This is a genomic window from Hydrogenophaga sp. ZJX-1, assembly GCF_048590325.1.
Classification (GTDB): Bacteria; Pseudomonadota; Gammaproteobacteria; order Burkholderiales; family Burkholderiaceae_C; genus Hydrogenophaga.
Map to the genome: position 1 here is coordinate 114,374 of NZ_JBMBRA010000004.1, position 111,321 is coordinate 225,694.

A 111,321-nucleotide genomic window follows, 5' to 3' on the forward strand; every position below is an offset into this window, starting at 1 on the left:
GATGCTACAGACCTTGCGGCGGCAGTGGAGCACCCTGCGGCGCCTGGACCACTTTCGCCGCGAGGGCGTGAGCAACCTCTCGCACGATCTGCGCTCGCCGCTGACCGCCACCACCGCCTGCCTCGAAACCCTCGATGCCCGCTGGACCGGCGACGCCACCCGCGAAGAAGACCGCCGGCTGGTGGCGGTGGCCCTGCGCAACACACACAACGCTGCCCGCCTCGTTCAAAGCCTGGGTGACCTGGCCCGTCTGGACGAACCGGCGTTCAAACTCAACGCCGAGGTGCTGGACCTGGGCGAGCTGCTGGACGACGTGGTCATGCGCTTTGCCGAGCGGGCACGCCTCCAGGGTATTCACCTGCAGATGGCCGAACGCCCCGACGCCGCGCAAAGCCCCGCGCTGGCCGCGGTGGACATCGAACTGTTCGAGCGCGCGCTGGCCAACCTCGTGGACAACGCGCTCAAGTTCTCGGGCAGCGGCAGCGTGATCCAGCTGAGCGCCGACCGCCACACCGGCGAGCACGGCGAGGTGGTCACAGTCCAGGTGAGCGACAACGGGTCGGGCATTCCGCCCCAGGACATGCCCCGCCTGTTCGACCGCTTCTACCAAAGCCGCTCCAGCGTGGCGCCCGCCACCGGCGAAGGCGGCAAAGGCCTGGGCCTGGCGATCGTGAAACGCATCGTCGATCTGCACGGCGGCTGGCTGCAGGTGTCCAGCGAGCCGGGCCACGGCACCGTCGTCACGCTGGAACTCCCGGCCGCCTGAAGCCGGTCGCGCAAGTGGGTGATAATTGACGTTTACGTCAACGTCAACTCACCACCCGAGGAGCACACCCATGGACATTCAAGGCAAGGTATTCATCGTCACCGGCGGCGCATCCGGTCTGGGCGAAGGCACGGCGCGCATGCTGGCGGCCAACGGCGGCACGGTCGTCATCGCCGACATGCAGGTTGAAAAAGGCGAAGCGGTCGCCAAGGACATCGGCGGCGCGTTTGTCAAATGCGACGTGAGCAGCGAAGCCGACGGCCAGGCCGTGGTCGCCAAGGCCCTGTCCCTGGGCAAGCTCATGGGCCTGGTCAACTGCGCCGGCATCGCGCCGGCCGAAAAGACCGTGGGCAAAAACGGCGCGCACTCGCTGGCCGTGTACACCAAGACCATCATGGTCAATCTGGTGGGCAGCTTCAACATGATCCGCCTGGCCTCGGAAGCCATGTGCAGGAACGAACCCGAGGCCACGGGCGAACGCGGCGTGATGATCAGCACCGCCAGCGTGGCGGCGTACGACGGACAGATTGGCCAGGCCGCCTACGCGGCCAGCAAGGGCGGCGTGGTCGGCATGACGCTGCCCATCGCGCGCGACCTGGCGCGCAACGGCATCCGCAACATGACGATCGCCCCCGGCATCTTCGGCACGCCCATGCTGTTCGGCATGCCGCAGGAAGTGCAGGACGCACTGGCCGCCAGCGTGCCCTTCCCCAGCCGCCTGGGCACGCCGCAGGACTACGCCAAGCTGGCGAAACACATCATCGAAAACGACATGCTCAACGGCGAGGTGATCCGCCTCGACGGCGCGATCCGCCTGGCGCCGCGCTGAGACTGAACACCCCCGCCGCGCTTCGCGCGCCCCCCTCAAGGGGGCGATGCGAGTGGCCCAGCAAAACCGGTTCCGCCGCATCCTGGGTTGGGCATGCCGCGCCGGGGGCCCTTCCCTGACCGTGCCGGGCTTCCGGCCGGCTCAGCGGTAGGCGACGCGTGCCTGTTTGAGATCGATCAGCCCTTGCACCACCTTTTCAAGGGCGTCGTGGCGCAGGCTGCGCATGCCCTCGTCCACCGCCGCGTCAAACAGCTCGGACGGCCGGGCGCGGTTCTGGATCAGCAACTTGATGGCGCGGCTGTTCTGCAGGATTTCGTAGATGCCCAGGCGGCCCTTGTAACCCTTGCCGCTGCAGTGCTCGCAGCCCACCGCCTGGCGCGTGCGGATGTCGGCCGCCGACGCCACGCCCGCCGCCGTGAGCAAGCGCTTCTCGGCCTGCTGGCGGCTCAGGCTGCTGCCCTCCATGTATTCCTGCAGCAGCGCCTCCCACTCCTCGGCGGTGAGCGCCCGTTCCTGCGCACAATGGGTGCACAGCGCACGCACCAGGCGCTGGGCCACGATGCCGAGCAGCGAGTCGGCGAAGTTCATCGGGTCCATGCCCAGGTCGAGCAGGCGCACCACGCTCTCGCTGGCGTTGTTGGTGTGCAGGGTCGAGAGCACCAGGTGACCGGTGAGCGAGGCCTCGATGGCGATCTTGGCGGTCTCGGCGTCGCGGATCTCACCGATCATGATGATGTCGGGATCGGCGCGCAGGAAACCGCGCATGGCGCTGGCGAACGTCAGGCCGATCTTGCTGTTCATCTGCACCTGGCGCAGGCCGGGCTGGGTGATCTCGATCGGATCTTCTGCCGTCCAGATCTTGCGCTCGGTGGTGTTCACCTCGGCCAGCATGGAGTGCAGCGTGGTGGTCTTGCCCGAACCGGTGGGACCGGCGGCCAGCACCATGCCGAAGGTGCGTTCTGAAAAATTGGCGATCAGCTCCAGGTCGCGTGGCTGCAGCCCGAGCTTCGACAAGGGCAGCGGCTTGGCCGATTCCAGCAGCCGCAGCACCACGTCTTCCAGCCCGTCGTGCGTGGGCATCACCGCCACGCGCAGCTCCAGCGCCTTGCCACCGAACTCGGAAAAATCGATCTTGCCGTCCTGCGGCCGGCGGCGCTCGCCGATGTCGAGCCGGGCCATGATCTTGATCCGGGAGACCAGGGGTGCGCGCAGTTTGGCGGGCAGCCACAGGTAGGGCTCCAGGTCGCCATCCCGCCGGAAACGGATCGCGGTGAGCGCGTCGCCTGGATTGGCCTCGATGTGAATGTCCGACACGCCGGTGCTCTGGGCCTCGGCGATCATCTGGTTGACCAGCCGCACCATGCCGGCCGACTCCGCCGCCGAAGCCAGTTGCTCGGCCTCGCCGGCCGTGCCCACTTCGACCATGGCCTGCATCACGAGATCTTCAAGCCCCGCCTCTTCGTTGTGCTGCACCAGCGCCTGGGGTGGCAGCATGCGGCGCCGCACCTCGTCGACGATGGCGCTGGGGCTGTGGGCATGGCCGGCGTGTTCGATGCGGTCCTGCAACTCCAGCCGCCGCTCGATCGCGTCGCGGCTGGCCCAAACGAGGCGCACGGTGTGGCCGGTCTGCGTGCACAGCTGGTGCTGCAGTTCTTCGTTGGTCGGGGCGCAGGAAGCGACAAAAAACTGCTCGTTGGCCATGCCCAGCGGCACCACATGGTGGGCATGCGCTGTGCGCAAGGGCAGGATGTCAAACGCATTGCGCTCGACATCAAAACCCAGCACCTCGATCTCCACCACACCCGCCACGCGGGCCAGCGCACGCTGCAACTCGTCGTCTGTCATCAGCAGACGCACCACCAGTTCGGACGACCGGGAACGCAACAGATCGGGGCTCTCTTCGGCCAGGGCCGCCAGCGTGGGCTCGTCCAGCATGCGCAGTTGCAGCAAGGCGTCGCGCAAGGTGACGATGGGCTGGTGATGCTGCGCTTCCAGCGCAGCCATCAGCAGAGGCAGGCTGTGCACCACCTGACGCGTGGGCCCACCAAAGGGACCGAGTGCGTTGGCGGAGAGGGGCGGCGTGGTCATCGTCATCAGGGCTTCCTGGGCTGGCTATTGGGCTGGCTATTGGGCTGGATTGCACTTCAGGATTCAAAATAGCGCAATCACCCTCCATGCTGCTTGATTTTTGGCAAGCGGCGAATTGGCTGTCCTCCCTAACCAACCGCAAGCATGACAGAACGCACAAAAATCCTTGGTCGAACTGCCACGCACCCCTGGCCGGTGGTGCTCACCCTGGCGCTGTTGCTGACGGCCTGCACCACACCCACCGCCGTCGACACCGCGGCGGTGCCTGCGCCCATCAGCCCGGTGGCGCAACCCGAAGCGGCAACGGGTGCAACCCCGAAGCCGGGCTGGACACTGCACCAGCACGCCGTGGCGGCCGCCAACCCCCTGGCCACCGAAGCCGGCGTGCACGTCCTGCGCGCGGGCGGCAGTGCCGTGGACGCAGCCATCGCCGTGCAGATGGTGCTCACCTTGGTGGAGCCGCAGTCCAGTGGTATCGGCGGTGGCGCCTTCCTGTTGCACCACGATGGTCGACGTGTCCAGGCCTTTGACGGGCGCGAGACGGCTCCGGACGCGGCGACGGAAAAGCTGTTCCTCGCGGACGACGGCCAACCCCTGCCCTTTCTGCAGGCCGTGGTGGGTGGCCGTTCGGTGGGCGCGCCCGGCACGGTGGCCATGCTGGCGCTGGCCCACCGGCAACACGGCCGGCTGCCCTGGGCGCGCCTGTTCGACCCTGCGATCCGCCTGGCCGATCAGGGCTTCCCGGTCAGCCCTCGGCTGCACACGCTGCTTCAGGCTGAAAGCGCGCTGAAGCAGGACCCGGTGGCTGCGGCCTACTTCTACCAGCGAGACGGCCAGCCCCACCCGGTGGGCCATGTGCTGCGCAACCCCGAACTCGCGCAGGTTCTGCGCCGGATCGCCACCAACGGCCCGCTGGCCCTGCACGAAGGACCGGTGGCTCGCGCGCTGGTCGCGAAAGTGCAGCAACATCCGGGCAACCCCGGTCTGCTCAGCCTGGACGACCTCAAAACCTACCAACCCAAGGAGCGCGAGGCCCTGTGTTTCGACCACACAGCGGCACAACGCGCGTTGCGCATCTGCGGCTTCCCGCCGCCGAGTTCGGGGGCCATCGCCATCGGGCAGATCCTTGGCCTGCTTGCGCGCACGCCGCAGGCCGACGTGGCGTTGTCGGGCGGCCTGCCGGGCCCCGACTGGCTGCACACCTACGCCGAGGCGTCCCGCCTGGCGTTCGCCGACCGCGCGCTCTACCTGGCCGACCCCGATTTCGTGGCGCCACCGGCCGGGCGCCGGGGCAGCCTGCTCGACACCCGCTACCTGGACGAGCGCGCCCGCCTGATTGGCCCGGTGCGCCTGCCGCAGGCACCCGCCGGCCAGCCCGGCGGCAGCGCCGTGGCCTGGGCGCCCATGCCCGAACAACCCGAGTACGGCACCAGCCACATCAGCATCGTCGACCGGTTTGGCAACTCACTGGCCATGACGTCCACCATCGAGGCCGGCTTCGGCGCCCGGCTGATGGTGAGCACCGACCCCTCGCGCCCTGGGGGCTTTCTGCTCAACAACGAGCTGACCGATTTCAGCTTCACACCCACCGACGCTCAGGGCCGGCCGGTGGCCAACCGCGTCGAACCCGGCAAGCGCCCGCGTTCGTCCATGTCGCCCACGCTGGTGTTCGACCGCGACACGGGTCAGCTGCTGATGAGTGCCGGCAGCCCGGGCGGCGCGCTCATCATCCACTTCACCGCCAAGACTTTGCTGGGCGCGCTGCACTGGGGCCTGAGCCCGCAGGCCGCCATCGACCTGCCCAACTTCGGCACGCTGGGTGGGCCCGTGATGCTCGAAGCCGGTCGCTTCCCTGTCGCCACCGTGCGAGCCCTGCAGCAACGCGGCCACACCGTCAGCGAGACCCCCATGCCCAGTGGGCTGCAGGCGATCCAGCGTGGTGTGAAAGACGACCGGCCGGTGTGGCTGGGCGGTGCCGATCCGCGGCGCGAGGGGATCGTGGCGGGGGATTGAGGTTTTGGTGCTTTTGGCAGGGCGGCTGTTGGTTGGCTGCTGCTCAGATGCTTGGTTTGTCGCTGCACCCTGCCTTCGGCGCTCGGCCGTGCGGGCAGGTGCAGGTGGTCCGGGTGTTCGTTCTCCGTCCCACCTCGCGGGCATCTTCCCCAGGCAAACCACCGTAGCTTCATCAACACCGTGGTAGCACGTACGCTCAGCGGCAACCGCGAATGGGGACTGCGCCCGCCCACCCAACCCACCTGCCCCCGAAGTGATGTGAGAGCGAACCGCAGGCAAACCCACACGACATTTGGGACGGTGGTGGCATCCTCGGGCGCAGGCACCATTCGCCGTTGCCACAGAGGCGCCTCGCACAAACGGTGTTGACGCGGCAACGGTTGCGCGCCCATCCGGTTGACGGCGAGCGTGGGCCGGAGAACGGGGGTGACGCCGTCGACCTGCGCGAGGTCCAGGCGCGAGGTGCCGGAAGGAAACAGGTCAGACGTCAATCGCCGCCGCCGACCCAGCCCGCTTGCGCAACTCGAACTTCTGGATCTTCCCGGTGCTCGTCTTGGGCAGTTCACCGAACACCACAAAACGCGGCACCTTGAACCCGGCCAGGTGCTTCTTGCAGTGCGCCACGATGTCTTCGGGCGTCGTGTGCACGCCAAACTTCAGCTCCACAAACGCACAGGGCGTCTCGCCCCACTTCGGATCGGGCCGCGCCACCACGGCCGCTGCCAGCACGTCAGGGTGGCGGTACAAGACGTCTTCCACCTCGATCGACGAGATGTTTTCACCGCCCGAAATGATGATGTCCTTGCTGCGGTCCTTGATCTTGAAATAGCCGTCGGGATACTGCACCGCCAGATCACCGCTGTGGAACCAGCCCCCAGCAAAGGCCTCCTGTGTCGTCGTCGGGTTCTTCAGATATCCCTTCATGGTGATGTTGCCCTTGAACATGATCTCGCCCATGGTCTCGCCGTCCTGCGGCACGGGCATCATCGTCTCCGGGTTCAACACGCGCACGTCGCGCTGCAGGTGATAGCGCACACCCTGGCGCGCGTTGAGGCGGGCACGTTCGCCGATGTCCAGATCGTCCCAGGCTTCGTGTTTGGCACAGACCGTGGCCGGGCCGTAGACCTCGGTCAGCCCGTACACATGGGTGAGGTCAAAACCCATCTGCTCCATGCCTTCGATCATCGAAGCCGGCGGCGCGGCACCCGCCACCATGGCCTTGATGCCGGCGGGCACGCCAGCTTTCATGGCCGCTGGCGCGTTGACCAGCAGTCCGTGCACGATGGGTGCGCCGCAATAGTGCGTCACGCCGTGGTCGCGCATGGCGTCGAAGATCGCCTGCGGGTCCACCCGGCGCAGGCAGACATTGACACCCGCGCGCGCCGCCACCGTCCAGGGGAAACACCAGCCGTTGCAGTGGAACATGGGCAGCGTCCAGAGGTAGACCGCGTGCTTGGGCATGTCCCACTCCAGCACGTTGCTGATCGCGTTCATGGCCGCACCCCGGTGGTGGTAGACCACCCCCTTGGGGTTGCCGGTGGTGCCGCTGGTGTAGTTGAGCGCGATGGCGTCCCATTCGTCGGCGGGCAGGCTCCAGGCAAAAGCCGGGTCGCCTCCATCCAGGAACGATTCATAGGTGGTGCTGCCCACGGACTGCGTCTCACCGGTGAAAAGGGCGTCCTCCACGTCGATCACCAGCAGGGGCGATTTGTGCTGTCGCAGCGCCAGCGCCTTGCTCAGGGTGCCGACGAACTCCGTATCCACGATGACCACCTTGGCTTCGCCGTGGTCCAGCATGAAAGCAATCGCCTCCGGGTCGAGACGTGTGTTGAGCGCATTGAGTACCGCGCCCGCCATCGGCACGCCAAAGTGCGCTTCGACCATCGGCGGCGTGTTGGGCAGCATCACGGCCACCGTGTCGTTCTTGGCTATACCGGCGCGCTGCAAGGCGCTGGCCAGCTGACGGGCACGGTCGTAGGTCTGGCTCCAGGTCTGGCGCAGCGCGCCGTGCACGATGGCCAGCCGGTCCGGGTAGACCTCGGCCGTGCGTTCGATGAACGACAACGGCGAAATGGGCGCGAAATTGGCCTCGGTGCGGGGCAGATCCTGGTCGTAGATGCTGGTCATGGGGTGTCTCCTGTCGTTCTTTTCGGGTGGGGGAGAATACTCAGGTGGCCATCCCCCAGACCTTCATCCAGGAACTGCTCAACCGCGTCGACGTGGTCGACGTGGTGGGCCGCTATGTCCAACTGAAGAAGGGCGGCGCCAACCTGATGGGACTGTGCCCGTTCCACGGTGAAAAGTCACCCTCATTCAGCGTCAGCCCAACCAAACAGTTCTACCACTGCTTCGGCTGCGGCGCCAACGGCAACGCCATCGGCTTCCTGATGGAACACGCCGGCATGAGCTTCATTGAAGCCGTGAAAGACCTGGCCCAGCAGGCCGGCCTGCAGGTGCCCGAAGACGACGCTTCGCCACAGGACCGCGAACGCGCGGCGCAGCAACGCCAGAAGCAGTTGACGCTCAACGACGTGCTGGAGAAGGCCGCGCACGCCTACATGAAGCAGCTCAAGGCCTCGCCGCGCGCCGTGGACTACCTCAAGGGCCGCGGCCTCTCGGGCGAGATCGCCAAGACCTTTGGGCTGGGCTACGCGCCCGAAGGCTGGCGCAGCCTGGCCAGCGTGTTCCCGGACTATGCGGATGCGCTGCTGGTCGAGTCCGGCATGGTGATCGAACACGCCGACGAAAAAGGCCAGGACGGCGAAGCGAAACGCTACGACCGTTTCCGCGACCGCATCATGTTCCCGATCCGCAACGTCAAGGGCGAGTACATCGGCTTCGGCGGGCGCGTACTCGACAAAGGCGAACCCAAATACCTGAACTCACCCGAGACGCCGGTGTTCAGCAAGGGCCGCGAACTCTACGGCCTGTTCGAAGCGCGCACCGCCATCCGCGTGGCGGGCTATGCGCTCGTCACCGAGGGCTACATGGACGTGGTGGCCCTGGCCCAGCTGGGTTTTGCCAACGCCGTCGCCACGCTGGGCACCGCCTGCACGCCCGACCACGTGCAGAAACTCTTCCGCTTCACCGACAACGTGGTGTTCAGCTTTGACGGCGACGGCGCCGGCCGGCGCGCCGCGCGCAAGGCGCTCGACGCCGCCCTGCCCCTGGCCACCGACACGCGAAGCGTGAAGTTCCTCTTCTTGCCGGCCGAGCACGACCCAGACAGCTACATCCGCGCCAACGGCGAAGAGGCCTTTGCGCAATGCGTGAAGGATGCGGTGCCGCTCTCGCGTTTCCTGATCGACGCCGCCAGTGCCGACTGCGACCTGACCAGCGCCGAAGGCCGCGCCCGCATGGCCAGCCAGGCCCGCCCGCTGTGGAGCGCCCTGCCCGACGGCGCACTCAAGCGCCAGTTGATCACCGAGCTGGCCAACGGCATCGGCATCGGCAGTGCCGACCTGCTGCAGCTCTGGCAACAGGCCGGTGGCGGCGCGCGCCCCCAGCGCCCAACGAACCACGAGTCCCCGGCGTCCCCGGCGCACGCCTATGACGGTGGCAGCCACACCCAGGACCTCGGGGATCAACCGGGAGGCGGCTACACCCAGTCATTCAGCCCTTCAGGCGGTGGATCGTATGGCGGCGGCGCAAGCAGTGGCTACGGCAAAGGCACCTACGGCAACAAGGGTTTTGGCAAGTGGCGCAAAGGCCCACCCCCACCGCCGCGCATGCTCGGCCAGCGCCGCGCAGGCGGCAGCCGGGCCGACCGGGCCGTGGGCCTGCTGCTGGCCAATGCCCAGGCCTGGGACACGCTGTCCGCGGACGACCACGCCATGCTCGCGCACCTGCCGGCGCCCCATGGGCCGGTGTTCGCCTGGCTCGAGGCGCAGCTGCACGAACACGGCCCGCAGCCCTGGGCGGCGTTGCGCGAGGCCCTGCGGGGCGGTGAACACGAAGCTTTTGCCTGCGGCCAGGTGGAACAGGCCACCATGGGCGCCGACTCGGCGCTGGAGCTGGCCGAGCTGGCCGACGTGATGGACCGACTGCGCGGCGACGCCCTGGAGGCCCTGGCCGGCCTGCTGGCAGCCCGGGTGCAGCAGGGCGACGCCACGGCGTACGAAGACTACAAGCGGGTCAATGAACGCATCAAGGCCTTGAAAAGCGCTCCGCCGGTATAATGTAAGGTTACGCACCGCAAGCGCGACAGCAGCACCTCCGGCACAGGCCTGCCCCCAGACAGGGGCAACTCGGGAATCCCCCTGGCCACCTCAGCGCCCCTTGGGCCTGATGGAACCCCGCAAGGACTGCACACCAAATGATCGCCCACACAGCTTGCAGGCCCGCCCTTTCCGGCGAAAGGTGGGCGTAGTGCCAGACAAAAACCACCGGAGTGGCCGCCTGCGGCGACCTTTTTGGCGATTTTTGTGAGTTCTGCCGGTCCTGTTCCTGCCATTTTTTGAGGTCCTCATGCCTGCGAAGAAGTCCAGTACGCCTGTCCAGTCCCGCACAAAAACAGCCACCAAGGCCCCAGCTGGCACAGCCGCTCCCGAAGTGCCCAAGAAAACCTCTGTGACCGCCAAGATGCCTGCAAAACCCGCTGCCAAATCCACCGCCCGCAAGACCGCTGCCGACGAGCTCGACGTTGTCGACGCGAGCGCCGAGTCGAAGAAAAAGGCGGGCCGCCCGGCCAAAGCCGCTTCGGCCGGCAAACCCGCTGCCAAACGCGGCCGCAAACCCAAGGCCGCTGCCAAAGAAGGCGCCGACCTGGATGACGCCGACCTGAGCGACATCGAAGACGACCTGACCGGTGAAGTCGAAGCCGAGGCCGAAGTGGTCGACGCTACCGCCCAGCCGGTCGAGAAGGTCAAGCCGCTGCGCATGAAGATCAGCAAGGCCAAGGAGCGCGCGCTGATGAAGGAATTCGGCCTGGACGAAACCGTCCTGTCCGAAGAAGAGGCCAAGAACCGCCGCGAACGCCTGAAGACCCTGATCAAGCTGGGCAAGACCCGCGGCTACCTGACGCACGGCGAAATCAACGACCACCTGCCCGACAAGCTGGTCGAGGCCGAGACGCTGGAAGTGGTGGTTTCGCTGCTGAACGACATGGGTGTGGCCGTCTACGAACAGACGCCCGACGCCGAAACCCTGCTGCTGAACAACACCGGCCCCACCGCCGCGACCGAAGAAGAAGCCGAAGAAGAAGCCGAAGCGGCGCTCTCCACGGTGGACTCGGAATTCGGCCGCACGACCGACCCGGTTCGCATGTACATGCGCGAAATGGGAACGGTCGAGCTGCTGACGCGTGAGGGCGAGATCGAAATCGCCAAACGCATCGAAGGCGGCCTGAACGACATGATGGCCGCCATCAGCGAGAGCCCGGCCACCATCGCCGACATCCTGGCCATGGCCGAGGACATCCGCGAAGGCAAGGTCGTGATCTCTACCGTGGTGGACGGTTTTGCCGACGCCGACGCGGCCGACGATTACGTGGCCGAAGAAGACTTTGACGACTACGACGAAGCCGACGACGACGACGGCAAGGGCGGCTCCAAGGCCCTCACCCGCAAGCTCGAGGAACTCAAGCGCGAAGCGCTGACCCGCTTCGACACCCTGCGCACGCTGTTCGAGAAGCTGCACAAGACCTACGACAAGGAAGGCTACGGCACGCCGACCTACCTGAAGACGCAGCTCGCCATCACCGAGACGCTGATGTCGATCCGCTTCACCGCCAAGGCGATTGAAAAGCTGTGCAGCACGATGCGCAGCCAGGTCGATGAAGTGCGCAAGAAAGAGCGCGAACTGCGCCGCATCATCGTGGACAAGTGCGGCATGCCGCAGGACAAGTTCATCGCCGACTTCCCGGCCAACCTGCTGAACCTGAAGTGGGTTGAAAAGCAGGCCGCTGCCGGCAAGCCCTGGAGCGTGATCATGCAGCGCAACATCCCGCCGGTGCAGGAACTGCAGACCGGCCTGATGAACATCCAGAGCAGCGTGGTCGTGCCGCTGGCGCACCTGAAGGACATCCACAAGCGGATGAATTCGGGCGAGTCCACGTCGCGCGACGCGAAGAAGGAAATGATCGAGGCCAACCTGCGCCTCGTGATCTCCATCGCGAAGAAGTACACCAACCGCGGCCTGCAGTTCCTGGACCTGATCCAGGAAGGCAACATCGGCCTGATGAAGGCGGTGGACAAGTTCGAATACCGCCGCGGCTACAAGTTCTCGACCTACGCCACCTGGTGGATCCGCCAGGCGATCACGCGCTCGATCGCCGACCAGGCCCGCACGATCCGCATCCCGGTGCACATGATCGAAACGATCAACAAGATGAACCGCATCAGCCGCCAGCATTTGCAGGAGCACGGTTTTGAACCCGATGCGTCCATCCTGGCCGAGAAGATGGAGATGCCGGAAGACAAGATCCGCAAGATCATGAAGATCGCGAAAGAGCCGATCTCGATGGAAACGCCCATCGGCGACGACGACGATTCGCACCTGGGCGATTTCATCGAAGACCAGGCGAACACCGCGCCGATCGAGGCTGCGATGCAGGCCGGTCTGCGCGACGTGGTCAAGGAAATTCTGGACAGCCTGACGCCGCGCGAGGCCAAGGTGTTGCGCATGCGTTTCGGCATCGAGATGTCGACCGACCACACGCTGGAAGAAGTGGGCAAGCAGTTCGACGTGACGCGCGAGCGCATCCGTCAGATCGAGTCGAAGGCGGTGCGCAAGCTCAAGCACCCGAGCCGTTCGGACAAGCTGCGCAGCTTCATCGATTCGATGTAATCGGCGGTCTTTCTGACGTGCCTGTAGAGGGAGCCTTTGGCTCCCTTTTTTGTGCCTGCTTGGTTGGCGGGTTCGACGCAGCCGGGCGCTCTGCGCCGCTCATGTCCCCCGGCGGCGTTCCGCCGCCTCCTCCTTTACTTCGCTATGCAGAACACCCGACTGCGTCGAACCGGGCGTATTGCTGGCTCGCCACCGCAGGCGCGCCCACACGGTCTCAGTGCATGGAGCGTCGGGTGCTTGACGCAGCGAAGTAAAGGAGGAGGAACGGGCGCAGCCCGTTCCGGGGGACATGAGCGGAGTCAAGTACCCGGCGCTCCATGCACCCGCCTACCAAGCAGGCACGAAAAAAGGGAGCCCAAGGCTCCCTCTCTCAAATCACGACAAGAACAACGTCAAACCGTCTCCAGCGCCAACACGCCCGTTGCGGTGTTCGAAATCGGGATGTGGTAATTGCTGTGCACCTTGCGAACCCCCGAACCACCGGCGGTCAGCGCCGCGCGCATGGCCAGCCACATCAGCAGCTCCACGCCCTGCGTGCCCGCCTTCTCCACCAGCTCCAGATCGCTGAACTGCGTTGCCCACTCGGGGTTCGTTTCCATGCTGTCCAGGAACTGCAGGTCGAACTTCTTGTTGATGAAGCCGGCGCGCTCGCCTTCCAGCTGGTGCGAGAGGCCACCCGTGGCCATCACCGCCACGCGCTTGTCGCTGTCCCAGCTCTGGATCGCCTCACCCACCGCCTTGCCCAGCTTGTAGACCCGCTTGGCCGTCGGCAGCGGGAACTGCACCGTGTTGATGTCGATCGGCACGATCTGCACCGGCGCCACCTCGTGCTCGGGCCAGAACAGCTTGAGCGGCAGCGTGCAGGCGTGGTCCACCAGCATCTCCTGGCAGGTCACGATGTCGAACTCTTTCGCGATCAGCTGGTTGATGATGTGCCACGACAGCTCCGGACAGCCGGGAATCGGCGGCAGCGTGGGGATGCCCCAGCCTTCGTCGGCGTTGCTGTAGGTCGCGGCGGCGCCCACCGCGAAGGTCGGCATCTTGTCGAGGAAGAAGTTCAGGCCGTGGTCGTTGTAGAACACCACCACCACGTCGGGCTTGACCTTGCCCAGCCAGTCGTGGATCGGCGGGAAGCCGTCGAAGAAGGGCTTCCAGTAAGGCTCGTTCTGCTTGCCCTTGTGGATGGCGCCGCCGATGGCGGGAATGTGCGATGTGGCTAGGCCACCGATGAGTTGTGCCATGTCTGTTCTCCTATGAATTCCGGTTATCGATCCAGCACGCGCCGTGGAACTGGCTTTGCCAGGCCACAGGCGTGGTCCCCCTGGGGGGAAGCCGCGCAGCGGCGCAGGGGGGTCAGCATTGCAGGTTCGCGGCCACCAATTTGGCCTTGAACTCGTCTTTCGTCATGCCGGTCTGCTGCGCGCCGATGTCCTGCATGTCCAGGCCGAAGATGCCGGCGAACTTGGCGAGGTAGTAGGCGTTGCCGCCGGCGTCCAGCAAGGCCAGCACCTGCTTGGAACGGATCGCGTCGGCCTGTTGCGGGTTCAGGCCGTATTGCGCCATGTAGGCCTCGGGATCGGCGACAAAGGCATCGCGGTTGGCCTTGTCGTTGAACGAGAAGCACATCTTGTTCAGGGCGTAGCCCTTCTTGGCCATGTCGCCGTCAAAGGGCGTGGTGCCGGGGATGGGTTTGCTCACGGGTATCTCCTGCGTGGGGTGGATTGACTTGGGTCAAGCCGCCAGTATTCCCAGACCATTGCCAAAGATAAACAGATGAATGATCATCAAATACATGAATGATTTCGATTGGTCAGATCTGGATGTCCGCTTGTTGCAGCTGCTGGTGGCCGTGGTGGAAGCGGGCAGCATCACCGGCGCGGCGCAGTCGCTGGGCGTCACGCAGTCGGCCGTGAGCCACCAGCTCGACAAGCTGCGTGGCATCACCGGCGACGCGCTGTTCGTGAAGAGCGGGCGCGGCATCGTGGCCACGGCGCGCGCGGGTGAGCTGGCCGTGCAAGCGCGCGAACTGCTGCGCCAGCTGCAGGGCTTTGCCCACACCGGCGCCTTCGACCCTGCGCGCTGGCAACGCACCATCACCATCGCCGCCAACGACTTCCAGCGCGACGTGCTGCTGCCCGCGCTGGCGCGGGTGCTGCGCGAACAGGCGCCCGGCGTGGCGCTGCGCGTCATCCCCTCGGACATCCCGAGCCTGGAGATGCTGCGCGACGGCGTCTGCGATATCGCCATCAGCCCGCGCCCACCCGAGGGCAGCGACATCGTGCAGAAACGCATCTTCGAAGACCGCTACTGCGTCTACTACGACGCGGCGGTGCGCGAGGCGCCGGCCACGCTGGCCGACTACCTGGCCGCCGACCACATCACCGTGGTCTACGAGCCGAAACGCACGCTCTACCTGGACCGCACGCTCGCCGCGCAGGGCATGCTCCGGCGCTTTGCCGTCATGGTGCCGGGCTTCGGCGGCCTGCCCGCCTTCCTGCGCGGCAGCCCGCTGCTGGCCACGGCGCCGGCCCTGCTGCACGACAGCTTCATGCGCGAGTTCGCCCGCACCGAAGTGCCGACGCCCTGCCCTTCGCTGCCGATGTACATGATCTGGCACCGGCGCCACCAGGACGACCCCGCCCACCGCTGGCTGCGTGAACGGCTCGACGCGCTGGCGCCGGACGCGACGGCCGGGGTACCCCGCGCCACGCGCTGATCAGCGCTGCGCCTCGCGCCAGCGCTGCGGACTCAGGCCGGTGCGGCGCTTGAAAAAGCGGGAGAAGTAGGCCGGGTCTTCAAAGCCCAGCTCCAGCGCCAGGCTGGCCGCCGGCGCGGCGATGTACACCAGCCGCCGGCAGGCCTCGCGCGTGAGGCGCTCGTGCACCAGCTCCAGCGCGCTGCGCCCGCTGCCCGCGCGCGCCAGGCGGTTGAGCCGCTGCGTGGACAACCCCAGGCGCGAGGCGTAGCGCTCCAGTGGCCAGTGCTCCAGAAAATGCTGCTCCACCAGCAGCAGGAAGCGCGTGAACAGCGCCTGGTGCTGGTGGGCGCGCTCGCCACCCTCGCGCTGACCCTGCTCGCTTGCGCGGGCCAGGCGCCAGACCACGGCCCGAGCCAGCCACTGCACCACCGGCGCATCGGCCGAGCCGGGCAAGGCGAACTCGGCGGCCAGCTCGCCGAGCTGCACGCTCAGGCGCTGGGCCTCGCCATCCTCGGGCGAAAAATGCAAGACACCCGGCGCCGAGAAAAGCGCCTGGAACGCCTCCCCCACGGCCTGGAACTCCCCCTCCACCAGAAAACGCGCGCTGAGCGTGAGCACGCGGCCATCGGTTTCGGGCGCAAAAACGAAACCATGCACCACCCCCGGCGGCACCACGATGGCGGCCGGCCCGGCCACCGAGGCGCGCCATTCGTCCAGCACCACCTCGGCCGAGCCCCTTTGCAGCCAGAGGATCTGGTACAGGCCCTGGTGCACGTGGGGCTCGATCTCCCAGTGGTAGAGCCGGCTGCGCGACTCCACCGACTCGATGTGCAGCATGTCCTGGCCGGGTGCCGCGGCCTCGCCGTAGAGTGCAAAACGCGGGATGGCCACGGGCTGGCCGCGCGAGGGCCGGGTGCGTGGCGGGGTGTCGTTCGTTTGAGGCATGGCGGAACACCTTGATCCAAAAGTACAAGAATTATCCCTGCTAAGTGCAGTGCCAATCGGCGCCGGGAGGCCTACAGTCCGTACCGGATTCCACCCACAGGAGACACTGCCATGAGCTTCCATTTCGATCCGTATTCACCGGCCGTCGATGCCGACCCCTTCCCTTATTACAAACACCTGCGTGACGAGGCGCCCTGCTTCTGGAGCGAAGAGGCCCAGATGTGGATCCTCTCGCGTTACGCCGACATCGTCTCGGCCGGCCAGGACTGGCAGACCTACTCCAGCGCCAGCGGCAACCTCATGACCGAGCTGCCCGGCCGCGCCGGCGCCACGCTCGGCAGCTCCGACCCACCGAAACACGACCGCCTGCGCGGCCTGATCCAGCACGCGTTCATGAAGCGCAACCTGCTGGCGCTGGAAGAGCCCATCCGCGACGTGGCCAAGCAGGTGTTCGGCCAGCTCAAGGGCACGAAGCAGTTCGACTTCAAGGAAGTCTCGTCGCAATTCACCGTCAAGGTGCTGATGGCCGCGCTCGGCCTGCCCATGGGCGAAGAGGCCATCGTGGACGAACAGATCGTGCGCGACAACGCCGTGCTGATGGTGCAGAGCGATGCCCGCACCCGCGCCAAGGGCCCGGAGCACATCGCTGCCTACAACTGGATGCAGGAGTACGCCAGCAAGGTGATCGCGATGCGCCGCGCCGAGCCGCGCAACGACCTGATCAGCAACTTCGCGCTGGCCGAGATCGACGGTGACCGGCTGGACGACCGCGAGGTGCTGCTGACCACCACCACGCTGATCATGGCCGGCGTCGAATCGCTCGGTGGCTTCATGATGATGTTCGCCTACAACCTCGCCAGCTTCGACGACGCTCGCAAGGCCGTGGTGGCCAACCCCGAGCTGCTGCCCGACGCGATCGAAGAAAGCCTGCGCTTCAACACCTCGGCCCAACGCTTCCGCCGCCGCCTGATGAAGGACGTGAACATCCACGGCCAGACCATGAAGGAAGGCGACTTCGTCTGCCTGGCCTACGGCAGCGGCAACCGCGACGAACGCCAGTACCCCAACCCCGACGTGTACGACATCACCCGCAAGCCGCGCGGTCACCTCGGTTTTGGCGGCGGTGTGCACGCCTGCCTGGGCACGGCGATCGCGCGCCTGGCGGTGAAGATCGCCTTCGACGAGTTCCACAAGGTGGTGCCCGACTACAGCCGCGTGGCCGACCAGCTGCCGTGGATGCCCTCCAGCACCTTCCGCAGCCCGCTGGTGCTCGAACTCAGAGCCGCTTAAGGCGCATCCCCTACCATCGCGCTGCCTGTCACCGGGCAGCGCCTTTCTGTTTTCAGGAGACACCATGGCAAACATCACCTTCATCGAGGCCAACGGCCAGTCCACCACCCTCAACCTCGCTGACGGCTGGAGCCTGATGCAGGGCGCCACGGCCAACGGCGTGGACGGCATCGTGGGCGAATGCGGCGGTTCCTGCGCCTGCGCCACCTGCCACTGCTATGTGGACGAACTGCTGGCCGGCGTGCTGCCCGCGCCTACGCAGGGTGAGCTCGACATGCTGGAGAACGTGGTGGCCGAGCGCCGTCCGAACAGCCGCCTGGCCTGCCAGATCAAGGCTGGCCCCGCGCTGGAAGGCGGCGTGGTGCACCTGCCGGAATGCCAGGAATGAACGCCGAAACCAGCGCGGCCGGCATCGTCATCATCGGCGCGGGCCAGGCGGGCGTGATGACCGCCGAAGCCCTGCGCACCGGTGGCTACGAAGGTGCGATCACCTTGCTGGGTGACGAGCCCCACGGCCCCTACCACCGCCCGCCGCTCTCCAAAGCCTGGATGGCCGGCGAGATCGAAGCGGCCCAACTGGTGATGCGCGCGCCCGAGATGCTGGCGCGCAAGAACATCGCGCTGCGCACCGGCGTGACCGTCAAAGCCATCGACCGCAGCGCCCGGACCGTGATGCTCGGCGACGGCTGCGTCCTGCCCTACACCGGCCTCGTGCTCGCCACCGGCAGCACGCCGCGCGCCCTGCCCCTGCCCGGCGGCAATGCGCCCGGCGTGCTGGCCCTGCGCACGCGCGACGACGCCAGCGCCATCGCCGACCGCCTGGCCGCGTGCATCGAACAGCAGCGCCCGGTGGTGGTCATCGGCGGCGGGTTCATCGGCCTCGAAGTCGCGGCTACCGCGCGCAAGAAAGGCCTGGCCGTCACCGTGCTCGAAGCTGCGCCGCGCCTGCTCGGCCGCGTGCTCGCGCCGGTGCTTTCCGACTGGTACGCCGAGCTGCACCGCGGCCACGGCGTGCAACTGATGCTGGGTGCGCAGGTCGCGGCCATCGAAGCCGACGCGAACGGGGTGACCGGCGTGAAGCTCGCCGACGGCAGCGTCGTTCCCGCAGGCCTCGTGGTGGTCGGCATCGGCGTCAGCGCCAACGACCAGCTCGCCCAGGCCGCCGGGCTCGCCTGCGACCGTGGCATCGTGGTCGACGCCTGCTGCCGCACCAGCGAACCTTCCATAGTGGCCGCCGGCGACTGCACCGCGCGCCGCCTGGCCGACGGCAACCTGCTGCGGCTCGAATCGGTGCAGAACGCCACCGAACAGGGCAAGAGCGCCGCCGCCGCGCTGCTGGGGCAAGAGCGCCCCTTCACCGCCACGCCCTGGTTCTGGAGCGACCAGTACGACAAGAAGCTGCAGATGGCCGGCCTCTCCATGGGCGCCGACGGCTGGGCCGTGCGCGGTGACATGGCCGCTGGCACGTTCACCGTCTACCACTTCAAGGGCGAGCAACTCATCGCCGCCGACAGCGTCAACGCCAGCAAAGACCACCTGCTGGTGCGCAAACTGCTCGACGCCGGCGTCTCGCCCACGCGTGAGCAGGCGGGCGATACGGGGTTTGATCTGGCGAGCCTGCTGGTGAAGTGAGCGGCTGCGCGGGGTTCAGGCCTCGCGCGCCTTCACCACCAGCTCGGCGAACCCGGTGGAGGCGTCCGCCTCACGCGTGAACGCCCATTCCGGCAACAAGGCCAGCAACACCTCGGCCGTGGTGCGCACCTGGCAACCCGGCGCCACGTGACCGCCAAACACCTCGCCCGTGGCGGCCGCCACGGCCATGTGCAGGTGCGAATGCCCCCGCCCGGCATCGCCCGCAGCACCCACCCCCACCGTGCCCGAGAGGCTCAGGATTTCCGAGTTCCCGCAGATGCGCAGCGACTCGTCCGCCCCGGCGAAGCGGATGCGCGCATCCACCAGACTGCCGATGCCCGAGAGCACGAACGCGGCCTGGCAACCTTGTGCGCGCACGGCGGCTTCGAGCGCTTCGCGCAGGTCCTGACCGGGGGTGAGGCGGAGGGGGAGGGTTTTCATATGCTCTGTTTCGAATCTGGGTGGTCCCGTGCATCACGGGTTCATGATCGCCCTGCCCACTAAGCGGCAGGCGATTGCTCTGGCGCTTCAACCAGCGCACCCAATGCCCCCACCCCCACCGGCGCCTCCGGCAACCAGGGCAGCACAAACGTCCGCTTCGCCAGCCCGCCCGCGATCCGCTCGGTCTGCCGGATTTCCCCCGCCAGCCGCGCCTGCAGCAGCGGGTCGGTCGTGCCGGTGGCGGCGATGCTTTTGTTGATGACCCAGGCCCAGGGCTCGATCTGGGCGCGACGCAGGTCGTCCTGCAGCGCGGCGGCCTGGCTGACCGGGGTGATTTCCGGCAGGGTGACGATGATCACGCGCGTCATGCTGCCGTCTTGCAGGCGCATCAGCGGCGTGATGATGTGCAGGCCCTTGCCTTCCGCCTTGCCTTCGTACTGCCGCGTCATCTGCCGGTGGTAGGCACCGGTGGCGTCCATGAGCAGCAGGCTGTGGCCGGTGGGCGCGGTGTCGAGCACCACGAAGGCGCTGCGCGCTTCGTTGACCACGCGGCTGAAGGCGTGGAACACGGCGACTTCTTCGGTGCAGGGTGACTGCAGGTCTTCGAGCAGCAGGGCCTTGCCGGGTTCGTCCAGGTCCTTGCCGCGCGTGGCCATGATCTTGGCGATGTAGGCGGAGGTCTCGGCCTTGGGGTCGATGCGACCGACCTTGAGGCCTTCGAGGCTGCCGTTCAGCGCGTCGGCCACGTGGGCGGCCGGGTCGGTGGTGGTGAGGTGCACGCTGTGGCCGCGTTGCACCAGGCCCACGGCGAGCGCGGCGGCGATCATCGTCTTGCCCACACCGCCTTTGCCCATGACCATGATGAGGCCGTGGCCCACGGCGGCGAGCTCGTCGGCCATTCTGGACAGCGGCTCGGCGGGCAGCGCGGGCGTTGCCGATGCGGGTACCGGTGCGGTTACCTCACCGCCCTGCAGCAGCGCCCGCAGCGCCGGCAGGCCCACGGTGTCGAAGGCACGCAGCGGCACCTCGTCGCGCGGCAGACGGGCGAGTTCGTCGGGCATCTCATTCAATGCCTGACGGCCGAGGGCTTCGATGGCGTTGGCGATGGGGTCGCTGGCGCTGATGGCGTGGAACACGCCGTTGACGGCGAGGCGCTGGTTGGCCAGGCCAAGCCGGCGCAGCTCTTCAGCGGTGCGCGCGGCCTCCTGCATGGGACGCGGGTCGGGCCGGGTGACGAGCACCACGGTGGTGAGCGTGGGGTCGCTGAGAGCCCGCAGCGCGGCGTTGAAGCGGGCTTCCTGCATCTTCAGCCCCGAGTGCGGGCCGAGGCAGGAGGCGCCACGGTCGTTGCCGGCGAGGAAGCCGGTCCAGGCCTTGGGCAGGCTCAAGAGCCGCAGGGTGTGGCCGGTGGGTGCGGTGTCGAAGACCACGTGGTCGTAGCTGCCGTCGATGCCCTCGCCCGCCAGCAGCGCGGCGAACTCGTCGAAGGCGGCGATCTCGGTGGTGCAGGCGCCCGAAAGCTGTTCGCGCACGGTCTGGCGTTCGTCGTCGCTGGCGCCGGCTTCGAGCTGCGCGAGCACGCGCTGGCGGTAGGCCTCGGCGGCGATATCGGGGTCGATGTTGAGCATCTCCAGCCCCGGCACACCGGGCACGGATACGGGCCGGTTGGACAGCGGCACGCCAAGCATTTCATCGAGGTTCGACGCGGCGTCGGTGCTGACCAGCAGCACGCGCTGGCCCGCGTCGGCCAGCGCGATGGCCGTGGCGGTGGAGAGCGATGTTTTGCCGACACCACCCTTGCCGGTGAAAAACAGGAAGCGGGTGGGCGCGGTGGCGAAGCCGGGAAGCGTGGGCATGTTCATGCCAACAGCATCGCACAACCCCGGCCCGCCAACCATGACGCACAACAAGCCACGTGACGCTGCGGCGCCAGTCCCGGCGGGGCAACCGTGACCGGCTTGCGGGCGCCCAGCGCCGCTCACTCCACTTCAGTTTTCTATGGTGCCGGAGCGCCACCCGCGCCGCATGAAACGGCCCAACCCAGGGCACCGCCGGGCCGGCTTTGCCGGACGGCCAGTGCCGCCCCCCTTGAGGGGGGTGACGCGAAGCGGCGCGGGGGGAGTTTCATCCTAGCGGGCGGGTTGCGCGGGCGAGCGCATGAAAGGCGATTCGGTCCACATCTGCCAGTAGAACTGGATGGGCGAGGTGATGCCGCTGATCTTGCTGCTGTAGGCCACGGGCTCGAAGAACTGCCCGAGGATGCCCACGGCCGCGTCGTCGACGATGCGCTGCTGCACCTTCTCGGCCGCGGCCTTGCGGTCGGCCGGCGTCATGGCCCGGCTGAAGGCGGCGCGCTGGGCTTCGAGCTCGGCGTCTTTGAGCCAGCCGAACCAGCCGGTCTCGGGATCGCCCGAATAGGCGATGGCCGAAGGGTCGAGCAGGTCACCGGCAAGCCACCAGGTGTGGAACATGCTCCAGCCACCGTCTTTCACCGGTCCGCGGTTCACGCGGCGCTGCGTGAGCTCGGCCCACGGCATGTCCTGGACCTGCACCGTCATGCCGATGGCGCGCAGCTTCTCGGCCGTGACCTGCGTGAGGGCCGAGATCACCGGGCTGTCCACCGGGTTGAGGATCACCACCGGCGCGCCGTCGTACCTGGCGTCCTGCAAGGCCTTGCGGGCCGCATCCAGGCCAGGGGCCTTCAGCGCGGCACTGCCGGCGTCGTTGGACAAGGGGGTGCCGCAGGGGAAGATGGAGTAGCAGGTGCGCCAGTATTTGGGGTCCCCCAGCGCAGCGCGCATGTAGTCCTCCTGCTGCATCACCATGAGAACGGCCCGGCGCACGCCCAGGTTGTCAAACGGGGGCTGCAGCATGTTGAAGCGCGCCATGGCGATGTTGCCCAGCGGATCGGTGGTGTTCACCACGATCTTCTTCTTGCCTTCGAACAGCGGCAGCACCCGGACCGAGGGCGACTCGATGTAGTCCACCTTGCCCCGGATCAGCGAACGGGCCATGTCTTCCTGCGTGTCGTGGTAGATCCACTCGATGCGGTCGGCCTGGCCCGCCTTGCTGCCCGCCGTCATCGACAGCGGCTCCGCGCGCGGCACGTAGTTTTTGTTCTTGAGGTAGACCGTCTTGACGAAGGGCCTCGACTGCGCCCAGCTGTACCGGTAGGGGCCAGACCCGACCTTGCTCGTGATCGGCGTGAAGGGATCGGTTGCAGCGACCGCCTTGGGCATCATGAAGGGCACATTGGCCGACACCTTGGCCAGGGTCTGCAGCACCTGGCCGTTGGGCTCGCGCAGTTTCAGGGTGAAGCTGCGGGCGTCCTGGGCGGTGAGGCTCTCGACGTCGCGAAACAGCTGCTGACCCGCGCCGTCGCGCTTGCTCCAGCGCTGCAGCGAGGCCACGCAGTCCTCGGCCGTCACGTCGGTGCCATCGTGCCACTTCAGGCCTTCGCGCAGGGTGAAGGTCCAGGTCTTGCTGTCGGGCGAAACGGTCCACTTGTCCACCATCTGCGGCTGGGGCTCGAAGTTCTCGTCCATCGCGAACAGGGTGTCGTAGATCAGGTAGCCGTGGTTGCGCGTGATGTACGCGGTGGTCCATACCGGATCAAAGACCTTGAGCTCGGCGTGGGGTGCCACGCGCAGCACGTTGGCGCAACCCGTGAGCACCAGGGGCATGGCCAGTGCGGTGAGCGTCAATGCGGATTTTTTTCCCAGTTTCATCATCATGATCTCCTTCAGGTTGGACACAAAACAGAACCTCGCCGCCGCGAACACCGTCAAACGGTGGGCGCGGGCTCAAAGGACAGGAGGCGGTAAGTGAGGACCCCGGTCGCAAATTCGGCCTGGAGCTTCACAGGTCCCCGCAAGGGGGCAAACTGGCACGTGAGCTTGTGCGGCCCGGACGCACCGGGTGTCTGCAGGATGCTCACCCACTCCAGCAGCGAACCGCTCGGGCCAGGCTCCGCGACGGCGGTGCAGATACCGTTGACGACGGGAAACGGATGGGGCCGGTAAGGCGCCAGCAGCAGCGCCCAGGGCCGCCACCAGCCGCCACCGGGCACCACCGGCGCGACATCGCTCCAGCGGGTTCCCACGCGCGCCGCATATGGCATGGAAACGGCCCCCATCGCGAGCAGGCGCAACAAGGGCGCGCTCGCATCGTCCAGCGCCATGACACGCAGTGCATCGGGATCGAGCGCCAGCACGAGTCGCCCTTGCGGGCCAGCGTCCAGCACCTGCTCACCCAGGCTGTCGATGCGTACCCGGAGCTGTTGCACATGGGCCTGCCCGGGATTGAACGCGCGCGGAATGTCGCCCTGCACCTCGCTGGTCCACACCGCGGTGCCCGGGGCCATGCCAACCAGGGTGTTGTAGACCACCGGATTGGCCTGCGCCTGGGCCAGCACTTCGCCCTCGGGGGGAACGGCCGAGGCGTGCCAGTGTGTCAATGCGGCTGCGGTCGCCTCGGCGGTGAAATAGTTGGCGAGCCGGAACGGGCGCGTGGCCGCACCGGGTTCGGGCGAGCCCTGCAACTGCAGGTGCAGGTGCGGCGTCGGTGAGCGACCGGAATTGCCCACGCGGCCGAGGTAGCTGCCGGTCTCGACCCGGGCTCCCGGCACCACCGCCACCGTGCCCTGCTGCAGGTGCGCGAGCATGGCCCAGCCGCCTGCATCGAGGCGGATCACCACATGGTTGCCCCACTTCTCGGCGTAGTTGCTCACGCCCAGCGGGTTGTCCGCCACGCCGTCGTGCGCCCGCTCGATGATGCCGGGCGCCGGCGCCGTGACGGCAGCGCCCCAGATCGAACCGCCCACCGCCTCGGCCGCGGGGGAACGCTGGAAGTCCAGCGCATGGCAGTAAATGCCGGTGTGGCTGATGCGCCCGTCAAAGCCCTGGGCAATCTGCAGCTCACCGGCCACGGGCACGGCAAACAGCGGCACCGGGCGGCCGTAGCGCACGCGCCAGTAGGCCTCGACCCACCAGCGCTGTTCGGGCGGCTCGCCCGGCATGGCGTTGCGCTCCACGATGGCCCGCTCGCCAGCGAGCGTGAGCGCGCCCATGCCGACCCAGATGACCAGCGCCGAGGACACGGGCAGGTAGCTGGTGGCCGACCAGCCCAGCATGTACTGCAGCACCAGCCCGAAGAAGGCGGTGAGCACACCGGCCACGGCGGCCACCGGCAGGCTCAGCCGTCCCGGCAGGAAGATCACCGCACCCAGCGCCATGCCGGCAATGAAATAGTTGTACGACAGCGGCAGCCAGACAAAGCTCAGCCCCAGCCGCTGGAAAGCCAGCGACAGCAACGCCCCGCCGAGCCAGCCCGCCAACCCGGCCAGGAACATGGCACGCGACCACAGCAGCACCGCGATGCACACCAGCACGCCGGCCACGGCATGCGGCGAATACATGAGCGACGCCATGGAACGCAGGAAGCTGCCGAGCCAGCCCTGGGCGTCGGCCGGCATCGGCCACACGGGCATGGTGTAGGCGGCGCGCACGGTGCAATCCGGGCAGATGCCGAACAACATCGCCGCGACCAGGCAGTAGCCCCAGAGCAGCACCGGCAGGAAGCTGCGGGCCAGCACCCGCATGAGGGATGCGGTCACCAAGGCTGCGGCCATCGCGGCGGCGACGGCCAGCACCAGCTGCTGCGCCCAGGACATGCCCATGGGACCGCTCATCCAGCCCGAGACCACCGCCGTCAGCAGCGCATTGGCCTTGATGCCGCCACCCAGGCCCGGCACTTCCGGGACACGCAGGATCCACTGGACCAGCACGCCCGCCAGCAAGCCGCACAACGCAAACAAGGCCAGCGCCGGGCTGCTCAGCAACGCGGCCCAGAGCAGCAGCCCCAGCCAGGGCTGCCCGATGAAAAAGACGCTGCCCAGCGACTGCCCGAAGGCCCCGACCACCCCCCGCACCGACACACGCCGGACCTGGACCGTGGCGCCCGTGGGCGCTTCGACTTCGGGGCCGTCGGTGCGTCCGGTCATGGGGCTTGATAGCGCTTTTGTCACGGATGCACCAGGTGAGCGGGCATGCGCTCGGGGCCGTCCACATCGTGCAGCACCTCGTGCGCACGGATGAGTTCGGGCCTGCCATCCATGCCGATGAGCACCACCGCCGGGCGGTAGTCGATGAACTGCATGGCTTGCGACACGTTGTAGGCCCCCACCGGGTGCAGGGTGAGGATGTCCCCCACCTTCAGCGGCGGCAGATCGATGCTGTAGCGAAGCACATCGATCGCCATGCACAGAGGCCCGTACAGGCGCGACGGCGCTGGCGGCGCTTCGACGGAGCGCGAGGGCAGTATGTCCATCTGGTACCAGGCCGCGGTGTAGAGCAGGTTGACACCGGCGTCCATGACGTAGCTGGTGCGGGCCGTCTCGCCCACGAGCAGTTGTTCCTTGTAGTCGCGCAGACCGGCCTGCTCGCTCATGGGGTGCCGGATGCCCTTGATGGCCACCACGGAGGTGAGCAGGTAACCGGCCTCATCCACCAGGTGGCGCCCCGTCTCGAAGCGCAGTTGTGGCTGCTGCCCGGGGGGCAGGCGGTTGAGCACTTCGGTGATGGCCTCGGCGTAGGCATCGATGGGTGGCACGACCAGCTCGGCGGGCCCGGTCATCCCGTGCAACAGGCTGTTCGATGGAAAGCCTCCGCCCAGGTTGACGCAGGGCACCCAGTGCTGTTGCGCGGCATGGAGCTGTTCGCGCAGGGCCAGCAGTTTGGTGACGGCCACGCGGTAGGCATTCGGATCGAGGATGTAGGTGCCGATGTGCGTGTGCAGCGTGTGCAGCGAGAGCTTCGGGTTCGCCTGGATGCGGTGGGCGGCGCGCGCCGCTTCGCCGTTTTCCACGGCAAATCCGAATTTCGACCAGATCGGGCGGACACCGGCATCGAGCCAGACGCGGACGCCCACCTCCAGGGGTACATCAATGTCCCGGGTCAGCTCTTCGATGAGGCCGAGTTCGTCCCAGTTGTCGATCTGGATCAGTGCCCGCTCACGAATCGCCTGCTCCAGGATCGGGCGTGGCTTGTACGGCCCGTTGAAAACGATGTCCTTGCCCGTCATGCCCAGCTTGCGGGCCTTCTGGTATTCGAAGTCCGAGACCACCTCGGCCATGCACCCTTCATCGTGGAACACCTGGCAGATGGCCGAGAGGTAGTTCGTCTTGTAGGACCAGGCAAAGCGGGTGTTCGCATAGCGGCTGGTGAAGGCCGCCCGCAAGCGGCGTGCCTGTTCACGCAGTCTGTGCTCGGAGAACACGAACAGCGGTGAGCCGAACTGCTGCACCAGCGCCGACACAGGAATGCCATCGATCTCGAACAAAGTGGGCGCGCGCGTGCCACGGGCATAGAGGTTGCGATCAGCGGCGGCGTCCAGCGCGTGACGGCCCAGCTCGGCGCTGATGGAAGGCGGAAGGTAGTTGTGGCTCATGGTGTGGCCTGCTCTGGTTTCTGTAAGGGCCGGAAGATGCGTTCGCCGCTGCTGGCCATGGCCGCAAAGTCGGCGAAGTCCCCCGCGAGATCGACGCTGTGGCGCACGAACATCTGGCCGGGCCTGCAGGCCGGTGGTGGTTTGACGGGGTGCCCGAGCAGGCGCTCGAACAGCAGCGCGGGCAGGTTGCACCCGATCTGCGAGGGGAAGTCGATCCAGGCCGGAAAGCGCGGGTTGATCTCCATCAGCGCGTGCGGCCGACCCGGCACCTTGATGAACTCGAGTTCGAAAGGGCCGTTCCAGCGCAGCGCGCGGATGATCCGTTCGGACAACGCATCCATGGCCGGGTCCTGCACGACGATGCCGGCGAAACCCTTGCCGTGAGAGGTGCGCAGGAGCTTGCGGATGGAACAGCTCTGCACGATGCCGCCCTCGCCATCGCCCACGCCCGTCACGTCGTACTCCTCGCCACTGAGGGTTTCCTGCACCATCACGGGCCAGCCCCAGGTCTGCACGATCTCCTCGTACCCGGCCACCAGCCCCTCGCGCGAGTGAACCAGTTCGGCGTGGTAGAGCCGCCCCTTCACATAGACCGGATAGCCGACCTCGGCCGCACAGCGCTCCACCGACAGCGCGTCGTGGGCGATGAGGGTGACCGGACTCGGGATGTCGTGGCGCAGGCAGAAGTCGTAGAGCGAAGCCTTGTGCCGGTCCTCGAACGACTGGCGGGTGGGCAGGATGCAGCGGATGCCACGCTCCCTCAGCGGCGCTTCGAGCTGCAGGAAGTTTTCGATCTCGGAGTCGAGGCAGGGAATGATGAAGCCGATGTCTTCGCTCTGGCGGATCATGTCCAGCCGGTCGAGCAAAGCCCGCGCACCCGCGCCGGGAAAGGGGATCAGGTAGGCCGCATCGGGGTGATCGCCCCCCCGACCGTACAGGCTGCTTTCCAGCGGATCGTAGGAAAGCCCGACCGTGCGCAGCCCGGGAAACTGGCGACGCAGACTGGCGACAACGGAAGCTCCCGGCTGGGGGTTTTCACCGCGGTGCATGCCGGTAACCGCCACGCTGCGCTGGATCGTGCTCATGGGCGTACCTTCGCCCTGCGGGCTGCGGTGCGAGCTTGCTTGGGAACGGCCCGGCGCTGTGCTCATGCCCTGCCCTCCTGAAGCCGCTTCGGCTGCTGGTGCAGCAACCCCAGGGAAGTCATCTGGTTGAGCAGCAGCTCGACATCGCGCACAGCACTCGCCGGGTCAATGCCGTAGTGCTGCGTCAGAAGCTCCGGGAATTGCGGGCTCTGCAGACCCTGTTCATGGGCCTGCAGCACGAGATGGGCCGCCGGCGAGAGCCGGTAGAACAGGCCCGACACCGTGTCGAGCACGAATTCTTCGCCAAAGAACTGCAACCGCCGCGAGTCCCTTGACACGGTTTGACCGGGATCCGCGGTAACCGTTGTCTGCCCGTTTTTCTTATTCATGAAAGCACCTTCTTGCCAAACATCAAGACGCGTACCCACTCACCCCTGAGTACGAAACACCTCGCCTTTTCCAGCTTCCAGAGTGCCTTTGTATTTGTAAGTTTATGTTAGCGAATACACCTATGACAGTCATTGAGCAGACGCAATGTTCTGTTGACTGCAACCTCTAATTTCGCTGCGGCCGGTGGCCTGCGAGCCAGGCACACCGTTCGCGCTGGAATGAGCGCCTTCTGGCCGGTTGCACCTTGCAGGTGCTGAGGGGGGTATCCGAGAATCCAGCCCTTGGTTCGACCCGATGGCGGGTTGCCCCGTCACACAACGCCAGAGGGTTGAACGATTTGAAGCACACGAGCGGTCTCGCCAAGCACGCCTGGTCACGCCGGTTGCCACTGTGGCTGGGCAAGCTGATCCTCGGCGTGCTGCTGGCCCACTCGGCGCAGGCCAGCGAACGGGTCACCTTTGAGGCCACACAGGGTCACAGCGCGAACAAGATCAGCCTGCGGGCTGAACTCTCGCGACCCGAAGGCGATGGCCCCTTTCCGGCCGTGGTGCTGATGCATGGCTGCGGTGGCTGGCAAGCGCCGGTTCGCTACACCATGAACCGCTACGCCGAACACCTGGTGAGCAAGGGCTTCGTGGTGCTCAACCTCGACAGCTTCGGGCCCCGCAACCAGGGCGGCGGCAAGGTGTGCGAGAGCTTCGACCGGCTGGCGGATGCCCGCGACTACCGCACCTACGACGCCCACGATGCGCTGCGCTACCTGCAGGCACAGCCCTTTGTCGACCGTGGCAACGTGTTCCTCATGGGCCAGAGCAATGGCGGCAGCGTGGCCATCAAAGTGGCCAAGGGCGATGGTCCGCACGGCCAGGCCAGTTCCACCGACGGCTTTCGCGGGGTCGTGGCCTTCTACCCCTGGTGCGGCGCCTTCGAACGCCGCTCCGTGCAACTGAAGACACCGCTGCTGGTGTTTGGCGGTGGCCAGGACGACTGGGTGCCCGCCAGCGAATGCGAAGGGGTGCGTTCCACCGGCGCCAGCCTGCAGCTGGTCGTCTACCCCGAAGCGGCCCACTCCTTCGACCTGGACATCGTGCCCCAGCGCTACCTCGGCAAGCTGGTGGGCCGGAATCCCCAGGCCGCTGACGACAGCCGGGATCGCATGCTCGCGTTCTTCATGGCGCTCAGCCGCCATCCGGGCAGCGAAGACACCCGGGTGGCGCAGAAGTAGGCTTCCGGCCGTCAGCGCGGCGGCAGCACCACCCGCACCGCCAGCCCGGGCAACGCGTTGCGCACCGCAAATGTGCCGCCGTGCGCCTGCGCCACCAGCTTGCAGAGGTACAGACCCAGGCCCACACCACCTTGCGCGCGGGTGCGTGCGGTGTCGGGGCGGAAGAAGGGTTCGGTCAGGTGGGGGATCTGCTCGTCGGGCACACCCGGACCGTGGTCGCGCACCTCGATCCGGATGCCCTGCCCTTCGGTGCTCAGGTGCAGTTCGGGCGGCAGCGGCGCCCCCGCGCTGTGGCGCAGTGCGTTGTCGAGCAGGTTGCGCAGCAGCAGGCGCATGCGCGCCGGGTCGAGTTGCAGGGTGGGCAGGCCGGGCGCAACGTGCAGCGCGGTGCGTGCGGCCCCGGGGTGGCGGGCCTGCAGCTCGCCGATGACTTCGCGCGCCAGCGCTTCGAGCGCCACCGGTTCGCGCTGCAGCGCGGCGTGCTTCGTGGCCAGGCGTTCGCTCTCCAGCAGGTCCGTGATGAGACGGGCCATTTCCTGCAGGTCGCGCAACAGGGCTTCGCGCTGCGGGTTCACCTCCGCGCTTTCGGGCAGCAGCTCGGTGTTGAGCCGCGCACGTGTGAGCGGGCTGCGCAGCTCGTGGCTGATGGCGAGCAACAGCGTGCGCTTGGCTTCGAGCATCTGGTGGATGTCCTGGCCCATGGTGTTGATGGTGGCGGCAAGTTCGCCCAGTTCGTCGGGGCCGTGCAGGCAGCGCTCGGGAATGGGCTGGCTGAAGTCGCCCGCACCGAAGCGGCGAGCGCCTTCGCCGATGGCGTCCAGCGGCTTGAGCAGACGGCGCACGTAGAGCCAGGCCAGCAGCGTGAGCACGAGCAACGAGGTGAGCGCGTAGCCGATCAGGCGCGGGCGGCGCACGAACACCTCGTCATTGATACCGAACTGGATGGTGTGCCCGTCGGCGGTGTCGCGCTGCAGGATGCCGTTCCAGTCTTTGCCGTTGCCCCATTTTTCGCCGTTCTTGTCACCGTTGCGCGGCCCGCTGTCATCGGGTTTGTCGCGCATCCAGTCCGACTCGGCCTGACCGGGGTGCGAGGCCCAGTTCACCTGCGGTCCGGCGATGCGCACGGTGAGCGGCAGGCGCTCGGTGATGGACAAGGCGCGCTCCACGCTGGGTTGACCGCCGTTCGTGATCTCGGCGGCGATGCGGTCCACGTAGTCCATCAGCAGCGGGCGCGCGGCTTCGCGCCAGCCCATGGAAAACGCCTTCTGCGCACCCGTGAAAAACACGAAGGTCATGCCCGCCGCGAGCAGCAGGAACACCAGCACCATGCGCAGCTTGATGGAGTGTGCGATGCGGTGCTTGGCGCGCTTCCACGAAGACAGTTTCTTGGCTCGAGCGTCGATCATGGAGAGCGGCTCACTAGGTCAGGCGCCGCAACGCCAGCGAGTAGCCGGCGTTGCGCAGGGTCTTGATGCAGTCCAGCGGCTCCAGCTTCTTGCGCAGGCGGCTGACCACGATGTCCACCGCGCGGGTGTACAGCTCGGCCTCGTGACCGCGCAGCTGGTTGAGGATGTCGTCGCGGCTGAACACCTTGCCCGGTTCCCGCGCGAGCAACAGCAGCAGTTCGAATTCGGTGCCGGTGAGTTCGACGTCTTGCCCTTCGCGCACGACACTGCGGCGCGCGGGGTCGAGCGTGAGGCCTTCGAAGCGGAGCTCACCGTTGGTGGGGTCTGGCGCGGTGTGCAGCGGCGCCAGGCTGGTCCGGCGGCGGCGCAGCACGGTCTGCAGGCGCGCCACGAGTTCGCGCGGCTCGAAAGGCTTCGGCAGGTAATCGTCGGCGCCGATCTCCAGGCCGACCACGCGGTCCATCACCTCGCCGCGCGCGGTGAGCATGACGATGGGGATGTCGCTCTCCTTGCGGATGGTGCGGCAGAGTTCGAAGCCGTCCATCTCGGGCAGCATCACGTCGAGGATGGCGGCATCGAAGCTGCCTGCGCGCAAACGGGCCAGTCCGTCGCTGGGTCGAAAAGCGTGGGTGAGTTGCAACTCGAAACGCTGGAAGTACGTGGCCAGCGGAGGGCCGAGCTGTTCGTCGTCGTCGATGAGCAGGATGCGGTGCATGAACTCATTCTGACAGCTGAACACGGCCCCCACGCTCAGTCGCTGCGTGGGTTGCTGCCCCTCGAGGGGGCTGATCCGCCTCGGGTCGGCCCGGCGGCGAATCATGGCCTCCACGAGCTGTCGCTGCGTGGTGTCGCACGATCAGGCGGCGCAGCCGGTGCTGCACCGGAACGCCCAGGGCGTCGAAGCGGTCGGCCGCCGAGATCAGCGCGGGCAGCAGCGGCAAGGCCTCGGCGGGTTGTTGCTGCGAGAGCCGGGCCCAGAGATCGAGCGCGTGCTGGCGGTCGAAACGCGGGCCCCAGACCATGGCCAGCAGCTCGGCGTGTGGGTCGTCGGTCCCGGCCAGCAAGGCCGGGGCATGGGCCCGGCTCTGCTGAGCCAGGTGGTGGATGGGTTCGAAGACGGGCGACATGGTCGGTGCATTCAGAACGTGTGCTGCGCTCGCCCGATCAGCCCCTGCCCCACCGGCCGTGGCCGCGCTTGTCCAGCTTTTCGCGCACCTGGCGTTGCTGCTCGGGGTTGAGGCTGTCGTAGAAGTCGGCCAATGCAGCCAGCACCTTGGGCGCGCTGCCTTGCACGGCGGCGGTTTTCTGATCGAGCAGGCTCTGCGCCTTGGCGCGGTCGAACTTCTCGCCCGCGACCAGGGTCTTGAAGTCGGCGCGCGGATCGGCCCCTTCACCCCGGAAGGCCTTGCGCGAGGCGATCATTTCATCGGCCAGCACACCGAGCTTCTGCTTCTGTTCGGCGTTGAGTTCAAGCTTGCTGCTGATGCGTTCGATCGCCTTGCCGCGCATTTCGGTGACGCGTTCTTCGCTCCAGCCACGGGCGTGGTCGCCACGGCTGCCGCAGGCGGTAAGGCCGCCGAGCACGACGGTGGCGGCGGTGAGGCCGATGAGACTGCGTTTGATCCAGGTTTTCATGACGGGGGTCCTTTCAGAACCTTGTTGAACATGACCGTCATGGTGCCGGGGCCAGGCCGTCCCAGGGTGTCAGCGAGGTACCGGTTCTTTTCGTTTTGTTTCAGCGCCCACCTGGCGCACCCGCTGCAGGTGCAGGTCCACATGGACCGCCAGCGACTCGGCCACGATGCGCGCAATGCGTGGCAGCGGTCGGCTGGCGCTGGTGGCCACCGAAACGCTCTGCGCCTGCGCGCTGCGGTCGCGCAGCGGCACAAACACCACGCTGCCGTCCAACACCTCGGGACCCACGTCCAGCTCCGAGGTCAGGGCCACGTGGCTGCCGCTGCGCACCAGGCTCTTGACCAGCTGCAGCGAGTTCGTCACCAGCGGTGGCCGCGCTTCCTGCAGCAGCCAGCCGTGGCGCTTTTCCAGGTAGCGGCGGATCGCCAGCGCGCGGCTCTGCGCGGCCAGCGGCCAGGCCGCCACGTCCTTGAAACCGACCTCGGCCTGCGCTGCCAGCGGGTGCGAGGCCGCCACCGCGCAGCCCAGCGGCAGCTCGGCGCTCCAGATCAGGTTCAGGTCGCGCTGGGGCTTCAGGTTGAAGGCCACGGCAATGTCCACGTCGCCGCTCAGCAGGTGGGTCACGGCCTCGTCGGGACTGACGATCTCGATGTCGATCACGATGCCCGGGTGCTCGCGCGCCGCCGCCTGCAGGAAGTCGGGCAGGAAGCCGTTGGCATGGCTGTCCATGGCGGCCAGGCGCAGCTGGCCGTGGTTGACGCCCTGCAGCTGCTTGATGTCGGACAGCGTGCGGTTGAGGTCGGCCTTCCAGCGCTGCGACAGCGCCAGCAGCAGCTCGCCCGCCGCCGTGAGCCGCATGCCGCGCGGCAGGCGCTCGAACAGCGGCACGCCCAGGTCTTCCTCCAGGATCAGGATCTGGCGGTCGATGGCCGAGGCGGATATCGACACCTCGCGCGCGGCGGCCTGGACCGATCCCAGCTGGGCCACGGCCGCCACATAGCGCAGCGCTTTCGGATGCAGGGGACTGTTGAGGTTGCTCATCGTGCTGTTTATTCGAACAAATGACAGCAAATTATGCGATGGACGGCAACGCAAAGCGAGCTCAAACTGCGGCCCAAGATGTCCTCCAAGCCCACCACACCCTTGACGATCACCGAGCTCCATTCGCTGGACGAAGCCGCGTTCAATGCGCTTCTGGGCTCGGTGGTCGAGCACTCGCCCTGGGTCGCGGAGCGCGCGTGGTCGCTGCGCCCGTTCGCCAGCCAGTCCGCCCTGTTCGACGCCATGGCCCGCGTGATCCACGGCGCCGACGAGGCGCTGCAACGGGCGCTGCTGTGCGCCCACCCCGAACTCGCGGGCCAGGAGGCCCAGGCGGGCACCATGACCACGGACTCGCAAAACGAACAGGCCCGCCTGGGCCTGCTGAGCCTGGACGCCGCCACCGTGCAACGCATGGCCGCGCTCAACCAGCGCTACCGCGCGCGCTTCGGCTACCCCTTCATCGCCGCGCTGCGGCTGCACGACACGCTGGCCTCGGTGTTCGAGTCCTTCGAACAGCGCCTGGCCCACGACGAAGCCACCGAACGCCAGGCCGCCTTGCAGCAGATCTGCGAAGTCATGCGCGGACGGCTGGCCCGTGTGGTCCAGCCCGGCGCCCCCCTTTCGTCTCGCCCCGCCGTCTCCACCCTTGCAGGAACCCAGCCATGAAACCCACCCGCCGCATCCTCCTCGCCGCCAGCGCCCTGCTGCCCTTCGCGGCAGCCACCGCCCACGCCCAGTCCTGGCCGACCAAGCCGATCAAGATCGTCGTCACCTTCGCACCCGGCGGTTCGTCGGACATCGTGGCACGTCTGTTGCAGCCCGGCCTGCAGGAGAAGCTGGGACAGACCGTGATCGTCGAGAACAAGCCGGGAGCCGGCAGCACCATCGGCGCCAACGAGGTGGCCAAGGCCGCGCCCGACGGCTACACCCTGCTGCTGTCGAACACCGCGCCCATGAGCATCTCGCCCTTCATGATGGACAAGGCGCCCTACGACCCGGTCAAGAGCTTCACCCACATCGCGCACATCGGCTCGGTACCCAACGTGTTCGTCGTGCACCCTTCGGTGCCAGTCAAGACCATGCCCGAGCTCGTGAAGTGGATCAGCGCGCAGACGACGCCGGTCAACTACGGCAGCGGCGGCGTGGGCTCCATCGGCCACATCGTGGGCGAGATGTTCAAGAACCAGTACAAGCTGAAGATGGAACACGTGCCCTACAAAGGCTCGTCGCCCATGCACACCGACCTGCTCGGCGGCCAGCTGCAGTTTGCGGTGGACACGCTGACGCAGAACGTGCCCTACATGAAAGACGGCAAGCTGGTCGGCATCGCCGTCACCTCGCGCGCCCGTGCGCCGATGTCGCCCGGCGTGCCGTCCGTGGTCGAGGCCGGTTACCCCAAGCTGCTGGCCGAAAACTTCCTCGGCATCTCGGCGCCGGCCGGCACGCCGAAAGACGTGGTGGACAAGGTGAACGCCGCCGTGGCCGATGTGGTGTCGCGCCCCGACGTGGCCCAGCGCCTGGCCGATCTCGGTGTCGCGGTGGAGAAGATGAGCCCGGCCGAGTTCACCAAGTTCGTCAGCGACCAGGTCACCGAGTGGGCGCCGGAGGTGAAGGCCTCGGGCGCGCGTCTGAACTGAGCCCGGCATGAACGGTGGACTCTCCATTCACTGTGTGGACGTGGCCAGTGGCCGTGTCGCAACCGGCCTGCGCGTGGCGGTGCAGCGCCTGGGGCCTGACGGCCTGCCGCACGGCCCGCTGATCGCCGAGGGCGCCGTGGGCGGCAACGGCCTGCTGGCCGACCCGGCGCTGATGAGCGAAGCCATCACGGCCGGCGGTTACGAGGTGCGGTTCGAGGTGGGCGCCTTCTACCGGGGCCAGGGCGGGGCCGTGTCCGACCCGGCGTTTCTGGAGGTGGTGCCCTACCGCTTCCACATCACCGACACGGCCCAGCACTACCACCTGCCGTTCAAGTTCACGGCCTGGGGTTTCTCGCTGTTCCGCGGCGGCGCTTGAAAGGAAACTCCCCCCTCGCCGCTTCGCGTCACCCCCCTCAAGGGGGGCGGCACTGGCCGTCCGGCAAAGCCGGCCCGGCGGTGCCCTTGGGCTGCGCTGCCTCATGCGGCACGGGCAGCGCTCCGGTGTGATGGAAATAAGAAGAGATCGGCACAGCTCTGGGGCGCCTGTCACGGCGTTGCCATCGGACCGTCGCCGTCGCGTCAAACACGCGCGGCACAGTGGCGCGGCCGCCTGCAACGTTGCAGGCGTTCCCCACCACCGACGACCGAGAGCCCCGACCATGCGCCGTTTCCCCGCCTTGTCCTTCAGCCTGAGCGCCACCCTGCTCGCCCTCGCCAGCCTGCCGCTGAGCGCCCAGGCCCAGACCGCCTTTCCCGCCGTCCTCGCGGGCCACGCCGTGCTGCCTGCGAAGACCTTCATCGCCGCCCCAAAGGACGCTCCGGCCGACCTGCAGGTCAGCGGCAAGTTCACCACCGGCCAGCGGGTCGACAAGATCGGCGGCGTTGAAGGCAAGTCCGCCGGCCGCCCCACCGGCGTGTCGCTGCCGTTCAAGGGCCAGCCCGTGCAGGGCCACTCGGGCATCAAGCGCCTGGCCGACGGCAGCTTCTGGCTGCTGACCGACAACGGCGCCGGCTCCAAGGCCAACTCGCCCGACTTCGCGCTGTTCCTCAACCGCTACACGGTGGATTTCAAGAGCGGCCAGTTCAAGCGCCTGGAGACCGTGTTCCTGCACGACCCCGACAAGAAGGTGCCGTTCCGCATCGTCCACGAGGGCACGAAGCAGCGTTACCTCACCGGCTCCGATTTCGACACCGAAGGCTTCCAGATCGCTGGCGGGCACTTCTGGATCGGCGACGAGTTTGGCCCGTACCTGATCAAGGCCGACATGAAGGGCCGGGTACGGGCCGTCCATGAAACGAAGGTGGACGGCAAGACCATCGTCTCGCCGGACCATCCTTCGGTCATCACCCCGGGCGCGCCGAACGGCGAACTGAAGTTCCAGTCGCGCCGCTCCAAGGGCTACGAGGGCCTGGCCTCATCGCCCGACGGCAGCAAGCTCTACGCCCTGCTCGAAGGCGCGCTGTGGGACGAAGCCACCAAGGCCCCCGAGATGCTGGACGGCAAGCAGTACCTGCGCGTGCTGGAGTTCGACGTGAAGACCGAGCAATGGACCGGCCGCCACTGGAAGTACGTGCTCGACGCCAACCACCACGCCATCGGCGACTTCAACATGATCGACGCGACGACGGGCCTGATCATCGAACGCGACAACGGCGAAGGCACGGTCGACAAGGCCTGCCCGGAAGGCCAGAAGCGCACGGACTGCTTCCACGATCTGGCGAAATTCAAACGCATCGTCAAGGTCGAGTTGAGCGACGCCAACGTGGGTGGCCCGCTGCGCAAGATCGGCCACATCGACCTGATGGCCATCGCCGATCCGGCCAAGCTCTCGCGCAAGCCCTTGACCAACGGCGTGCTCACCTTCCCCTTCTTCACGATCGAGAACGTTGACGTGGTGGACGCGACGCACATCGTGGTCGGCAACGACAACAACCTGCCGTTCTCCAGCAGCCGCGAGCCGAACAAGGCCGACGACAACGAGCTGATCCTGCTGGAGGTGGGCGACTTCCTGAGCGCCCGCTGAAGCTCCCGCAATGCAAGCCCCCTGCGGCCGAGGGCAGCAGGGGGCGCTGGATGGGGAGAATGGTTCCGGGAAGGTCGCCGCCGGAGCGCGGCCGTCACCGCATCTCGAACAGTTCCTGATGGAAGCGTGTCTCGTCCAGACCCAGCGCCACGAAATCCTTCTTCAGCGTGCGGCCGAACGCGGCCGGTCCGCAGAACCAGAAGTCCGCATCGCGCCATCCGGGAACCTGTTCGGCGATGCGTGCCGCGGTCAGCCAGCCGTCGCGTTCGTCCCACGACACGTGCAGATAAACACCCGCGGCTTTCGCGTCGGCCTCGATCAGACCGATGGCGTGCTCATCGTAGACGGCCGTGGTGTGGAACAGGTCGATGGTCTTGCCATCGGACGCCTGGGCCAGGGCCTTCATGCGCGAGATGAAGGGCGTGATGCCGATGCCCGCGCCCACCCAGATCTGGCGCGGCTGCTGGCCCGCGAAATTGAAGCGTCCGTAGGGACCCTCCACCTTGACCACGTCCCCCACCTTGACCGTGTCGGCCAGGGTGCGGGTGTAGTCGCCCAGGGCCTTGATGATGAAGGTCAGGCGGCCATCGTCGGCCCACGCGGACGTGATGGTGTAGGGATGCGCGCCCTCCTTTTCGTGCAAGGTCACGAAGGCGAACTGGCCCGCCTCGTGGCCCGCCCAGCGCCCCTGGAACCCGATGTCGACCTCGACGACATCCAGCGCAGGATGGAGACGGACCGCCGCCACCTCGCCCACCAGTTGCCGGTGAACGGCCACGCGGCCGGCCAGCACCATCACGGCGGCGATGCTGCCCGTGGCCATCAGCAGCGCCATCACCGGCCCCAGCGCACCGCTCCAGTAATCGAACTGCAGCAGCACCACCGAGTGCCACACCAGCACCAGATAGGCCACGGCGAGCAGGTGGTGGGTGCGGAAGAAGTACCGGTACGGGAAGCGCTTGATCAGTGCCAGCGCCATCAGCGCCACGGCCGCATAAAACGCCCACTCGCCCAGGCCCTCGGCCATCCCGCGCTGGTCCATGAAGAACTGCCGGACCGGTTCATCCACCAGGGTCGGTCGGGGCCCGCGCTCGGGGCGCGCCAGCCAGCCCAGGCCGACCATCCATTTGGCCGACTCCGACAACAGCCAGTGGCCGATGGACAGCACCAGGCCCGAAATGCCCAGCCACTTGTGCAGCCGGTACATCTTGTCCAGCCCACCCAGCCAGGGCTCGAACACCACAGGCCGCACGGCCAGCACCATCGCCGCACTCATCACGCCGATGGCCAGCACGCCACTGCCCTGCATCAGGACGCTGCGCCAGGCAAAAAAGTGGGGAAGCCCGGCCCAGACGGTCGGATCGGTGAACCACCAGAGACCCGTCAGGACCAGCAGATAGGCCCAGAAAAACCGCTGGATGTGCTTCATGACGCTCCCTTTCCTGTTGCTTCTATTTCAGACCTGTTGATAGCTTACCCCTGCACAGGCCAGCACCAGCACGGCACACCATCACGACTCAAAACACCTCGGTGTCCACCTCGCTGTTGCCCTGCGCGTTGTAGCGCTCGCCCTTCACGGTGTGCTGGTTGATGTGGTCGTCGAGCCGCGCCATCACGGAAGCGTCGAGCTTGACGTTCACCGCGCCCAGGTCGTCCTGCAGGTGCTCCACGCTGGTGGTGCCCGGGATGGGCAGGATGTTCTCGCCCCGGTGCAGCAGCCAGGCGATGGCGAGTTGCGCCGGGGTACAGCCGACCTCGTTGGCCATGGCCAGGTAGCCGGGCAGCAGCGTGAGGTTGGCGGCGTAGTTCTCGGGCGCAAAACGCGGCATGCTGCGGCGAATGTCCTTGGCGTCGAAGCTGCTCACGTTGAGCTCGCCGCACAGGAAGCCGCGACCCACCGGGCTGAAGGCGACGAAGGCGATGCCGAATTCGCGGCAGGTGTCGAGCACGGCGATCTCGGGGTTGCGCGTCCAGAGCGAGTACTCGGTCTGCAAGGCGGTGATGGGGTGCACCGCCTGCGCACGGCGCAAGGTGGGGGCCGACACCTCGGAAAGGCCGATGGTCTGGATCTTGCCCGCGCGCACCAGGTCGCTCAGGGCGCCCACGCTGTCTTCGATGGGCACCTGCTTGTCCCAGCGGTGCAGGTAGTAGAGGTCGATCACATCGGTCTGCAGTCGCTTCAAGGCGGCTTCGCAGGTCGCCTTGATGGTCTCGGGTCGGCCGTCGATGACGCGCACCTTCACACCGTCGGCGTTGGGCACGCCCTGCATGCCGCACTTGCTGGCGAGCGTGAATTTCGAGCGGTGCTTCGACAGCACCTTGCCCACCAGCGTTTCGCTGGCGCCAAAGCCGTAGAGCGCTGCGGTGTCGAAGTGGGTCACGCCCGCGTCGAGCGCGCCGAGCAGCACGCGCTCGGCCTGCTCCTCGGACACGGGGGCACCGTAGGCGTGGCAGATGTTCATGCAGCCCAGGCCGATGGCCGAGACTTTGAAAGGACCGAGTTGGCGTTGTTGCATGGTGTGAGCTCCTGAAATGGAAAACGGCCCCAGCCGTGAGGATGGAGCCGTGAATGGTATGCCCCGGCGCGAGGTGGATCCACCCAGTGACGCCGCGGAACCGGCTTTGCCGGGCCGCTGGCGTCGTCCCTTGAGGGGAAGGCGCGCAGCGCCGCAGGGGTGGGCTTATCCTTTCAGCTGCTGTTCCAGGTTGTGCAGCACCTGGTAGCAATTGAACACCTTGCCCACGCTGGAGTTCGGCTCGCGGCCTTCCTTGATGGCGGCGAAGAACTCGCGGTCCTGCAGCTCGATGCCGTTCATGGACACCGCCACCTGGCTCACGTCGATCTTCTCTTCCTTGCCGGTGAACAGGTCGTCGTAGCGCGCGATGTAGGTCGCGGTGTCGCCGATGTAGCGGAAGAAGGTGCCGAGCGGGCCGTCGTTGTTGAAGCTCAGGCTCAGCGTGCAGATGGCGCCGTTGGCGGCCTTGAGCTGGATGCTCATGTCCATGGCGATGCCCAGCACGGGGTGGATCGGGCCCTGGATGGCGTTGGCCATCACGATGGGGCTGTTGCACTGGTAGGCGAACAGGTCCACGGTGTGGGCGGCGTGGTGCCACAGCAGGTGGTCGGTCCAGCTGCGGGCCTGGCCCAGCGCGTTGGTGTTGGTGCGGCGGAAGAAGTAGGTCTGCACATCCATCTGCTGGATGTTGAATTCGCCGGCCTGGATCTTGTTGTGCACGTACTGGTGGCTGGGGTTGAAGCGGCGGGTATGGCCGCACATCGCGACCAGGCCGGTCTGCTTCTGCAGCGCCACCACGTCTTCAGCGCCCTTGAGGTTGTCGGCCAGCGGGATCTCCACCTGCACGTGTTTGCCGGCCTTCAGGCAGGCCAGCGTCTGCTCGGCGTGCATCTGCGTCGGGGTGCAGAGGATCACGGCGTCCACTTCCTTCATCGCCAGGCTGTCGGCGAGGTCGGTGGTGACGTGGCCGATGCCGTACTTGTCGGCGACTTCCTTGGTCTTTTCGAGGTCGCGGCTGATCAGCGAAACCACTTCAACGCCGTCGATGTTCTTGATGCCGTCCAGGTGCTTGATGCCGAAGGCGCCGGCGCCGGCGAGGGCTACTTTGATGGTCATGTCAGTTGTTCTCCAGGATGAGGTGGCCCACGGCCGTGTTGGACGCGGGCACATGGTAGAAGCGGTGTCTCACGGTCGGGGCCGGGCCCTGCACCTTGCCGTCGACGATGTCGGACATGGCGCCGCGGGCGATCAGCCACATGACGAGTTCGATGCCTTCGCTGCCGGCTTCACGCACGTAGTCGATGTGCGGCGTGTTGGCACAACCCACCGGGTCGTTGATCATTTTGTCGAGCCAGGCGTTGTCCCACTCGCGGTTGATCAGGCCGGCGCGCGCGCCCTGCAGCTGGTGGCTCATGCCGCCCGTGCCCCAGATGTGCACGTTCAGGTCTTCGTCGTAGCTTTCCACGGCTTTGCGGATGGCCTGGCCGAGCATGAAGCAGCGCTTGCCGGAGGGCACCGGGTACTGCACCACGTTGACCGCGAACGGGATCACCGGGCAAGGCCAGGCGTCCTTCTTCGGGTCCAGCTCGCCGCACATCAGCGACAGCGGCACGGTCAGGCCGTGGTCCACGTCCATCTTGTTGACGATGGTGAGGTCGAAGTCCTGCTGGATCACGCTCTGCGCGATGTGCGAGGCTAGGTCCGGGTGACCGATGACCGTGGGCACCGGGCGCGGGCCCCAGCCTTCGTCGGCCGGCTGGAACTCGGCCGCGGTGCCGATGGCAAAGGTGGGGATCATCTCCAGGCTGAACGCCGTGGCGTGGTCGTTGAAGACGAGGAAGATGACGTCCGGCTTGTTGTCCTTCATCCATTGTTTGGAGAAGTCGTAACCCGCGAACACGGGCTTCCAGTAATCCTCCTGGGTCTTGCCCAGGTCCATGGCCGCGCCGATGGCGGGCACGTGCGATGTGAAAACGGATGCGGTGATCTTGGCCATGTTCAAACTTTCTTTCCTGCGGCGCCCTGTGGCTGGCGATGGGCCTGCGCGTCGCCGTCTTCACCCACGTAGCGGTTGCCTTCGACGGACCGGCCGCCCTGGACCATCATGTCGCGGTATTCGGTTTCGGTCATGCCGGTCATGGAGCCCGCCATCTGCTGAAAGCTCTTGCCGTCGGTGGCGCCGATCTTGGCCAGGAAGTAGATGTTGCCGCCGGTGCGCATGCACCAGTTGAGGTCGCGCGCCAGCACGGCCTGCTTCTGCTCTTCGGTCATCGGCCATTCGTCGAGGTAGGCGCGCTGGTCGCTCTTGAAACGCTCGCGGTTTTGTGCCTTCATGAGCGACATGCAGAACTGGTTGAGCCAGTAGCCTTTGCGGCTCTGCTCGGCATCAAAGATGATCGTGCCGGGCACGTCGAGGTACGGTTTTTCGAGGGACATGTCAGACCTCCTCGGGCCAATAGAGACGCATCGGGTTCGTCACGAGCAGCTTCTGCTGCAACTCGGGCGTGGTCGCGATGTGCGGGATGAAGTCGACCAGCAGGCCGTCGTCGGGCATGTGGTCCTTGAGGTTGGGGTGCGGCCAGTCGGTGCCCCAGAGCACGCGGTCGGGGAACTGCTCGACGATGCGTTTCGCAAACGGGATCACGTCGGTGTAGGCGTTCTGCTCGCCGTTCAGCGCCTTCGGGCCGGTGACCGACAGGCGCTCGGGGCAGCTGACCTTGCTCCACACGTTGCTGTGTTCGCGCATGAATTTCTCGAACAGCGCGAACTGCGGGCCATCGACCGGCAACGACACATCGGGCCGGCCCATGTGGTCCACCACCACGGTGGTCGGCAGCGCGGTGAAGAAGTCCCACAGCTCGGGCAGGTCCACCGCCTCGAAGTAAATCACCACATGCCAGCCCCACTTCGCGATGCGGCCAGCGATCTCCAGCAGTTCGTCCTTGGGCGTGAAGTCCACCAGGCGCTTGACGAAGTTGAAGCGAACGCCACGCACACCGGCGTCGTGCATGGCCTGGATCTCGGCGTCGCTCACGCTGCGCTTGACCGTGGCCACGCCACGCGCCTTGCCGCCGCTGTTGACCAACGCATCGACCATGGCGCGGTTGTCGGCGCCGTGGCAGGTGGCCTGCACGACCACGTTGCGCGCAAAACCGAGGTGGTCACGCAGCGCGTACAGTTCGTGCTTGCTCGCATCACAGGGCGTGTACTTGCGCTCGGGCGCATAGGGGAACTCGGCACCGGGCCCGAACACGTGGCAGTGCGCGTCCACGGCGCCTGCCGGCAGCTTGAAGGTCGGCTTGGACGGGCCGGTGTACCAGTCCATCCAGCCAGCGGTTTTGGTGAAGTCGCCTGAAGTGGGTTTGCTCATGGGGACTTCCTCAATCGATGTATTTCAGACCGGCAGCGGCCAGCGGTTCGCGCATCTTGTACATGTCCAGGCCCAGCACGCCCGAGGCCAGCTTGTCGCGCTTCTCGCCTTCGAAACTCTCGCGCTTGATGGCGGCCGCCAGCGTTTCCGCCGCACGCGCCGCCGGCACGCAGACCACGCCATCGTCGTCGGCCACGATCACGTCGCCGGGCGTCACCAGCATGCCGGCGCACACGATGGGGATGTTCACCGAGCCCAGCGTGGCCTTGATGGTGCCCTTGCTGCTGATGGCCTTGGACCAGACCGGGAAGTTCATTTCCTTGAGCGTCTTCACGTCGCGCACGCCGGCGTCGATGATCAGGCCGCGGGCACCACGCGCCTGGAAGCTGGTGGCCAGCAGGTCGCCGAAGTAGCCGTCCGTGCACTCGGCCGTGACGGCCGCGACCACGATGTCGCCGGGCTGGATCTGCTCGGCGGCCACGTGCATCATCCAGTTGTCACCGGGCTGCAGCAGCACGGTGATGGCCGTGCCCGAGACCTGAACGCCGGTCTGGATCGGGCGCATGTAGGGCTTCAGCAGGCCGACGCGGCCCATGGCTTCGTGCACGGTGGCCGAGCCCAGCGCGGCCAGGCCGTCGGCCGCAGCGCGGTCGGCACGGGTGATGTTGCGGTAAACGACGCCGAGTTCGTACATGGTCAGATTCCTTTCTGTTTCAAAGCGGCGTCCAGGCGCGGGAACACGCGCCGGGCATTGCCTTCGTACACCTTGTAGCGGTCGTCGCCCACGACGATGGTCGAGGCTTCGATGTAGCGCTTGGTGTCGTCGTAGTAGTGACCGGTCTCGGGGTCGATGCCGCGCACGGCGCCGATCATTTCCGAGGCGAACAGGATGTTGTCCACCGGGATCACCTTGGTCAGCAGGTCGATGCCCGGCTGGTGGTACACGCAGGTGTCGAAGAAGATGTTGTTCAGCAGGTGGTCTTTCAGCAGCGGCTTCTTCAGCTCCTGCGCCAGGCCACGGAAACGACCCCAGTGGTAAGGCACCGCGCCGCCGCCGTGGGGGATGATGAACTTCAGCGTCGGGAAATCCTTGAAGAGGTCGCTGGTCAGGCACTGCATGAAAGCCGTGGTGTCGGCGTTCAGGTAGTGGGCACCGGTGGTGTGGAAGCAGGCGTTGCAGCTGGTGCTCACGTGCACCATGGCCGGGATGTCGTACTCGACCATCTTTTCGTAGATGGGGTACCAGGCCTTGTCGGAGAGCGGCGGGCTGGTCCAGTGGCCTCCCGAAGGATCGGGGTTGAGGTTGATGCCGACGTTGCCGTATTCCTTGACGCAGCGCTCCAGCTCGGGGATGCAGGTGGCCGGGTCCACGCCGGGGCTCTGCGGCAGCATGGCCGCGGGAATGAAGTTGTCGGGGAACAGCTGGCTCACGCGGTAGCAGAGCTCGTTGCAGATCGCGGCCCAGGTGGAGCTGATGTTGAAGTCGCCGATGTGGTGCGCCATGAAGCTGGCGCGCGGCGAGAAGATGGTGAGGTCCGAGCCACGTTCCTTCATCAGGCGCAGCTGGTTGGTCTCGATGGACTCGCGCAGTTCGTCGTCGCTGATCTTCAGGTCCGACACCTTGGGCATGGCCGCCGGGTCCTTGATGCCGGCGATCTGCGCGTTGCGCCAGTTCTCCAGCGCCTTGGGGGCCGTGGTGTAGTGGCCGTGGCAGTCGATGATGAGGGGCTTTTGCTGGCTCATGCGGAAGGTTCCTGGTGCGGTTGCGGCCCATGCCGGACGGGGCTTTGAATGGCGGATTGTGAACTTCACCACGCCGCGAAACCAGCCTCCCGGTGCGCTATCAGCTAGAACAAAAAACTATATCTATGATGGAGCTATTCCTCAGAAATACAGGTCATGGATCTCAAACAACTCGAATACTTCGTTCGCGTCGCGGAGCTGGGCAGCTTCACCAAAGCCTCGCTCGCACTGGACGTGGCGCAACCCGCCCTCTCGCGCCAGGTGCGCCTGCTGGAGGTGGAGTTGCGGCAGAACCTGCTGGTGCGCAACGGCCGCGGCGCCACACCCACCGAAGCCGGCAAGCTGCTGCTGGAACACGGCCGCGGCATCCTGCACCAGGTGGAGCGGGCGCGTGAGGAGCTGGGCCGGGTGCGCGGTGCGCTGGCCGGGCGCGTGGCCATCGGCCTGCCGCCGAGCCTGGCGCGCGTGCTCACCGTGCCGCTCACACGCGCCTTTCGCGCCCAGTTGCCCGAAGCCAGCCTGTCCATCAGCGAAGGCCTGTCGGCCACCATGCAGGAATGGCTGGTGACCGGACGCCTGGACATCGCCGTGCTCTACAACGCCCAGCCCGCGCCGGAGATCGAGATCTCGCCGCTGCAGGACGAAGAGTTGCTGCTGGTCGAAACCCGCCCGGCCGGGCTGGCCGAAGAGCCCCCCCCGCCCCCGGTTTCACTGGCCGAGGTGGCGCAGTTGCTGCTGGTGATCCCGAGCCGGCCCAACGCGCTGCGCATGCACGTGGAGTCCGAAATGGCCAACATCGGGTGCCGTCCGCGGGTGGCGCTGGAGATCGACGGGGTTTCGGCGATTCTCGACCTGGTGGCCGACGGCGCGGGCGCCGCCCTGCTCTCGCGCAATGCGGTGGCCAGCTCGATCCGGCCGTCGGCCTACCGCACGCGCTCCATCCAGCCGCCGCTGCGCACCCGCCTGTGTCTGGCCACCAGCTCGCTGCGGCCCGCCACGCTCACGCAGCAGACCACACTGAATCTGATCCGCCAGACGCTGGATGCGATCAATTCATCAAGCTAGCCAGCCTGCGCTGTGGCGCATCAGCCAGAGGATGGCACTGAGCGTGAAGAAGGAGGCCGCCGTGGTCGCCAGCAGCGCCGCGGCGGTGAAGCCTTCAAAGCCGTGCCGCTGCGCCAGGATGGAATAGATACCCAGCATGGGCATGGCGGCCGAGAGCACGGCCGCGGTGCGCAGATCGCCGTCAACGGAAGGCAATCCCAGCATCGGCAACAGCATGATGGCGGTGAACACCGCCAGCGGGTGCAGCAGCAGCTTGCCCACCGCGATCAGCGACACCTGGCGGCGCATGCCCTTGACCTGCAGGCCCACCAGCGTGCCGCCGATGATGAACAGCGCCATGCCGCTGCTCGCGGCGGAAAACAGGGTCACCGTGCGCGTGAGCACCGCGGGCAGCTGCCAGCCCAGCAAGGCCACCACGAAGCCGGCAAAGATGGCCACGATCATGGGGTTGCGCACCAGGCGCTCGCCCGTCTGCTTCAGCGCCTGCAGCAGCGAAGGCCGTTCGCCCTCATGGGCACCCGTGTCGGCCAGCGTGAACAGCAGCGGCAGCTTGATGAGGTTTTCCACGATCAGGTTGAGCGCCAGGATCACGCCGCCCAGCGGCCCGAACAGCAGCAGCATCACGGGGTAGCCCACATAGCCGCTGTTGGAACAGGTCATGCCCATGGCCACATAGGCGCTCTCGGTCAGGCCCTTGCGCAGCACGGTGCGAGAGAACCACAGCGCCCCCCCGATCAACGCCAGCGAACCCGCGGTGAACGCCAGCAGGTAACCCGGGTGCACCACCTCACCGAGCGGGCGCGAGGCCAGCGCGTTGAACAGCAGCGCGGGCAGCGCGATCTGGATCACGAACTTGCCGAAGACGCGCATGTCGGCCTTGGTGAACAGGTTCCAGCGCACGCTGGCGTAACCGGCCGCGATGCAAAGGTAGATCGGGCCGGTGATGGCCAGGATGTCGAGCATGAAGAAGCGTTCGATTTATGCGTCGTTGGCGGCGGGGCGCGCTGCCAGCAGGCGGTCGGCAAAGGCCTGCCACGGCGGGTTCTGGCCCAGGTCGGCGAAGTGCCCGGCGCGCGACTGCGCCGCCATCCAGTCGTGTTTCTCGGCGATGGCCGCGGCCATGAAGGGCTCGAAGCCGGCCTCGCGCACAGTGTTGGCCACCTCGCGCATCTCTTCGGCACGGCGCTTGCCGTGCTGCGCCACGCGGCTGAAGAAATAGCTGCCCTGCTTCTGCCAGTCGATCGATGGAAATGTCTCCTGCAGCGTGGCGATCATGGCGTCCTGCACGCCGTAGTGGCGCGCCGTGGTGTAGCTCTCGATCACCAGCGCCTCCAGTCCCTTGATCATCACGCTGCGGCACATCTTGGTGGCCGAAGCGATGCCCAGCTGCTCGCTAGCCACCTTCGCGTCCATGCCCAGCCCGGCCAGCACCGGCGACAGGCGCGCCGCGTGCGGACCGCCCAGCAACATGGGCACGCGGATGCCATAGGGCGGCACCGAGGTCATGACGCCGGCCTCCACGTAGTGCGCGCCCGCCGCTTCGATCAGGGCAGCGGCCCGCTGCTTGGTGCCGGGTGACGCCGAGTTGAGATCGAGGAAAAAACTGCCGGGCCGGATGTGGGCGGCTGCGGCCTGCGCCACGGCCAGCGTGTTCGATGCGGTCACGGCCGAGATCACCAGCGTGGACCGGGCACACAGGCTGGCCACGCCATCGCAGGCCTCGATGCCCTGCGCAGCGGCATGGGCCAGCGCTTCGTCGCGCTGCGCCGGATCGGCAAACTTGAGGTCCCAGGCTGCGGTCGCGTTGAGGCCAGCGCCAAAGATGCGGCCCACCTCTCCGTAGCCGATCAGACCAATACGCAATGCGTCCACTGGCAAGGTGTCCATGAGCCGTCCTCTCTCATTGTTTCGGGATGTTCGCGCGCTCGATCACCGCGCCCCAGCGTTTGATGTCAGCGGCCAGCAGTTCTGCCGCCTGCTCGGGCGTGCTGCCATCGGGGTCGATGTTCAGGTCGGCCAGCTTCTTGCGAACGTCGGGCTTCGCCAGCGCGGCGTTGATGTCCTTGTTCAGGCGCGCCACCACGTCACGCGGTGTCTTCGAGGGCACGGCCAATGCATTCCACGACGAGGCCACAAAACCCTTCACGCCCAGCTCGACGGCGGTCGGCACCTCGGGCAGCGCGGTGGAACGCTTCTGGCCGGTGACCGCGAGCGCGCGGAAGGCGCCGGCCTTGATCTGCGTCAGCGCCGGGCCGAGAATCTCGACGGCGGCATCCACCTGTTTGCCACGCAACGCGCCAATCAGGTTCGGCGTGCCATTGAACGGCACGATCTGCGCTTCCATGTCGGCGCTGGACTTGAACAGCTCGGCCGCCAGATTCTGCGTGCTGCCGATGTTGATGCTGCCGATATTGAGCTTGCTGGGATGGGCCTTGGCGAACGCGACCAGATCGCCCAGGGTCTTGTGAGGCGAGTCGGCCGGCACCAGCACCACCAGATCAAAAGTGCCGAGTGTGGAGACGGGCGTGAAGTCCTTGAGCGTGTCGTAGGGCAGATTCTTGTACAGGCTGGCGGTCACGGCGGTGCCGTTGGACATGAGGAACAGGGTGTGGCCGTCGGACTCGGCACGCGCCACCGTGCTGGCGGCCACCACACCACCGGCGCCGGGGCGGTTTTCAATGGTGACCGGCTGGCCCAGCGACTGGGTCAACTCCGCACCCACGATGCGGGCGGTGAGGTCACCGGCACCACCGGCGGCGAACGGCACCACGATGCGCAGCGCTTTGCCGGGGAAGGCCTGCGCCATCGCGGGGGTGGCCAGGCCGAAACAGGCCATGGCGATGGCTGAGCCCATCAAGGTGCGCCGGGAAAGCCAGCTCTTGAGGTTCATGCGGGTCTCCTGTTATGGGGTGTCGATCGCAAAATCCGCACCAATGTAGCGCCAAGAAAAAGGGCCCGCAATTGCTTGCAGGCCCTTTCAGCTATGCAGGCTTTCGATAACCGGTCTTCACAGGCGCAGCACAAACAGCGTGATGCCGGGGAAGGCCACCAGGATCGCGGTGCGGATGAAGTCGCTGGTCACGAACGGCAGGATGGCGCGGTAGGTCTGCGTGATCGGGGTGTCGCGGGCCATCGAGTTGATGACGAACAGGTTCATGCCCACCGGCGGCGTGATCAGCCCCACCTCCACCACGATCAGCACCAGGATGCCGAACCAGATGGCGAACTCCTCGGGCGGCAGGCCGAAGTCGAGCGCGGTCACGATGGGAAAGAACACCGGGATCGTCAGCAGGATCATGGACAGCGAGTCCATGAAACAACCGAGGATCACGTACAGCAGCAGGATGGCGATCAGCACCAGGATCGGGCTCACGCCCCAGCCCGACACCATGCTCGCGGCTTCCTGCGGCAGTTGCGACAGGGCCAGGAAGGTGTTGTACAGGCCGGCACCGAGCACGATCATGAAGATCATGCCGGTGGCGATCGCCGTACCCAGCACGGCTTCGAGCAGGGTCTTGCGGTTGAGACCGCCACTGAACCAGGCCGAGAGGCCGGTACCGAATGCGCCAATGGCCGCACCCTCGGTGGGCGTGAACAGGCCGGTGTAGATACCGCCGACCACGGCGATGAAGATCACCATCACGGGCCACACCTTGACGGTGGCGATCCAGCGGTCCTTCATGGGCATGGGCGCCATGGAGCCGACTTCATGCGGCTTGAGGCGCGCGTAGATCGCGATCACGATCATGTAGCCCACGGCCGCCAGGATGCCGGGCACGAACGCGGCCAGGAACAGCTTCGCGATGTTCTGCTCGGTCAGGATGGCGTAGATCACCAGCACCACCGACGGCGGGATCAGGATGCCCAGCGTGCCGCCAGCGGCCAGGCAGGCGGTGGAGATGCCACCGGCGTAGCCCGCGCGCTTGAGTTCGGGCAGGGCCACCTGGCCCATCGTCGCCGCCGTGGCGAGCGAGGATCCGCAGATCGCGCCGAAGCCGGCGCAGGCGCCCACCGCGGCCATGGCCACGCCACCCTTGCGGTGGCCGATCCAGGCCTCGGCCGCCTTGAACAGCGCCTGCGACAGGCCGCCCAGCGCAGCGAACTGCCCCATGAGCAGGAACAGCGGAATGACCGACAGGTTGTAGTTCGAGAAGGTGCTGTAGGTCACCTGCTTGAGCTGGTTGAGGATCGGGTCCACCGATCCGTAGACCATCCAGGCACCACCCAGTCCACACACCAGCATGGACAGCCCGATGGGCACGCGGATGAAGATCATCAGCAACAGGAGCGGAAACGACCAGAGCGCGAGTTCGACGGTTGACATGATGTTCAGTGCCCTGCGTTGGATTCAACCGTCCAGCCCTTGGGCTCGGATCCCAGACCAAAACGGGTCAAGGTCTTGGTGACGTAGCAGACACAGCCGATCACGGCGCCCACCAGACACAGGGCATAGGCCCACCACACCGGCATCTGCAGGATGAAGGTGGTCTCCAGATACTCCTTTTTCTCCAGCATGCCTTCCCAGAGCTTCCAGGTCAGCACCAGCCAGACCAGCGTCATCAGGACGTCGCTGGCGGTGTCCACCGCCTTTTGCGCCCAGCGCGGCGTGTGCATGTAGAGCAGGTCCACCGTGGCGTGACCGCCGCGCAGGTAGCACCAGGGCATGAAGAAGAAGATGGCGATACCGACGCCGACTTCCACCAGTTCAAAGTCGCCCGGCACGGGCCCCAGCCCGATGCCGATCAGCGCACGTCCGGCGACGCTGGCCACGACCATGAGGGTCAGTGCCACGAGCACGATGCCGCCAAACAGGGCGGTCCACCGGGCAAACCGGTAAATCCAGTCAATCATTTCTGGTCCTTGTTACGGGGGTTGGCCAGCGCCAATTGTCTCCCATGGTTCTTCTTCCACCGCCGCCTGTTGCGCAGCGGCGGGACTATAGCTCAAAATTTCTTATTGTTAAATCAATTTCCCTTACCGAAATTTTTTCGATGTCCTGCCCCTGGCAGGACATCGCCCCGAGCAGCCATCCGTCAGAAGACGGCGTCCACCCCGGGTCGGCACCACAAAGCCCTTACTTCGCGTGTTTGGCAATCAGCGCACGGGCCTCCGAGGCCAGCTTGGCGCCGTCGATGTTCTTGCCCTTCATCTCCTTGACCCAGTCGGCCTCGACCGCGCCCGCGGTGCGGCGCCAGCGCTGGGTCTCGGCCACGTCGAGGGCCACGATGTTGTTGCCCGCCTTGACGGCGATGTCACGGCCCACCTTGTCGGCCTCGTCCATCACGCGACCGAACATGGCCGCGGTTTCGACACCCGAGTTGTTGTCGATCACCTTCTTCAGGTCGGCCGGCAGCTTCTCGTAGGCCGTGCGGTTCATGGTGAAGGCAAAGGTCTGGGTGAACAGGCCTTCCTTGCCCGCGAACGTGGTGTGGTTCTTCACCAGCTCGGTGATCTTGAGCGAAGGCGTGACTTCCCAGGGAATCGTGGTGCCGTCGATCACGCCCTTGGACAGCGCCTCGGTCACCGCCGGCACCGGCATGCCCACGGGCGTGGCACCCAGCTTGCCCAGCATGTTGTTGATGATGCGCGAGCCGCCACGGATCTTCATGCCACGCAGGCTCTCCAGGCCGGTCACCGGCTGCTTGGTGTGGAACAGGCCAGGGCCGTGCGTGTGCACGGCGATCAGCTTGACGCTGCGGAATTCGTCGGCCGCGAACTTCTCGACGTATTCCTGAAAGGCCCGCGAGGACTGTTCGGACACACCGCCCATGAAAGGCAGCTCGAACACCTCGGACTTGTTGAAACGGCCCGGGGTGTAACCCAGCACGGTCCAGGTGATGTCCGCCACACCGTCACGCGCCTGGTCAAACAGCTGGGGCGGGGTGCCGCCCATGGCCATGGCGTGGAACAGCTGCACCTTGATGCGGCCACCCGATTCGGCCTCGATCTTCTTGGCCCAGGGCACCAGGGCCTTGGAGGGAATGGGGGCCTGCGGCGGCAGGAACTGGTGCAGACGCAGCGTCACGGTCTGCTGGGCCAGCGCGCTACCCGCCATCAGGGTGGTCAGGGCGGCGCCCAGCGCGGCCAGGGTGGTTCGGCGTTTCATGAAGCTCAAGGGGTTCTCCGGTCGATGAAAAAAGCGGTCCGCTCAACAACGGCACAGGTGGCCGCGTCGTGGCGCAACCATCGTCTGGCAAGCGCCGGGACTTTGAACCGGATCACGGGGGTTGACCAGACCGGATCGCTTCTTTCAGCTATGCCGGGTTGATATGTACCAACTGGTTCAATGTCAGAATGGCATGACAAAACCTGATATCCATCGAACGAACAAGCGCACGCTCCCAAAAAAACGCCAGCCCCTGTGGAGCTGGCGCATCAGGAAACGCACGGACGACAGGCCCCGACGGCCCATGCGCCCGCTCAGGCGTTCACTTCGAGTACTTGGCAATCAGTGCACGGGCCTCCGACGCCAGCTTGGCGCCATCGATGTTCTTGCCCTTCATCTCGTTGACCCAGTCGGTCTCCACGGTGCCAGCGGTGCGACGCCAGCGCTGGGTCTCGGCCACGTCCAGCGCCACGATGTTGTTGCCGGCCTTCTCGGCGATCGCGCGGCCCACCTTGTCGCCTTCGTCCATGGCCCGGCCGAACATGGCCGCGGTTTCGACACCCGAGTTGTTGTCGATGACCTTCTTCAGATCATCGGGCAGCTTGTTGTAGGCCGCGCGGTTCATGGAGAACGCGAAGGTCTGGGTGTACAGGCCCTGCTGGCCGGCGAAGGTCGTGTGATTCTTCACCAGCTCGCTCACCTTGAGCGCAGGCGTCACTTCCCAGGGAATCGTGGTGCCGTCGATCACGCCTTTGGACAAGGCTTCGGTCACGGCTGGCACCGGCATGCCCACCGGGTTGGCACCCAGCTTGGTGAGCATGTTGTTGATGATGCGCGAGCCGCCGCGGATCTTCATGCCGCGCAGGCTCTCCAGCCCCGTCACCGGGGCCTTGGTGTGGAACAGGCCCGGGCCGTGGGTGTGCACCGCGATGAGCTTGACGTCCTTGAACTCGTCGGCGGCGAACTTCTCCACGTACTCCTGGAAGGCACGCGAGGACTGCTCGGCCGAGCCGCTCATGAACGGCAGCTCGAACACCTCGGACTTGTTGAAGCGTCCCGGCGTGTAGCCCAGCACGGTCCAGGTGATGTCCACCACGCCATCGCGTGCCTGGTCAAACAGCTGCGGAGGCGCGCCGCCCAGCTGCATGGCATGGAACAGCTGGATCTTGATGCGGCCGCCGGACTCGGCCTCCACCTTCTGGGCCCAGGGCACGATGGCCTTGGCGGGGATGGTGGCCTGCGGAGGCAGCATCTGGTGCAGCCGCAGGGTCATGGTCTGCTGGGCCAGGGCGGCGCCCGCGAACAAGGTGCTGGCGGCGGCGCCCAGGGCCGCCAAGGCGGTTCGGCGTTTGATGGTACGCATTGCAGTCTCCTGTCGTTGAAAAAATGTTCTGCTCCAGCCTGCTCCGACGGGGCACAAGGCGGATCGGCCCGGCGTGGAAAAGCCAGGCTGTGCGGCCCAGCTTCTCTTGTACCCGAACCGGCGCTTATTTGGCGTGTTTCGCGATCATCGCGCGCGCATCGGATACCAGCTTGGCGCCGTCGATGTTCTTGGCCTTCATGTCGTTGATCCAGTCGCTCTCGACCACGCCAGCGGTGCGCTTCCAGCGCTGCACTTCGGCCACGTCGAGTTCGGTGATTTTGTTGCCCGCCTTCACAGCCAGGTCGCGGCCCACGTTGTCACCCACATCCTGCGTGCGGGCAATCATCGCGCTGAATTCGAGGCCCGAGTTGTCATCGATGATCTTCTTGAGATCGGCTGGCAGCTTGTTGTAGGCGCCCTTGTTCATGGCGACCACAAAGGTCGTGACATACAAGGCCTTGTCGCCGGCAAAGGTGGTGTGGTTCTTCACCAGTTCATGCACCTTCAGCGCAGGCGCCACTTCCCATGGAATCGTGGTGCCGTCGAGCACACCCTTGGAAAGCGCTTCGGTCACGGCCGGCACCGGCATGCCCACAGGCGTGGCGCCGAGCTTGACCAGCATGTTGTTGACGACACGGGTGCCACCGCGGATCTTCATGCCACGCAGGCTTTCCAGGCCAACCACCGGCTGCTTGGTGTGGAACAGGCCGGGGCCGTGGGTGTGCACAGCCAGCACGTGGACGTCCTTGTACTCATCCATGGCGTTCTTCTGCACGTACTCCCACAGCGCACGGGAGGTCTTCTCGGCCGACAGGCCCGCGATGAAGGGCAGCTCGAACACCTCCGACTTGGGGAATCGGCCCGGCGTGTAGCCCGGCAGCGTCCAGACGATGTCCACCACGCCGTCGCGCGCCTGGTCAAACAGCTGCGGCGGTGTGCCGCCCAGCTGCATGGAACTGAACATCTGGATCTTGATGCGACCGTTCGAATCGGCCTCGATCTTCTTCGCCCAGGGGGTCAGCGCCTTGGCCGGCACCGTGCCCTGCGGCGGCAGGAACTGGTGCAGGCGCAGGGTCACTTCCTGCGCGAAAGCGGACAGGCTGGCCGAGGCGGCCAGCGCCAACGTGGCGATCTTGAATTTCCATGCAGTCATGCGTTTCTCCGATGATGGTGCTCAATCAATGAGCGGCGGCGAGCGTTCTACGTCATCGCAACCGCTTAGTTATTGTTTATAACCATAAGCAAGCCGGACTGCATGGGTATTTTCCCCTAGCGCCCCCATCCCATCAGCACATCCGGCCACGGCACCACAGGTGCCGTGGCCGGAGCCTCAGGGTGGTTCAGGCCAGTCCCAACAGGCGAACTGCGTTGCCTTTCAGAATGCCCGGCATCACCTCGGGCTTGAAGCCGGCCACCTCGAAATCCTTCATCCAGCGCTCGGGGGTGATCAGCGGGTAGTCGCTGCCGAACAGGATGCGGTCTTTCAGCAGCGTGTTGGCGTACTGCACGAGCTGCTTGGGGAAATATTTGGGGCTCCAGCCCGAGAGATCGATCCACACGTTGGGCTTGTGGGTGGCCACGCTCAACGCTTCGTCCTGCCAGGGGAAGCTGGGGTGCGCCATGACGATCTGCATGTCGGGAAAATCGATCGCCACGTCGTCCAGGTGCATGGGATTGCTGTACGCCAGCCGCAGGCCGCCGCCGCAGCGCATGCCCGAGCCGATGCCGCTGTGGCCGGTGTGGAAGATCGCGGGCAGCTTGTGGGCGTTGATCACCTCGTAGATGGGCCAGGCCATCTTGTCGTAGGGGTGGTAGCCCTGCACCGTGGGGTGGAACTTGAAGCCCTTGATGCCCTCTTCCTGGATCAGGCGCTCGGCCTCGCGAGCGCCCATCTTGCCCTTGTGCGGATCGATGCTGGCGAAGGCCACCATCATGTCGCTGTTCTCGCGCGCGGCCTGGGCGATTTCCTCGTTGGGGATGCGGCGGCGGCCCAGCTGCGATTCGCTGTCCACCGTGAACATCACCAGACCGATTTTGCGTTCACGGTAGTACGCCACCGTCTCGGCGATGGTCGGCCGGCGGTCGCTGCCGAAGTACTTGTCGGCGGCACGGTCGTACTCCTCGCCGTAGTTGTCAAAGGGGTTGCGGCAGCTCACTTCCGCATGGGTGTGGATGTCGATGGCGATGAGGTTGTGGTGGTCCATGGTGGCTCTCTTCTAAGGGTAAACACGGGGGTTATTTCGAAGGGTTTTTCTTGATTTAGTTATGGGTTATAACAATAATCACATCACTCAACAAGCAGGTTACTCCCTTCATCATGAACGCCAATACCCATCCCGATCTCACCCTGAGCCTGCGTGGCGAACAGTCCGAGGTGGCCGTGGTCACGCTCAACCGCGCCGCCAAACGCAACGCACTGAACGACGGTCTGATCCTCGCGATCCGCGATCTGTTCCAGAACCTGCCCAAGAGCGTTCGTGCGGCAGTGATCGACGGCAGCGGCGAACACTTCTGCGCCGGTCTGGACCTGTCGGAACTGAGCGAGCGCGATGCGGGCGAAGGCGTGATGCACTCGCGCATGTGGCACACCGCGCTCGACTGCGTCGAAAAAGGCACCGTACCCGTGATCGCCGCGCTGCACGGCGCGGTGGTCGGCGGCGGTCTGGAACTGGCCAGCGCCTGCCACATCCGCGTGGCCGACGAAACCACCTTCTACGCCTTGCCCGAAGGCACGCGCGGCATCTTCGTGGGCGGCGGCGGCGCGGTGCGCATCCCCAAGCTGATCGGCGCGGCGCGCATGACCGACATGATGCTCACCGGCCGTGTCTACAACGCCGCCGACGGCGAGCGCATCGGTCTGGCGCAGTACCTCGTGCCCACCGGCACCGCGCTGGACAAAGCCATCGAGCTGGCCACCCGCATCGCCACCAACGCGCCCATGACCAACTACGCGCTCATGCACGCCCTGCCCCGCATTGCCGAGCAGCCCGCCGACCATGGGTTGTTCACCGAAGCGCTGATGGCGTCGATTGCGCAGAGTGCGCCCGAAGCCAAAGAACGTGTGCGAGCCTTCCTCGAAGGCAAGGCTGCGAAGGTGACCAAGGAATAACCCCCGCGCCGTTTTCAAAGGGGGCGATGCCAGAGGCCCGGCCAAGCCGGTTCCTCGCCATCTCCGGGTTAGGCGCGCGCGCCGGACACCACCCTTGAATCAGGTCGCAGAGACGACAAAAGACAACCTCGGAGACAACATGACCGCAGCGAAATTCCGCCCCCTGAAATTCGGCGTCACCCGCGCCACCTTGCGCGACGGAGATACCGGTGTGCACTACCTGGCCGCCGACCAGGCGTTGTTGCCCTTCCCCGATCGCCTGACCGACCGGCTGGTGCACTGGGCGAAAGAACGCCCGGACCAGACGCTGTTCGCGCGCCGCGTGAAGAACGCCGACGGCAGCACCGGCGACTGGCAACACATCACGTTCGCGCAGGCGCTGGACGCGGCGCGCCGCATCGGCCAGGGCCTGCTGAACCGCGGCCTGAGCGCCGAGCGACCGGTGTTGATCCTGAGCGAGAACGACCTCGAACACGCGCTGCTGGCGCTGGGCTGCCTGTACGCCGGCGTGGCCTACTGCCCCACCTCGCCCGCCTATTCGCTGATCAGCCAGGACTTCGACAAGCTGCACCACGTGGTGAAGACGCTGACGCCGGGCCTGGTGTTCGCCAGCGATGCGCTGCGCTACAGCCGCGCCATGCTCGCCACGCTGAGCGACGGCGTGGAACTGGTCACCACCAAAGGCACCGTGCCAGGCCGCGACACCACCTCGTTCGCCGCGCTGCTGGCCACCGAACCGACGTCCGCCGTGGACGCCGCCATGGCGGCCACCGGGCCGGACACCATCGCCAAGTTCCTCTTCACCTCGGGCTCGACCAAGATGCCCAAGGCCGTGATCAACACGCAGCGCCTGTGGTGCGCCAACCAGCAGCAGATGACGCAGTCCATGCCCGTGCTGGCCGAGAAGCCGCTGGTGCTGGTGGACTGGCTGCCCTGGAACCACACCTTCGGCGGCAACCACAACTTCGGCATGGTGATCTACCACGGCGGCACGCTGTACATCGACGACGGCAAGCCAACGCCCGCGCTGATGAACGAGACGCTGCGCAACCTGCGCGAGATCGCGCCCACGGTGTACTTCAACGTGCCGACGGGTTTCGAAGCCATCGCCAACGCGATGCAGACCGACGACCTGTTGCGCAAGACGCTGCTGTCCAAGGTCAACATGTTCTTCTACGCCGGTGCTGCGCTGGCGCAACCGATCTGGGACAGCCTGTTTCAGAGTCAGGAGCGCGAGATCGGCGAACGCATCGTCATGACCACCGGCCTGGGCATGACCGAGTCCGGTCCCTTCGGCATCTTCGTGACCAACCCCAACGTGAAGGCCGGCGACCTCGGCTTGCCCACGCCCGGCCTGGAACTCAAGCTGGTGGACATGCAGGGCAAGACCGAGGTGCGTTACCGCGGCCCCAACATCACGCCCGGCTACTGGCGTCAGCCCGATGAAACGGCCGAGGCCTTTGACGAAGAAGGCTTCTTCAAGACCGGCGATGCGGTGAAGTGGATCGACGAAACCGACGTGCACCAGGGTCTGAAGTTCGACGGCCGCATCGCCGAAGACTTCAAGCTCGCCACCGGCACCTTCGTGAGCGTCGGCCCGCTGCGCGGCAAGATCATCGCGGCCGGCGCGCCCTACATCCAGGACGTGGTGCTCACCGGCATCAACCTGAAGGAGGTCGGGGCCATGGTGTTCCCCACCGCGGCGGTGCGCAACCTCAGCGATCTGCCCGCGGACGCCTCCCTGCACGACGTGCTCGACCACCCCGCCGTGCTGGCGCAGTTCCAGTTGATCGTGAACGAACTGGCCAAGACCGCCACCGGCAGCGCCAACCGCATCGCCCGCATGTGCCTGCTGGCCGACCCACCCACCATCGACCGCGGCGAAGTCACCGACAAGGGATCGATCAACCAGCGCGCCGTGCTGACGCACCGCGCCGACACGGTGGCCAAGCTGCACGCTGAAGGCCTGCGCTACATCATCAAACCTCAAGTCTGAGGAGACACCCACCATGGCACAAAAAGGCTTCTTCAACGCGTTTGCCGACGTGTTCATCCTGGACGGCGTGCGCACGCCGATGGTGGACTACTGCGGCGCGCTGGGTCACATCTCTCCGACGGACCTGGGCATCAAGGCCGCCCGCGAAGCTTTGGCGCGCGCGGGCGTGCCGGGCGATCACATCGGCTCGGTGGTCACGGGCAACATGGCGCCCGGCGACTTCGACCAGTTCTTCCTGCCGCGCCACATCGGCCTCTACGCCGGCGTTCCGGTGGACGTGCCGGCGATCATGGCGCAACGCATTTGCGGCACCGGCTTCGAGCTGTTCCGCCAGGCCGGTGAACACATCCAGGGCGGCGCCTGCGAGGCCGCGCTGGTGGTGGGCACCGAGAGCATGACGCGCAACCCCATCGCCGCGTTTGACCACCGCACCGGCTTCAAGCTCGGCGCACCGGTGGGCTTCAAGGACTACATGTGGGAAGCCCTGAAAGACCCGGCGGCCGGCATCAACATGATCCAGACCGCCGAGAACCTGGCCAAGAAATACGGCATCACGCGCGAAGAGGTCGATGCGTTTGCCTCGGCCTCGTTCGCCAAGGCCGTGGCTGCGCAAGAGAGCGGTTTCCTGGCGGGCGAAATCGTGCCGGTGGTCAGCGAGAAGTTCGAGCTGGACGGCTACAAGCCACGTGGCATCCGGCTGCAGGGCAAAGTCACCGAAGTGGCGACCGACACCCACGCGCGCATCTCACCGCCCGAGGTGTTGGCCAAACTCAAACCTGTGTACGAGGGTGGCGTGCAGACCGGTGGCAACAGCGCTGCTTTGGTCGATGCGGCCGCTGCCTGTGTGGTCGCCTCCGGTGCTTACGCCAAGGCCCAGGGCAAACGGCCACTGGCGCGCGTGGTGGCCGCCGCCGCCGTGGGCGTGCCGCCCGAGATCATGGGCATTGGCCCGGCGCCGGCCATCCGCCTGCTGCTGGAACGCACCGGCCTGAAGCTCGACGACATCGCCCGCTTCGAGATCAACGAAGCCCAGGGCGCGCAGACGCTGGCCGTGGGCCGCGAACTCGGCCTGGACCTCACGAAGCTGAACGTCAACGGCGGCGCCATCGCGCTCGGCCATCCGCTCGCTGCGACCGGCGTGCGGCTCACGCTCACGCTGGCGCGCGAACTGCAGCGCAGCGGCAAGAAGTACGGCATCTCCAGCGCCTGCGTCGGCGGTGGCCAGGGCATTGCCCTCCTCATTGAGAACCTGGAAGGAAACTGACATGAACATCCAAGGACAAGCCGCCCTCGTCACGGGCGGGGGCTCCGGCCTCGGTGAGGCCACCGCCCGCGAACTCGCCCGCCTGGGCGCCAAGGTCGCGGTGCTCGACCTGAATCTGGAGAACGCGCAACGCGTCGCGGCCGAGATCGGCGGCGTGGCCTGCCAGTGCGATGTGAGCAACCCGGAGAGCATGCAGGCCGCCATCGACACCGCCGCCGCGGCCCATGGCCCGGCCCGCATCCTGATGCAGATCGCCGGCATCGGCAGCGCCAAGCGCGTGGTCGGCAAGGACGGCAACGCCGCCCCGCTGGAAGACTTCACGCGGGTCATCAACGTCAACCTGATCGGCACCTACAACGCGGCCCGCCTGTTCGCCGCGGCCTGCGCCAGGCTCGACCCGATGGAGGACGGCGAACGCGGCGTGATGGTGTTCACCGCCAGCGTCGCCGCGTTCGACGGCCAGGTCGGCCAACAGGCCTACAGCGCATCCAAGGCCGGTGTGGCCGGCATGACGCTGCCGATGGCGCGCGACCTCGCGCAGCACGGCATCCGCGTCTGCACCATCGCCCCGGGCCTGTTCCTCACGCCACTGATGAAGACGCTGCCCGAGCCGGTGCAGCAATCGCTGGCCGCGAGCATTCCGTTCCCGCAACGCCTGGGCAAGCCCGAGGAGTTCGCACAACTCGCTGCCCACATCGTGGGCAATGGCCATCTCAACGGCGAAGTCATTCGTCTGGACGGCGCCCTGCGCATGGCACCTCGCTGAAAGATCCCATGTCCAAAACCGTTGTCTATGAAGTCGAGGTGATGTTCGGCGACTGCGATCCCGCCGGCATCGTCTTCTTTCCCAATTTCTCGAAGTGGATGGACGCGTCCTCGCTGAACTTCTTCGTGCAGTGCGGCGTGCCGCCCTGGCGTGAACTGCAGAAGACCACCGGGATCATCGGCACGCCCCTGCTGGAGATCCACACCAAGTTCATGAAGCCCGCCACCTACGGCGAACGCCTGCAGATCCACACCAGCGTGACCGAATGGCGCGAAAAGGTGCTGATCCACAAGCACGTCGTCATGCGCGGCGACACCGTGCTGTGCGAAGGCGAAGAGACCCGCGCCTTCTGCATGCGCGACCCGCAGAACCCGGACCGCATCAAGGCCATCCCGATTCCGCCCGACATCCGGGCCCTGTGCACCTAGTGCCAAGGCCCTCGCAGAAGGGCCCGGCTTTTCAACAACCACCAGGAGACATGCATGCGCGTCCAACGTCGTCAGTTCGTCCAGGCGTCCGCCGGTTCCACCCTGCTGGCCAGTCTTGGCCTTCGGAACGCCAAGGCCCTGGCGGTCATCCCCGCGCTGGCGCTGACCGCCTGCTCCCAGATGGGACCGACACCCAAAGCTGGCCCGACCGGCGCCGCCAGAGAAGCGCTCCTGCGGCAATGCGAAACCCTGGCGGCCGGCTTCCACCACGACCAGACCCGCATCGAATCGGCCACCGTCCAGCCGGCGGGCGCACTCACGCTGGCGAACGCGCCGGTGGCCGAACACTGTCTCGTCAAAGGGGCCATGCACAAGCGCAAGGGCAGCGATGGGCGCGACTATGCGATCGGCTTCGAGATGCGTCTGCCCAAGGCCTGGAACGGGCGCTTCTACTACCAGGCCAACGGCGGCCTGGACGGCTCTGTGAAAACGGCCGAGGGCGCGCTGGGCGGCGGCCCGTTGACCGGCGCGCTGATGCAGGGTTTTGCCGTCATCAGTTCCGACGCGGGTCACGCGGGTCCGCAGACGCCCTACTTCGGCCTTGAGCCCCAGTCGCGTCTGGACTACGGCTACCAGGCCGTGGCCAAGCTCACGCCCATGGCCAAGGCGCTGATCGCCACGGCCTACGGCAAGGGGCCGGACCGCTCCTACCTGGGTGGCTGCTCCAACGGCGGACGCCACGCCATGGTCGAGGCCGCGCGCGGCCAGGCCTACGATGGCTACCTCGTCGGCGCGCCCGGCTACCGCCTGCCCAACGCCGCGCTCGCCCAGCTCTGGGGCGCGCAGCAGTGGGCGCCGCTGGCCGTTCCCGGCGCGACCACCCAGCACCCGCTGGTGCCCACCGCCAGGATCCCCGACCTGAGCGGCGCCTTCACCAAGGCCGAGCGCCAGTTGGTGGCCGACACCATGCTCGGCAAGTGCGACGCGCTGGATGGCGCCAAGGACGGTCTGGTCCAGGCCACGCAGGCCTGCCAGACGGCATTCAACCTCAAGACCGACGTGCCCACCTGCAAGGGCGAGCGCAACGGCCAGTGCCTGAGCGCAGCGCAGAAGGAGGTGCTGGCCCGCGTGTCCGCCGGTGGCCGCACGCCGTCGGGCCAGGCGATCTACTCGGCTTTCCCGCTCGACCCCGGCCTGGCCGGCGACAACTGGGCCACCTGGAAGTTCACCAACTCGGTGGCGCTGGATCCGCTGTCGGTAGGCACCGTGTTCAGCGTGCCACCGGGCATGTTCGACCCGCTCAAGGTCGACATCCATGCGCGCCTGCCCATGTTCAGCGCCACCAGCGACGTGTACCGCGAGTCGGGCCTGTCGCTGATGACGCCACCCGGCAACGAGAACCCGGTCAATCTCGCGAAGCTCAAGGACCGGGGTGCCAAGATGGTCATCTACCACGGCGTGGCCGATGCGATCTTCTCGGCCGAGGACACGCGCCAGTGGCTGCTGCGCCTCGACCAGGCACTGGGCGGCAAGGCCGACAGCTTCGCTCGCTTCTTCCCGGTGCCGGGCATGGCGCACTGCAGCGGTGGCCCATCCACGGACCAGTTCGATCTGCTCTCCCCGCTGGTGAAGTGGGTTGAGCAGGGCGAGGCGCCGCAGGCCGTGAAGGCCACCGCGCGCGGCGCGGGCAACCCCGGCGGTGAGAACAAGGAGCTGCCCTCAAGCTGGGCGGCCAACCTCAGCCGGCCGCTGTGCGCCTACCCCACGGTCGCGACCTACAAGGGCTCGGGGCCGGTGGAAGACGCGTCCAGCTTTGCCTGCCGCTGACGCCTGCACGTCCACCGAACGGAATTCCGGATGTACTACGAACCTGGCCAGACGCCTCACGGCTTGCCGCACGACCCGTTCAAGTCCTGCGTGATCCCGCGCCCCATCGGCTGGATCTCCACGGTGGACGCGCAGGGGCGCGACAACCTCGCGCCCTACAGCCAGTTCCAGAACGTGACCTTCGACCCGCCCATCGTCATGTTCAGTGCCAACCAGAGCACGCAGGGCGAGCGCAAGGACTCGGTGCGCAACGCCGAGCAGATGGGCCAGTTCGTCTGGAACATGGCGACGTATGCGCTGCGCGAGGCGGTCAACATCAGCGCCGAGGAGCTCCCGCACGGCGTGGACGAATTTCAACGCGCCGGGCTGGAAAAACTGGAGAGCCGGCTGGTCAGGCCCAAGCGCGTGAAAGGCTCGCCGATCCAGTTCGAGTGCGAGTACCTCAACACCCTGCGTTTCCCCGGCCGCCCGCCGATGGGCACGGTGGACGTGGTGTTCGGTCGCGTGGTCGCTATCCACATCGACGACGCCTACATCGATGGCAACGGCATGGTCGACGTGCTCAAGATGCAGCCCATCGCACGCATGGGCTACTACGAATACACCACCGTGGACAACAAGTTCCAGATGGTCATCCCCGGCAACAGCAAGGCCTTGCTGGCCGGCCTCGAAGGTTCGCCCGACAAGGCCGCGCAGGAAACCCGCTCCCGCTGACACCCCCCAAAAAAACCAGAGCCATGAACGCCTACCAGCCCCAGCCCGCCGAACAACGCTTCATCCTGCAGAACGTGCTGCAGGCGCCGCAGCAATTCGCCGCCCTGCCCGCCTACGCCGACTTCGACGAAGACCTGCTGGTGCAGGTGACCGACGAGGCCGGCAAGTTCGTGGGCGAGGTGATCGCGCCGCTCAGCCGCGAGGGCGACGAGGTCGGTGCGCAATGGCAGGCCGGCGCCGTCACCATGCCACCGGGTTTTCGCGACGCCTACCAGGCCTTCTGGCAGGCCGGCTGGCCGTCGCTGGCCTGCGCCACCGAAGACGGTGGCCAGGGCCTGCCCGCCGCGCTGGAGGCCATGCTGTACGAGAACCTGAGCGCCGCCAACCACGGCTGGACCATGGCGCCCGGCCTGCTGCACGGGGCCTATGAGTGCATCAAACACCATGCCTCGCCCGAGCTGAAGGCGCGCTACCTGGAGAAGGTGGCCACCGGCGAGTGGCTGGCCACCATGTGCCTGACCGAACCGCACGCCGGCTCCGACCTCGGCCTGATTCGCACGAAGGCCGTGCCCCTGGCCGATGGCCGCTTCTCGCTGAGCGGCACCAAGATCTTCATCTCCGGCGGCGAACACGACCTGACCGACAACATCGTGCACCTGGTGCTCGCGCGCCTGCCCGACAGCCCACCCGGCCCGAAAGGCCTGTCGCTGTTCCTGGTGCCGAAGTTCTACGAAGACGGCTCCAGAAGCGCGGTGGTCTGCGAACGCATCGAAGAAAAGATGGGCCTGCACGGCAGCCCCACCTGCGTGATGCGCTTCGACGAAGCCCCTGGCTGGATCGTCGGCGAACCCGGCAAGGGCCTGAACGCCATGTTCGTGATGATGAACGCTGCCCGCCTGCATGTGGGCCTGCAGGGCATCGGCCTGCTCGACGCGGCCTGGCAGAAGGCCGACGCGTATGCGAAGGAACGCCGCCAGATGCGCGCACCCGGCGGATCGGCCAAGGCCGGCGAGGCGGACCTGATCGAACAACACCCGGCGATGCGCCGCATCCTTGACGCCCAACGTGCCTGGATCGACGCCGGCCGGGTCGTGGCCTACCGCACCGCGCTGGAACTCGACATCCTCAAACACCACGGCGACGCCGCCCGCCGCGACCTCGCCAGCCGCTGGTGCACGCTGGTCACGCCGGTGCTCAAGGCGGCCTGGACCGACCAGGCCTTCCACGGTGCCAGCGCCTGCCTGCAGGTCTTCGGCGGCCACGGCTTCGTGCGCGAATGGGGCATCGAGCAGATCGTGCGCGATTCGCGCGTGGCCATGATCTACGAAGGCACGAACGAAATCCAGGCGATCGACCTGCTGCTGCGCAAGACCCTGCCGGACGGCGGTGGAGCGCTGCTGCAGCTGCTGACCGACATCGGCAGCGAGCTGGGCGAAGACGCGCAAGCCGCGCGCGTGAAGGCACAATTCGCCCGATTCACAACCTTCCTGCGCGAGCGTCTGCTGCCGCGCGCCGCCGCCAAAGACGCCCCCGCCGACCTGGCCCACTGGCTGGCCGACGACTTCCTGCGTGCCGTGGCCATGCTCCTGATGGCCTGGGCCTGGGCCCGCATCGGCGCCACCGCCGGGGCCGACGCGCTGCGCTGGCAAGCCGCACAGACCGGTTTCTGGCGCTGGGTCTGGCCCGAGTTCGACATGCGCCTGGCCATGCTCGACGCCAGCCTGGGCACGGCATGACCCCTGTCAAGGACGAACTTTGCGCTCGCGCTATGCTTGCCAGCCATGTCTGAACCTTCCGTCGCCAACACCCTGCGCCGTCCCCGTGCGCCCCGCAAAACCGCTGGCACCGATCCGGTGAGTCCGTCCGTCGACACGCCCGAGCCCTCTTCGGGCCTGGACACCAGCTACCTCGAAACCCTGCTCGGCTACAACGCCCGGCGCGCCGCGCTGGCGGTGATCACCGTGTTCCTGCGTCGCATGGAGCCCTTTGGCCTGCGCCCGGTGGATTTTTCGGTGCTCACGCTCATCGCCCACAACCCGGGTGTGACTTCGCGCCAGTTGTGCGCGGAACTCGACATCCTGCCGCCCAACCTGGTGGGCATGATCAAAAGCCTGGACAAACGCGGCCTGATCGTGCGCAAGCCCCACCCCTCCGACCGCCGAGCGCAGGGGCTGCACCTTTCGGCCGAGGGCAAGCGCCTGCAGAAACAGGCCCAGACCACCGCCACGCGGCTGGAGCACGACGTCTCCCACGCCCTGACGCCCGCCGAGCTGGAGACGCTCAATACCCTGCTGCGCAAGGTGTATCTGCGGTAGCCCCCACGCTAGCGCAATCCGGGTATATCCGGAGCCTTGGACATTGCGCCACATTGCTGCAGTGCACACAGCTAGCAAACTGCTAGCAGGCGCCGTATAGTGTTTCTCAAGCCCCGTCACAGAGGGCTGCACCAGGAGACACAACATGAGTGCCAAAGACCCAACCGCAGTGATCCAGCTCTTTGATCTGCTGGAATCGCGCTACGCCATGCGTGTGATCTGGGCTCTGAGCGATGGCCACCCCCAGACCTTTCGCCTGCTGCAGGACAGCGTGGGAGGCGTCACCCCCAACACGCTCAACACCCGCCTGAAGGAACTGCGCGCAGCCCATCTGGTGGACCACGGTGGCGACGGCTACCGGCTCACCAGCCAGGGCGCCGACCTGGCCCGCCGCATGCACGACGTGCAGCAGTTCGCCAGCAAGTGGTCGCACCAGCTGGCGCGGGCGGCGGCACACGCAGCCTGAACCGTCAGCCGGAGAAGGGGGCACCCTTCCAGCACACCGTGGAACCGGCTTTGCCGGGCCACGGGTGTGGTCCCCCGCCGGGGGCGGTCGCGTCAGCGGCGCAGGGGGGTGTCCCTGACCACCTGGCGCTGCTCGCCCAGCCCGCGCCCGCCCAGCGTGATCACGTCGCCCGCCTTCAGGTAGACCGGCGGCTTCTGGCCCATGCCAACGCCGGGCGGCGTACCGGTCGGGATCACGTCGCCAGGCATCAACGCCATGAAACGGGAGAGATAGCTCACGATGGTCTTCACGCCAAAAATCATGGTGCGCGTGCTGCCGGTCTGGCGCCGCACGCCGTTCACGTCCAGCCACAGGTCCACATCCTGCTCGTCGCCCAGTTCGTCGGGTGTCACCAGCCAGGGGCCGATGGGGCAGTGGGTCGGGTAGCTCTTGCCCTTGGTCCACTGGCCCTCGTATTCGATCTGGTATGCCCGTTCGGACACGTCGTTCACGAGGCAGAACCCGGCCACATGGTTCAGCGCATCCGCTTCGCTCACATGGAAAGCGCGCTCGCCGATCACGATGCCCAGTTCCACCTCCCAGTCCAGCTTCTGCGAGCCGGGCGCCAGCCAGACATCGTCCGTCGGCCCGCTGATGGCGCCGTTGTGCTTGTTGAACACGATCGGCTGGCCGGGGGCCTTCAGGCCGGCTTCGGCGGCGTGGTCGGCGTAGTTCAGACCGATGCACACGACATTGCCCACAGCCCCCACGCAGGGGCCCAGGCGGGTGTTGGCCGGCAGCTGCGGCAAGGTCGTTGCATCCAGCGCCGCCAGCCGCGACATAAAATCGACCCCCAGGGTGGCCGGACCGATGTCCGGCACCACGCCCGAGAGGTCGCGCAGCGCACCGTTGGCGTCGATCAGACCGGGTTTTTCGGCACCCTGTGGGCCGTGGCGAAAGAGTTTCATGGACTTGTCTCTGTGAAAAACGCCAATTTTCACCCGCATCGGGCCCTTTTGCCGCCAGCCCCCTTGAATCCGGCCAGACCGCCCCGAATTACCGCGCACGGCCAGCTTTGCCATCGATTTCACGACCATTCTTCATCGACATGATCCAACCACCGAACCCCACCGCCACCCCCGAGCACACCTCCCCCCTCAACGCGGAAGAAGCCCTCGCCGCGGCGGCCGTGGCCGAAGCCGATGCGCTGGCCGCCCTGACCAACGAAGTCACCGAACTCAAGGCAAAAAACGCCGACCTTGCAGACCAGTTCCTGCGTGCCAAGGCCGAGGCCGAAAACGCCCGCCGCCGCGCCGAGGACGACATCAGCAAGGCGCGCAAGTTCGCGGTGGAAAGTTTTGCCGAGAGCCTGCTGGCCGTCGCCGACAGCCTGGAAGCCGGTCTCGGCATCCAGGAAGCCACGCGCGAGCAGCTGCGCGAAGGCTCCGAAGCCACGCTCAAGCAGTTGAAAAGCGCGCTGGAGCGCCACAAGGTGCTGGAAATCGCCCCGGCCACCGGCAGCAAATTCGACCCCCACCAGCACCAGGCCATCAGCATGGTGCCCGCCGAGCAGGAGGCCAACACCGTGGTCGCCGTGCTGCAAAAAGGCTACCTGATCGCCGATCGCGTGCTGCGTCCGGCCCTGGTCACCGTGGCCGCACCCAAATAACGGCATTTGTGCGGCCCCGCCCTTGAAAAACGGCTAAGTTATCCACACATCTTCCACAAGGGATGCACACCGCATCCACACCCTTTTCAACATTCACTTTTCAGAACCGGAGCACACAAATGGGAAAAATCATCGGCATCGACCTGGGCACCACCAACTCGTGCGTGTCCATCATGGAAGGCAACACCACCAAGGTGATCGAGAACTCGGAAGGTGCGCGCACCACGCCGTCGATCGTGGCCTACCAGGAAGACGGTGAGGTGCTGGTCGGCGCGTCCGCCAAGCGCCAGGCCGTGACCAACCCCAAGAACACGCTCTACGCGATCAAGCGCCTGATCGGCCGCAAGTTCACCGAGAAAGAAGTCCAGAAAGACATCGACCTCATGCCCTACGCCATCGTGGCCGCCGACAACGGCGACGCCTGGGTGGAAGTGCGCGGCAAGCAGATCTCGGCCCAGCAGGTCAGCGCCGACATCCTGCGCAAGATGAAGAAGACCGCCGAGGACTACCTGGGCGAGCCCGTGACCGAAGCCGTGATCACGGTGCCGGCCTACTTCAACGACGCCCAGCGTCAGGCCACCAAGGACGCCGGTCGCATTGCCGGCCTTGACGTCAAGCGCATCATCAACGAGCCCACCGCTGCGGCCCTGGCCTTCGGCCTGGACAAGCAGGAAAAGGGCGACCGCAAGATCGCCGTGTACGACCTGGGCGGCGGCACGTTTGACGTGTCCATCATCGAAATCGCCGACGTCGATGGTGAGAAGCAGTTCGAAGTGCTGTCCACCAACGGCGACACCTTCCTGGGCGGCGAAGACTTCGACCAGCGCATCATCGATTACATCGTCACCGAGTTCAAGAAAGAACAGGGCGTTGACCTGACCAAGGACGTGCTGGCCCTGCAGCGCCTGAAGGAAGCCGCTGAAAAGGCCAAGATCGAACTGTCCAGCTCGGCCGCGACCGACCTGAACCTGCCCTACATCACCGCCGACGCGTCAGGCCCGAAGCACCTGAACATCAAGCTCACGCGTGCCAAGCTCGAAGCCCTGGTGGAAGAGCTGATCGAGCGCACCATTGCGCCCTGCCGCATGGCCATCAAGGACGCCGGCATTTCGGTTTCCGACATCCACGACGTGATCCTGGTCGGCGGCATGACCCGCATGCCCAAGGTGCAGGAGAAGGTCAAGGAATTCTTCGGCAAGGAACCGCGCAAGGACGTGAACCCCGACGAAGCCGTCGCCGTGGGCGCTGCCATCCAGGGCCAGGTGCTCAGCGGTGACCGCAAGGACGTGCTGCTGCTCGACGTGACCCCGCTGTCCCTGGGTATCGAGACCATGGGCGGTGTCATGACCAAGATGATCCAGAAGAACACCACGATCCCGACCAAGTTCTCGCAGGTGTTCTCCACCGCCGAAGACAACCAGCCGGCCGTGACCATCAAGGTGTTCCAGGGCGAGCGCGAGATCGCTGCCGGCAACAAGGCGCTGGGCGAGTTCAACCTCGAAGGCATCCCGAGCGCACCGCGCGGCATGCCGCAGATCGAAGTGTCGTTCGACATCGACGCCAACGGCATCCTGCACGTCGGCGCCAAGGACAAGGGCACTGGCAAGGAAAACAAGATCACCATCAAGGCGAACTCCGGCCTGTCCGAAGCCGAGATCCAGCAGATGGTGAAAGACGCCGAGCTCAACGCCGCCGACGACAAGAAGAAGGTCGAACTGGTGCAGGCCCGCAACCAGGGCGAAGCCATGGTGCACAGCGTGAAGAAGTCGCTGGGCGAACACGGTGACAAGCTCGATGGCGGCGAAAAAGACGCCATCGAAGCCGCGATCAAGGACGTGGAAGAAGCGCTCAAGGGCGAGGACAAGGAAGCCATCGAGTCCAAGACCGAAGCGCTCATGAGCGCCAGCCAGAAGCTGGGTGAAAAGGTCTACGCCGCGTCGCAGGCCGAAGCCGCCGCAGCCGGCGCCACCGAAGGCGCCAGCCAGGAGAGCGCCAGCAAGACCGGGGCCGACGACGACATCGTTGACGCCGAAGTGAAAGAAGTCAAGAAGGGCTGATCGCCATTTCGATGGCTTTCAAACCGCCGCCGCGTCTGGGCAACCTGACGCGGCGTTTGTATTCAAACAGATCTGCAAAAGACCATGGCTAAACGCGATTTTTACGAAGTGCTGGGCGTGCCCAAGAACGCCTCGGACGACGAAATCAAGAAGGCGTATCGCAAGCTGGCGATGAAGCACCACCCGGACCGCAACCAGGGTGATGCGGCCAAGGCCGCCGAAGAACGGTTCAAGGAGGCCAAAGAGGCCTACGAAATGCTGTCGGACCCGCAGAAGAAGGCCGCCTACGACCAGCACGGCCACGCTGGCGTGGACCCCAACATGCGCGGTGGCGCCGAAGGCTTCAACGGCTTCGGCGATGCCTTTGGTGACATCTTCGGCGACATCTTTGGCGGTGCCCGCGGCCAGCGCAACGGCCGCCAGGTCTACCGCGGTGCCGACCTGTCCTACGCCATGGAAATCAGCCTCGAAGAGGCCGCCACCGGCAAGGACGCACAGATCAAGATCCCGTCGTGGGACGACTGCGAAAGCTGCAAAGGCACCGGGGCCAAGCCCGGCACCAGCGTCAAGACCTGCTCCACCTGCCACGGCCAGGGCCAGGTGCAGATGCGCCAGGGCTTCTTCAGCGTGCAGCAGACCTGCCCCACCTGCCACGGCAGCGGCAAGATCATTCCCGAGCCTTGCATCAGCTGCCACGGCCAGGGCAAGATCAAGAAGCAGAAAACGCTGGAGATCAAGATCCCCGCCGGCATCGACGATGGCCAGCGCATCCGCAGCAGCGGCAACGGCGAGCCGGGCCAGAACGGCGGCCCCTCGGGCGACCTCTACATCGAGATCCGCCTGCGCAAGCACGACATCTTCGAGCGCGAGGGTGACGACCTGCACTGCCAGGTGCCCGTGAGCATGACCATCGCCGCACTCGGCGGCGAGATCGACGTGCCCACGCTGCAGGGCAAGGCCACCATCGACCTGCCCGAAGGCACGCAGAGCGGCAAGACCTTCCGCCTGCGCGGCAAGGGCGTCAAGGGCGTGCGCAGCAGCTACCCCGGCGACCTGTACTGCCATGTGGCGGTGGAAACGCCGGTCAAGCTCACCGAGCACCAGCGCAAGCTGCTCAAGGAACTGGACGAGTCGTTCAAGAAGGGCGGCCACAAGCACAGCCCGCACGACAAAGGCTGGTTTGAGAAGGCGAAGAGTTTCTTCGTCTGAGTTCGGCTGAGGGGTTCGGAAACGCGAAGGGCGCCGGGTAACCGTCGCCCTTTTTTGCCGCCATCCGATCAACCCGCGGACCGGCTCACCGACGCCTTCTACCCATCAGCCAGCAGCGCCAGCGTCTTCGGGCAGCGGGTGCCGCCGTAGAACTGCCGCAGCGCGGCGGAGAACTCGGGTGTTTCCGGTGACACCGCCTCGAACAGCGTCAGGCAGCTGCGGAACTTGAGAGCGTCCACCGGGCCGAGGATGGAATCGGCGCTCTGGCCAACGTGGTGGCTGACCGCGCGGATGCATTCGATCAGCCGTGGCCCCAGCAGCGGATGGGCCAGATAGGCCGCCGCTTCGGCCTTGCCGCTGATGCCGTAGAACTGGGCGTGGTGGCTGTTCCCCAGGCCCCGGAGTTGGGGCAGCACGAACCAGATCCAGTGGGTCTGCTTGCGACCCTCGGTCAGCTCGGCGAGCGCGGTTTCATGGACCCCGGACTGGGCGTCCATGAAACGCTGGAGGTTGAACGGATCGTGCATGCCGGTGGCGGTTGACGAAGGCGTTGCAGGATTCAAGGTGACCTGGAGCGGCTGCCCCGGCGCGGGTGGGGCCAGTGTAGCCCGCAACTTGCCGGCACAACGCGGCCGGTCGCAGACACCCACCGCCGGTGGTGGCAGGTCGACATGGTGATCCGATAACCGCTATGCGGCAGGCCGTATGGCACAGCCGCCGGTATCACCGATCATGGCGCTTCATCCAGACCATCACCGCCAGTCCATGACAACAATCACCCCAGACACGCCGCACGACCGCCTGCGCACCCTGCCGCGCGCCGAAGTCCATGTGCACCTGGAGGGCTGCCTGCCGGTGCCGCAGCTGGAGACCTGGGCCCGGCGCTTCGGCGAGCCGCTGCCCCGTCCGCCCGAGCAGTTGCTGAAGTTCGAGGGCCTCGCTGATTTTCTGCACTTTCTCGACTGGGCCTGCGGTCTGGTGCGCAGCCGCGAAGAACTGGCCGAGGCAGCCTATGGCTTCAGCCAGCGCCTGGCCGCCGGCGGCACGGGCTACGCCGACCTGATCTTCAACCCCACCCACTGGAAGCCCTGGCACGGCCGCCTGGCGGCCATGATCGACGCGCTCGACGCCGGGTTTCGTGCCGCCGAGCAGGACGGCCTGCCCCCCGTGGGCCTGTGCGTGAGCCTGCTGCGCACGCAGTCGGCCGATGCGGCGGCGGAACTGGTGGACACGCTGGTGGCGCTGCGGCACCCGCGCGTGATCGCCCTCTCCATCGACGGCAACGAGGCAACGGCCGGGCGCACCGGCCCCCGCTTTGCCGAAGCCTTCCGCCGCGCGGGCGCGGCCGGCCTGAAGCGCACCGTGCACGCGGGTGAGTCCAGCGGCCCCGAAGGCGTGCGCGACGCGATCGAGCTGCTGGGCGCCGACCGCATCGACCACGGCGTGCGCGCCATCGAAGACCCGGCACTCGTGGCCCTGCTGGCCGAGCGCCAGATTCCCCTGGGCGTGTGTCCCACCTCCAACCTCAAGCTCGGTGTCTACCCGTCCATCAACGCCCACCCGGTGGACCGGCTGCGCCGCGCGGGTGTGCCCGTCTCGCTCAACACCGACGACCCGGCCCTGCTGGAGACCACGCTCGAAGCCGAATACGCGCTGTGCCAGACCGCCTTCGGCTGGACCGCCGACGATCTGCGCGCCGTCGCCCGCACGTCCATCGACGCAAGCTTCGCCAACGCGGACATCAAGAACCGGCTGCGCGAGGCTCTGGACCGCTGGTGAGTCCACGCTGGCGCCGGGCCGATCCGGCGCGCCGTAACATGCCGGGCATGAGCACTCCAACACACGATTTCATCCTCATCGGCGCCGGCATTGCCGCCGCTTCCACCGGCCACTTCCTCGCGCCGCACGGCCGCTGCGTCATGCTGGAGCGCGAGAGCCAGCCCGGCTACCACAGCACCGGCCGTTCGGCCGCGCAGTTCATCGCCACCTACGGCACGCCCCAGGTGCGCGCGCTGTCACGGGCCAGTGAGCCCTTCTTCCAGCACCCGCCCGAAGGCTTTGCCAGCGCGCCGCTGCTCACGCCACGCGGCCTGCTGACGGTGGCGGGTGCTGACGAGATGCACCACCTGCACGAAGCCTGGGACGTGCTCAAGGCCATCAGCCCGCGCGGCCGCTGGCTGGGCGCCGACGAAGCCCTGGCGATGGTGCCCGCGCTGCGCCCCGAGAAGGTCAGCGCCGCCATCCTGGAGCCCGACAGTTTCGACATGGACGTGCACGCCATCCACCAGGGTTACCTGCGCGGCTTCCGGCGCGCGGGCGGCGAGCTGGTGACGGATGCGGAGGTCGTGGCCATCGAACGCGCAGGCGATCACTGGCGCGTGCGCACCGCGGCCGGCGGCGAATACACCGCCCCGGTGCTGATCAACGCCGCGGGCGCGTGGTGCGATGCCATCGCAGGTCTGGCCGAAGTGGCGCCCATCGGCCTGGTGCCCAAACGCCGCACGGCCTTCACCTTCGCGTCCCCGGCCGGCGTGGACACGGCGCACTGGCCGCTGCTGCTCGCCGCCGACGAGAGCTTCTACATGAAGCCCGACGCCGGCGCCCTGCTCGCCTCGCCGGTGAACGCCGACCCGACCGTGCCGCAGGACGTGCAACCCGAAGAACTGGACATCGCGCTCGGCCTGTACGCCATCGAAACCTGGACCACGCTCAGCCCGCGCCCCACCCACACCTGGGCCGGCCTGCGCTCCTTCGTGGCCGATGGCGATCTGGTGGGCGGTTTCGATGCTTCTGCAGAGGGCTTCTTCTGGTGCGCTGCGCAGGGTGGCTACGGCATCCAGACCAGCGCGGCCATGGGCGAGGCCTGCGCGGCGCTGGCGCGCGGGCTGCCGCTGCCGGCGCACATCGCGGACAGCGGACTGACGGCGGCCATGCTGTCACCCGCACGGGCAACACTGCGGGCCTGAGCGCCCGCCCTCACCCCATCGAGTGCAGACCGACCGTGCTGCCCTCGGTGTCGATGAAGTGGGCGAAGAAGCCGAGGCCGCGGCCGAGTACGGTTTCGCAGAACGCCTTGGCGCGAGCGAAGTCGGTGGCGGGGATTTCTAACCCGTTGATGGCGTGCGGGCTGGTGGGCATGTTGAGCGCCTGTTTGAGACGGGACGGTTGCTGTGCACCACAATGCCAACCTTGTCTCCCTCCATGCCCTCTGCCATGACCCTCATCGTCCACCACCTGAACAACTCCCGCTCGCAGCGCCTGCTCTGGATGCTGGAAGAGCTGAAGCTGCCTTACGAAATCCGCTTCTACGAACGCGACAAACACACCATGCTCGCACCGCCGGAGCTGAAAGAAGTGCACCCGCTGGGCAAGTCGCCGGTGCTGGAGGACGGTGGCGTCAAGCTGGTGGAAACCGGCGCGATCTGCGAGTACCTGGTCGAGAAGACCGGTCTTCTCGGCCCCGCCGACCAGGGCGAGGGCCTGCGCCGCTACCGGCAGTTCCTGCACTACGCCGAAGGTTCGGTGATGCCCATGCTGCTGCTCATGCTGGCGATGTCCAAGATTCCTTTGATGGGCAAGATAGCGATCAAGAAGGTGCAGCCCATGGTGGACGTGCACCTGGACTACATCGAGCAGGAGCTGGCGTCCCGCCCCTGGTTCGCGGGCCAGCAGATGAGCGCCGCCGACATCATGATGAGCTTCCCGCTCGAAGCGGCCGTCTCGCGCGCCGGCCTGAGCCCTTCGCGGCCCGCGACCATGGCCTGGCTCAAGAAAATCCATGCCCGCCCGGCCTACCAGCGCGCGCTGAAAAAGGGCGGTAGCTACGATTACGCCTGAGAGGCTGGGCCTCGAACTTGGTGTGCGCAGACCCTCACAGCACCCCGACCAGAAACCCCATGCCCTTCCCCTACACCCACAACTACCCCAGCACACGCCTGCCGGTTTTTGCCCGCAACATCGTCAGCACCTCGCACCCGTTGGCCGCTCAGGCCGGGCTGCGCATGCTGCTGCAGGGCGGCAACGCGGTGGACGCCGCCATCGCCGCCGCGGCCGCGCTGACCATCACCGAGCCCGTGAGCAACGGCCTGGGCTCGGACGCGTTCTGCATCCTCTGGGACGGGCAGCAACTGCACGGTCTGAACGCGTCGGGCACCGCGCCGATGGCCTGGACACCGGACCATTTCCACCGCAAGTACGGCGCCGACGCGCTCGCGCCCCCGAAGCGCGGGATCGATTCGGTCACCGTGCCCGGCGCCGTGGCCGGCTGGGCGGCCCTGAGCGAACGCTTCGGCCGGCTGCCCTTTGCCGATCTGATGCAACCTGCGATCGAACTGGCCGAGCGAGGCTGTGCGGTGCCGGTGGTGGTGCGGCAGAAATGGGCCGCGGCCACACCCGAACTGCAAAGCCAGCCCGGCTTTGCCGAGCACTTCCTGCCCTGGGGCCGCGCGCCGCAGGTGGGTGAACTGTTCAAGTTTCCGGCCGCCGCGCGCGGCCTGCGCGCCATCGCCGAATCCAGAGGTGAAGCCTTCTACCGCGGACCCATCGCGCAGGCGCTGGCGCGCTTCGCAGCGCAACACGGCGGCGCGCTGACCGAGGCCGACATGGCCGCCTTCCGCCCCGAGTGGGTCGCGCCCATCGGCCAGGACTACCGCGACCACACGCTGCACGAGATCCCGCCCAACGGCCAGGGCATCGCCGCGCTGATCGCGCTGGGCATCCTCTCGAACTTCGACCTCGCCGCGATGCCGGTGGACAGCGTGGCCGCGCAGCACCTGCAGATCGAAGCCATGAAGCTCGCCTTCGCCGACGTCTACCGCTACGTGGCCGAACCCGGCGCGATGGACGTGAGCACCGAACAGATGCTCGATCCGGCCTACCTGCGCGGACGCGCGAAGCTGATCGACCGGCAGCGCGCGCAGGACTTCGGTGCCGGCAACCCCGCCAAGGGCGGCACGGTGTACCTCAGCGCGGCCGACGAGCGCGGCATGATGGTCAGCTTCATCCAGAGCAACTACATGGGCTTTGGCTCGGGCACCGTGGAACCCTTGTTCGGCATCAGCCTGCAGAACCGTGGCCACGGCTTCAACCTGCAGGCCAGCCCCGGCCGCAACACGGCCAACCTGGTGGCACCGGGCAAGCGGCCGTTTCACACCATCGTGCCGGCCTTCCTCACGAAAGACGGCCAGCCGGTGATGAGCTACGGCGTCATGGGCGCCAACATGCAGCCCCAGGGCCATGTGCAGACGCTCGTGCGCATGCTCGACCACGGCCAGAGCGTGCAGGCCGCCTGCGACGCGCCGCGCTGGCGCTTCGACGCCGGGCTGCACATCAACGTCGAATCCGCCATGGATCCGGCCACGGTGCAGGGCCTGAAAGACCTGGGCCACCAGACCCGCCTGATCGACGACCCCTACCAGGACTTCGGCGCGGGGCAGTTCATCTGGCGCCTCGGCGACCCGGCGAGCGAGGGCTACGTGGCGGCGAGCGATCCGCGGCGCGACGGACAGGCGGTGGGGTTCTGAAACTGCGGGTCGCTGCGCCCTATGCGACGTACAGGCGGACAACCCAATAGACCGCAATGCCCATCTGCACCGCAAACGCGGTGAACCGGGCCGTCACGGCCGCCGGCGAGGTGGACGCCAGGTGGATGAGCGACTGCACGACCCGCGCGCCCAGCAGCACCCAGGCCAGTGGATCGGTGACCGCGGTCCGGCCCGCCACCGCCGCCAGGAGCAGCAACCCGCCGAAAACGGGCAGACCTTCGAGGCAGTTGGCGTGGGCTCGCGCCAGGCGCTGCATGAAGGGCGACAGGTTGGCGTTGTCCGGTTGGAATCCGTTGGCCGCTACCGCGCCCGTCAGGACCAGCCTGGACCGGATGGTCTCCATGATCACCAGCAGCAACAGGGTCCAGGCAATGAAGCCCAGCAGGGCCAGCAGCGAAGGAGACATGGTGGGGGGCTCCAGGTGGGGGGGATGGGACAGCGACGGGCGAGGGCCAGCCGACATGATGCGACAGGACCTCACCGGCAGGCAAACCGGTGTCCGCCGCGGCACCTGCCAGGCAAAGCGTCAAAAGGAAGGGGTCAGCACGCCTGTGGCTGCAAAAAAACGCGCGCCTTGCGCGGCGACACCACCAGCGTCTCGCCATCCTTGAAGCCCAGCTCGCGGAACTGCAACGCGGGAATCTGGGCCTCGATCAGCGGGTCGTGGCCGGCCGGCTGGTGGTTCTCCACCGGCAAGAGCTCCAGCCGCGCGATCGGGCCGACCACGATGGCGCGGTTGAGCGTGGCGACGATGCCGCTGGCGCCCGGCGTGTGGCGCAGCACGTCGAGGTCGTGCGGGCGCACATAGGCGAAGGCCTGGGCGTTCTGGGCATCAGCGTGTTCGGGCGTCTGGATGGCGACACCGTCGAGGTGCAGCAGACCCTCGTGCGCGCGGCCGTGGAACAGGTTCACGTCGCCCAGGAAGCCGTAGACGAACGGGCTGGCCGGGTGGTCCCACACCTCCTGCGGTGAACCGCACTGCTCCACCACCCCCTTGTTCATCAGCACCACGCGGTCGGCCACCTCCAGCGCCTCCTCCTGGTCGTGGGTCACGAAGATGCTGGTCACGTGCAGCTCGTCGTGCAGGCGGCGCAGCCAGCGGCGCAGCTCCTTGCGCACCTGGGCGTCGAGCGCACCAAAGGGCTCGTCGAGCAGCAGCACCTGCGGCTCCACCGCCAGCGCCCGGGCAAGCGCGATGCGCTGGCGCTGACCGCCGGAGAGCTGCGAGGGGTATCGGTCGGCCAGCCAGTCGAGCTGCACCAGCTTGAGCAGGTCGGTCACCTTCAGTCTGATCTGCGCCTCGCTGGGGCGCTCGCCGCGCGGCTTCACGCGCAGGCCGAAGGCCACGTTCTCGAACACGGTCATGTGGCGGAACAGCGCGTAGTGCTGGAACACGAAGCCCACGTTGCGCTCGCGCACGTGCACGTCGGTGGTGTCTTCGCCGCTGAAGTGGATGCTGCCGGTGTCCGGCGTTTCCAGGCCGGCGATGATGCGCAGCAGCGTGGTCTTGCCGCAGCCCGAGGGGCCGAGCAGCGCCAGCAGTTCGCCCGAGGCGATGTCGAGGTGGACGTCGCGCAGGGCCTGAAAGCTGCCGAAGTGCTTGTTGACGTTGCGGATCTGGATGCTCATGGGGATTCCCGTTGAAGGTCAGTGGGTGCTGCCGGCGGTGGCGCCCAGCGCAGGGGTGGGCCGCTCGGGCGGCAACTCAGCCAGGGCCTTGAGTTCGCGCTCCATGCGCCACTCGGCCACCGACTTGATGGCCAGCGTCACCAGTGCCAGCAGGGCCAGCAGCGAGGCCACGGCGAACGCGGCGGCGGACTGGTATTCGTTGTAGAGCACCTCGATGTGCAGCGGCATGGTGTTGGTCTGGCCGCGGATGTGGCCCGACACCACGCTCACCGCGCCGAACTCGCCCATGGCCCGCGCGTTGCACAGGATGACGCCGTAGATCAGGCCCCATTGGATGTTGGGCAGGGTCACGTACCAGAAGGTCTGCCAGCCGGTGGCGCCCAGCACCATGGCGGCCTGTTCCTCGTCGTTGCCCTGGGCCTGCATCAGCGGGATCAGCTCGCGCGCGATGAAGGGGAAGGTCACGAACACCGTGGCCAGAATGATGCCCGGCACGGCGAACACGATCTTGATGTCGTGCTCCATCAGCCAGGGACCGAACCAGCCCTGCGCACCGAAGACCAGCACGTAGATCAGGCCGGCCACCACGGGCGAGACCGAGAACGGCAGGTCGATCAGCGTGGTGAGGAAGGACTTGCCACGGAACTCGTACTTGGCAATCGCCCAGGCGGCCGCAATGCCGAACACCAGGTTCAGAGGCACCGCCACGGCGGCGGTGAGCAGCGTCAGGCGGATCGCCGCCCAGGCGTCGGGCTCCTTGAGCGCTTCCCAATAGGCGTCCCAGCCCTTGCGCAAGGCTTCGGTGAACACGGCCGCCAGCGGCAGCACCAGGAACAGGAACATGAACACCAGCGCGACGCCGGTGAGCAGGTAGCGGACCCAGGGCGCTTCGGTGGTGCCGCGCTGGGCGGTGCGGATGTTGTTCTGGCCACTCATTGCGAATTCCCCGCTGAACGCTTGCGCTGCCAGCCCTGCAAGCCATTGATCACCAGCAGGAGTGCAAACGAGAACATCAGCATCACCGTGGCCACGGCCGTGGCGCCGGCGTAGTCGTACTGCTCCAGCTTCGCTGTGATGATCAGTGGCGTGATCTCGGACACCATGGGCATGTTGCCGGCGATGAAGATGACCGAGCCGTATTCACCCACGGCGCGGGCAAACGCCATGGCAAAACCGGTGAGCAGCGCGGGCGCGATGCTCGGGAAGATCACGCGGCTGAAAGTCTGCCAGCGCGTGGCGCCCAGGCAGGTGGCGGCCTCTTCCAGCTCCTTCTCGGCGTCTTCGAGCACCGGCTGCACCGTGCGCACCACGAAGGGCAGGCCGATGAAGATCAGCGCGATCACGATGCCGTTGGGGTTGAACGCGAGCTGGATGCCGTGCGGCTCCAGGTACTGGCCGATCCAGCCGTTGCCGGCCAGCAGCGCGGTCAGCGAAATGCCGGCCACGGCGGTGGGCAGTGCGAACGGCAGGTCCACCAGCGCGTCCACGATCTTCTTGCCCGGAAAGGGGTAGCGCACGAGCACCCAGGCCACCAGCAGGCCGAACACCACGTTGACCAGCGCGGCGATGAACGAGGCGCCGAAGGTGAGCCGGTACGAGGCCAGCACACGCGGCGCGGTGACCGATTCCCAGAACTGCGGCCCGGTCAGCGTGAAGGTCTTGACGACCAGCGCCGACAGCGGGATCAGCACGATCAGGCACAGGTAGAACACCGTGAAGCCGAGCGTGAGCTTGAAGCCGGGCAGCACGCGGCGCGGGGCGCGACGAGGACGGGTATCCCGTGGAATGACGGCAGGGAGCGTTGAGGTGTTCATGTGGTGGGTTCTCTCGCATGAAAAAGCCATGCGGGTCGTGTGGTTGACGTGCGCGCTCGATCAGGTCAGGCTGTTGGCACAGAAGCGTCGCTCGCCGCGATGCAAGCGTGAAAGGCCCTTGCCATGCAGCACCATCAGCCACCTCCCGATCAGGCCCTGGCCGACCATCCGAGGACCTACTCCGACCCGGAACTGCGTGCGTACGCCGAAGAGCACGCGGAAGACATCCTCGACAGCGTCGTGCACTACATGCCCCTCATCCTGCCGGCCATGGCGGCCCTGCTGATCTTCATGCTGGCCTTCATCGCCGTGGTCATGGCCTGATGGCGGCGTTGTTGAGGTCTCTTCAAACCGATGGCCATCAGGCCGCACGCCGCAACAGCTCGGCGGGGTCGACGTCGACACCCAACTGAGCCAGCAGCTGCAGGCCCTGTGGCCATTCGCCAAAACCGGAAGCCACGTTGATGTGGCCCGCGTTCTCCAGCCTCAAGAACTCGCTGCCCCAGGCCCGGGCGTAGGCGCCGGCCAGTCGCACCGGGCAATACGGGTCGTTGCTGCTGGCCGCCAGGATGCTGCGATAGGGCAAGCGCTGGTGCGGCACCGGGGCAAAGTCGGCGAGTTGCGCCCGCCGCTCCGGGTCGGCTGGCGCCACCAGCAGGGCCGCGCTCACGCGTGCCGCCGCCTCGGGCGGCAGGTGGACGGTCGCCATGCAGCCCAGGCTGTGCGCCACCAGCACGACCCGTTCGCCACGGCTCGCAAGGATCTCGTCCACCAGCCGGTCCACCCAGTCCTGCCGGCGTGGGAACAGCCAGTCGCCTTGCTCCACACGGCGGGTGTTGGGCAGTCGATCGGCCCACAGGCTCTGCCAGTGTTCGGGCTCGGAGTTGCGCCAGCCCGGCACGATGAGGATGCGGGCGGCGTTCACTGGACCAACCTCCGTGCTGCGCACTGCTGGGCTGAGCGCCTTCGGAGCGGCCGGGCGGCGCTCACTGGACTTCCCTCCGTGCTGCGCACTGCGGGGCTGAGCGCCTTCGGAGCGGCCGGGCGGCGCTCACTGGACTTCCCTCCGTGCTGCGCACTGCGGGGCTGAGCGCCTTCGGAGCGGCCGGGCGGCGCTCATGGGCGGATGCTGTAGATCTGGTCGAAGCTGCCGCCGTCGGCGAAGTGCAGCTTGGCCGCCTGCTCCCAGCCGCCAAAGGCCTCTTCGATCCTGAACAGCTTGAGCTTGGGCAATTGCCTGGCGTACCTGGCCTGGGCCTTGGCCGAGGTCGGGCGGTAGAAGTGTTTGCCGATGAGGTCCTGGGCCTCTTCGGTATACAGGTACTCCAGGTAGGCCTGCGCCACGGCGCGTGTGCCCTTCTTGTCCACGTTCTTGTCCACCACGGTCACGGCCGGTTCGGCCAGGATCGAGAGCGAGGGGTAGACAAAGTCCACCTTGTTGCCGAACTCCTTCTCCAGCAGGTAGGCCTCGTTTTCCCAGGAGATGAATACGTCGCCCTGGGCGCGCTGGGCGAAGGTGACGGACGAGCCGCGCGCGCCCGAATCAAGCACCGGCACGTTGGCGTACAGCTTGCCCACGAATTCCTTGGCCTTGGCCTCGCTGCCGTACTTTCGCTTGGCGAATTCCCAGGCCGCGAGGTAGTTCCAGCGCGCGCCGCCCGAGGTCTTGGGGTTGGGGGTGATGACCTTCACGTCCGGGCGGATCAGGTCGTCCCAGTCCTTGATGGCTTTGGGGTTGCCCGCGCGGGTGACCAGCACGATGGTGGAGGTGTAGGGCGAGCTGTTGTGCGGCAGGCGCTTCTGCCAGTCTTTCGGAATCCAGCCGCCGTTGTTGTGCAGCGCGTCGGTGTCGCCGGCCAGGGCCAGGGTGGCGACGTCGGCGTCCAGGCCGTCGATGATGGAGCGGGCCTGCTTGCCCGAGCCGCCGTGGCTCTGTTTGATGGTGACGTCCTGGCCGGTCCTGGCTTTCCAGTGCTTGATGAAGGCGGCGTTGACTTCGACGTAGAGCTCGCGCGTCGGGTCGTAGGACACGTTGAGCAGGGTGACGGGGGCGGGCTGAGCAAAGGCCGGCAACGCGGCGGCGGCCAGGGTGCCGGCGATCAGGGTGGTGGTGAAGCTGCGGCGGTTTTTCATGGGTTTTCTCCGGAAATGAATGAACAACGGAGCGGATCATGGAAGCCGGGCAACAAAACAGGAACGAATACGTTTTCAGTTGTTTATTACTAAAACAGCTGAGCCAAATGTGTCTTGACCGCTAGGACCCGGCGCAGACCCCCGCTGCGGCTATGGGCTCCATCAAGGCAATCAAATGGCGCTGCTTGATAGTTTTTGACAAACTATCCATCCAGAACGGTAGAAAACACCGCCAAACACCCCGCCAGGAGCCCCCATGACCGCCCTCATCCGCCAGATCCAGCCCGTGTGGTTCCAGATGCAGCGCCTGGAACGGCCGGTGCCACCGCACGCGCTGCGCAACGCCCTGTTCGCGCTCGGTGCCGGCCTGCTGCTGATGGCCGGGCTGGCCGCAGGCAGCACCTTCTGGGCACCCACCCGCGGCTGGTGGGACGCCACCGGCGCCAGCAGCACCATGACGGCGGGTGTGCAGGCTTCGCTGCTCGCCGCTTTGGCCACCGCCGTCGGGGCGCTGCCAGTGTTTCTGGTGCAGCGCGTGAGCAAGCGCCAGGAGTCGGCGCTCATGTCGTTCGCCGCGGGTGTGATGCTGGCCGCCGCCATCTTTGCCCTGCTCCTGCCGTCCATCGATGCAGGGCAAGCTTTGCTCGCCGCCACCGGTTCGGCGCGCACCGGAGCCGCCGGGCTCACCGCCATCGGCCTCACGCTGGGCATGTTGCTGATGATCGGCATCGACCGCGCCCTGCCGCACGAACACGCGGTGCTGCCCCCGGCCGCCACCGGCCACGCCGCGCCATGGACCACGGCCGATGGCCGCGATCCGGGCGCCACCCAGCGCGCCTGGTTGATGGTGCTGGCGATCCTGATCCACAACGTGCCCGAAGGACTGGCCGTGGGCGCGGCCTACGCAGGCACCGCGCTCGGCGCGGACGGCGGCGCGCCGGTGAACGCGGGCGCTTCGGTGGCGCTGGCGATCGGCCTGCAGAACATGCCCGAAGGCCTGATCGTGGCGATGGCCTTGCGCACGCTGGGCCAGAGCGCGGGCAGGTCGTGGGCGGTGGCCGCGCTCTCGGGTCTGGCCGAGCCCTTCGGCGCCATCGTGGGCCTGGCCCTGCTCGGCAGCCTGCCGGCCTTCTACCCCATCGGTCTCGCGGTGGCCGCGGGCGCGATGATCTTCGTGGTCAGCCACGAGATCATTCCCGAGACCCACCGCAACGGCTTCGAAGGCATGGCCTCGGTCACGCTCATGGCGGGCTTCATCTTCATGCTGATGCTGGACGCCGCACTGGGCTGACCACTTGCCGCCAGGTCACGCCCTCACGCAGCCACGCCCAGCACGTCCAGCACTGCGGTCAGATCGGTGCCGGTGTGATCCGGTCGCCGGCCGATGGTCTCGAAGGGCAGGCCCTGGCGGTTGATCCACAGGGTGGTGAAGCCGAACCAGGCGGCGCCGAGCGCGTCCCAGGCGTTGCTGGAGACGAACAGCACATCCGCCTTCTCGGCCACGATGTGGCGGGCCACCTCGCCATAAGCCACGGGCATGGTCTTGAACTGGCGCACGCCATCGACCGAGATCACATGGTCCAGCAGATCGGCCATGCCCGCGCTCTGCACCGCCGACGCCAGCATCTCGGGGTTGCCGTTGGACAGGATCGCGGTGGTCATGCCGCGCTCGCGCAGGGCCTGCAGCACCCCGTGGTTTTCCGGGAAGGCGGTGAGCTGGGCGTATTGCGCCATCAGCGCTTCCTCGTGCGTGTCCGACAGCGGCAGATTCAGGCGCTGCAGGGCGTAGCGCAAGGCCTGGCGGGTCAGGTCCCAGAACGGCCGGTAGTGGCGGCTGCCGTTTTCGCCGTCGGGGTCCGACAGCGAGATCAGGCGCGTGTATTCGATCTGCTTGTCGCGCCACAGGGTCGAGATCGCCGCACCCTGGCCGGGGTACAGGCGCTCGGCCAGCGCGCCGATCGAATACACGTCGAACAAGGTGCCGTAGGCATCAAAAACAACCGCCTGAATGGCCATGGGTCGGGCTCCGGTGTGTGGCGTTTTGCAACGTGCCGATTCGGTGGAACCGGGTCGTGTTCTCCCGCATTCTGAGCGGTGCGGCCCGGAATGCCAAAGCCCTGCCCGGCACCCTGTGCACGCAGGTCGTCCAGGCACCCGAAGGGTAAGATGGTTCGCATGAATGTACACATCCGATTCCTCGGAGCGGCGGGCACCGTCACCGGCTCCAAATACCTCGTCGAATTCAACGGTCAGAGCGTGCTCGTGGACTGCGGCCTGTTCCAGGGCTACAAGCAGCTGCGCCTGCGCAACCGCGACCCCCTGCCGGTGATGCCGAACCACATAGGCGCCGTGATCCTGACGCACGCGCACCTGGACCACAGCGGTTACCTGCCCCTGCTGGCCAAGGAGGGTTTTCGCGGCAAGGTCTGGGCCACGCCCGCCACGCGGGACCTCGCGCAGATCCTGTTGCCCGATAGCGGCCACATCCAGGAAGAAGACGCCAACTTCGCCAACCGCAAAGGCTTCAGCAAACATGCGCCCGCGCTGCCGCTCTACACCGAGAGCGACGCGTTGGACTGCCTGAAGCTGATGCGCACCGTGTCCATGCACCAGGTCTTTGAACCGCTGCACGGCTGGAAAGCGAGCTTCACCAGCGCGGGTCACATCCTCGGCGCGGCCAGCCTGCTGCTGGAAGTGGGTGGCAAGCGCATCCTGTTCTCGGGCGACCTGGGCCGGCCCGACGATTCGCTGATGAACCCGCCCGACCAGCCGCCCGCGGCCGACGTGGTGGTGGTCGAGTCCACCTACGGCGACCGCGAGCACCCGGAAGAAGACGTGCTCGCCGAACTCGGCCCGGCGCTGGCGCGCGTGGCCGCGCGCGGCGGCACGGCCGTGGTGCCGGTGTTCGCCGTGGGCCGCGCGCAGGAGATCCTGCACGCCATCGCCCTGCTCAAGGCCAACGGCGTGCTGCCGCACAGCCTGCCGGTGTACCTGGACAGCCCGATGGCCATCCACACCACCGACCTCTACGACCGCCACCTGGGCGAACACCGGCTGAGCGCCGCGCAATGCCGCGACATGGAGCACGTGGCCAAGATGACGCGCTCGGCCGACGAGTCCAAAGCCATCGCGCAACAACACGGCCCCAAGATCGTGCTCGCCGCCGCCGGCATGGCCACGGGCGGGCGCGTGCTCCACCACCTGGTGCAGTACCTCGGCCACCACCGCAACATGGTCGTGCTCACCGGGTACCAGGCGCCCGGCACGCGCGGCGCCAGCCTGTCGGACGGCGCGACCAAGCTGCGCATCCATGGCCAGGACGTGCCCGTGCGCGCCGAGGTGGTGCAGATGAAATCGGCCTCGGCCCACGCCGACGCCAGCCAGCTCATGGACTGGCTGCGCGCCCTGCCCGCCGCACCGCACCGCGTGTTCGTGACGCACGGCGACATGGGGGCCTCCGACGCCCTGCGCCACCGCATCGAAACCGAGCTGCGCTGGCAGGCGATGGTTCCAGAGCACGGCAGCACCTGGGCGGCATGAGATGAAACACATCCTGCAACTGGCCGCCCTGGCCATCACCCTGCCCGCGTTCGCTCAGACCTCGCCGCCCGAAGAGTTCACCCGCTGCATCGACAGCCTGCAAGGCGCTGCCCGCGCCGCCGGGGTTTCCGAGTCGGCCTACCGCCGCTTCACCCAGGACCTGCAGCCCGACATGAGCGTGATCGAGAAGCTGGACTACCAGCCCGAGTTCCGCATGCCGATCTGGGACTACCTCAGCGGCCTGGTCGACGAGGAACGGGTGGCCGAAGGGCGCGCCATGCTCACGACGCACGCCGAGACGCTGGCGCGTGTGCAGCAACGCTACGGCGTGGACCCGGCCACGGTGGTGGCGGTCTGGGGCGTCGAGAGCAACTTCGGCCAGACTTTCGGCAAATACCCGCTGGTGCAGGCGCTGGGCACACTGTCGTGCAACGGCCGGCGCCAGACCTTCTTCCGCGGCGAGTTCTATTCGGCGCTGCGCATCCTGCAGGGTGGCCACATCGCGCCCGAGCGGCTGGTGGGCTCCTGGGCCGGCGCCTTCGGCCACACGCAGTTCATGCCCACCACCTTCGAACGGCTGGCGGTGGACTTTGATGGCGACGGCCGCCGCGACCTGATGGACAGCACCGCCGACGCGCTCGCCTCCACCGCGAACTTCCTCGCCAAGGCCGGCTGGCAGGGCGGCCAGCCCTGGGGCTTCGAGGTGAAGCTGCCCGACGGCTTCAACACCACACAGGAAGGCCGCCGCAGCAAGCGACCCCTGAGCGAGTGGGCCGCTCGCGGTGTGCGGCGTGTGGACGGTTCTCCGCTACCGGGAGGCCTCGGCCCGGCCGGCCTGATGACGCCCGCGGGCGCGCAAGGCCCGGCCTTCCTCGTGTTCAAGAACTTCGATGCGGTCTACAGCTACAACGCCGCCGAGAGCTACGGCCTGGCCATCGCCCACCTGAGCGACCGCCTGCGCGGTGCCGGCCCTTTCACCACCCCCTGGCCCACCGACGACCCGGGCATCTCACGCGCCGAGCGCCGCGAACTGCAAGGCCTGCTGATCCTGCGCGGTCACGACATCGGCGAGGTGGACGGCATGCTGGGCGCCAAGAGCCGTAGCGCCATCAGCGCGGAACAGGAACGGCTGGGTCAGCAAGTCACCGGTCGCGGCGGGCAGAAGATCTTGCAGGCCTTGCGTGCGGGCAGGTGAGACGTCAGATCGCCACACAGCGGAGTCGGTGTGCCACGGTTCCGAACCAAAATTCGAGGGAGGAACCATGCAATCACTCAGGACATTTGTACTGCTGTCAGTTGTTTCTTTGACTTTGCTCAGCGGTTGTCTGGCGACCATTGATCTGACCTCCGAGTCCTCGCCGCTGGATGATGCCGATCGGGATGTGGCTCGACGGATCGGTCATCTGACCGAGGAAATCTGCGTCGTCACAACCCAACGGGGAGACACACCCGTTGGAACCAAGGTCAAACTTGCCAAAGAGGTTGCCGTGCGGCGGCTGTATGCCTCCGTTCCCTACTGGTTCAAAGCGGAGGTCAGCGGACAACGGGCGTGGGATGCTATTTACTGGAACCGGTTCACCGACGAACTGGTTTGCGGCGCCTCTGAATGGGCGAAGACGCCTGAATCCACCACGCTGGTCTTCAAGGAAGTCATCGGATCGCAGCGCCGCTGAGCCCGGCGCAGGCCAATCAGAGCCACCCGAACTGCGCCCGCACGTCGCGCGCGGTCAGATTGACGGGCGCGGTCGGCGCCTGGATGTACTGCCGCAGATTCGGCGCGCGCACCCCGCCGCCGTCCTGGCCGAGCACCGCCACGCCCTTGATGCGCCAGCCCCGCTCGCGCAGGGCGGCCACGTAGGTCTGGGCGTCGGGAAATTCCTCCAGGTCGGTCTTGTGCGCCGTGGGCGACAGGCAGAACACCACCGCTTCGCAACGCGAACGCTCCACTTCATGGATGAAATCTTCGATCGAGGTCCGGGTGATCTGCAGGGTGCCGACACGGGCGTAGAAGCGCTGCGGTCGCCGGCTGCCTTGCAGCTGGATGTCGCGCACGCTGCGGTTGAAACAGCCGGTGAGGCTGCGCACCACCGAGGTCTTGCGGGTGTTGGCGTTGCCGATGAGGATGTAGGCGTCCATGGGCATGCGGTGATCCTCAGCCCAGCTTGACCGCCGTGCCGCTGACGGCGACCATCATCATGCCGTTGGTCTCGCCCATGACTTCGTAGTCAAAGTCGATGCCGATCACACCGTTGGCGCCCATCTGTTTCGCCGCCTCGATCAGTTCGTCCATCGCCGCGTCGCGGGCACCGGCCAGTGCCCGCTCGTAGCCACCGGCGCGTCCGCCCACGACATCACGGACCGAAGAAAACAGGTCGCGGAAGATGTTGGCGCCGATGATGGCCTCGCCGTTGACCACGCCGAGGTACTGGTTCAGCTCGATGCCGGGCGGCGTGGTGGTGCTGAGAAAAAAACCGTCGGTGGATTTCGAAAACCAGCCCATGTGAACTCCCATTGGATTGAGACCGTGAAGGCACCCCACGGCGGATGCTGGATCATTGTGCCAGCGGTCACGTGCCCCCTCACCCCACCCCCCTCCAGCGTGCGGGGAGAGGGCGCCAGACCCTCACCAGAGTGAGACCAGCTTCCCGCCCTGCAGCCCCCAGGCGTGTTGTGCCATGGCGCGGGCTTCCTGTTCGTCGTGGGTGACCAGGATGGCGGTCATGCCGGCCTCGGTGATGCGTTCGCGGAACTCGGCGCGCAGCTGTTCGCGCAGGGTGGCGTCGAGCGCGCTGAAGGGTTCGTCGAGCAGCAGGGCGCGCGGCTGCGAGATGAGCGCACGCGCCAGCGCCACGCGCTGCTGTTCACCGCCCGAGAGCGTCCAGACCTTGCGCAGCGCCTGACCAGCGAGGCCGAAGCGCGCGAGCATGATGCGGGCCTGATTCCGCGCCTCGCTGCGGCGCACGCCCTGCTCCACCAGACCGAAGGCCACGTTGTCCTGCAGGTTGAGGTGCGGGAACAGCGCGAAGTCCTGGAACATGAGCGCAAAACCGCGCTGCTCGGGCGGCAGTGCCGTGATGTCCACGCCGTCAAACCACACGCTGCCCGCCTCCGGCGCGTCCAGCCCGGCCACGATCTTGAGCAAGGTGCTCTTGCCGCTGCCCGAGGCCCCGAGCAGGGCCACGGTTTCGCCGGCGGCCACGCTCAGGCTCACACCGTCGAGCAGCGGGCGGTGGTCCCATTGTTTGGTGATGTCGCGCAGTTCAAGCATGGGCGTCATTGTCCTTCTGCGCAGGGCCTTCGATCAGCGTGAACGCGATCAGCGCCAGGCCCATCAATACGCAGGCGAGCACCAGCGCCGCGTCGAGGTTGGCGGCACCGGGTCGGCCCAGGTGCTGGTAGATCAGCGTCGTGAGCGTGGTCCATTCGGGCCGCGAGAGGAACAGCGTGACGGCGAACTCGCCCAGCGCGGTGGCGGTGGCGAAAGCCATGCCCCGGCGCAACGCTGGCGCCACCAGCGGCAGTGTGACCCGCCACAACACGCGCCACGGCCGGGCGCCCAGCGTGGCCGCGGCCTGCGCGTAGCTGGCGGGCAGGCTGTCGAGCGCGGCGGTGAGCGACTTGGCCACAAAGGGGTAGGCCAGCAACGCGTAGGCCGCCACCAGCAAGGCCAGGCTCGCGGTCCAGTCCGGGTAGAGCAGCAGCAGACCGAAGGCGACCGTGACAGGCGAGACCACGAACGGCAGGAAGGCCGCGGCGCGCCAGGCCAGCGCGAGCGCACCGCGCGCTTCGCTGGCCTGGCGCTGCAGGCTGGCCGCGTCCAGCGCGCGCACCGCCAGCGCGTGCGTGAGACCCAGCGCCGTGGCCAGGGTCAGTGCCATGGCGGTGAAGCGCAGCGTGTTCCACAGGGCCGCGCGCGTGTCGGCCTCCAGCAGCACGGCAGTGCCCTGCCCGTCCAGCAACGCCTGTGCCGCGCGCCACACGATGGCCAGCAGCGGTGCGGCGCACACCACGAACAGCACCGCCAGCGCAGCCGCCACCGCCACCCACTGCGCACCGCTGCGCGGGCGCTGGCGCAGCACCGGTGACACGCGGCCCGGCGCCGCGAGCCGCTTTTCCAGCCAGGCGTAGGCCAGTGCCACGGCGCCGGTCAACAGCAGCATCCAGACCGCAAGCACGCCGGCCTGGCCCAGCGCCAGCTCGTGCGCCACCAGGGTGTAGATTTCCACTTCCACCGTCGCGTAACGCTGCCCGCCCAGGATCAGCGCCAGGCCGAAGCCGGCAAAGCAGTAGAGGAACACCAGGCACAGCGCCGAGGCCAGCCAGGGCGCGATCGCCGGCCATTCCACGCGCCAGAAGGCCCGCCAGGGCGTGGCGCCCAGCGTGCGTGCGGCGGCCACGCGCGGCGCGTTCACCTGCTCCAGTGCGTCCACGCCGGCGCGCACCACCACGCAGAGGTTGAAAAACAGGTTGCCGTAAAGCAGCAGCCAGGGCGTGTCCACCAGTTCGATGCCGGCCCCGGCCAGCGGCGCGCCCAGCAGACCGCGCGGACCCCAGAGCGCCAGCACGCCGAGCGCGGCCACCAGCGTGGGCACCACGAAGGGCAGCATCAGCAGGCGCAACACCAGCGCGCGGCCCGGGAACTCCAGCCGCGCCAGCACCCAGGCCACCGGCAGGCCCAGCACCAGGGCCAGTGCGCAGGTGATCGCCGCCTGGGCCAGGGACCACAACACGCGCCAGCGCAGGTAGCCGTCCTGCCAGACATCGAGCCAGCGCAGCGGCTCGCCACCCGACCATGCCCCCGCGCCCAAGCCCTCGGCCAGCAGCCGCACGACCGGCGCCACCAGCAGCAGCGCCAGAAAGGCCAGCGGCAGCGCGGGCAGCAGCCAGCGGGCTGGCAGGCGCGGCATGGGGTTTATTTCAGGACCACCCTGGTCCAGCGCTGCAGCCAGGCCTTGCCTTTGGCGGAGGCATCTGCGGCACTGGGGTTGTCAAACGCGGTCGGCTCGCTGGCGTGCTGTTTCATCACGTCCACACGCGCCGAGCCAACTTCGGCCGGGAACATCCACATCGTGGTCTGCAGGGCCTGCTGGGCCGGGGCCGAGCGCAGGAACTCGATGAACTTGGCGGCGGTATCGCGCGCCGCCGGGTTGCCACCCTTGACCAGCGCCACACCCTCGACCTGGCGGAACACACCGCCCTTGAGGAACAGGTTGGCGGTCGGCGACTCACTCATTTTTTCCTTGGCGTAGAACACCTCGGCGGCCGGGCTGCTGGCGTAGCTGACGACGATGGGCCGTGTGCCGCCGTTGCGCGTGAATTCGGTGTAGTAGGCCTCGGTCCAGCCCTTGACCACCTTCACGCCGTTGGCGCGCATCTGGCCCCACCACTGGAACGCGGCCTCTTCGCCCAGGCCCGCGATGGTGGCGAAGACAAAGGCCTGGCCGGGGCTGGACGTAGCCGGGTTCTGCACCACCAGCAGTTTGGCGTAGGCGGGCTTGGTGAGGTCTTCGAGCGAGGTCGGCAGCGCCAGTCCCTTGCTGACGAACCAGGCCTTGTCGACGTTGAGGTTCACGAAGCCGTAGTCCACCGGGACCACGCCCGAAACCACGCCGTTCTTGTCGGCGCCCTCGGCCATGGCCGCGGCCGAAGCGCGCTGCGCGGCGGGACCGGTGTAGGTGTCGAGCACCTTCGCAGCCACGGCGCGGGGCAGCAAGGTGTTGTCGATGCCGTAGACCACGTCGGCGATGGGCCGGGCCTTGGTGAGGATCAGCTTGTTGACCATCTCGCCGGCGTCACCGGCCTTGACAACCTGCAGCTTCACGCCCGCGTCTTTCTCGAACTGCGCCAGCAGCTCCTTGGGCAGGTCGAACGAGCTGTGGGTGAGCACACGCAGCGGCACCGCCTGCGCCCAGACCGCGGGCGTTGCGCCCAGGGCTGCGAGGGAAACCGAAACCAGTGCCGCAGAAAAAAACCGCCGTTGCATGGGAAGCCGCCTTGTCAAAAAGAACGCCACGGGAAGCGTCTGACAGGGACGGCAACGCACGCATCGGCGGCCGGCTGGTCACGCTCCCTACGCTGGCACGATCCAGATCAGGTGAGAGGGGTATTTCTCAGCCGCGGCCCGCGTCGTTGCGCGCCCGGCACCCCCGGTGAAGCTGCGGATTGTAGAGCGGGGCGGTGCGTGGCGGGGACCCGATCCTCAGATCCGCACGGGCGCCGGGGTCTGCGGCGCTGACGCCACGTGCTGGCTCGCCTGGGCCTGTTCGTTCACCGCCGGCGTGGTTTCGCGCTGCTGCGCCGCTTGCACCAGATGCGCTTCGGTGCTGCGTGCGAGCGCCGGGGCGATGGGCATCTCGCTCAGGATGCGCCCCTCGTGCACGACCCCCAGGCGCTGCCCGTCCTTGCTCACCAGGAAGCGCTCAGGCTCCCCTTGGTCCACGCGCGCGCAGTGCGCCACCGCCGCCGCGCAGACCTGGCTGATCTGCGTGGGGGTCAAGCCCTGGCGCTGCAGCGCTTCGCTGGTCTGCCGATAGGCCTGTGAGAACTGCGCCTGCTGCCCCGGGCTCAGCGCGGGAGCGGCTTGGGCCATTCGGGTCTGCTCATGCCCGCTGGGTGGGGCGCCTTCCCGCATGGCCACGGTCTCGGTCTTGACGGGCTGGCCCTCCGCATCGAATTCGGTGACCCGGGCCGGCTGCGCACGGCGGCCGTTCATTTCGATCAAGGTGCGTTGGCCGCGCTTGTCGTAGTGGTCGATCTCGACGTCGCCTGTGCGGGTGTTGACACCGATGTGCTCCATGCTGCCGTCTTCGTGCCGGATGTGAAACCGGTCGAACGGCGAAACATCGTCGCTGGTCGCCACGCAACTGGCCTTGATCACCGGCGATCCGCCCAGCTTGGCAAACAGCTGGCGCGCTTCGGGTGGCACCCGGGCGAAATCGGCATGGCCTTCTGGAATGCGGTAGCGACCCTGGGCATTCACCGACAGCCCTTGCTGGGCGTTGAACAGGGCCTGGTTGGCGTGATCCTGGCCCATGATGGCCCCGGCCACCAGTGTGCCGCTGCCGCTGAGCACCAGCGCGGTCTTGAGGAATTTGGGCACGGACGGGCCCGGCAAGACGGTGGGCTCCTGCCCCATGCGGCGACTGAGGTACTGGCCCTGCCACACCCCTTCGTAGTTGTAGGTGGCGATGTCGTTGGGCGTGCGCACGTCGTGCACCTGCCGGCCCAAGGCCTGGTAGCGCGCCAGCGCCGCGTCGTAACCCCCCGCGTCCTTGAAGTAATCGCCACGGATGGTTTCGCGCGCGATGGGCAGGCTGTTGTAGACGTACGCGTCGATGTTGTTACGCAGCGCGAAGCTCTGCGCCATGCCGCCACCCAGGCTGTGGCCGGTGGCGGCGAAGCGGTAGTCCTTGTAGCGCTCGTCGTTCCTGAGCGCTTCGAAAGCCCGTTGCGCCTGTTCCTGGATCTTGGTGAACTCGCTGGCGCCGGCATTGCCCAGGTCGGACTTCCAGTTGCTCCAGGCGTCCGAGCCTTTGAAGTCGAAGCTGATTTCGTGGGTCTTGTCGTTGATGGAGACCTTGAACTGGTTCTCCAGCTGGCCATCGGCGTTGTGCTGGGTGTTCCAGCCTTCCTGGGTGACTTGACCGGTGGTGGGGTCCTTGACGAGTGGCTTGTAGCTGGCCGGCAGGTCATCACCCGATTCAGCATATCGCCAGGGCTCCGGGTACTTGGCGACCTTTTCTGCTCCCTGGATGTCCTTGTGCTCATAGGCCCAATAGGCCAAGCGCATGCCGATGCGGGCGTCCAGTCGGTTGGGCAGCCCTTTTTCAGTCTTGGCGTCGGCGTTCATGGATCACCTGCCGCCAATATCCAGCCATTCGTTGCGTGGGGTCATGCAGCCGTTGTCCAACTCTTCCCACTCCCGCTGACGCTCCGCGTCTTTGAGCAAGGTTCTCGATCCGTCGGCGTTGTTCCTGTAGTAGCCGTTTCGAAACTTGGGCCACACGTCATAAGCAATGGAGTAGTACGCCACCTTGGGGCGCCCCTCGTCGAGCACCAGCCGGCGCACCGCGCATTGCTGCTTCAACAAAGGCAGAAGCTGGGCAAGCCCGCGTTCCCAGGCCTCCAGGTGGCCCTTGGGTCCTTTGCTCTTGTCCAGTTGACCCGGGATCGACTCGCTCGTCGCCACCTGCAAAGCCAGCAGGATCTTCGCGTCCATCGACCCCTTGGCCGCAGCCTTCTCGAACAGCGCCGTGATGGCCTTCGGGTCGGTGACGTCGTGGATCCAGCCGTCCGAATTCGCCAGCGCGTAGTAGTAGTCCCCCAGCGGATCGCCATGCGCCTGCAGGTCCTGCATGTGCTTGCGCAGGATGCCGGTCTGCTTGTCGAAGTCGCGCTGCTGGCTGCTGATGTGCACCGGGTCAACGGCTTTTGCCGCCGTCGAGCAGCCGATCTGCACCAGCCCCGCCAGCAGGCACAGGCCCAGGCTGGTGATCCATCGATGTGGTCGTGTCATGTGTGTTCGCTCCCTGCAATATGCCGGATGAATATACATCGAAAGGATTCAATACACGGCGCGTCGCCCCCTGTGTTACCGTGGCCCGGGCCCGCAGCCACTGCGCGGCCCACCCGCGAGATTGCCTCCTCGGCCCGCATGCCCCTGCCCATGGTGCCCATGGAAGCGCTGTGCCCGTTCGACCAGAACCGTTTCACACCGCACACACACCATGAAAAGAACAGCACATGCCTGGCTACGAGGTCCGTCAACAGACCGTCAACATCGGTGGACTGGACTACGACGTCCGCTCCCTGCTCGACAACCAGCAGTACGCTGACCCGCAAGGCAGCGCCGAAGACGCGGGCATGGGCGCCTCGGGCTGGCCGCTGTTTGGCCAGGTCTGGCCCTCGGCGCGCGTGCTCGCCCTGGCCATGCACAGCCACGCCATCGAGGGCAAACGCATCCTGGAAATCGGCGCCGGCCTGGCGCTGGCCAGCCTGGTGATCCACCGCCGGGCCGGTGATGTCACCGTGACCGACTGGCATCCGCTGACCGAGACCTTCCTGCAAAAAAACCTGCTCGCCAACGGCCTGGGCCCGCTGCCCTACCAGCCCGGCAACTGGGCGCTCGACGACGCCAGCGGCGCCAGCGGGCTGGGCCGCTTCGACCTCATCATCGGCAGCGACGTGCTCTACGAACGCCAGCAGCCGGCCCAGCTCGCGCGGTTCATCGACCAGCACGCCACGCTGCACGCCGAAGTCATCATCGTCGACCCGGACCGCAGCAACCGCAGCGCCTTCTGCCGCGAGATGGGGGCGCTGGGCTACCGCCTCACCATGCGCACGGCCGACAAGACGCTGGAGGGTGGCGAAGCCTACAAGGGCCGCTTCCTCACGTTCGCTCGCTGACGCTGCCGGAAAACAAAAAAAGGTCCGCAACGGACCTTTTTTCAGGTGCCGACCCGGAGGCCGGCAGAACAGCCGATCAGCCGCCCTTGTTGGAGCGCTTGCCGGGGTTTTTCTTCGAACGGGTGGCCACGCCACGCTCCAGACTCACGCGCTGACCACGGCCAGGGGTGGCCAGGACCATGCCGGCGATGGGGGTGGGACGGGGGGTGGCTTTGCGGTCGGCTTCGGTGACGATTTTGTTGCCCATGTCGGTTCCAGAGAGAAAAGTTGAAAACCCCTTATTAGGCCACAGGCGCGGCCCGGGCCTGGTGGCGGCGGACGGGCGGATCGGCCTCGCCGGCCCGCCAGCCCCCGCGACCGGTCAGAAGCCGGTGTGCCAGCCGCTGTCGGTGGACAGCGCCTCGGTGCGGTGCACCGGCATCTGCCAGCCGTTCTGCGGATTCACCTGGGCCGAAATGTCGATGACCGGCGCCTGCGCCTGCACGCCGCCAAAGATGGTGGCGAACGAGGCATCGGCGGCATCGCGGCCGGTGCCGATGCGCACGAAGCCCATGGGAATGGCGGTGCCGGACGGATCGAACAGGTACCAGCGGTGGCCGAGGTAGACCTCGACGTAGGCGTGGAAGTCGGTCGGCCCCAGGGCCGGATCGGCGCCGAAGTCGATCGCGGTGGTGAAGCGCGCCGGGATGTTGAGCGCGCGGCACATCGTGATCATGAGGTGGGCGAAATCGCGGCAGACACCCTTGTGGTCGTTCAGGGTGTCCAGCGCCGAGGTCATGGAGTTGCTGGTGTTGGACTGGAACGTGACCTGGCTCTGCACCCAGTCCTTGATCGCCAGCACGCGGCCATAGCCCTGCGGCATCTGCCCGAACAGCGAGTTGGCCAGCGCGGTGACGCAGTCCGACTGGCAGTAGCGGCTGGGGTAGATGTAGACCAGCGCGTCGGTGGGCAGCTGGGCCACCGGGGTCTCGAACACGGTTTCGGGCGCGGCGACGTGGTGCCGGATGTCCAGCGTGGCGCGGTAGCGCACCTGCAACGGGCCCGCGCCGGCGGTCAGGCGCAAGGTGCGGTTGCGTGTGGCGGCGTCGGTGTGCATGACCAGCGGCACCGGCTGGCTGACCTGCAGCTCTTCCCAGACCACGGTCTGCTGCGGCGAGAGCGCCGCCTGGATGTTGAAGATGAAGTCCGCCGAGGGCGGGTTGACCGTGTAGTTCAGGTCGATGGCGAGGTGGATGCGGACCATGGGGATCACCGTTAAAAGAGGTTGGGGCTGCTGGTGCAGCGCGGCAGCGCCGTTGTGCGCCGGGGGGACGGTGAGCTCCAGTTGACAGAGAAAGAATCTTACGCGCCTGGCCCTCGGGCTTCGGTGCGATGGCGCACCTACCAGACCGCCTGCGCATGCCCTGGCAGGCTCGCCGGGCCGGCGGTAAGCTCAAACCCATGCGCGCGCTGCTGACCACCTTCTCATTGCAAGAACTGCGCCACCATCCGTGGCGCACCGCCTCGGCCGTGGTGGCGGTGATGCTGGGTGTGGCGCTGGCGTTTGCGGTGCAGCTGATCAACGCATCGGCGCTGGCCGAGTTCTCCAGCGCGGTGAGCGCCGTCAACGGCCAGCCCGACCTGGAGCTGCGCGCGCGCCAGGGCGCGCTGGACGATGCGCTGCTGGAGCGAGTGGCGGCGCACCCCGATGTGGCGCTGGCCAGCCCGGTGCTGGAGTGGCCCACCGCCGTGCTGCTGCCCGGCGACCGCAAGCTGCCGGTGAAGATCGTCGGCGTGGACGCGCTGGTGGTGGCCCGGATTTCGCCCGCGCTCATGCCGGCGCTGGCGCGCCAGGACGACGGGAGCGCAGCCCGGCGGCTGGACATCTTTGCCCCCGACGCCGTGTTCCTCAACCCGGCCGCCCGCGAAGCGCTGGCCCGGGATGGCGCGGCCCTCGACCGGCTGCAGGTGCAGACCGGCCTGCGCCTGCAGAGCGTGCGCGTGGCCGGCACGGTGAACGCCCCGGGCGCGCCGCTGCTGGTGATGGACGTGGCCGCCGCTCAGGAACTGACCGGTCGCGTGGGCACGCTCAGCCGCATCGACCTGCGCCTGACCCCGGGCGCCCGGCCCGACGCCGTGCTCGCCGCACTGGACCTGCCGCCCAGCGTGATCGCGCAACGCCCCGAGCAGGCGGGTGAACGCGCCAGCAACCTGTCGCGCGCCTACCGCGTGAACCTCACCGTGCTGGCGCTGGTGGCCCTGTTCACCGGGGCCTTCCTGGTGTTCTCCATGCTCTCGCTCTCGGTGGCGCGGCGCCAGCAGCAGTTCGCGCTGCTGGGCGTGCTCGGCCTCTCGGCGCCGGAGCGGCTGCGCCTGGTGCTGGCCGAGTCGGCGCTGCTGGGCCTGATCGGCAGCGCGCTCGGCATCGCGCTGGGCACGGCGCTGGCCGCGCTGGCGCTGCGCGTGCTCGGCGGTGACCTGGGCGGTGGTTATTTTTCGGGCGCCGCACCGCCACTTCAATGGAGCGCCGCGGCCGCGCTGCTGTACGGCGCGCTCGGCGTGGCCGCCGCGCTGGCCGGCGGCTGGTGGCCCGCGCGCGCCACGGCCGCCCTGGCCCCGGCGCTGGCGCTCAAGGGCCTGGGCGGCGGGCGCAGCGCGTCGCGGCACCACGGCTGGGCGCTGGCGCTCATGCTGCTGGCCGCCGCACTGGCCTGGGCGCCACCGGTGGGCGGCGTCCCGCTGGCGGCCTATGTTTCGGTCGGGCTGCTGCTGGTCGGTGGCATCGCCGCGCTGCCGCTGGCCGTGGGCGCCTTGCTGCACTTCCTGGCGCCGCTGGTGGCGCGCCACGCGCTGCCGCTGCTGGCGGTCGAGCGCTCGCGCCGCCTGCGCGAGACCGCCGCCGTGGCCACCAGCGGCGTGGTCGCCAGCCTGGCGCTCTCGGTCGCGCTCACGGTGATGGTGGCGAGCTTTCGCGACTCGGTCACGCAGTGGCTCGACGGCGTACTGCCGGCGCAGCTCTATGTGCGCTCCGGCGGCAGCGGCCCGGGCGACGGCAACAGCCTGCCGCCCGACTTCGTGATGGCCGTGACCGCCCTGCCGGGCGTGGCGCGGGTGGACCCGCTGCGTGCCACCTCGCTGCAGCTCAACGCCAACCTGCCCGCCGTGACCCTGCTCGCGCGTCCGCTGGCCCGGGGCAGCGACGCGCCCGCCGGCCAGAAGCTGCCCCTGGTGGGCCTGCCCTTTCCGCTGCCGCCGGCCGCAGCGGGCGAACGCGTGGTGGCGGTGTACGTGAGCGAAGCCATGCTGGACCTGCACGGCGCGGTGCCCGGCGGCTGGCTGCCAGCCCTGGCGTTGGCCTTTCCGGCGGGTGGCAACACGCGCTTCTTCGTCGCCGGCGTCTGGCGCGATTACGCGCGCCAGCACGGCAGCGTGGTGATGGACCGCGCCGACTACGTGCGCCTTTCGGGTGATGCGCGCGTCAACGACCTGGCGCTGCACCTCGCGCCCGGCGCCGACGAAGACGCGGTGCGCGAAGCCATCCGCGCGCTGGCCGGGCGCCAGGGCGCCGCGGGCCTGATCGAGTTCGCCTCGGCCGGGCAGATCCGCGCCACCTCGCTGCGCATCTTTGACCGCAGCTTCGCCGTCACCTACTGGCTGCAGGCGGTGGCCATCGGCATCGGCCTGTTCGGCGTGGCGGCCAGCTTCAGCGCGCAGGTGCTGGCGCGGCGCAAGGAGTTTGGCCTGCTGGCGCACCTGGGCCTGACGCGGCGGCAGATCCTCGGCGTGGTCGCGCTCGAAGGCCTGGCCTGGACGGTGCTCGGCGCGCTCGCCGGCCTGGCGCTGGGACTGGGCGTGAGCCTGGTGCTGGTGCACGTGGTCAACCCGCAGAGCTTCCACTGGACCATGGACCTCGTGCTGCCCTGGGCGCGGCTGCTGGCGCTGTGCGTGGCGGTGGTGATCGCCGGCACCGCCACCGCCTGGCTGGCCGGGCGCGCCGCCGCCGGCCGCGACGCCGTGCAGGCGGTGAAAGAAGACTGGTGAACCTCCCTCACAATGACCGCATGAACACACCCCACTGGCTGCACCAGGCCATCGCCCGCATCGAGGCCGACTTCTGCCGCAGCGCCGACACCCACCTGATCGCCCTGCCCCTGCCGGGCTGGGCCGCGCACGGCATCGACCTCTACCTCAAGGACGAATCCACCCACCCCACCGGCAGCCTCAAGCACCGGCTGGCGCGCTCGCTGTTTCTCTACGCGCTGTGCAACGGCTGGCTGCAGCAGGGCACCACGGTGGTGGAAGCGTCCAGCGGCTCCACCGCCGTGAGCGAGGCCTATTTCGCGCGGCTGCTGGGCCTGCCCTTCGTCGCCGTCATGCCGCGCAACACCTCGCAGGAGAAAGTGGACCAGATCGCGTTTTACGGCGGACGCTGCCACTTCGTGGAGCACGCGGGCGAGGTCTACGCCGCCGCGCAACAGCTGGCCCGCGAGACCGGTGGCCACTACATGGACCAGTTCACCTACGCCGAGCGCGCCACCGACTGGCGCGGCAACAACAACATCGCCCACAGCATGTTCGAGCAGATGGGGCGCGAACGCCACCCGGTGCCGCGCTGGATCGTGGTCGGTGCCGGCACCGGCGGCACCAGCGCCACCATCGGCCGGCACCTGCGCTACCAGCAACACGCCACCCGGCTCTGCGTCGCCGACCCCGAGGGCTCGGTGTTCTGCGCCTACCACCGCAGCGGTGACGCCACGCTGACCGCGCCGGGTTCGCGCATCGAGGGCATTGGCCGCCCGCGCGTGGAACCCAGCTTCATCCCCACCGTGGTGGACCGCATGGTCGAGGTGCCCGACGCCGACTCGCTGGCCGCCATGCACGCGCTCACCGGCCTGCTCGGACGCCGGGTCGGCCCGTCCACCGGCACCAACCTCGTGGCCATGCTGGCGCTGGCGCAGGAGATGAAGGCGTACGGCGAACGCGGCTCCATCCTCTCGCTGCTGTGCGACAGTGGCGAGCGCTACCGGCAGACCTATTTCGACGCCGGTTGGGCGCAGAACCGGTTCGGCGACATCAGCGCCGCCCAGGCGCGCCTGGACGCCCAGCTCGCGTCCGACAGCGGCCCCCAGGATGCACCCACCGACCCCACCCGGGAATGACGCCCGGCCCACCGCGAGCGTGAGCGCACGGCGCCGCCTGGTGCTCGGCGCGGCCGCGGCCTGCGCCCTGCCCTGGCGGTGGGCGCAGGCCCAGCAGCCGGAGTCCGCCCGCGGCCCGCTCACACCGCGCGCACTCGCCTTCCCGCGCGACCACGGCACCCACAACACCACCCGCACCGAGTGGTGGTACCTCACCGGCCACGCGCAGGATGCGCAAGGCCGCAGCTTCGGTTTCCAGGTCACGTTCTTCCGCAGCCGCGTCGATGGCACCCAAGGCCTGACCAGCCGCCTGGCCGCGAAGCAGCTGGTGTTTGCCCACGCCGCCATCACCGACGTGAGCGGCCAGCGGCTCTGGCACAGCGACCGCATCGCGCGCTGGAACGGCGAACCGCCCGCCATCACCGGGCGCGGCGTGTACGCGCTGGAAACCGACACCCACGTGGCGCTGGGCGACTGGTTCATCCAGCGCCGGTCCGACGGCGGCTACACCACCCGCGTCAGCGACGACGCGCTGCGCATCGCGATCGACGCGACGCCCACGCAGGCCATCCTGCTGCAGGGCGAACGAGGCTTTTCGCGCAAGGGCCCCGACCCCGCGCAGTCCAGCTTCTACGTCAGCCAGCCGCAGCTGGAAGTGCGTGGCACGCTGGGCTTTCAGGGCCAGACCTTCACGGTCACCCAGGGCAAGGCCTGGCTCGACCACGAATGGAGCGAAGCCCTGCTGCACCCGGAGGCCGTGGGCTGGGACTGGATCGGCATGAACCTGTTCGACGGCCACTGCGTCACCGCCTTCCAGCTGCGCCGCAAAGACGGCAGCATGGTGTGGGCCGGCGGCTCGTTCCGCGCCGCGGGCAGCGCGCAGAACCCCACCGACATCTACCGCTTCCGGCCCGGCGAAGTGGAATGGGTGGCCCAGCGCCACTGGACCAGCCCGCGCACCCGCGCCCGTTACCCGGTGGAATGGATGATCCGCACGCCCGCGGACTTCTACACCGTCAAGGCCGTGATCGACCCGCAGGAACTCGACAGCCGCGCGAGCACCGGCACGGTGTACTGGGAAGGCCTGTCCGACCTGTTCGACAGCAACGGCAAGCACGTCGGCCGCGGCTACCTGGAGATGACAGGCTACGCGCAGCGCCTGGTGCTGTGAACCCGGGCCCCGCCTGCCGCTTCAGCGGCTGGGCAGCAGGCGCTGGCGAGGGCTCAGACAGCCGTCCCAGAATCCCGTAGTCACGCCGTAGCAGCCGAGCGGGCGCACATGGTGGTGCCGCGCGTGCCAGCGCTGGCGGCGCAGGAACCAGGCGTTGCTGGAGTGGCCGTGGTGCAGCGCGTGGTGCAGCGCTGTGTAGACCAGATAACCCGACAGCAGGCCCAGCATGAACGCCTCGGCGCGCCAGTCGCCCAGCAGCCACCGGGCGGGCAGGTAGAACACGCCGCCAAACAGGGCGGCGCTGACCAGCGTGGGTGTGCAAATCAGCGCTTCGGGGCGCCGATGGTGTTCGGCGTGCCAGCGGCTGAAGGGTGGCAAGCCATGCAGCACGAACCGGTGCAGCCCGTATTCCAGCGCCGACCAGGCCAGCGCGCCCAGCAGGCCGTAGACCGCGATACCGCTCCAGTCGGCCAGGGGCAGCGACCAGCCCAGGTAGACCAGCAGCGCCAGCGCGACCACGCTGTAAAGCACGAAGTCGGTGACGTAGGCGGCCCGGCTGTGTTCCGTGTTGAGAAATGGCATGCGGAGGTCCCCTGTCCGGGGCAATGGCGTTGAAAGCTGCGACAAGGCATCGTGGTGTTTCCGCGCGCCGCGGTCTGTGCGCTGGCGAACCCCGAACGGTTCGCCAGCGCACAGACGGCCGCCCGTTCCCGACCTAAAAAGGGCACCGTGGTGGACGTTTCTGTTCACCCGACAACCTGAGGACATCGCATGAACTGGGACACCATTCAAGGCAACTGGAAACAACTCACCGGGAAAGCCCAACAGCAGTGGGGCAAGCTGACCGACGACGACCTGCAGGTCGTGGCCGGTCACCGCGACCAGCTCGCCGGCAAGATCCAGGAGCGCTACGGCATCGCCAAAGACGAAGCCGAAAAACAACTCAAGGACTGGGAAGACCGGGCCGACGACAGCTGGTTGAAATAACCCGCTCGATGCTGTTCGCCTGCGGCAGACCACCGGCCCGGGCGACAGCCGCCGGCGTGGTTCAGTTTTTGCGCCCCGTCAGTTCCTTGTGGAACTGCTTGTCGGCGGCGTAGCAGCTGCAGGCCTCCGCCTCCAGCGCCGCCCGGTCAAGCACCTGCAGCTCGCCCCGGTGGTAGGCAATGAACCCACTCTGCTGGAACGACCCGGCCGCCTCCGTCACCCCCACGCGCCGCACGCCGAGCATCAAGGCCATGAACTCCTGCGTGACGTGAAAGTTGTCGGCCTGCGCGCGGTCCTGGCTCATCAGCAACCAGCGCGCCAGGCGCGGCCCGATCTCGTGAAAACGTTCGCAGGCCGAGGCCAGGGTCTGCTGGTGCAGCCGCACCAGCAGACTGGACTGCATCACTTCCTGCAGCGGCGGGCTGCTCGCGATCTCCGCGCGCAAGGCTTCGGCGCCGATGCGCCAACTCTTGCCCTCACCCTGCACCAGGGCCCGCCAGGGCGTCTTCGCCAGCCCCAGCACCAGCTCCGAACCGAGCATCGACTCCCGCCCCACCATGCCCACTTCGAGCGATGGGTACTCGTCCACATCGATCACCAGCGAGATGAAGCCCGAGATCGGAAAATGCGCGTGGCTCAGCGGCTGACCGCGCACGCTGAGTTCGGCCGACAGCAGCAGTTCAAAAGGTTCGCACTGGTCCAGCAGATGCCGTCGGGCGTCTTTCGGCAGTTGCTGGAGCAGGAGATTGTCGGCGTTGGCCATGAGCGTGTGGTGTCCCTGTTGACTCTGCACCACCCGGGAGGGGCGGCGTCATGTGGTGTGCTCTGGATGGTGTGTCCTCGGCGCATTGAAAAACAGTGTGCGAGCCCGCAGGGCGCTTGACTGTCTGCCAGCGCACACAAGGGGAAAAGAACCGGAAGTGTGGCGCTCCTGCACATGTTCGACAGCGTACCGACGCTGTTCGCGCAGGATCATAGAAACAGGGGGTGCATTCCGCGCAATGCGTCTGAGACGCAAGAAAGACCCCCATGAAAAAGCTGACTGTTCTCCACCTGCTCGGCGTCGCCGGCATGGCCACCTTCCTGGCGTCCTCTGCGTACGCGCAGAGTACCAGCCACTTCTATGGCGGCGGCTCGGTCGGCCAGTCCCGCACCGAGATGGATCCCGCGCACACCACCGGCGTGCTGCTGCCGGGCGTCAACACCACCGGTGTCGCCACCGACAACAAAGACAAGGCCTTCAAGCTCTTTGGTGGCTACCAGATCAACCGCAACATCGCCCTCGAAGCGGGCTTTTTCGATCTGGGCAAGAACCGCTTCAGCACCTCCACCTCGCCCTCGGGCACGCTGTCCGGCGAGACCCGGGTCCAGGGCCTCAACTTCGATCTGGTCGGCACCCTGCCGCTCACCGAACGCTTCTCCGCGCTGGCCCGTGTGGGCGCCCAGCACGCCTGGTCCAAGGACCGCTTCAGCGGCACCGGCGCCGGTGCCGGCATCTCGTCGAGCAGCAAGCACAACGACTCCAACTACAAGGTTGGCCTGGGCGTGCAATACGAGATGACGCCCGCGTTCTGGATCCGTGGCGATGTGGAGCGCTACCGCATCAAGGACGCCGTCGGCCGCCGCGCCAACGTGGACGTGGCCTCGGTCAGCCTGGTGTTCCCGTTCGGCCGTGCGCCCGAGCGCGTGGCCGCAGCGCCGGTCTATGTGGCACCCGCCCCGATGCCGGAACCCGTCGCCGTGGCACCGGCACCCGCGCCGGTCGTGATGGCACCAGCGCCCCAGCGCGTGAGCTTCTCGGCCGACACGCTGTTCGGCTTTGACAAGTCCACCGTGCGCCCCGAAGGTCGGGTCGAACTCGACAAGTTCAGCAACCAGCTGAGCGGTACCCGCTACCAGTCGATCAGCGTCGAAGGCCACACCGACCGCCTGGGCTCCACGGAATACAACCAGACGCTGTCGGAAGAGCGTGCCGAATCGGTCAAGAACTACCTCGTGACCAACGGCAACATCGACCCGACCCGCATCAGCGCCGTCGGCAAGAGCGAAAGCCAGCCGGTGACCGCCGCCGGCGACTGTTCGGACAAACAGGCACGTCCTTCGCTGATCAACTGCCTGCAGCCCGACCGCCGCGTGGAGGTGGAAGTCACGGGCACACGCTGACCCGGTGCTCCCCTGCCGCACCCCTCGCGGGGTGTGGGCAAGGAAAAGGCCCGCTGCCAGACTGGCAGCGGGCCTTTTCCTTTGGGTGCACGGTGGGCGAAGTGCGCTCAGGCCAGGGTCAGGTGGCAGGCCGGTGGCCAGCCACCCAGCACCACCGTGGACTCGGACCGGGGCAGGCCGATGCGGGTGAAATCCTGCTGTTGCTGCGCCCGGCGGCGGCGCGCCATCTGCTCGCCCAGCGCTGCCGTGTCCAGACCGGTCATGCGCACTTCGACGAACAGCACCGCCCGGGCATCGTCCAGGCTGGGCAAGACGCAGTCACCGATGTCGACCACCGCATCGTCGTAGCCCGGGTCGCCGGGTTCCATCTCGTCCAGCCGCGCGATCAGGTGGCGCAGCCGGGCGTGATCGCACAGCGCGGTCTGCGCGAGCCGCGCGCCGTCCAGCACCGGTCGCAGCACGGGGTAGAAAATTTCTTCTTCGATCAGCGCGTTCAGGCTCAGCGCGTCGCACAGGCGGTCCACGATCTCGGCCTTGCGTTCCGCGCTGCAGCCTTCGACCAGGCGCACACCGTCGTATTCGCGCAGCAGCTTGCGGATGAGTTCGTGGTCCAGCCGCAGCTGGTCCAGCGCGTCGCGTGTGCGCAGGGCGGACTTGGGACGCACGGCCAAGCGGGCGTCGGGTTCAGGCCTTGCGCACACCGGGCACACCTCGGGTGTTGTGGGGCAGGTTCATGGTCGGTCGCGTGACCGGTCCTGTGGGTTGGAGCGCCGGAGGGGACGGCTCGGGCACCCGTCCCTCCGGCGCAGCGCCCTCGCTGGTCGGGGCTTCGTCCTGCGGCCTGAGGGTGGGCGGCTTGGGGGTGGCTCGGTTGGCGACTGTGATCATTTCAGGGCCCAGGTTGGGTTTCAGGTCGCGCACCACGCGCCACCACAGGGGACTTTGTAGCCGCCCGGAACGCGCGAAGTCTGTGCGGCAGCGAACACGCGCAGGGTCGGCAACGCGCCCGCCACTCAGGCCGCCAGCAGTTCCCGTTCGGTGCAAGGGCTCATCGCCTGGTGCACCTCGTCGGCCAGCGTCCGGGCGAGCGCCGCGGCCTGGCCGGCTTCCGGGCACTCCACCATCACGCGCAGCACCGACTCGGTGCCCGAGGCCCGCAGCAGCACGCGACCGTACATGCCGAGCGCCCGCTCGGTGCGCTCGCGGCAGCGCCGGATCACGTCGCTGCTCTCCCAATCCGCCCCTTTTGCAATCGGCACGTTGATCAGGCACTGGGCGTGCAGCTGCAAGCCCTCGCACAGCTGGGCCAGGTCCTTGCGCGAGCGCCGCATGGCCGCGAGCACCTGCAGCGCGGCGATCACGCCGTCGCCGGTGGTGTGGCGGTCCAGACACAGGATGTGCCCCGAGTTCTCGCCCCCCAGACGCCAGCCGCGCTCGCGCAGCAACTGCAGGACGTGGCGGTCGCCCACCGCGGAACGCGCGAACGCCACACCCTGGCGGTTGAGGGCCTGTTCCAGACCCAGATTGCTCATCAGGGTGCCTGCGACACCGGCACAGACCTCGCGTCGCTGCTTCGCATCCTGCGCCAGCAGGTACAGCAGCTCGTCGCCGTCGAACACGCGGCCCGAAGCGTCGGCCATCACCAGGCGGTCGCCATCGCCGTCGAGCGCGACGCCCAGGTCGGCGTGGTGGTGCCGCACCATCCGCGACAGGTGTTCGGGGCGCGTCGCACCCACCTCGTCGTTGATGTTCACGCCATTGGGGGATCCACCGGTGACCACCACATCGACGCCGAGCTGTTCCAGCACGGCCGGCGCCACCTCATGGCAGGCGCCGTGCGCCACGTCGATGACGATGCGCAGGCCCCGCAGGTTCACGTCGCTGTCCAGGCTGCGTTTGCAGAAGTCGATGTAGAGGCCGGGCGCCGATGGCAGGCGCCACGAATGCCCGAGCTGGCGCGAGGGCACACAGGCCAGAGGCTCCTGCATGCGCTGTTCGATGGCCTGCTCCACCGCATCGCTCAGTTTGTCGCCGTCGCTGGAGAAAAACTTGATGCCGTTGTCGTCGTAAGGGTTGTGCGAGGCACTGACCACCACGCCGGCCTGGAAACCACGCAGGCGTGTGAGGTAGGCGATGGCTGGGGTCGGCAACACGCCGCACATCACCGTGTCCACGCCCGCGGCGGCGAAGCCCGCCTGCAAGGCGGCTTCGAGCATGTCGGAAGAGACCCGGGTGTCCGAGCCAATGACCACCGCGGGCTTCTGGCTGGAGCCTGCCTGCCGCTCGGCCAGCAAGGCCCCGCTGGCATGCGCCAGCTGCATCACGGCCTGTGGCGTCATGGGGGCCTGGCCGACCCGGCCGCGCACGCCGTCGGTGCCAAAGATGGGGATGGTTTGCATGGGTTGTCTTTCAAAAGGGGTGGCTCTTCACGACGGTTTCGGGTCCGTCGCATCCGGCCTCGCAGGCTAGTGGTCCGCTGCGCCGGGGTCTGTTCGTTGCCGTACATGCAGGGACAAATAGACCCGCACCACTGTGTACGTTGACGTACAGACTTTTGCAGCCACCCAACCAAGAATCGGGCCTCATTTCAAAGGAAACACACCGTGCAAACCCATCGTGCTTTCCTCCCGGGTCCGCCGCACCGCCTGGCCGCCGGACTCGCCACCACCTTCACCCTGCTGGCAGCCCATGCGCAGGCACTCCCCACCGACGACGCGCAGCCCATCAGCCAGGCGGCCGCCAGTGCCGCGGCCATGACCCTGACAGCGTCATGGACCGAGCGCCCGTTCGTGCTCGCACTGGCGCTGGTGCTGGGGCTGATCGTGGTGGTGATGACGACCTACGGCGTGCGCCACGTCGTCTTCACCCTGAGTCGCCTGTTTGGCGGCCAGCGCTACCCCTACGCGGGCATCCAGTCCGCCGTCTGGCCGCAGATCACGGTGTTCATCGCGGCGCACAACGAAGAGAAGGTCATCGCCGGCTGCCTGGGCGCCCTGCTGGACACCGACTACCCGCCCGATCGCATCCGCATCGTGCCGGTCAACGACCGCTCGCAGGACGGCACCAAGGCCATCATCGACACCTATGCGATCCGTTACCCGGAACGCATCGTGCCCTTCCACCGCACCGGGGGCAAACCGGGCAAGGCCGCTGCGCTCAAAGAGGCGATGGCGTTGGCCGAGGGCGATATCGCCATCATTTTTGACGCCGACTACACACCCGGTCCGGGCCTGCTGCGGCAGCTGACCGCGCCCTTCTTCGACCCGGAAGTGGGCGCCGTGATGGGGCGCGTGGTGCCGGTGAACGCCGGCACCAACCTGCTGACCCGCCTGCTCGACCTGGAACGCTCGGCCGGCTACCAGGTGGACCAGCAGGCGCGCATGAACCTGAAGGCCGTGCCCCAGTACGGCGGCACCGTCGGCGGCGTGCGCCTGTCGGCGGTGGAGGCCGTGGGCGGCTGGCACGACGACACCCTGGCGGAAGACACCGACATCACCTTCCGACTGCTCATCAACGGCTGGAAGACGGTCTACAACAACCGCGCCGAGTGCTACGAAGAAGTGCCCGAAGAGTGGTCGGTTCGCATGCGCCAGGTGCGGCGCTGGGCCAAGGGCCACAACCAGGTGCTGTTCCGGTACTGGCGCCAGCTGCTCCAGAGCCCCTTTGTCTCGCTGCGCGAGCGCATCGACGGCCTGATGCTGCTGCTGGTGTTCCTGATGCCGCCGCTGCTGCTGCTGGGCTGGTCGCTGGCGCTGGCGCTGTACTACCTGAACGCGGGCTCGCTGGTGGCGGTGTTCATTCCGCTGATGGCCCTGGTGGCCTACGGCGCGCTGGGCAACTTCGCGGCCTTTCTGGAGATCGTGATGGCGGTGCTGATCGACGGCCACCGACGCCGCATCCGCCTGCTGCCGATCAACCTGCTGTGTTTTTTCGTCAGCCTGTTCTCCATCTCACAGGCGCTGTTCGAATCCATGACCGACCGCCTGTTCGGCCGCGAAATGGTCTGGCACAAAACCCTGCGCTACCGGAAGTCGGAGGTGGGCCAATGAGCGCGGGCCCCGACATCCTCCTGCTGGTCTTTCTCCTGCTCTGCGCCGGCCTGCTGCTGCCGCCGTTCATCCCGGCCTGGCGCGAGTGGCTGCGCCCGACCGATCGCCAGGTGCTGCGCATGGCCGTCGGCGACGACAACCAGGCCAGCCTGCTGCGCCTGTTGCGGCAACAGATGGCGACCCTGCTCGGAAGCGGCGATCCCCTGGCCTACGAGTCCCTGGAACAGGCCCTGGTTCGGGGTGTAGAGCCCCAGGCGCCCGGCCCGCAGCGACCGGTCTTCGTTTCGCGCACCTCCCACGCCGATCACGGCATCCAGAGCCGCTGGCCGGTCTATGCCGCCGACGACCTGCAGCTGCGCGAAAGCAGCGATCTCACGGACGTGCTGGCCGACGGGCACCTGGTGCTCGGGCCCCGCAGCCGGGTGCGCGGCTGGGCCCACGCCGAAAAGACCCTGCTGCTGGGCGAGTCCAGCGTGGTCGCGCGCGACCTGAGTTCGGAGCACGGCGTCTCGCTGGCCTGGGCCTGCTGTTTCGAGCGGGTGCAGGCGCCAGTGATCGTGTTCGGCCAGCCGGGCACCCGGGACCACCGCAGCCGACCCGCGCTGCCCCCCCATGAGCCCCTGCCCGGGGCCCGGCCCTGGGGCCGTCAGGGCTGGCGCATCGAGGGCGATTGTGTGATCCAGAAAGGCCGGCATTTCACCGGATCGCTGGTGGTCACCGGCGTGCTGTCCATCGGCGCCGACGCGCTGGTGGAGGGCGACGTGAAGGCCCACAAAGGCGTGGTGATCGGCGAGCGTGCCCATGTGACCGGTGGCGTGTTTTCCGACAACGGCATCCGCGTGTTCAACGAAGCCGTCATCGGCGGTCCGCTGGTGTCCGAATCGCTGCTGCAACTGGGTGCCGGTGTGCACCTGGGCAGCCTGCGCGCGCCCACCAGCGTCAGCGCCAACGTGATCCTGGCCGACAACGGCGTGCTGGCCCACGGCTCAGTCTGTGCCGCGCAGGCCGGTCTGGTGTGGGGGACAACATGAGCGCCGCCCGGCCGTTCCGAAGGCGCTCAGCCCCGCAGTGCGCAGCACGGAGGGTATTCCAGTGAGCCTCCGCACGACCGCTCCGAAGGGAGCTTCCTCCGCTATCCGAAACATGAAGGTCAACCCATTGAATTCCACACGCCACTTTTCGCTGGCAAGCACCCTGGCGCTGTCGCTGAGCACCCTGGCCTGCGCCGGCGCCGGCCAGGCCGCCACGCTGGACCTCACCGGTTACACCGACGGCTCCGGCGCCATCACCATCCAGCACAAGGGCGGCACCGTCGACCCCTACTTCACCCTGCAGGCCTTGCTGCTCGCGCAGGAACTGGGCCTGGACACCAGCGCCGTGGCCCTGCCCTGGGCGAAATGGCTGCTGGCGCGGCAGAAGCCCGATGCCACCTTCGACCGTTTCTGCCGCACCGACGCGGTCTGGCTGGCCTGCAAGACCGCCGACGCCGACGACTCGCTGCTGGCGCTGTGGCTGAAGTTCGTCGAGACGCTGCCTGCCGAGACCCGGCGCGAGCCGGCCATGGTCAAAAGCCATGCCGCGGCCAGCGCCGCCCTGGCGCGACTGGTGAGCCCGCCCACCGGGGTCTACCTGGTGTCGCCGGTCTACATGCACGGCCTGTTCATGGACAACCTGGAGGTGTGGACCTACCAGCCCGCGCACGCCGCCACGCAGAACAAGGCCCGGCCGTCGTTCGGCGCCTCCATCCAGCACGTGTTCTGGGACCCCGCGCAGAAGCGCTACCACGTGTCCACCCAGCCCGAGCAGAAGACCACGGAGCACAAGTTCTACCCCGACGCGGTGGCGCAGATCTTTCCCCACACCGTGAACTTCCCGCACATCCCGGGCGGCGCCAAGGCGCACTACAAGCGCTGGATCAAAGACCACCGCGCCGAATGGCTCAAGCAGGTCGAAGGCGATTTCGCCTGGGGACTGATCGCCAGCGTGTCCTTGCGGCAAGGCGATCTGGCCTCGGTGCGCTGCTGGCACCAGAAGACCCTGCCCGCCCGCCACAGCTCGCACTGGACCGTCACCGACGAAGTGGTCCACCAGGTCCTGAAGGCCAAGGGCATCACCGACCAACCCGTTGAGAAGAACTGCTCATGACCACCTACCTCGCCTGCATCGGCACACGCCCCGAAATCATCAAGATGGCCTCGTTGCACCGGGTGCTCAAAGCCCGCGGTGACCGCATGCTGGTGTTGCACACCGGGCAGCACGAGGCCATGGCGCATGTGCTCTACCGTTTCTTCGACATGGGCCCGGACCTGCAGATCCAGCTGCAGCGCACCTCGCCCCGGCTCGGCAACCTCACGGCCGAGCTGCTCGACAGCGTGGACCGTGTGATCGGCGAAACCAAGCCCGATGTGGTGCTGGTCCAGGGCGACACCAG

The 111,321-nt window shown here is 67.2% G+C and carries 104 protein-coding genes and 1 riboswitch (2 of these 105 only partly in view); of the genes, 47 read left to right on the forward strand and 57 right to left on the reverse strand.

Going from position 1 to position 111,321, the window contains the following annotated elements; genetic code table 11:
• Positions 1 to 766, forward strand: the final stretch of a protein-coding gene (locus tag ACN5W5_RS12510) for an ATP-binding protein (RefSeq protein WP_420048836.1). The gene continues 776 nt to the left of window position 1, outside the view; the window shows 766 of its 1,542 coding nt (coding positions 777–1,542); the start codon falls outside the window, past its left edge; the stop codon is at positions 764 to 766.
• Positions 767 to 836: 70 nt separating this feature from the next.
• The gene (locus tag ACN5W5_RS12515; RefSeq protein ID WP_420048837.1) at positions 837 to 1,595 is read left to right on the forward strand and encodes a 3-hydroxyacyl-CoA dehydrogenase; all 759 of its coding nucleotides are present in this window, start codon (positions 837 to 839) and stop codon (positions 1,593 to 1,595) included.
• 141 nt (positions 1,596 to 1,736) lie between these two features.
• Here ACN5W5_RS12515 and ACN5W5_RS12520 read toward each other — a convergent pair whose 3' ends face one another.
• A complete protein-coding gene (locus ACN5W5_RS12520) occupies positions 1,737 to 3,689 on the reverse strand; it encodes a GspE/PulE family protein (protein WP_420048838.1) in 1,953 nt (650 codons plus the stop codon).
• Between the two features lie 138 nt (positions 3,690 to 3,827).
• On the opposite strand from ACN5W5_RS12520, the gene ACN5W5_RS12525 reads away from it, so the two are divergent.
• Positions 3,828 to 5,696 carry a gamma-glutamyltransferase family protein gene (locus tag ACN5W5_RS12525; protein ID WP_420048839.1) on the forward strand — a complete coding sequence of 623 codons (1,869 nt, stop codon included), beginning with the start codon at positions 3,828 to 3,830 and terminating at the stop codon, positions 5,694 to 5,696.
• A gap of 480 nt (positions 5,697 to 6,176) precedes the next feature.
• Here ACN5W5_RS12525 and ACN5W5_RS12530 read toward each other — a convergent pair whose 3' ends face one another.
• The gene (locus tag ACN5W5_RS12530; RefSeq protein WP_420048840.1) at positions 6,177 to 7,823 is read right to left on the reverse strand and encodes an acyl-CoA synthetase; all 1,647 of its coding nucleotides are present in this window, start codon (positions 7,821 to 7,823) and stop codon (positions 6,177 to 6,179) included.
• Positions 7,824 to 7,867: 44 nt separating this feature from the next.
• Between ACN5W5_RS12530 and dnaG the strand changes: the two genes are divergently transcribed.
• Both dnaG and rpoD read left to right on the forward strand, forming a co-directional pair.
• Positions 7,868 to 9,874, forward strand: a complete 2,007-nt coding sequence (gene dnaG / locus ACN5W5_RS12535) for a DNA primase (RefSeq protein WP_420048841.1) — start codon at positions 7,868 to 7,870, stop codon at positions 9,872 to 9,874.
• 289 nt (positions 9,875 to 10,163) lie between these two features.
• A complete protein-coding gene (gene rpoD, locus ACN5W5_RS12540) occupies positions 10,164 to 12,482 on the forward strand; it encodes an RNA polymerase sigma factor RpoD (protein WP_420048842.1) in 2,319 nt (772 codons plus the stop codon).
• 392 nt (positions 12,483 to 12,874) lie between these two features.
• On the opposite strand, the gene ACN5W5_RS12545 is transcribed toward rpoD, so the two are convergent.
• On the reverse strand, positions 12,875 to 13,723 hold the full coding sequence (locus ACN5W5_RS12545) for a class III extradiol dioxygenase family protein (protein WP_420048843.1): 849 nt from the start codon (positions 13,721 to 13,723) through the stop codon (positions 12,875 to 12,877).
• A 112-nt stretch (positions 13,724 to 13,835) separates the two neighbouring features.
• Positions 13,836 to 14,180: a protocatechuate 4,5-dioxygenase subunit alpha gene (locus ACN5W5_RS12550; RefSeq protein ID WP_420048844.1), complete on the reverse strand. Its 345-nt coding sequence runs from the start codon at positions 14,178 to 14,180 to the stop codon at positions 13,836 to 13,838.
• A 94-nt stretch (positions 14,181 to 14,274) separates the two neighbouring features.
• Between ACN5W5_RS12550 and ACN5W5_RS12555 the strand changes: the two genes are divergently transcribed.
• Positions 14,275 to 15,198, forward strand: a complete 924-nt coding sequence (locus ACN5W5_RS12555; RefSeq protein ID WP_420048845.1) for a LysR family transcriptional regulator — start codon at positions 14,275 to 14,277, stop codon at positions 15,196 to 15,198.
• On the opposite strand, the gene ACN5W5_RS12560 is transcribed toward ACN5W5_RS12555, so the two are convergent.
• Positions 15,199 to 16,125 (reverse strand): helix-turn-helix domain-containing protein, encoded by a 927-nt coding sequence (locus ACN5W5_RS12560; RefSeq protein WP_420048846.1) that lies wholly within the window; start codon positions 16,123 to 16,125, stop codon positions 15,199 to 15,201.
• A 111-nt stretch (positions 16,126 to 16,236) separates the two neighbouring features.
• Between ACN5W5_RS12560 and ACN5W5_RS12565 the strand changes: the two genes are divergently transcribed.
• The 3 genes from ACN5W5_RS12565 (at position 16,237) to ACN5W5_RS12575 (ending at position 19,047) form a co-directional block, all read left to right on the forward strand.
• Positions 16,237 to 17,415, forward strand: a complete 1,179-nt coding sequence (locus tag ACN5W5_RS12565; RefSeq protein ID WP_210826214.1) for a cytochrome P450 — start codon at positions 16,237 to 16,239, stop codon at positions 17,413 to 17,415.
• A gap of 64 nt (positions 17,416 to 17,479) precedes the next feature.
• Positions 17,480 to 17,803 carry a 2Fe-2S iron-sulfur cluster-binding protein gene (locus ACN5W5_RS12570; RefSeq protein WP_210826212.1) on the forward strand — a complete coding sequence of 108 codons (324 nt, stop codon included), beginning with the start codon at positions 17,480 to 17,482 and terminating at the stop codon, positions 17,801 to 17,803.
• Entirely contained in the window at positions 17,800 to 19,047 is a 1,248-nt protein-coding gene (locus ACN5W5_RS12575; protein ID WP_420048847.1) for an NAD(P)/FAD-dependent oxidoreductase, read from the forward strand. Before ACN5W5_RS12570 ends, ACN5W5_RS12575 begins: the two co-directional genes overlap by 4 nt.
• A 15-nt stretch (positions 19,048 to 19,062) precedes the next feature.
• Here the strand turns inward: ACN5W5_RS12575 and ACN5W5_RS12580 are convergent, their stop codons facing one another.
• The 7 genes from ACN5W5_RS12580 to ACN5W5_RS12610 form a co-directional block, all read right to left on the reverse strand.
• Positions 19,063 to 19,488: a PPC domain-containing DNA-binding protein gene (locus ACN5W5_RS12580; protein ID WP_420048848.1), complete on the reverse strand. Its 426-nt coding sequence runs from the start codon at positions 19,486 to 19,488 to the stop codon at positions 19,063 to 19,065.
• 59 nt (positions 19,489 to 19,547) lie between these two features.
• Complete coding sequence (gene arsA, locus ACN5W5_RS12585; RefSeq protein ID WP_420048849.1) at positions 19,548 to 21,344, reverse strand: arsenical pump-driving ATPase; 1,797 nt, start codon at positions 21,342 to 21,344, stop codon at positions 19,548 to 19,550.
• A 273-nt stretch (positions 21,345 to 21,617) separates the two neighbouring features.
• Complete coding sequence (locus ACN5W5_RS12590; RefSeq protein WP_420048850.1) at positions 21,618 to 23,216, reverse strand: ABC transporter substrate-binding protein; 1,599 nt, start codon at positions 23,214 to 23,216, stop codon at positions 21,618 to 21,620.
• Positions 23,217 to 23,272: 56 nt separating this feature from the next.
• Positions 23,273 to 25,489 carry an urea transporter gene (locus ACN5W5_RS12595; RefSeq protein ID WP_420048851.1) on the reverse strand — a complete coding sequence of 739 codons (2,217 nt, stop codon included), beginning with the start codon at positions 25,487 to 25,489 and terminating at the stop codon, positions 23,273 to 23,275.
• Between the two features lie 20 nt (positions 25,490 to 25,509).
• On the reverse strand, positions 25,510 to 26,934 hold the full coding sequence (locus tag ACN5W5_RS12600) for a hypothetical protein (RefSeq protein ID WP_420048852.1): 1,425 nt from the start codon (positions 26,932 to 26,934) through the stop codon (positions 25,510 to 25,512).
• Positions 26,931 to 28,085 (reverse strand): ATP-grasp domain-containing protein, encoded by a 1,155-nt coding sequence (locus tag ACN5W5_RS12605; RefSeq protein ID WP_420048853.1) that lies wholly within the window; start codon positions 28,083 to 28,085, stop codon positions 26,931 to 26,933. Before ACN5W5_RS12605 ends, ACN5W5_RS12600 begins: the two co-directional genes overlap by 4 nt.
• Positions 28,082 to 28,408 carry a PqqD family protein gene (locus ACN5W5_RS12610; RefSeq protein ID WP_420048854.1) on the reverse strand — a complete coding sequence of 109 codons (327 nt, stop codon included), beginning with the start codon at positions 28,406 to 28,408 and terminating at the stop codon, positions 28,082 to 28,084. The genes ACN5W5_RS12605 and ACN5W5_RS12610 overlap by 4 nt, the downstream gene beginning before the upstream one ends.
• Positions 28,409 to 28,737: 329 nt before the next feature.
• Between ACN5W5_RS12610 and ACN5W5_RS12615 the strand changes: the two genes are divergently transcribed.
• Complete coding sequence (locus ACN5W5_RS12615; protein ID WP_420048855.1) at positions 28,738 to 29,634, forward strand: dienelactone hydrolase family protein; 897 nt, start codon at positions 28,738 to 28,740, stop codon at positions 29,632 to 29,634.
• A gap of 11 nt (positions 29,635 to 29,645) precedes the next feature.
• On the opposite strand, the gene ACN5W5_RS12620 is transcribed toward ACN5W5_RS12615, so the two are convergent.
• From ACN5W5_RS12620 to ACN5W5_RS12640, 5 genes are all read right to left on the reverse strand, one after another.
• Entirely contained in the window at positions 29,646 to 31,040 is a 1,395-nt protein-coding gene (locus ACN5W5_RS12620) for an ATP-binding protein (protein ID WP_420048856.1), read from the reverse strand.
• A 13-nt stretch (positions 31,041 to 31,053) separates the two neighbouring features.
• Entirely contained in the window at positions 31,054 to 31,755 is a 702-nt protein-coding gene (locus ACN5W5_RS12625; protein ID WP_420048857.1) for a response regulator transcription factor, read from the reverse strand.
• Between the two features lie 4 nt (positions 31,756 to 31,759).
• Positions 31,760 to 32,167 (reverse strand): hypothetical protein, encoded by a 408-nt coding sequence (locus tag ACN5W5_RS12630; protein WP_420048858.1) that lies wholly within the window; start codon positions 32,165 to 32,167, stop codon positions 31,760 to 31,762.
• A gap of 37 nt (positions 32,168 to 32,204) precedes the next feature.
• Entirely contained in the window at positions 32,205 to 32,675 is a 471-nt protein-coding gene (locus ACN5W5_RS12635) for a Spy/CpxP family protein refolding chaperone (RefSeq protein ID WP_420048859.1), read from the reverse strand.
• A gap of 69 nt (positions 32,676 to 32,744) precedes the next feature.
• On the reverse strand, positions 32,745 to 33,716 hold the full coding sequence (locus tag ACN5W5_RS12640) for a LysR family transcriptional regulator (RefSeq protein ID WP_420048860.1): 972 nt from the start codon (positions 33,714 to 33,716) through the stop codon (positions 32,745 to 32,747).
• Positions 33,717 to 33,794: 78 nt separating this feature from the next.
• Here ACN5W5_RS12640 and uraD point away from each other — a divergent pair, with 78 nt between their 5' ends.
• The 4 genes from uraD (at position 33,795) to ACN5W5_RS12660 (ending at position 37,377) form a co-directional block, all read left to right on the forward strand.
• Complete coding sequence (gene uraD, locus ACN5W5_RS12645; RefSeq protein WP_420048861.1) at positions 33,795 to 34,382, forward strand: 2-oxo-4-hydroxy-4-carboxy-5-ureidoimidazoline decarboxylase; 588 nt, start codon at positions 33,795 to 33,797, stop codon at positions 34,380 to 34,382.
• Entirely contained in the window at positions 34,379 to 35,353 is a 975-nt protein-coding gene (locus ACN5W5_RS12650; RefSeq protein WP_420048862.1) for a Bug family tripartite tricarboxylate transporter substrate binding protein, read from the forward strand. Before uraD ends, ACN5W5_RS12650 begins: the two co-directional genes overlap by 4 nt.
• A gap of 7 nt (positions 35,354 to 35,360) precedes the next feature.
• Positions 35,361 to 35,729, forward strand: a complete 369-nt coding sequence (locus tag ACN5W5_RS12655; RefSeq protein ID WP_420048863.1) for a hydroxyisourate hydrolase — start codon at positions 35,361 to 35,363, stop codon at positions 35,727 to 35,729.
• A 283-nt stretch (positions 35,730 to 36,012) separates the two neighbouring features.
• Positions 36,013 to 37,377, forward strand: coding sequence for an esterase-like activity of phytase family protein (locus ACN5W5_RS12660; RefSeq protein ID WP_420048864.1), 1,365 nt, complete (start codon positions 36,013 to 36,015; stop codon positions 37,375 to 37,377).
• Positions 37,378 to 37,471: 94 nt separating this feature from the next.
• Here ACN5W5_RS12660 and ACN5W5_RS12665 read toward each other — a convergent pair whose 3' ends face one another.
• The 8 genes from ACN5W5_RS12665 to ACN5W5_RS12700 all read right to left on the reverse strand — a co-directional run bounded on the left by ACN5W5_RS12665 (position 37,472) and on the right by ACN5W5_RS12700 (position 45,006).
• Complete coding sequence (locus ACN5W5_RS12665; protein ID WP_420048865.1) at positions 37,472 to 38,806, reverse strand: ferric reductase-like transmembrane domain-containing protein; 1,335 nt, start codon at positions 38,804 to 38,806, stop codon at positions 37,472 to 37,474.
• Positions 38,807 to 38,894: 88 nt separating this feature from the next.
• Positions 38,895 to 39,893: an aldo/keto reductase gene (locus ACN5W5_RS12670; protein WP_420048866.1), complete on the reverse strand. Its 999-nt coding sequence runs from the start codon at positions 39,891 to 39,893 to the stop codon at positions 38,895 to 38,897.
• 165 nt (positions 39,894 to 40,058) lie between these two features.
• Positions 40,059 to 41,009 (reverse strand): Gfo/Idh/MocA family oxidoreductase, encoded by a 951-nt coding sequence (locus ACN5W5_RS12675; protein ID WP_420048867.1) that lies wholly within the window; start codon positions 41,007 to 41,009, stop codon positions 40,059 to 40,061.
• Between the two features lies 1 nt (position 41,010).
• Complete coding sequence (locus tag ACN5W5_RS12680; protein ID WP_420048868.1) at positions 41,011 to 41,889, reverse strand: class III extradiol dioxygenase subunit beta; 879 nt, start codon at positions 41,887 to 41,889, stop codon at positions 41,011 to 41,013.
• Positions 41,890 to 41,891: 2 nt separating this feature from the next.
• Positions 41,892 to 42,329, reverse strand: a complete 438-nt coding sequence (gene ligA, locus ACN5W5_RS12685; protein ID WP_420048869.1) for a protocatechuate 4,5-dioxygenase subunit alpha — start codon at positions 42,327 to 42,329, stop codon at positions 41,892 to 41,894.
• A 1-nt stretch (position 42,330) separates the two neighbouring features.
• The gene (locus tag ACN5W5_RS12690; RefSeq protein ID WP_420048870.1) at positions 42,331 to 43,263 is read right to left on the reverse strand and encodes an amidohydrolase family protein; all 933 of its coding nucleotides are present in this window, start codon (positions 43,261 to 43,263) and stop codon (positions 42,331 to 42,333) included.
• Positions 43,264 to 43,273: 10 nt separating this feature from the next.
• Positions 43,274 to 43,957, reverse strand: a complete 684-nt coding sequence (gene ligK / locus ACN5W5_RS12695) for a 4-carboxy-4-hydroxy-2-oxoadipate aldolase/oxaloacetate decarboxylase (protein ID WP_420048871.1) — start codon at positions 43,955 to 43,957, stop codon at positions 43,274 to 43,276.
• Between the two features lie 2 nt (positions 43,958 to 43,959).
• Entirely contained in the window at positions 43,960 to 45,006 is a 1,047-nt protein-coding gene (locus ACN5W5_RS12700; protein ID WP_420048872.1) for an amidohydrolase family protein, read from the reverse strand.
• 156 nt (positions 45,007 to 45,162) lie between these two features.
• Here ACN5W5_RS12700 and ACN5W5_RS12705 point away from each other — a divergent pair, with 156 nt between their 5' ends.
• Positions 45,163 to 46,071, forward strand: a complete 909-nt coding sequence (locus ACN5W5_RS12705; RefSeq protein WP_420048873.1) for a LysR substrate-binding domain-containing protein — start codon at positions 45,163 to 45,165, stop codon at positions 46,069 to 46,071.
• Here ACN5W5_RS12705 and ACN5W5_RS12710 read toward each other — a convergent pair.
• From ACN5W5_RS12710 to ACN5W5_RS12750, 9 genes are all read right to left on the reverse strand, one after another.
• Positions 46,063 to 47,034 (reverse strand): AEC family transporter, encoded by a 972-nt coding sequence (locus ACN5W5_RS12710; protein ID WP_420048874.1) that lies wholly within the window; start codon positions 47,032 to 47,034, stop codon positions 46,063 to 46,065. The two genes, ACN5W5_RS12705 and ACN5W5_RS12710, sit on opposite strands and share 9 nt — an antisense overlap.
• Positions 47,035 to 47,049: 15 nt before the next feature.
• A complete protein-coding gene (locus ACN5W5_RS12715; protein ID WP_420048875.1) occupies positions 47,050 to 47,958 on the reverse strand; it encodes a DUF1932 domain-containing protein in 909 nt (302 codons plus the stop codon).
• Between the two features lie 13 nt (positions 47,959 to 47,971).
• A complete protein-coding gene (locus ACN5W5_RS12720) occupies positions 47,972 to 48,961 on the reverse strand; it encodes a Bug family tripartite tricarboxylate transporter substrate binding protein (protein ID WP_420048876.1) in 990 nt (329 codons plus the stop codon).
• Between the two features lie 117 nt (positions 48,962 to 49,078).
• Positions 49,079 to 50,395, reverse strand: a complete 1,317-nt coding sequence (locus ACN5W5_RS12725) for a TRAP transporter large permease (RefSeq protein WP_420048877.1) — start codon at positions 50,393 to 50,395, stop codon at positions 49,079 to 49,081.
• Positions 50,396 to 50,400: 5 nt separating this feature from the next.
• Positions 50,401 to 50,922, reverse strand: coding sequence for a TRAP transporter small permease (locus tag ACN5W5_RS12730; protein WP_420048878.1), 522 nt, complete (start codon positions 50,920 to 50,922; stop codon positions 50,401 to 50,403).
• Positions 50,923 to 51,145: 223 nt separating this feature from the next.
• Complete coding sequence (locus tag ACN5W5_RS12735; protein ID WP_420048879.1) at positions 51,146 to 52,177, reverse strand: TRAP transporter substrate-binding protein; 1,032 nt, start codon at positions 52,175 to 52,177, stop codon at positions 51,146 to 51,148.
• 322 nt (positions 52,178 to 52,499) lie between these two features.
• Positions 52,500 to 53,540, reverse strand: a complete 1,041-nt coding sequence (locus ACN5W5_RS12740) for a TRAP transporter substrate-binding protein (protein ID WP_420048880.1) — start codon at positions 53,538 to 53,540, stop codon at positions 52,500 to 52,502.
• A 124-nt stretch (positions 53,541 to 53,664) separates the two neighbouring features.
• Positions 53,665 to 54,693, reverse strand: coding sequence for a TRAP transporter substrate-binding protein (locus ACN5W5_RS12745; RefSeq protein WP_177136442.1), 1,029 nt, complete (start codon positions 54,691 to 54,693; stop codon positions 53,665 to 53,667).
• A 187-nt stretch (positions 54,694 to 54,880) separates the two neighbouring features.
• Positions 54,881 to 55,744 carry an amidohydrolase family protein gene (locus ACN5W5_RS12750; RefSeq protein WP_420048881.1) on the reverse strand — a complete coding sequence of 288 codons (864 nt, stop codon included), beginning with the start codon at positions 55,742 to 55,744 and terminating at the stop codon, positions 54,881 to 54,883.
• Between the two features lie 113 nt (positions 55,745 to 55,857).
• Here ACN5W5_RS12750 and ACN5W5_RS12755 point away from each other — a divergent pair, with 113 nt between their 5' ends.
• The 10 genes from ACN5W5_RS12755 to ACN5W5_RS12800 all read left to right on the forward strand — a co-directional run bounded on the left by ACN5W5_RS12755 (position 55,858) and on the right by ACN5W5_RS12800 (position 66,425).
• Entirely contained in the window at positions 55,858 to 56,649 is a 792-nt protein-coding gene (locus ACN5W5_RS12755) for a crotonase/enoyl-CoA hydratase family protein (protein WP_177136444.1), read from the forward strand.
• 139 nt (positions 56,650 to 56,788) lie between these two features.
• Complete coding sequence (locus ACN5W5_RS12760; protein ID WP_420048882.1) at positions 56,789 to 58,645, forward strand: feruloyl-CoA synthase; 1,857 nt, start codon at positions 56,789 to 56,791, stop codon at positions 58,643 to 58,645.
• Positions 58,646 to 58,658: 13 nt separating this feature from the next.
• On the forward strand, positions 58,659 to 59,909 hold the full coding sequence (locus tag ACN5W5_RS12765; RefSeq protein WP_420048883.1) for a thiolase family protein: 1,251 nt from the start codon (positions 58,659 to 58,661) through the stop codon (positions 59,907 to 59,909).
• Position 59,910: 1 nt separating this feature from the next.
• Positions 59,911 to 60,675 (forward strand): SDR family NAD(P)-dependent oxidoreductase, encoded by a 765-nt coding sequence (locus ACN5W5_RS12770; protein ID WP_420048884.1) that lies wholly within the window; start codon positions 59,911 to 59,913, stop codon positions 60,673 to 60,675.
• A gap of 8 nt (positions 60,676 to 60,683) precedes the next feature.
• Complete coding sequence (locus ACN5W5_RS12775; RefSeq protein ID WP_420048885.1) at positions 60,684 to 61,103, forward strand: acyl-CoA thioesterase; 420 nt, start codon at positions 60,684 to 60,686, stop codon at positions 61,101 to 61,103.
• Positions 61,104 to 61,283: 180 nt separating this feature from the next.
• Positions 61,284 to 62,930, forward strand: a complete 1,647-nt coding sequence (locus ACN5W5_RS12780) for a tannase/feruloyl esterase family alpha/beta hydrolase (protein ID WP_420049258.1) — start codon at positions 61,284 to 61,286, stop codon at positions 62,928 to 62,930.
• A 30-nt stretch (positions 62,931 to 62,960) separates the two neighbouring features.
• A complete protein-coding gene (locus ACN5W5_RS12785) occupies positions 62,961 to 63,644 on the forward strand; it encodes a flavin reductase family protein (RefSeq protein WP_420048886.1) in 684 nt (227 codons plus the stop codon).
• 23 nt (positions 63,645 to 63,667) lie between these two features.
• On the forward strand, positions 63,668 to 65,380 hold the full coding sequence (locus tag ACN5W5_RS12790; RefSeq protein ID WP_420048887.1) for an acyl-CoA dehydrogenase family protein: 1,713 nt from the start codon (positions 63,668 to 63,670) through the stop codon (positions 65,378 to 65,380).
• Between the two features lie 45 nt (positions 65,381 to 65,425).
• Positions 65,426 to 65,959, forward strand: a complete 534-nt coding sequence (locus tag ACN5W5_RS12795) for a MarR family winged helix-turn-helix transcriptional regulator (protein ID WP_420048888.1) — start codon at positions 65,426 to 65,428, stop codon at positions 65,957 to 65,959.
• Between the two features lie 145 nt (positions 65,960 to 66,104).
• Positions 66,105 to 66,425: a winged helix-turn-helix transcriptional regulator gene (locus ACN5W5_RS12800; protein WP_420048889.1), complete on the forward strand. Its 321-nt coding sequence runs from the start codon at positions 66,105 to 66,107 to the stop codon at positions 66,423 to 66,425.
• A gap of 92 nt (positions 66,426 to 66,517) precedes the next feature.
• On the opposite strand, the gene ACN5W5_RS12805 is transcribed toward ACN5W5_RS12800, so the two are convergent.
• On the reverse strand, positions 66,518 to 67,372 hold the full coding sequence (locus ACN5W5_RS12805) for a fumarylacetoacetate hydrolase family protein (RefSeq protein ID WP_420048890.1): 855 nt from the start codon (positions 67,370 to 67,372) through the stop codon (positions 66,518 to 66,520).
• A 140-nt stretch (positions 67,373 to 67,512) separates the two neighbouring features.
• Between ACN5W5_RS12805 and grpE the strand changes: the two genes are divergently transcribed.
• The 3 genes from grpE (at position 67,513) to dnaJ (ending at position 71,339) form a co-directional block, all read left to right on the forward strand.
• Positions 67,513 to 68,073, forward strand: a complete 561-nt coding sequence (gene grpE / locus ACN5W5_RS12810; protein ID WP_420048891.1) for a nucleotide exchange factor GrpE — start codon at positions 67,513 to 67,515, stop codon at positions 68,071 to 68,073.
• Between the two features lie 119 nt (positions 68,074 to 68,192).
• Positions 68,193 to 70,130, forward strand: coding sequence for a molecular chaperone DnaK (gene dnaK, locus ACN5W5_RS12815; RefSeq protein WP_420048892.1), 1,938 nt, complete (start codon positions 68,193 to 68,195; stop codon positions 70,128 to 70,130).
• 84 nt (positions 70,131 to 70,214) lie between these two features.
• Positions 70,215 to 71,339 carry a molecular chaperone DnaJ gene (dnaJ, locus tag ACN5W5_RS12820; protein WP_420048893.1) on the forward strand — a complete coding sequence of 375 codons (1,125 nt, stop codon included), beginning with the start codon at positions 70,215 to 70,217 and terminating at the stop codon, positions 71,337 to 71,339.
• Between the two features lie 98 nt (positions 71,340 to 71,437).
• On the opposite strand, the gene ACN5W5_RS12825 is transcribed toward dnaJ, so the two are convergent.
• A complete protein-coding gene (locus ACN5W5_RS12825; protein WP_420048894.1) occupies positions 71,438 to 71,902 on the reverse strand; it encodes a DUF1810 domain-containing protein in 465 nt (154 codons plus the stop codon).
• 202 nt (positions 71,903 to 72,104) lie between these two features.
• Here ACN5W5_RS12825 and add point away from each other — a divergent pair, with 202 nt between their 5' ends.
• Together add and ACN5W5_RS12835 are read left to right on the forward strand one after the other, a co-directional pair.
• Positions 72,105 to 73,118: an adenosine deaminase gene (gene add, locus ACN5W5_RS12830; RefSeq protein ID WP_420048895.1), complete on the forward strand. Its 1,014-nt coding sequence runs from the start codon at positions 72,105 to 72,107 to the stop codon at positions 73,116 to 73,118.
• 47 nt (positions 73,119 to 73,165) lie between these two features.
• Complete coding sequence (locus ACN5W5_RS12835; protein WP_420048896.1) at positions 73,166 to 74,305, forward strand: NAD(P)/FAD-dependent oxidoreductase; 1,140 nt, start codon at positions 73,166 to 73,168, stop codon at positions 74,303 to 74,305.
• A 10-nt stretch (positions 74,306 to 74,315) separates the two neighbouring features.
• On the opposite strand, the gene ACN5W5_RS12840 is transcribed toward ACN5W5_RS12835, so the two are convergent.
• Entirely contained in the window at positions 74,316 to 74,477 is a 162-nt protein-coding gene (locus ACN5W5_RS12840) for a VOC family protein (protein ID WP_420048897.1), read from the reverse strand.
• Positions 74,478 to 74,552: 75 nt separating this feature from the next.
• On the opposite strand from ACN5W5_RS12840, the gene ACN5W5_RS12845 reads away from it, so the two are divergent.
• Complete coding sequence (locus tag ACN5W5_RS12845; protein ID WP_420048898.1) at positions 74,553 to 75,176, forward strand: glutathione S-transferase family protein; 624 nt, start codon at positions 74,553 to 74,555, stop codon at positions 75,174 to 75,176.
• Between the two features lie 59 nt (positions 75,177 to 75,235).
• Positions 75,236 to 76,861 carry a gamma-glutamyltransferase family protein gene (locus ACN5W5_RS12850; protein WP_420048899.1) on the forward strand — a complete coding sequence of 542 codons (1,626 nt, stop codon included), beginning with the start codon at positions 75,236 to 75,238 and terminating at the stop codon, positions 76,859 to 76,861.
• Between the two features lie 19 nt (positions 76,862 to 76,880).
• On the opposite strand, the gene ACN5W5_RS12855 is transcribed toward ACN5W5_RS12850, so the two are convergent.
• The 4 genes from ACN5W5_RS12855 to cysT form a co-directional block, all read right to left on the reverse strand.
• Positions 76,881 to 77,288: an MAPEG family protein gene (locus tag ACN5W5_RS12855; protein ID WP_420048900.1), complete on the reverse strand. Its 408-nt coding sequence runs from the start codon at positions 77,286 to 77,288 to the stop codon at positions 76,881 to 76,883.
• Positions 77,289 to 77,422: 134 nt separating this feature from the next.
• A complete protein-coding gene (locus tag ACN5W5_RS12860) occupies positions 77,423 to 78,511 on the reverse strand; it encodes a sulfate/molybdate ABC transporter ATP-binding protein (RefSeq protein WP_420048901.1) in 1,089 nt (362 codons plus the stop codon).
• 18 nt (positions 78,512 to 78,529) lie between these two features.
• Positions 78,530 to 79,447: a sulfate ABC transporter permease subunit CysW gene (cysW, locus tag ACN5W5_RS12865; protein ID WP_420048902.1), complete on the reverse strand. Its 918-nt coding sequence runs from the start codon at positions 79,445 to 79,447 to the stop codon at positions 78,530 to 78,532.
• Complete coding sequence (gene cysT / locus ACN5W5_RS12870; RefSeq protein WP_420048903.1) at positions 79,444 to 80,325, reverse strand: sulfate ABC transporter permease subunit CysT; 882 nt, start codon at positions 80,323 to 80,325, stop codon at positions 79,444 to 79,446. The genes cysW and cysT overlap by 4 nt, the downstream gene beginning before the upstream one ends.
• 123 nt (positions 80,326 to 80,448) lie before the next feature.
• Here cysT and ACN5W5_RS12875 point away from each other — a divergent pair, with 123 nt between their 5' ends.
• Positions 80,449 to 80,649 carry a hypothetical protein gene (locus ACN5W5_RS12875; RefSeq protein WP_420048904.1) on the forward strand — a complete coding sequence of 67 codons (201 nt, stop codon included), beginning with the start codon at positions 80,449 to 80,451 and terminating at the stop codon, positions 80,647 to 80,649.
• Positions 80,650 to 80,686: 37 nt separating this feature from the next.
• Here the strand turns inward: ACN5W5_RS12875 and ACN5W5_RS12880 are convergent, their stop codons facing one another.
• Both ACN5W5_RS12880 and ACN5W5_RS12885 read right to left on the reverse strand, forming a co-directional pair.
• A complete protein-coding gene (locus tag ACN5W5_RS12880) occupies positions 80,687 to 81,250 on the reverse strand; it encodes an RBBP9/YdeN family alpha/beta hydrolase (protein WP_420048905.1) in 564 nt (187 codons plus the stop codon).
• Positions 81,251 to 81,441: 191 nt separating this feature from the next.
• On the reverse strand, positions 81,442 to 82,458 hold the full coding sequence (locus tag ACN5W5_RS12885) for a sulfate ABC transporter substrate-binding protein (RefSeq protein WP_420048906.1): 1,017 nt from the start codon (positions 82,456 to 82,458) through the stop codon (positions 81,442 to 81,444).
• A gap of 256 nt (positions 82,459 to 82,714) precedes the next feature.
• On the opposite strand from ACN5W5_RS12885, the gene ACN5W5_RS12890 reads away from it, so the two are divergent.
• Positions 82,715 to 83,749: a ZIP family metal transporter gene (locus ACN5W5_RS12890; RefSeq protein WP_420048907.1), complete on the forward strand. Its 1,035-nt coding sequence runs from the start codon at positions 82,715 to 82,717 to the stop codon at positions 83,747 to 83,749.
• Positions 83,750 to 83,772: 23 nt separating this feature from the next.
• On the opposite strand, the gene ACN5W5_RS12895 is transcribed toward ACN5W5_RS12890, so the two are convergent.
• A complete protein-coding gene (locus ACN5W5_RS12895) occupies positions 83,773 to 84,474 on the reverse strand; it encodes a haloacid dehalogenase type II (protein ID WP_420048908.1) in 702 nt (233 codons plus the stop codon).
• Positions 84,475 to 84,633: 159 nt separating this feature from the next.
• Here ACN5W5_RS12895 and ACN5W5_RS12900 point away from each other — a divergent pair, with 159 nt between their 5' ends.
• From ACN5W5_RS12900 to ACN5W5_RS12910, 3 genes are all read left to right on the forward strand, one after another.
• Positions 84,634 to 85,998, forward strand: a complete 1,365-nt coding sequence (locus tag ACN5W5_RS12900) for an MBL fold metallo-hydrolase (protein WP_420048909.1) — start codon at positions 84,634 to 84,636, stop codon at positions 85,996 to 85,998.
• A 1-nt stretch (position 85,999) separates the two neighbouring features.
• Positions 86,000 to 87,193 carry a lytic murein transglycosylase gene (locus ACN5W5_RS12905; RefSeq protein ID WP_420048910.1) on the forward strand — a complete coding sequence of 398 codons (1,194 nt, stop codon included), beginning with the start codon at positions 86,000 to 86,002 and terminating at the stop codon, positions 87,191 to 87,193.
• Between the two features lie 67 nt (positions 87,194 to 87,260).
• Positions 87,261 to 87,671: a hypothetical protein gene (locus tag ACN5W5_RS12910; RefSeq protein ID WP_420048911.1), complete on the forward strand. Its 411-nt coding sequence runs from the start codon at positions 87,261 to 87,263 to the stop codon at positions 87,669 to 87,671.
• A gap of 16 nt (positions 87,672 to 87,687) precedes the next feature.
• Here the strand turns inward: ACN5W5_RS12910 and ACN5W5_RS12915 are convergent, their stop codons facing one another.
• The 7 genes from ACN5W5_RS12915 to ACN5W5_RS12945 all read right to left on the reverse strand — a co-directional run bounded on the left by ACN5W5_RS12915 (position 87,688) and on the right by ACN5W5_RS12945 (position 94,513).
• Positions 87,688 to 88,140: a hypothetical protein gene (locus tag ACN5W5_RS12915; RefSeq protein ID WP_420048912.1), complete on the reverse strand. Its 453-nt coding sequence runs from the start codon at positions 88,138 to 88,140 to the stop codon at positions 87,688 to 87,690.
• Between the two features lie 10 nt (positions 88,141 to 88,150).
• Positions 88,151 to 88,498, reverse strand: a complete 348-nt coding sequence (locus ACN5W5_RS12920; protein WP_420048913.1) for a heavy metal-binding domain-containing protein — start codon at positions 88,496 to 88,498, stop codon at positions 88,151 to 88,153.
• Positions 88,499 to 88,621: 123 nt separating this feature from the next.
• On the reverse strand, positions 88,622 to 89,266 hold the full coding sequence (locus ACN5W5_RS12925) for an ABC transporter ATP-binding protein (protein ID WP_420048914.1): 645 nt from the start codon (positions 89,264 to 89,266) through the stop codon (positions 88,622 to 88,624).
• Complete coding sequence (locus tag ACN5W5_RS12930; RefSeq protein WP_420048915.1) at positions 89,259 to 90,905, reverse strand: ABC transporter permease; 1,647 nt, start codon at positions 90,903 to 90,905, stop codon at positions 89,259 to 89,261. Before ACN5W5_RS12930 ends, ACN5W5_RS12925 begins: the two co-directional genes overlap by 8 nt.
• A 5-nt stretch (positions 90,906 to 90,910) precedes the next feature.
• The gene (locus tag ACN5W5_RS12935) at positions 90,911 to 91,981 is read right to left on the reverse strand and encodes a thiamine ABC transporter substrate-binding protein (RefSeq protein ID WP_420048916.1); all 1,071 of its coding nucleotides are present in this window, start codon (positions 91,979 to 91,981) and stop codon (positions 90,911 to 90,913) included.
• A gap of 66 nt (positions 91,982 to 92,047) precedes the next feature.
• A riboswitch (TPP riboswitch) is annotated at positions 92,048 to 92,156 on the reverse strand.
• Positions 92,157 to 92,197: 41 nt separating this feature from the next.
• Complete coding sequence (locus tag ACN5W5_RS12940) at positions 92,198 to 93,847, reverse strand: lipase family protein (protein ID WP_420048917.1); 1,650 nt, start codon at positions 93,845 to 93,847, stop codon at positions 92,198 to 92,200.
• A 3-nt stretch (positions 93,848 to 93,850) separates the two neighbouring features.
• Positions 93,851 to 94,513: a hypothetical protein gene (locus ACN5W5_RS12945; RefSeq protein WP_420048918.1), complete on the reverse strand. Its 663-nt coding sequence runs from the start codon at positions 94,511 to 94,513 to the stop codon at positions 93,851 to 93,853.
• A gap of 227 nt (positions 94,514 to 94,740) precedes the next feature.
• Between ACN5W5_RS12945 and ACN5W5_RS12950 the strand changes: the two genes are divergently transcribed.
• Positions 94,741 to 95,403 carry a class I SAM-dependent methyltransferase gene (locus tag ACN5W5_RS12950; RefSeq protein ID WP_420048919.1) on the forward strand — a complete coding sequence of 221 codons (663 nt, stop codon included), beginning with the start codon at positions 94,741 to 94,743 and terminating at the stop codon, positions 95,401 to 95,403.
• A 76-nt stretch (positions 95,404 to 95,479) separates the two neighbouring features.
• On the opposite strand, the gene ACN5W5_RS12955 is transcribed toward ACN5W5_RS12950, so the two are convergent.
• Together ACN5W5_RS12955 and ACN5W5_RS12960 are read right to left on the reverse strand one after the other, a co-directional pair.
• Positions 95,480 to 95,650, reverse strand: coding sequence for a hypothetical protein (locus tag ACN5W5_RS12955; protein WP_420048920.1), 171 nt, complete (start codon positions 95,648 to 95,650; stop codon positions 95,480 to 95,482).
• A gap of 114 nt (positions 95,651 to 95,764) precedes the next feature.
• Positions 95,765 to 96,646: a transglutaminase-like domain-containing protein gene (locus tag ACN5W5_RS12960; protein ID WP_420048921.1), complete on the reverse strand. Its 882-nt coding sequence runs from the start codon at positions 96,644 to 96,646 to the stop codon at positions 95,765 to 95,767.
• Positions 96,647 to 96,843: 197 nt separating this feature from the next.
• On the opposite strand from ACN5W5_RS12960, the gene ACN5W5_RS12965 reads away from it, so the two are divergent.
• The 3 genes from ACN5W5_RS12965 to ACN5W5_RS12975 are packed head-to-tail and all read left to right on the forward strand — an operon-like array spanning position 96,844 to position 101,691.
• On the forward strand, positions 96,844 to 99,423 hold the full coding sequence (locus ACN5W5_RS12965) for an ABC transporter permease (RefSeq protein WP_420049259.1): 2,580 nt from the start codon (positions 96,844 to 96,846) through the stop codon (positions 99,421 to 99,423).
• Between the two features lie 20 nt (positions 99,424 to 99,443).
• Positions 99,444 to 100,541 carry a PLP-dependent cysteine synthase family protein gene (locus ACN5W5_RS12970; protein WP_420048922.1) on the forward strand — a complete coding sequence of 366 codons (1,098 nt, stop codon included), beginning with the start codon at positions 99,444 to 99,446 and terminating at the stop codon, positions 100,539 to 100,541.
• Complete coding sequence (locus ACN5W5_RS12975) at positions 100,513 to 101,691, forward strand: lipocalin-like domain-containing protein (RefSeq protein ID WP_420048923.1); 1,179 nt, start codon at positions 100,513 to 100,515, stop codon at positions 101,689 to 101,691. Before ACN5W5_RS12970 ends, ACN5W5_RS12975 begins: the two co-directional genes overlap by 29 nt.
• 21 nt (positions 101,692 to 101,712) lie before the next feature.
• Here ACN5W5_RS12975 and ACN5W5_RS12980 read toward each other — a convergent pair whose 3' ends face one another.
• Positions 101,713 to 102,273 carry a sterol desaturase family protein gene (locus ACN5W5_RS12980; RefSeq protein ID WP_420048924.1) on the reverse strand — a complete coding sequence of 187 codons (561 nt, stop codon included), beginning with the start codon at positions 102,271 to 102,273 and terminating at the stop codon, positions 101,713 to 101,715.
• A gap of 189 nt (positions 102,274 to 102,462) precedes the next feature.
• On the opposite strand from ACN5W5_RS12980, the gene ACN5W5_RS12985 reads away from it, so the two are divergent.
• A complete protein-coding gene (locus ACN5W5_RS12985; protein ID WP_177136489.1) occupies positions 102,463 to 102,678 on the forward strand; it encodes a CsbD family protein in 216 nt (71 codons plus the stop codon).
• Between the two features lie 61 nt (positions 102,679 to 102,739).
• Here ACN5W5_RS12985 and ACN5W5_RS12990 read toward each other — a convergent pair whose 3' ends face one another.
• Complete coding sequence (locus ACN5W5_RS12990) at positions 102,740 to 103,441, reverse strand: Crp/Fnr family transcriptional regulator (protein WP_420048925.1); 702 nt, start codon at positions 103,439 to 103,441, stop codon at positions 102,740 to 102,742.
• Between the two features lie 266 nt (positions 103,442 to 103,707).
• On the opposite strand from ACN5W5_RS12990, the gene ACN5W5_RS12995 reads away from it, so the two are divergent.
• Positions 103,708 to 104,841, forward strand: coding sequence for an OmpA family protein (locus tag ACN5W5_RS12995; protein WP_420048926.1), 1,134 nt, complete (start codon positions 103,708 to 103,710; stop codon positions 104,839 to 104,841).
• Positions 104,842 to 104,948: 107 nt separating this feature from the next.
• Here ACN5W5_RS12995 and ACN5W5_RS13000 read toward each other — a convergent pair whose 3' ends face one another.
• Positions 104,949 to 105,506: a hemerythrin domain-containing protein gene (locus tag ACN5W5_RS13000; RefSeq protein ID WP_420049260.1), complete on the reverse strand. Its 558-nt coding sequence runs from the start codon at positions 105,504 to 105,506 to the stop codon at positions 104,949 to 104,951.
• 348 nt (positions 105,507 to 105,854) lie between these two features.
• Complete coding sequence (gene glmM, locus ACN5W5_RS13005; protein ID WP_420048927.1) at positions 105,855 to 107,240, reverse strand: phosphoglucosamine mutase; 1,386 nt, start codon at positions 107,238 to 107,240, stop codon at positions 105,855 to 105,857.
• A 432-nt stretch (positions 107,241 to 107,672) separates the two neighbouring features.
• Here glmM and ACN5W5_RS13010 point away from each other — a divergent pair, with 432 nt between their 5' ends.
• From ACN5W5_RS13010 to wecB, 4 genes are all read left to right on the forward strand, one after another.
• A complete protein-coding gene (locus ACN5W5_RS13010) occupies positions 107,673 to 108,890 on the forward strand; it encodes a glycosyltransferase family 2 protein (RefSeq protein WP_420049261.1) in 1,218 nt (405 codons plus the stop codon).
• Positions 108,887 to 109,921: a hypothetical protein gene (locus ACN5W5_RS13015; protein WP_420048928.1), complete on the forward strand. Its 1,035-nt coding sequence runs from the start codon at positions 108,887 to 108,889 to the stop codon at positions 109,919 to 109,921. The genes ACN5W5_RS13010 and ACN5W5_RS13015 overlap by 4 nt, the downstream gene beginning before the upstream one ends.
• A 127-nt stretch (positions 109,922 to 110,048) precedes the next feature.
• Positions 110,049 to 111,035 (forward strand): hypothetical protein, encoded by a 987-nt coding sequence (locus tag ACN5W5_RS13020; protein ID WP_420048929.1) that lies wholly within the window; start codon positions 110,049 to 110,051, stop codon positions 111,033 to 111,035.
• Positions 111,032 to 111,321 carry the beginning of a non-hydrolyzing UDP-N-acetylglucosamine 2-epimerase gene (wecB, locus tag ACN5W5_RS13025; RefSeq protein WP_420048930.1) on the forward strand. It continues 856 nt past the right edge of the window, so only the first 290 of its 1,146 coding nucleotides appear in the window; its start codon is at positions 111,032 to 111,034; the stop codon falls past the right edge of the window. The genes ACN5W5_RS13020 and wecB overlap by 4 nt, the downstream gene beginning before the upstream one ends.

Bases quoted from the DNA above. Each gene is read 5' to 3' on its own strand.
- ACN5W5_RS12515 (WP_420048837.1), top strand. From the start codon at position 837: ATGGACATTCAAGGCAAGGTATTCATCGTCACCGGCGGCGCATCCGGT.
- ACN5W5_RS12520 (WP_420048838.1), bottom strand. From the start codon at position 3,689: ATGACGATGACCACGCCGCCCCTCTCCGCCAACGCACTCGGTCCCTTT.
- ACN5W5_RS12525 (WP_420048839.1), top strand. From the start codon at position 3,828: ATGACAGAACGCACAAAAATCCTTGGTCGAACTGCCACGCACCCCTGG.
- ACN5W5_RS12530 (WP_420048840.1), bottom strand. From the start codon at position 7,823: ATGACCAGCATCTACGACCAGGATCTGCCCCGCACCGAGGCCAATTTC.
- rpoD (WP_420048842.1), top strand. From the start codon at position 10,164: ATGCCTGCGAAGAAGTCCAGTACGCCTGTCCAGTCCCGCACAAAAACA.
- ACN5W5_RS12545 (WP_420048843.1), bottom strand. From the start codon at position 13,723: ATGGCACAACTCATCGGTGGCCTAGCCACATCGCACATTCCCGCCATC.
- ACN5W5_RS12555 (WP_420048845.1), top strand. From the start codon at position 14,275: ATGAATGATTTCGATTGGTCAGATCTGGATGTCCGCTTGTTGCAGCTG.
- ACN5W5_RS12560 (WP_420048846.1), bottom strand. From the start codon at position 16,125: ATGCCTCAAACGAACGACACCCCGCCACGCACCCGGCCCTCGCGCGGC.
- ACN5W5_RS12565 (WP_210826214.1), top strand. From the start codon at position 16,237: ATGAGCTTCCATTTCGATCCGTATTCACCGGCCGTCGATGCCGACCCC.
- ACN5W5_RS12570 (WP_210826212.1), top strand. From the start codon at position 17,480: ATGGCAAACATCACCTTCATCGAGGCCAACGGCCAGTCCACCACCCTC.
- ACN5W5_RS12575 (WP_420048847.1), top strand. From the start codon at position 17,800: ATGAACGCCGAAACCAGCGCGGCCGGCATCGTCATCATCGGCGCGGGC.
- ACN5W5_RS12580 (WP_420048848.1), bottom strand. From the start codon at position 19,488: ATGAAAACCCTCCCCCTCCGCCTCACCCCCGGTCAGGACCTGCGCGAA.
- arsA (WP_420048849.1), bottom strand. From the start codon at position 21,344: ATGCCCACGCTTCCCGGCTTCGCCACCGCGCCCACCCGCTTCCTGTTT.
- ACN5W5_RS12590 (WP_420048850.1), bottom strand. From the start codon at position 23,216: ATGAAACTGGGAAAAAAATCCGCATTGACGCTCACCGCACTGGCCATG.
- ACN5W5_RS12595 (WP_420048851.1), bottom strand. From the start codon at position 25,489: ATGACCGGACGCACCGACGGCCCCGAAGTCGAAGCGCCCACGGGCGCC.
- ACN5W5_RS12600 (WP_420048852.1), bottom strand. From the start codon at position 26,934: ATGAGCCACAACTACCTTCCGCCTTCCATCAGCGCCGAGCTGGGCCGT.
- ACN5W5_RS12605 (WP_420048853.1), bottom strand. From the start codon at position 28,085: ATGAGCACAGCGCCGGGCCGTTCCCAAGCAAGCTCGCACCGCAGCCCG.
- ACN5W5_RS12610 (WP_420048854.1), bottom strand. From the start codon at position 28,408: ATGAATAAGAAAAACGGGCAGACAACGGTTACCGCGGATCCCGGTCAA.
- ACN5W5_RS12620 (WP_420048856.1), bottom strand. From the start codon at position 31,040: ATGATCGACGCTCGAGCCAAGAAACTGTCTTCGTGGAAGCGCGCCAAG.
- ACN5W5_RS12625 (WP_420048857.1), bottom strand. From the start codon at position 31,755: ATGCACCGCATCCTGCTCATCGACGACGACGAACAGCTCGGCCCTCCG.
- ACN5W5_RS12630 (WP_420048858.1), bottom strand. From the start codon at position 32,167: ATGTCGCCCGTCTTCGAACCCATCCACCACCTGGCTCAGCAGAGCCGG.
- ACN5W5_RS12635 (WP_420048859.1), bottom strand. From the start codon at position 32,675: ATGAAAACCTGGATCAAACGCAGTCTCATCGGCCTCACCGCCGCCACC.
- ACN5W5_RS12640 (WP_420048860.1), bottom strand. From the start codon at position 33,716: ATGAGCAACCTCAACAGTCCCCTGCATCCGAAAGCGCTGCGCTATGTG.
- uraD (WP_420048861.1), top strand. From the start codon at position 33,795: ATGTCCTCCAAGCCCACCACACCCTTGACGATCACCGAGCTCCATTCG.
- ACN5W5_RS12650 (WP_420048862.1), top strand. From the start codon at position 34,379: ATGAAACCCACCCGCCGCATCCTCCTCGCCGCCAGCGCCCTGCTGCCC.
- ACN5W5_RS12655 (WP_420048863.1), top strand. From the start codon at position 35,361: ATGAACGGTGGACTCTCCATTCACTGTGTGGACGTGGCCAGTGGCCGT.
- ACN5W5_RS12660 (WP_420048864.1), top strand. From the start codon at position 36,013: ATGCGCCGTTTCCCCGCCTTGTCCTTCAGCCTGAGCGCCACCCTGCTC.
- ACN5W5_RS12665 (WP_420048865.1), bottom strand. From the start codon at position 38,806: ATGAAGCACATCCAGCGGTTTTTCTGGGCCTATCTGCTGGTCCTGACG.
- ACN5W5_RS12670 (WP_420048866.1), bottom strand. From the start codon at position 39,893: ATGCAACAACGCCAACTCGGTCCTTTCAAAGTCTCGGCCATCGGCCTG.
- ACN5W5_RS12675 (WP_420048867.1), bottom strand. From the start codon at position 41,009: ATGACCATCAAAGTAGCCCTCGCCGGCGCCGGCGCCTTCGGCATCAAG.
- ACN5W5_RS12680 (WP_420048868.1), bottom strand. From the start codon at position 41,889: ATGGCCAAGATCACCGCATCCGTTTTCACATCGCACGTGCCCGCCATC.
- ligA (WP_420048869.1), bottom strand. From the start codon at position 42,329: ATGTCCCTCGAAAAACCGTACCTCGACGTGCCCGGCACGATCATCTTT.
- ACN5W5_RS12690 (WP_420048870.1), bottom strand. From the start codon at position 43,263: ATGAGCAAACCCACTTCAGGCGACTTCACCAAAACCGCTGGCTGGATG.
- ligK (WP_420048871.1), bottom strand. From the start codon at position 43,957: ATGTACGAACTCGGCGTCGTTTACCGCAACATCACCCGTGCCGACCGC.
- ACN5W5_RS12700 (WP_420048872.1), bottom strand. From the start codon at position 45,006: ATGAGCCAGCAAAAGCCCCTCATCATCGACTGCCACGGCCACTACACC.
- ACN5W5_RS12705 (WP_420048873.1), top strand. From the start codon at position 45,163: ATGGATCTCAAACAACTCGAATACTTCGTTCGCGTCGCGGAGCTGGGC.
- ACN5W5_RS12710 (WP_420048874.1), bottom strand. From the start codon at position 47,034: ATGCTCGACATCCTGGCCATCACCGGCCCGATCTACCTTTGCATCGCG.
- ACN5W5_RS12715 (WP_420048875.1), bottom strand. From the start codon at position 47,958: ATGGACACCTTGCCAGTGGACGCATTGCGTATTGGTCTGATCGGCTAC.
- ACN5W5_RS12720 (WP_420048876.1), bottom strand. From the start codon at position 48,961: ATGAACCTCAAGAGCTGGCTTTCCCGGCGCACCTTGATGGGCTCAGCC.
- ACN5W5_RS12725 (WP_420048877.1), bottom strand. From the start codon at position 50,395: ATGTCAACCGTCGAACTCGCGCTCTGGTCGTTTCCGCTCCTGTTGCTG.
- ACN5W5_RS12730 (WP_420048878.1), bottom strand. From the start codon at position 50,922: ATGATTGACTGGATTTACCGGTTTGCCCGGTGGACCGCCCTGTTTGGC.
- ACN5W5_RS12735 (WP_420048879.1), bottom strand. From the start codon at position 52,177: ATGAAACGCCGAACCACCCTGGCCGCGCTGGGCGCCGCCCTGACCACC.
- ACN5W5_RS12740 (WP_420048880.1), bottom strand. From the start codon at position 53,540: ATGCGTACCATCAAACGCCGAACCGCCTTGGCGGCCCTGGGCGCCGCC.
- ACN5W5_RS12745 (WP_177136442.1), bottom strand. From the start codon at position 54,693: ATGACTGCATGGAAATTCAAGATCGCCACGTTGGCGCTGGCCGCCTCG.
- ACN5W5_RS12750 (WP_420048881.1), bottom strand. From the start codon at position 55,744: ATGGACCACCACAACCTCATCGCCATCGACATCCACACCCATGCGGAA.
- ACN5W5_RS12755 (WP_177136444.1), top strand. From the start codon at position 55,858: ATGAACGCCAATACCCATCCCGATCTCACCCTGAGCCTGCGTGGCGAA.
- ACN5W5_RS12760 (WP_420048882.1), top strand. From the start codon at position 56,789: ATGACCGCAGCGAAATTCCGCCCCCTGAAATTCGGCGTCACCCGCGCC.
- ACN5W5_RS12765 (WP_420048883.1), top strand. From the start codon at position 58,659: ATGGCACAAAAAGGCTTCTTCAACGCGTTTGCCGACGTGTTCATCCTG.
- ACN5W5_RS12770 (WP_420048884.1), top strand. From the start codon at position 59,911: ATGAACATCCAAGGACAAGCCGCCCTCGTCACGGGCGGGGGCTCCGGC.
- ACN5W5_RS12775 (WP_420048885.1), top strand. From the start codon at position 60,684: ATGTCCAAAACCGTTGTCTATGAAGTCGAGGTGATGTTCGGCGACTGC.
- ACN5W5_RS12780 (WP_420049258.1), top strand. From the start codon at position 61,284: ATGGGACCGACACCCAAAGCTGGCCCGACCGGCGCCGCCAGAGAAGCG.
- ACN5W5_RS12785 (WP_420048886.1), top strand. From the start codon at position 62,961: ATGTACTACGAACCTGGCCAGACGCCTCACGGCTTGCCGCACGACCCG.
- ACN5W5_RS12790 (WP_420048887.1), top strand. From the start codon at position 63,668: ATGAACGCCTACCAGCCCCAGCCCGCCGAACAACGCTTCATCCTGCAG.
- ACN5W5_RS12795 (WP_420048888.1), top strand. From the start codon at position 65,426: ATGTCTGAACCTTCCGTCGCCAACACCCTGCGCCGTCCCCGTGCGCCC.
- ACN5W5_RS12800 (WP_420048889.1), top strand. From the start codon at position 66,105: ATGAGTGCCAAAGACCCAACCGCAGTGATCCAGCTCTTTGATCTGCTG.
- ACN5W5_RS12805 (WP_420048890.1), bottom strand. From the start codon at position 67,372: ATGAAACTCTTTCGCCACGGCCCACAGGGTGCCGAAAAACCCGGTCTG.
- grpE (WP_420048891.1), top strand. From the start codon at position 67,513: ATGATCCAACCACCGAACCCCACCGCCACCCCCGAGCACACCTCCCCC.
- dnaK (WP_420048892.1), top strand. From the start codon at position 68,193: ATGGGAAAAATCATCGGCATCGACCTGGGCACCACCAACTCGTGCGTG.
- dnaJ (WP_420048893.1), top strand. From the start codon at position 70,215: ATGGCTAAACGCGATTTTTACGAAGTGCTGGGCGTGCCCAAGAACGCC.
- add (WP_420048895.1), top strand. From the start codon at position 72,105: ATGACAACAATCACCCCAGACACGCCGCACGACCGCCTGCGCACCCTG.
- ACN5W5_RS12835 (WP_420048896.1), top strand. From the start codon at position 73,166: ATGAGCACTCCAACACACGATTTCATCCTCATCGGCGCCGGCATTGCC.
- ACN5W5_RS12840 (WP_420048897.1), bottom strand. From the start codon at position 74,477: ATGCCCACCAGCCCGCACGCCATCAACGGGTTAGAAATCCCCGCCACC.
- ACN5W5_RS12845 (WP_420048898.1), top strand. From the start codon at position 74,553: ATGACCCTCATCGTCCACCACCTGAACAACTCCCGCTCGCAGCGCCTG.
- ACN5W5_RS12850 (WP_420048899.1), top strand. From the start codon at position 75,236: ATGCCCTTCCCCTACACCCACAACTACCCCAGCACACGCCTGCCGGTT.
- ACN5W5_RS12855 (WP_420048900.1), bottom strand. From the start codon at position 77,288: ATGTCTCCTTCGCTGCTGGCCCTGCTGGGCTTCATTGCCTGGACCCTG.
- ACN5W5_RS12860 (WP_420048901.1), bottom strand. From the start codon at position 78,511: ATGAGCATCCAGATCCGCAACGTCAACAAGCACTTCGGCAGCTTTCAG.
- cysW (WP_420048902.1), bottom strand. From the start codon at position 79,447: ATGAGTGGCCAGAACAACATCCGCACCGCCCAGCGCGGCACCACCGAA.
- cysT (WP_420048903.1), bottom strand. From the start codon at position 80,325: ATGAACACCTCAACGCTCCCTGCCGTCATTCCACGGGATACCCGTCCT.
- ACN5W5_RS12875 (WP_420048904.1), top strand. From the start codon at position 80,449: ATGCAGCACCATCAGCCACCTCCCGATCAGGCCCTGGCCGACCATCCG.
- ACN5W5_RS12885 (WP_420048906.1), bottom strand. From the start codon at position 82,458: ATGAAAAACCGCCGCAGCTTCACCACCACCCTGATCGCCGGCACCCTG.
- ACN5W5_RS12890 (WP_420048907.1), top strand. From the start codon at position 82,715: ATGACCGCCCTCATCCGCCAGATCCAGCCCGTGTGGTTCCAGATGCAG.
- ACN5W5_RS12895 (WP_420048908.1), bottom strand. From the start codon at position 84,474: ATGGCCATTCAGGCGGTTGTTTTTGATGCCTACGGCACCTTGTTCGAC.
- ACN5W5_RS12900 (WP_420048909.1), top strand. From the start codon at position 84,634: ATGAATGTACACATCCGATTCCTCGGAGCGGCGGGCACCGTCACCGGC.
- ACN5W5_RS12905 (WP_420048910.1), top strand. From the start codon at position 86,000: ATGAAACACATCCTGCAACTGGCCGCCCTGGCCATCACCCTGCCCGCG.
- ACN5W5_RS12910 (WP_420048911.1), top strand. From the start codon at position 87,261: ATGCAATCACTCAGGACATTTGTACTGCTGTCAGTTGTTTCTTTGACT.
- ACN5W5_RS12915 (WP_420048912.1), bottom strand. From the start codon at position 88,140: ATGCCCATGGACGCCTACATCCTCATCGGCAACGCCAACACCCGCAAG.
- ACN5W5_RS12920 (WP_420048913.1), bottom strand. From the start codon at position 88,498: ATGGGCTGGTTTTCGAAATCCACCGACGGTTTTTTTCTCAGCACCACC.
- ACN5W5_RS12925 (WP_420048914.1), bottom strand. From the start codon at position 89,266: ATGCTTGAACTGCGCGACATCACCAAACAATGGGACCACCGCCCGCTG.
- ACN5W5_RS12930 (WP_420048915.1), bottom strand. From the start codon at position 90,905: ATGCCGCGCCTGCCAGCCCGCTGGCTGCTGCCCGCGCTGCCGCTGGCC.
- ACN5W5_RS12935 (WP_420048916.1), bottom strand. From the start codon at position 91,981: ATGCAACGGCGGTTTTTTTCTGCGGCACTGGTTTCGGTTTCCCTCGCA.
- ACN5W5_RS12940 (WP_420048917.1), bottom strand. From the start codon at position 93,847: ATGAACGCCGACGCCAAGACTGAAAAAGGGCTGCCCAACCGACTGGAC.
- ACN5W5_RS12945 (WP_420048918.1), bottom strand. From the start codon at position 94,513: ATGACACGACCACATCGATGGATCACCAGCCTGGGCCTGTGCCTGCTG.
- ACN5W5_RS12950 (WP_420048919.1), top strand. From the start codon at position 94,741: ATGCCTGGCTACGAGGTCCGTCAACAGACCGTCAACATCGGTGGACTG.
- ACN5W5_RS12955 (WP_420048920.1), bottom strand. From the start codon at position 95,650: ATGGGCAACAAAATCGTCACCGAAGCCGACCGCAAAGCCACCCCCCGT.
- ACN5W5_RS12960 (WP_420048921.1), bottom strand. From the start codon at position 96,646: ATGGTCCGCATCCACCTCGCCATCGACCTGAACTACACGGTCAACCCG.
- ACN5W5_RS12965 (WP_420049259.1), top strand. From the start codon at position 96,844: ATGCGCGCGCTGCTGACCACCTTCTCATTGCAAGAACTGCGCCACCAT.
- ACN5W5_RS12970 (WP_420048922.1), top strand. From the start codon at position 99,444: ATGAACACACCCCACTGGCTGCACCAGGCCATCGCCCGCATCGAGGCC.
- ACN5W5_RS12975 (WP_420048923.1), top strand. From the start codon at position 100,513: ATGCACCCACCGACCCCACCCGGGAATGACGCCCGGCCCACCGCGAGC.
- ACN5W5_RS12980 (WP_420048924.1), bottom strand. From the start codon at position 102,273: ATGCCATTTCTCAACACGGAACACAGCCGGGCCGCCTACGTCACCGAC.
- ACN5W5_RS12985 (WP_177136489.1), top strand. From the start codon at position 102,463: ATGAACTGGGACACCATTCAAGGCAACTGGAAACAACTCACCGGGAAA.
- ACN5W5_RS12990 (WP_420048925.1), bottom strand. From the start codon at position 103,441: ATGGCCAACGCCGACAATCTCCTGCTCCAGCAACTGCCGAAAGACGCC.
- ACN5W5_RS12995 (WP_420048926.1), top strand. From the start codon at position 103,708: ATGAAAAAGCTGACTGTTCTCCACCTGCTCGGCGTCGCCGGCATGGCC.
- glmM (WP_420048927.1), bottom strand. From the start codon at position 107,240: ATGCAAACCATCCCCATCTTTGGCACCGACGGCGTGCGCGGCCGGGTC.
- ACN5W5_RS13010 (WP_420049261.1), top strand. From the start codon at position 107,673: ATGACGACCTACGGCGTGCGCCACGTCGTCTTCACCCTGAGTCGCCTG.
- ACN5W5_RS13015 (WP_420048928.1), top strand. From the start codon at position 108,887: ATGAGCGCGGGCCCCGACATCCTCCTGCTGGTCTTTCTCCTGCTCTGC.